The sequence below is a fragment of the Ochrobactrum sp. Q0168 genome (genome assembly GCF_016427605.1).
Classification (GTDB): domain Bacteria; phylum Pseudomonadota; class Alphaproteobacteria; order Rhizobiales; family Rhizobiaceae; genus Brucella.
Genome location: NZ_JAELXQ010000008.1, coordinates 56,374 through 168,319, shown reverse-complemented (window position 1 = coordinate 168,319; position 111,946 = coordinate 56,374). Strand labels below are relative to the sequence as shown.

Sequence of the window (111,946 nt, the reverse complement as noted above, 5' to 3'; positions counted from 1 at the left end):
TCGCCATACCGGGCTGCAACGAGCAATTACCTGCGCGCCGGTGCTCACGTACCCCAAAGTACGCTCCGCTCCGGTGCTCGAAAATCACTCGTTTCGCCACGGCATGACGAATTTGCAACTGTAGCGCTAACCCTGAAAACAAAAAAGTCCGGTCGCGAGACCGGGCTTTTTCACATTTAAAATGATCAGAGCCGCGCCCGCGTTGAACGCGGCGTGGCCAGCAGCAGATTGGTTTCGCTGGCCTTGATGCCGGGCACAAGGCGGATACGACGCAGCACCGCATCGAAGTCGGCGAGGGTGGCCGCACCCAGCTCCACCACCAGATCGAAACGACCGTTGGTGGTGTGGATGGCGGAAATTTCCGAGAAGCCGCCTAACGCCTTGACCACACGGTCGGCGACATGGCCCTCGATTTCGATCATCATGATGCCGCGCACCGGCAGGTCCACGGCGTCCGAGCGCAGAATGACCGTATAGCCCAGAATATCGCCGGAACGTTCCAGCCGCTCCATGCGCGCACGGATCGTTGCGCGGGAAACGCCAAGGTCTATCGCAATGTCGGAAATGCTGCGGCGGCCGTTATGGCGCAAAAGCGTAATAAGCTTTTCATCCAGATCGTCCATAGTTTCTCCATTTTGAAAAGCCAATCCGACATTCTGATAAACCAAACCGATAAAATTGCCAATCCGGTTGGTTCACATCGCCAAATAAAAATGATGAATCTTATGACAATAATTCAGAAGGAACCCTGTTTAATGCATTGCAAGATTTTGGGATTACCCGTTCAGGAAGGCACTGGCCGCGCAGGCTGCAATATGGGTCCCGATTCCTACCGTGCTGCGGGAATTGCGGATGCCATCCGCGAGCTGGGTCACGGTTTTACGGACCTCGGCAATCTGGTTCCAAGCGCCGCTCAGGCTGCAAAGGCCCCGCAGGACCATCCAAACCATGCGATCAAGGCGCTGCCTAGCGCTGTCGCCTGGATCGACGCGATCAGCGAGGCGGCTTTCCGCGAAAGCGAAGAGGGCTTTCCGATTTTCCTCGGCGGCGACCATCTTCTGGCTGCCGGAACGGTTCCGGGCATTGCGCGGCGCGCCGTCGCAAAGGGCCGCAAGCAGTTCGTGCTCTGGCTCGATGCGCATACGGATTTTCACACGCTGGAAACGACAACCAGCGGCAATCTGCATGGCACGCCGGTCGCCTATTACACCGGCCAGAAGGGCTTTGACGGCTATTTCCCGAAGCTTGAAGCAGCCATCGATCCGCACAATGTCTGCATGATGGGTATCCGCAGCGTCGACCCGGCGGAACGTCTGGCCATCCAGAAGACCAAGGTTTCGGTTTTCGACATGCGCATGATTGACGAGCATGGCGTGGCCGCCCTGCTGCGCCGTTTCCTCGACCGCGTGAAAGCGGAAGACGGCCTGCTGCATGTGAGCCTCGACGTCGATTTTCTCGATCCATCGGTCGCACCCGCTGTCGGCACCACCGTTCCGGGCGGCGCGACCTTCCGTGAGGCGCATCTCATCATGGAAATGCTGCATGACAGCGGCCTGGTGACGAGCCTCGATCTGGTCGAGCTGAACCCGTTCCTGGATGAGCGCGGCCGTACGGCCACCGTCATGGTCGACCTGATGGCGAGCCTTCTGGGCCGCAGCGTCATGGATCGTCCGACGATCAGCTATTAAGGGCGTGTCACCTGCCTGCTTGGGCCGTTATGCGGTCCGACGCAACAGAATGACGCTCCGATCATTGTATCAATACGCAATGCGTTCCGAAGGTCGTGTCAGTCTTTCGGAGCGTGTTTAAGGAGAATTTGAATGACCCAGCCGAACCTCAACATCGTCCCCTTCGTCAGTGTCGACAACATGATGAAGCTGGTGCTTTCCATCGGCGTCGAGACGTTCCTGAAGGAACTGGCCGATTATGTGGAAGAGGATTTTCGCCGCTGGGAAAATTTCGACAAGACGCCGCGTGTCGCGTCCCACTCCCGCGAAGGCGTGATCGAGCTGATGCCGACGAGCGACGGTACGCTCTATGGCTTCAAATATGTCAACGGCCATCCGAAGAACACGCGTGAGGGGCTTCAGACCGTCACGGCTTTCGGCGTTCTGGCCGATGTCGGCAGCGGCTATCCGATGCTGCTGACCGAAATGACCATTCTGACGGCGCTGCGCACGGCTGCCACGTCCGCCGTTGCCGCCAAATATCTGGCGCCGAAGAATGCCCGCACCATGGCGATCATCGGCAATGGCGCGCAGAGCGAATTCCAGGCCATGGCGTTCAAGGCGCTGATTGGCGTGGACAAGCTTCGCCTTTACGATCTCGACCCGGAAGCGACCGCGAAATGCATGCGCAATCTCGCCCATGCTGGCTTTGACATTGTCGCCTGCAAGTCGGTGGAAGAAGTGGTCGAGGGCGCCGATATCATCACGACCGTGACCGCCGACAAGGCCAATGCCACCATCCTGACCGACAATACGGTTGGCGCGGGCGTTCATATCAATGCGGTTGGTGGCGATTGCCCGGGCAAGACCGAATTGCACGGGGACATTCTGCGCCGTTCCGACATTTTCGTCGAATATCCGCCGCAGACCCGCATTGAAGGTGAAATCCAGCAACTGCCCGAAGACTATCCGGTCAATGAGCTGTGGGAAGTCATCGCCGGCAAGGCGCAAGGCCGCAAGGACGCGCGCCAGATCACGCTGTTCGATTCCGTCGGTTTTGCCACGGAAGACTTTTCGGCATTGCGCTATGTGCGTGACAAGCTCAAGGATACGGGCCTTTATGAGCAGCTCGACCTTCTGGCCGATCCGGATGAGCCGCGCGATCTCTTCGGCATGCTGTTGCGTCACGAAAAGCAGCTGGCGGCGGACAAGTCGAAACCTGCCGCCTGATCAGGCTGATCAATCAGAGCGGACGGCGCGCATGACGCGGGGCGGCGATACGCCCCGCTTGCGTTGCAATGGCCATCTCAAAACTGTCGGCAATGCGCCGCGAGCGATCGATGAAAATGATCGCCGCTTCCGCAGGATAAATCTCGCGTGCGGTTTGCTCGAACAAGGCAAGCCACCGGTCGAAATGGTCGCCCTTCAAATTGAGCTTGAGATGCGGCGGCATGGGCCGCCCGTCATAACCGCCGGTCTTCAAGATCACCGATGACCAGAATTGCGCAATCTGCGCGATATGGTGATCCCAGTCGTGCACGGCTTCCGCAAAGATCGGCCCCAGCAGCTTGTCTTCCCGCGCCCGTCCGTAAAATGTCGCCACCAGCTCCTGAATGGATGTGGAATCAATGGAGGGATGGGGCTGGTTGATGAGCAGAGTCATGGCGAGCTTTCCGGGTTGTTCCTGCCGGATATAGGCGCTTGCCTCGCGTTTATCCAGCGTATCACTACAATTGCATTCTTCGCCATGCCGGGCTGCAACGAGCAATTTCCTGCGCGCCGGTGCTCACGTACCCAAAAGTACGCTCCGCTTCGGTGCTCGAAAATCACTCGTTTCGCTACGGCCTGACGAATTTGCAACTGTAGTATAGCTTTGCCGCATCCTGGCGCTACTCCTCGAAACGGCTCTCATTTTCGCGGTCGCGCTCATAATGCTTTTTAAGTGGAAATGGCGGCAACCAGCTTTCGCGGCGGATCGTCCATAATTCGTAGGTCGGCACCAGCTGGTCGGGAGCGTCAAGCGATCCCAGATGCACCTCTATCTCGTCATCGGAACGGGAAAAAACCGAGGAACCGCAGCGCGGACAGAAATGCCGTCCGGCATAGTCGCGCGTTTCGCCATCGATTGTGACGGCATCCTGCGGGAACATCGCGGAGGCGAGAAAAAGCGTGCCGTGATGCTTGCGGCAATCTAGACAGTGGCAGAGGCCGACCCGATAGGGACGTCCCGTGGCGACAAGCCGGACATCGCCACACAGGCAGCCACCGGTAAATTGTTCCATGGTTTTCCTCCCGCGATCCCACCGGATGATGCTTCCTATTAACTATATGAAGCGGCTGGCCAGTAATTCAACCGGCGCGGCGAATGTCTCATTAGGCTTTCCGTGACGCGTTTTGCTCGAATCCAGCTGGCTCATGCCGGCTCTAAGGGTAGCGCGCGCGTCTCGATGTTGATCTGTAACGGTTATTTTGTCGTGTTCAGAGTGAAATAACGCCATGGTAAATTGAGGGGGCAACGATATTTAGTAAATGAAATCAATAAGTTTCATGTTGTTAAATCGTATCTTCTAATGTTTGTTTATCTTTTATATTGATTTGAATTTATCTACTGTAGATTTAAGTATTGCCCAACAAATAAATTCGTTTTTTAATGTCGTGGGGACTTTAATGCAATTGAACTGAGGGGTTTCGATGCATTCAGATGTTGGCAGGGTTTCGGCCACCCTGTTGCTATCCACGACGGCGCTATTCACAGTCGGCGTCGTGCTTCTGCAATCTGGAAATGCGCATGCCGCGTGTTCGTTTTCACCAACTGTGGGCGATGATATTTTCATCTGCGACAGCGGTACATCTGCGGGCGGTCTGACCGATACGAGCGGCAACAACACGCTTCTGCTGCCCAGAAGCGGCAGCGGTACGGTCAACGGCGATGTGATCTTCGGTGCAGGGACAGATCGTATCGAAGTGCATTCGGGGTCGATCGTTGGAAGTGTCGATCAGGGAAGTGGCGCCGATGCCTTTATCATTTCTGGCGGTACGGTAACGGGCAACGTCCAGCAGGGCGCGGGTATCGATGATTTCCAGATGACCGGCGGCCAGATCGGGTCTCTTAATCAGGGCGACGCACGCGATACGTTTTTCATGTCTGGCGGGCAGATTGTCGATGCCTTCGAAGATGGTGATTATGCCGTCATGACGGGCGGGCGTATCGGTCGTGTCGATATGAAGCTCGACAAAAACTACTTCAATATGTCGGGCGGCGTGATCGACCGCAATCTGGTGACGGGTTTCGATACCGATACGATTATCATTTCCAACGGCAGCATCGGCGGCAATATCAGCGTCAGCGGCGGCGCAGACAGTGTGACGATCACAGGCGGCACGATTGGCGGCAATGTTCTCATGAGCGTCGGCAACGATCTGTTCACCTGGAACGGCGGCGGCGTCGTGAATGGCTTTGTCGACCTCGGGGGCGACGATGACGTTGCAATGCTGGCCAATCTGACCGACGCCAATATTGGCGCAACACCGCGCATCACCGGCGGCACCGGGAGCGACAGCCTGACATTCGACAATGTTGCGGCAGGTTCTGTCAGCCGTTTCGACAGTTGGGAAACCGTCAATCTTACCAACAATACGCGCCTGACTTTCAATGCACCGTTTACGCTGGGCGACAGCGGAACCGGCACGGGCACGCTCAATCTTGATGCGACCAGCACAATACTGGGCGGTTCGGCGCAATCAAGCATCGTGCCTTTCACGACGGGCCAATTGGTCAACGTGGTCAATGCAGGCCGCATCGACCTGACGAATGGCGGCTCCAGCACAACCGACAGCATCACGATTATCGGCAATTATACCGGACAGAACGGTCTCGTGCTCATTGATACGGTTCTGGCGGGCGACAGTTCGCCATCGGACAAGCTGGTGATCGATAGCGGCACAGCTTCCGGCAGCACAGCCATTGGGGTGAACAATGTGGGTGGCGCAGGTGGCAAGACTGTTGCCGACGGCATCATGGTCGTACAGGCGGTCAATGGCGCGAAGACCGCAACCGGCTCCTTTGCACTGAATGAGCCTCTCACCGCGGGAGCTTACAAATACTACCTGTTCAAGGGCGGCGTCTCAGCCAATACCGGCGAAAACTGGTATTTGCGCTCGTCAATCGTGCAGGGAATTCAGCCAGTTTCGACGCTTCTTTCGCCTCTCGTGCCGCTTCCGACCGAAGGCGCGGCACCGCCTTCAGAGGAAGCGACGCCTGTCGAAGGCGATGTCGTCAATCTTTATCGTGAAGAAGTGCCGGTCTATTCGGCCCTGCCGCCGGTCGCGCATCATCTGGCGCTGTCCACGCTTGGCACATTCCATGAGCGCCGGGGCGAGCAGGACCTGCTTGAAAGCGGCGGCTATCTGCCGTCAAGCTGGGTGCGGCTGTTCGGGCAGGACATCGACATGCAGTGGAAAGGCACGGTTGCGCCGGGGGTGGATGGCAGTCTGCTTGGCGTGCAGGCCGGGCAGGATCTGTTCGGTTATGAATCGGCCGGGGGCCATTTCGACCGCGTCGGTTTGTTCTTTGGCTATGCGCGCGCCACGGGCGATGTTACCGGGCAGGCGCTCGGCTGGAACGATCTTGCGGTCGGCGATCTTGACGTCACTGGCACGAGTTTCGGCGGCTACTGGACTCATATCGGCCCTCAGGGCTGGTATCTCGATGCCGTTGTGATGGGGACATGGTTCGACGGCAGCGCGAGTTCCATCGCGCAGCAGAGCATCGACCTTGGCGGCCAGGGTGTAACGGCCTCGCTCGAAGGCGGCTACCCGGTGATGCTCGGCGGCAACTGGACGCTGGAACCTCAGGCCCAGCTGATCTGGCAGCATCTTTCGCTGGATGATCAGGCTGACCGCTATTCCACGGTGACGTTCGATTCCGACAATGCCTGGACTGGTCGTATCGGCATACGGTTGCAGGGTGCGGAAGAGACTTCACTTGGCAGGCTGCGGCCCTATCTGAAGGCCAATCTATGGCAGAATTTTTCATCGGACCAAACCGTATCCTTCGGCCCAGAACCAATTGTCACCAATTTGAAAGGAACATTACTTGAGGTCGGCGGCGGGGTGACGGTCGATATCACCGAAAAGGCCAGCCTTTTTGCAACTGCCGACTACACAACCAATCTTGGAGGAGAGCGAACGCGGGTCTGGGAAGGCAATATCGGACTGAACGTAAAATGGTGAATTCAGAGCACATCCCGAAAACTGTGACACGGATTGCGGATGCGATGTGCGTCAAAACAAACAGCTAGGGCGCGGATCTGGTTCCCATCAGATCGAACGCGTTCTCTTGGCGGCTGACGGCGCCGCCATACATTTTGAAGGAGAGGGAAAACGTCAATGGGCAGACGGGCTTATGACAAACTCGCGAAGATTTGTGCATCGCTGAAGACCTCCGAACAGGAACTGGCCTACGCGCTCGGCATATCGCGCATCGCGCTCAAGGCAATCAATCGTCCAGATACCCCCCTTTATCTGCGTCTGGCGCTTGCTGCACTCCTGTCGGAAATGGACCCGGACGAGGTGTTGAATGCAACACATTCGCCTCCTGCAATCGAAGTGCCGGTGCATCTTGTGTAACCCCGATAGCATGTCTCAAGTCATCCCCGGCTGAGGTTAGTATCGTGACAAAATTATACATCCTGCTTTTTCTGACAGGTCTTCTGAGCTACCCGCAACTGGCCACGGCGGCTTGTACGGGCGCTCCCAGCGCTGCCGATCTGGCAGCACAAAGGCAACTGTCCGCCCTGCGCGCCATGGAGCGCGGGCGTGGTTGCAAGGGCGATGGCGGCGGTGGATTGTTCAATGCATGCCGCGACTTGTCGGTGCGGATTGCAGAAGTGCAGCGGCAGATTTCAGCCGGGCTTGCGTCGCGGGCGTGTTCCGATGCCTCGTCTGCAACACAAACCGCCAAGCTGGAACGGCCCAAAGGGGCGACCGCGAATGGTGCATTGGCTGGGGCGGACAAGACCAGACCATGGGGCGGCAAAGGCGGACTCACCTATTGCGTGCGGCTTTCCGATGGCTATCTGTTCCCGGCGCCGCATTCGCAATTCGACAAAGCAGACAGCACCCTGGAAACGCTGGCTCAATGCCGCTTCATCTGCCAGAATGACAACGTCGATCTTTACGTGTTGAGCGACCCGAACGGTGAAACGGCGGATATGGTTTCCACCACCAGCGGCAAATCCTATGCCGATCTGCCGACGGCCTATAATTATCACGAAAGCCGGGATTTCAAGAAATGTGACTGGGCCGGCTATGTCGCCAAGGTGAGCGAGCTGCGTGCCAGCAATCGGTCCGCGAGAGCCATGCGCAATGTGGTGATGCCGATGCCGAATAATCGCCCTGCGCGAAATACCGATACGGTTGATCCGGTCGCCACAGCCGCCTTTGCGCCATTGACTGACAGAAAGGTGCGCGTTGTCGGTCCGGCCTTTATCTTCGATCAGGGCATAGCGCCAGAACCCAGCGAGTAATCGCTACGATCAATTTATATTGAGTGCTGAACTGGAAGAATGGTAGCGGAGGAGGGATTCGAACCCCCGACACAAGGATTATGATTCCTCTGCTCTAACCTACTGAGCTACTCCGCCACGCGTCGCTTTGCAGAATGATCATCGTCGCCGTTTCCGGTGGGACAAAGCATTGTTCCTGCAAGGAATGGCGGCGGTATATGTGGGGAATGAAACCCTGTCAAGCACTCTTCGCACAGGTTTCGTCTTGTTTTCCATCATTTGCACCGATAAGGAACTGTGCATAAGCAAAGGCATAGTTTCATGGCACCTCGTATTGCGGTTTTGGGTTGCGGCTATTGGGGCGGCAACCACATTCGTACCCTGAAGAGCCTCGGCGTCCTTCAGGCGGTCTCCGACGCCAATCCGGCAAATGCCGAACGATTCGCTTCCGAATTCGGCGTTCCCAATGTTCCGGTCGATGAATTGTTCACCCGTCCAGACGTCGACGGCATCGTTCTGGCCCTGCCTGCGCAGTTCCATGCGCAATATGCGACCGAAGCTATTAAGAACGGCAAGGATGTTCTCGTCGAGAAACCCATTGCGCTCGATGTCCCTTCGGCGGAAGCCGAAGTGGAAGCCGCGCGCGAAAATGGCCGCATCTTCATGGTCGGACATGTTCTGCGGTTTCATCCGGCTTTCGAAAAGCTTCTCGACATGGTCAAGAGCGGTGAACTCGGCGAGATCCGCTATGTTCATTCGCATCGCGTCGGTCTCGGCAAATTCCACGCGCAGTTCGATGCACTATGGGATCTGGCGCCGCACGATCTGTCGATGATTCTCGCCATCACCGGCGAAGAGCCAAGCGCCATTCGCGGCGAAGGCACGGCCATCATCGACCATCTGAACGACTTTGCGCATGTGCACCTGGAGTTTCCAAGCGGCATTCGCGGGCATCTTTTTGCCTCGCGGCTCAATGCCTATCGTGAACGTCGCCTCAGCGTGACCGGCACCAAGGGCATGGCCGTTTTCGACGACGGTGAGCCGTGGGACCGCAAGCTTGCCTTCTACAAGCATGAAGTCTGGCGTGAAAACGATCAGTGGGCTTTCAAGTCGGCAGAGCCGATCTATATACCGGTTGAGGAAGGCATGCCGCTCACACGCGAGTTGCAGCATTTCCTGCATTGCATCGAAACCCGCGAAACCCCGCGGACCGACGGCAAGGAAGCCATCAGTGTCCTGCGGATATTGACCGAAGGTTCGGTGCAGCACAGCAAATAAGATGTTCGCGGACGGTGCTTTACGTTTCGTCAAGCGGTGTTACAGCATTCGCAAAACTTTGAACGCCCCGGCCATAGCAGGGCGGGGCGCAAGCGAATAAACAGGTGCCAAGGATTCGCACGTGGTTCGTGCGAGGCCAACTCTATGGAGCCAACATGCAGTTTATTGATCTTGGAGCGCAGCGCGCGCGTATCGAAGACCGTCTCAATGCCGCCATTTCCAAGGTTGTTGCGGAAGGCCGTTATATTCTTGGACCTGAAGTGGCTGAGTTCGAGAAGAAGCTCGGTGAATATCTGGGCGTCGAACATGTGATCGCCTGCGCCAATGGCACCGACGCCCTGCAGATGCCGCTGATGGCACGCGGCATCGGCCCCGGCGATGCCGTTTTCGTCCCGTCCTTCACCTTCGCCGCGACGGCGGAAGTTGTCGCGCTGGTCGGCGCAGAGCCGGTTTTCGTCGATGTCGACGCCAACAGCTACAACATGAATGTCGAACAGCTTGAAGCCGCCATCGCCGCTATCCGCAAAGAAGGCCGCCTGCAGCCCAAGGCAATCATTCCGGTCGATCTGTTCGGCCTTGCCGCCGACTATAACCGCATCACAGCCATTGCCGAGCGCGAAGGCCTTTTCATCATCGAAGATGCGGCGCAGTCCATCGGCGGCAAGCGCGACAACGTCATGTGCGGCGCATTTGGCCATGTCGGCGCGACCAGTTTCTACCCGGCCAAGCCGCTCGGTTGCTATGGCGACGGCGGCGCGATGTTCACCAACGATGCCGAGCTTGCGGATACGCTGCGTTCGGTGCTGTTCCACGGCAAGGGTGAGACCCAGTACGACAATGTGCGCATCGGTCTCAACTCGCGCCTCGACACGATCCAGGCCGCGGTTCTTCTGGAAAAGCTTGCGATCCTTGAAGACGAAATGGAAGCGCGCGACCGTATCGCCAAGCGTTACAACGAAGCGCTGAAGGATGTGGTGAAGGTTCCGGCCTTGCCTGCCGGTAACCGCTCCGCCTGGGCGCAGTATTCGATCGAAAGCGAAAACCGCGACGGGCTGAAGGCGCATCTTCAGGCTGATGGGGTGCCGTCGGTGATCTATTATGTGAAGCCCCTGCATCAGCAGACGGCCTATAAGCACTATCCGGTTGCGCCGGGCGGTCTACCGGTTTCGGAAGCGCTGCCATCGCGCATTCTGAGCCTGCCGATGCATCCCTATTTGTCGGAAGCCGATCAGGACAAGATCATCGCCGCCATCCGTGGTTTCCACGGCAAGAAGGCCTGATCTGGTCAGTTCAGTTGAAGAAAAGCGCGGCGAAAGCCGGGTTTTTTATTTGCCAGTTTTTTCCAGCCGTCTCTCGACACGTTTGGCGACGAAGCGGGCAATCGCCGGTCCCGCAAAAAGCACCACGAAGAAGCGGCTCGTCTGCATGGCGATGATGAAGGGCAGGTCGACACTGGTCGATGCGGCGATAATGGCCACGGTGTCCGCACCGCCGGGGCTGGTCGCGAGGTAAGCGGTGAGGGGATCGAGATCGAGCATATGGCCAAGGGCCATGCCGAACAGGCCGCAGACGGCGATCAGGATCAGCGTCGAAGCCAGCACGGCGGGAAAGGCGCGCGCCGCATGGGCGATGATCGCACGCGAGAAGCCAAGCCCGATGCGCCAGCCAATCAGCGTATAGCTGATCGCCAGTAGCCATGGCGGCAGGTCGATGGTCATGATGCCGGTGTCTTGCAGGATTGCGCCCAGCACAAGCGGCACCAGCATGGCACCCGTCGGAATGTGCGAGATCTGCCCCAGAAACGCACCAGCAACAACGAGAAGCAGCGTTGCGCCAAGGCTGGACGGGTTGAGCGGCGGGAACCAGTCCACGGCGGCGGGCTCCGCCATTTCTACGCCAGCACCAAGGCGCACCACGAGCGACGCCGTGGTCGCAACCAGCACGACGCGCAGATATTGCATGAAGGCGACGAGGCGCGCATCCGCGCCGAAGGATTCCGCCATCAGCGTCATAGCGGTAGCAGCACCCGGCGATGAACCCCACACGGCGGTGGTTCCCGGCAAAACGCGGAACCGCGCCAGGAGATAGCCGATCAATGTGCTGGCAAACAGCACGAAGAGCATCGAGATCAGGATGATCGGCAGGTGTCGGCCCATATTGGAGAAGAATTCAGGCGTGATGGCGCGGGCAATCAGCAGGCCAACCACCGCCTGCGCAAGTGTCGAAAGCTGGTTGTGAACGCGCACGGTGCTCTCGCCAGCCGCCATCACAATGCCGCCGATCATTGCGCCCAGCAACAATGCTGCCGGAAGATGCAGAAGTTCGCCTGCAAAAATCAGGATTGCTGACACCACCAGAAGCAGGCCCCATTGGACCGGCCTGGGCGTCTTGCTGAAGTTGAATTTGCTTGGGGCTGGTTCAAGCCCGGACGGGGCGGATTTTTGCATTGCACGTCTTCCCTACATGCGGGTGAGGCGGGATGCAAACCAAGTTTTTGTGTCGCCTGCACCGGATGGGGCCGGCTTACGCGCAGACGACAAGGCACCGCCCTTGCAAAGAAGAGCAGTGCCTTGAAAATCGCAATCGTTTGCCCTCGATCAGCCGATCATTGCACGACGCTGATTGGCCGGGCGCTCGACGACTTCGCGCGGCGCCTTGCCGCCGTCGCGCTCTTCCAGCGCTTCCGCCTTGGAGAGTTCGATCTCGGCCACGGCCAGTTCTGCCTCGGCTGCTTCCTTCTGCGACATCAGATCGCCGATCGAACCGAACAGGTTGTCACGCCGCTGGCGTGCAGCCTTGGCGAAGGTCGGATAGGCAAAATGATTGATATCGGTGATGCCAGCCTTCTTTTCTTCCGACAGAATCTGAGCGTCGAGTTCTCCCGCCATTCGCTCGAACTCGCCGATCATCAGGTCAAGCTGGCCCAGCTGACGGCGCTTTTCCTTCACCTGGAACAGTTTAAGCCTCACCAGGCTTTCACGTGGCTTCATACGCAATACTCCTTGAACACCAACCAGCTTCCATGTGTTGGGGCGTTCCCCCCGGACTTGAAGCACAATCGTATCGACTTCATTTCAAGTCGATCTGATTGGGCTTTATTAACAGGTGTGAATAAACAAAAAACGTCCGTTCACACCGCGAATCCCCCGCGAATCCAGCCCCTGCAGGGGGAAAGCGTCGCGACCGTTGTCAGAAATCACCGTTTACAACGAAACAAAAAGTTAAGATTTTGCTCGTTTGGTAACCATTCCTTTACCGGCGAGGTTAATCATACGCGTTAGGACTTAAGGCTCGGTAAACCTAATGTGCTTTTTGAGCAACAGGTGAAAGCTAGAGTCGAATGAATCGCTTAGCGAAGATTCTTAAAGCGATGCTTTAGAGTCAGAGAGACGTGAATCTCTTTATGATTCAAATCGCTATAAGAATTTTCTAAACAGGGCATAAATATGCTTGCCAACCAGAATCATATTTTGTTAACCATTTGCTGGCACCTTCATACAGAGGCAACGACGGTTCCGTGTGCCGCCTTGAGGGACATCTGGTCGGCTGCGGAAAGGGGATAAGAGATGCGCGTCCTTTTGATTGAAGACGACAGTGCTATCGCACAGAGCATTGAGCTGATGCTCAAGTCCGAGAGTTTCAATGTCTACACGACCGATCTGGGCGAGGAAGGCATCGATCTCGGCAAGCTTTATGATTACGACATAATCCTGCTGGATTTGAATCTGCCGGATATGTCTGGTTACGAAGTTCTTCGTACGTTGCGCCTTTCCAAGGTGAAGACGCCGATCCTGATCCTCTCCGGCATGGCCGGCATTGAGGACAAGGTTCGCGGCCTTGGCTTCGGCGCTGACGACTACATGACCAAGCCTTTCCATAAGGATGAGCTGATTGCGCGTATTCATGCGATCGTTCGTCGCTCGAAGGGCCATGCACAGTCGGTCATCACCACGGGTGATCTGATCGTTAATCTGGACGCCAAGACGGTGGAAGTTTCCGGCCAGCGCGTTCACCTGACGGGCAAGGAATATCAGATGCTCGAGCTTCTGAGCTTGCGCAAGGGTACGACGCTCACCAAGGAAATGTTCCTCAACCACCTTTATGGCGGTATGGACGAGCCGGAACTGAAGATCATCGACGTCTTCATCTGCAAGCTGCGTAAGAAGCTTGATGCGGTTTCCGGCAGCCAGAGCTACATTGAAACTGTCTGGGGCCGCGGCTATGTGCTGCGCGAGCCCGATGCTGAACTGCGCGAAAGCGCCTGATCGGTCGGAACAATACGGTCATTGAATGAAAGCTCCGCTTCGGCGGGGCTTTTTGCTTTGGTCCTAGAGTATCCCGCCGTCTTATCGTGGTGTTTCGCTAACCATTGGGCGCGGGCGCTTCTGTTGTTCGGCGCTCATCAGGGCGGCGAATTGCTCGGTGAGATAGGCGCGGTCGAAGGGCTTCAATATATAGCCATCCGCGCCGGAGCGTTTGGCGCGCATGATGCGCGTGACGTCGAGCTCGTAGAGGCAAACGATAATGCGCGGATGCTGGCCATCGGGCAGGGCGCGCAGTTCCGGGATGACTTCAAGAGCGGTCATGTCCGGCAGGTCGAAGTCGAGGAGGACTATATCCGGCATGCGCGACGCGCAACTGTCGAGCGCGTCATGGCCGGTGGAGACTTCGGCAAATTCTGCGATGGAATCGGACAGGATACGGCGCGCGACCTTGCGGATGACGGATGAATCGTCAACCAGCAGGCAATAGCCGACCATTGCTTCGTCTCCCATCAACTTTCCCCCATAACGGCAACGAAAGCTACCGAAACACTCAGCCAAATATTGGCCTGCTGTCGCAACGCTAGAGGGAGCGCGGGCGAACCCGCGCTCCAAATCGTTTATTCGGCGGAGAATACGATATCTTCTGCCGTCGCGTGAATGGAAATCGTCATGCCGGCTTCTTCGGCGAGCAGCAGCGTATAATAAGGCTGGACGGAATGCGCGTCGATCGGCTCTTCCGGGGTGCTGCCGGAATGCAGCTCCAGGAATTTCGGCGGTACGCGCAGCATACGGCCCTTCACCGTGATCACAAAGCGCGGCTCGGTATCGCCGCCTTCCAGACGCACGGCCAGCGAGCCGCCACGCGGGATTGCGCCATTGGCGATCAGAAGCATGTTGAGCAGCAGCTTGACCTTATTCTTGGGCAGAAGCACGCGGGTGCCTTCCCAGGTCAGTTCCGGCTTCTCGTTTTTGAAATATTCTGTGGCGACGGTTTGCGCGTCGCCCGTGTCGATCTGCACGCCTGCCGAACCGGCGGCGCCAAAGGCGATGCGGGCAAACTGGAGACGAGCCGAGGCATTGCGTGCGCTCGACTTGATCAGCCCCATCGCATCTTCATCCGCGCCGCCTTCTTCCAGCAGTTCAAGACCGTTATTGATCGCGCCGACCGGCGAGATGATGTCATGACAGATCCTGCTGCACAGAAGCGCACCGAGGTCGAGAGCGGAAAGGGTAACGGGTAGTGGCATGGCGCTTTCTCCGGAACGCGGATGGACCCGGCTCCGCGGCGCTTCGGCCGGACGGTCGCGTCCTGATCGGTTAACGAAACCGCACGTAAGAGCTGTCGTCTGACGCGCGGCATGAGGGTGGGCGAATCGCCCCGAATGTCGGTTTAACTGGATACACGCCACACCCGAAAGCCGCAACAAAGCTGTCTTTTTTGAGATTGTGCATACGGGTCTGCTCATCGGCAGGAACAGGCGGCTTTTCGCCTTTGTAACGCCAATTTCGGCGCATAAAGGTTTGGACAATAAATTCGCGCTTACAATAGGCGCGATTCGACGCGAAAGCCCGGAAGAGGCGGCGTCGTGCTTTTAACAGGGCGTCAGACAGAGAAGCGGTAGCCAGAAGGAATTAAATATGGCCATACCATCCCTGTCGCAAACCAGGTTCCGCAATGCGGCGTATTTTATCGCGTTTCTTGCGGCACTGATTGTTTCCATCCTCGCTCTGCCGCATCAGGCACGGGCGCAAAACACCTATTCCGCCGAGGAAATCGTCGATTCCGGTCATCGGTTTTTCGGCTCGGCTTCGGGCGGACTTGCCAGCGCCGTCGAGAAAGCGTTCCAGAGCTTCGGCCTGCCGAACGGCTATGTTCTTGGCGAAGAAGGCTCCGGCGCTTTCATCGGCGGCCTGACCTATGGCGAAGGCACGCTTTATACGAAGAATGCCGGTGACCATAAGACCTACTGGCAAGGCCCTTCACTCGGCTGGGATTTCGGCGGTCAGGGCTCACGCGTTATGATGCTCGTCTATAATCTGGACGATATCCAGAACCTCTATGGCCGTTATGCGGGCGTCGCCGGTTCGGCTTATGTGGTCGCAGGCGTCGGGTTCAACGTGCTGAAGCGCCAGAACATCATGCTCGTACCGATCCGCACCGGTGTCGGTGCAAGGCTTGGCGTGAATATCGGCTATCTGAAGGTTTCCGCTGCCCCGACCTGGAACCCGTTCTAGGCCATTGTGAATCCTTGGTTGCGCGAAGGCTGTTCTGCACCTGGAATGTTTCGGTGCAAGAATGCCTTTTGCGCATTCCAGACCTATGCGCTACCATCTTTGATGGTTCTGTTTGGCTGCAAAAAGCTCAACTTCGTGTGAAACCTTGATCCAGTCGGCACTTTTCTTCCTGCTTGGCGTTCTTGTGACGGTTTTCGTCCTGATCCTGCTCGGACCATCGGTCTGGCGGCGCGCTTTCTTTCTGGCGCGACGGCAGGTTCAGGCCGAGCTGCCGATCACGCTTGCCGAAATCCGGGCTGATAAGGACGGTTTGCGCGCGGAATATGCCGTGGCCATCAGCAAGCTGGAGCAGCAATTGAAGCGGGAACGCCAGAAGGCTGCCGAGCAGGCGGTCGCGCTTGGGCGTCAATATGAAGAGCTGAAGCGCATTCCCTTGCTCGAGGAAAGTCAGTCCGCGATTGAGAAGAAACTAGCGGATCAGGATCAGGCTTTGTCGGAGGCCAAGTCGCTGCAGGAGACGGCGTCGGAAAAATCCCAAATCCTGCAAGCCGAGCTTGAACGCATTCAAAGCCATTACACCGCGCTGGAAGGACTTGCGGATACGCTGCGTATCGAGATAAGCGCTCATGAGGCCGAACGTGGCCGCTTGTCGAACGAGATGACCGAAATGCGCCGTGACCGTAAGGAAGCAACTGCCCGCTATAATGAGCTTTCAACGCAGCTCACCTCGGCGCAGACCGAATTGAAGAGCGAGAAACGCCGGAGCGGCGATTTGCAACAGAAGCTGGAAAAGCTGATTTCCGAACTGTCCGACGCACAGGAAAAGCTGGAGCGTTTTTCGCGCGGCGGTGCGGTGGCTCATGTGCTGTCCGATCAGGATCAAGCGGAAATCATGCGGCAGAATGCGGCGCTTCGCGAGGAAATGGCGGAGCTTGCTGCGCGTGTGGTTGCTGCTACCGCTGAAAAGGAAGGTCCCGACTCGCTTATCCACGGCATTCTGCAAGCCGCGGAAACGGCGGCGGGCGGCAAAGGCGCGAAGAACGGCAAGGCTGGTTCAAAGAGCCTCGCCAGCCGCATTCAGGAATTGCCCAAAGCCTGAACCCCGATCAAAGTATGATTTGGAAACACCGGCAGATGCGTCTCGCCGGGGCTTCCCTTATTTGCCGGGCTGTATCAGCCGTTGGTAATCACATCCGACCAGTCGGGGTGACGGGTCGCCTGGGCATGCATGAAGCTGCATTTCGGAATGATTTTCCAGCCATTGCGGCGGGCATCGAGAATGGCGTTCTTGGCCAGTGCCTGTGCGGCACCCTTGCCGCGCATGGCCTCCGGCACGCGGGTATGATCGACGGAAATGAGCGAAGGCCCCAGCTTGGTGTAGGTCATTTCGGCTTCGCTGCCATCCAGCGACGCCACATAGCGCCCGCCATCGGAACTGTCTTCCTTGCGAATGTCGATATTTCCGCTCATGCCATCCTCCAGTGTGAACACATATAGTTTTCAACATAGGAATGAATTGCGCAAACAAAAACCGGCCCCGAGGGCCGGTTTTCAATTTGTCAGATCAATGGGCTGAATCGGTCGAATGATTGAACGACTGTTCAACCCGACACGATCCATCAGTGCCGATATTGCTGAATTCTGGTCGTCCGGAGACCGGCGAGACCATGCTCATCGATCGAGGACTGCCAGCCAAGGAACTCTTCCACCGTCAATGTGTAACGCTGGCATGCCTCCTCAAGGCTCAGAAGTCCGCCGCGAACTGCAGCGACAACTTCGGCCTTGCGGCGGATGACCCAGCGCCTTGTATTGGCGGGGGGAAGGTCCGCAATGGTCAGCGGGCTGCCATCGGGACCAATTACATACTTTATACGCGGTCTTACCAGATCGGTCATTGTACTCTCTACACAACACTCAAGGACCTAATCGAGTGTGAGACTAGCGCCACAGCTTTAAAAATTACCTAAACTGCCGGTAACACTCTGGTAACACTTGAAAAATTTTCGAAGAAAAATGAATAGCCCGACGACATTTGGGCGTTTTTCGATGAATTTCACGGCGAAGTGTGCGGGGGAGGTCGCAATTCGACCAATGTTTATTCTGCGACACCTTGGCAAATTGCCGCAGTTTCGCCTATATAGGCCTTAGAAATCTGAATTTTGAGAAGCAGGGCGCATGCCCGGAAGCTGGAATCAATCATGAGCCTGAACAGCCTCGATCTGCCGGGAAAGCCGGAAGACACGCGCGTTGTCGTCGCCATGTCGGGCGGCGTCGATTCATCTGTTGTGGCCGGGATTCTCAAACGTGAAGGTTACGACGTCGTCGGCGTGACGCTGCAGCTTTATGATCATGGCGCAGCGGTTCATCGCGCCGGCTCCTGTTGTGCAGGACAGGATATTGAAGACGCCCGCCGCGTTTCGGAAAGCCTCGGCATTCCCCATTACGTCCTCGATTACGAAGCGCGTTTCCGCGAAGCGGTGATCGATCCGTTTGCGAATTCCTATGTCAGCGGCGAGACGCCAATCCCATGCGTTTCCTGCAACCAAACCGTTAAGTTTGCCGATCTGCTCCAGACCGCACGCGATCTTGGCGCGGATGCTCTGGCGACCGGTCACTATATTCGCAGCCGTGCCAATGGTGCGCATCGCTCGCTCTATCGTCCGGTCGATACCGACCGTGACCAGAGCTATTTCCTTTTCGCCACCACGCAGGAGCAGATCGACTATCTGCGCTTCCCGCTTGGCCATCTGCCAAAGGCGCAGGTGCGTGAAATCGCCGAGGAAATGGGCCTGACGGTCGCCAAGAAGCAGGATAGCCAGGATATCTGCTTCGTGCCGCAAGGCAAATATTCCGACATTATCTCCCGGCTGAAGCCGGAAGCCGCCAATCCGGGCGACATCGTTCATATCGACGGTCGTACGCTTGGCCGTCACGACGGCATCGTGCATTACACGGTCGGCCAGCGCCGCGGTATCGGCGTGGCCACCGGCGAGCCGCTCTATGTCGTGCATCTCGATGCCGCCAATGCGCGCGTCATCGTCGGCCCGCGTGAGGCGCTGGAAACGCACAAGGTGTTCCTGCGCGATATCAACTGGCTCGGCGACGGCCCGATCAGCGATCTGCCGGAAAGCGGATTGGAAGTTTTCGCGAAGGTTCGCTCCACGCGTCCACCGCGTCCGGCCGTTCTTCGTCATGCTGATGGCAAGACCTGGGTTGAACTGGTGGATGGCGAAAGCGGTATCGCGCCCGGACAGGCCTGCGTGCTTTACTCCGACGAGAGCAATACGGCACGCGTTTTCGGCGGCGGTTTCATCGGTCGTTCCGAACGCGAACCACAGGCAGAAGAAATGCTGCGCCGTCTGGTGGCTGGCACAGCAAACGCTTCGGCAGCCTGAGCCGATTTTCAAAAGCGATTGTAAAAACTTTAAGGCGGGTGTGAAAGCACCCGCCTGTTTCTTTGCGCGAGACTTATTGAAAGCGGCTGAAACGCGACAGGGCAATGCCGGAAGCGGTGGCGACATTCAGGCTGTCGAACTCCTTCGACATGGGAATGCGGGCCGTCTGCAGCCGCTCCAGAAGCCGTTGCGGCAGTCCTTCGCCTTCTGTGCCGAGCAGCAGCGCTTGGCGATCATGCCCGGTTGCCTGATAGATGCTGGTTTCCGATGATGGGCTGAGCGCCAGCACGTTGAAATTTGCATCCTGCAAGGCGGCGAGAATCTCGTCGATGCGACCGCCATGGAAATAAGGAACTTTCAGCGTCGCGCCGACAGAGACGCGAATGGCCTTGCGATAAAGCGGATCGCAGCAGGTTTCGTCCATCAACACGCAATCGGCCTCGAAGGCGGCAGCGTTGCGGAAAATGGAACCGACATTGTCGTGATTGGATATGCCGCACAGCACTGTGACGAGCGACTGTTGCGGGAGCGCGGCCAGCAAGTCGGCGAGTTCCGGCTGGGGTTTGCGCCGTCCGACGGCAAGAATGCCACGGTGAACGTGAAAGCCAGCAACGGCATCCATGACGGTCTGTGGCACGCTATAGACCGGGGTGCCCGCAGGGATTTGTTTCAGCTGTTCTGTCAGTCCGTCGAGACGATTTTCCAGCACGAGCAACGATTCTGTCTCAAAGCGCGCGGTGGAAGAAAACAGCACATTGATGACGACTTTGCCCTCGGCGATGAAACGCTTTTGGCGTCCGACGAGGTCTTTTTCGCGAATGTCACGATAGGGGGAAAGGCGGTCGTCGTCCGGGTCGCTGATGCGCTGGAGACAGCCGTGCAAATGATCTTCTGATTTCATCGCACGGCTGTAACCTCATGCTCAGGCGATGGCTAGTACCGGCTGTTCCTGCCGGCGTGGTGTCGGACTCATATAGAGACTTGAGAGCGTCGACAACATCAACTCGATATGCGGTGACGAAACCATATAGTAGATGGTTTGGGCATCGCGTCGGGTCGAAACGAGGTCGAGAGCCCGCAATTTGGCCAAATGCTGCGACAAGGCCGACTGACTGAGGTCAATGGCTTTGGCGAGCGCGCCAACAGACATTTCATTGTGTAGCAGCTTGCATAAAATCAAAAGTCGCTTGTTGTTTGCGAGTGCTGAAAGAAAATCTGCTGCCTGATCTGCATTTTCTGTTAAATCACAAAAAGTATGTTCTTTAGTCATCTGCTGTCATACCCCCGTAAGACCGCTGGTAGGTTCAAATGACGTTTCCATTTTGGAACACGCAGGTCAAATTTAATGGCTGTTATTTCGTTTGAAAAGGCCTTGCTTAAATTCGCCCCTGTTTAAATCGCGCAAATTTGTCCCAAAAAGAGCATGAATCCGTTTCAGTGGGCCGAGGGGGTCATTTTTAGCAGTTCTGCGCGCACTTCGGTTGCGCTGGCGCAGCTCCGCGAGAAGGGGAGTCGCAGGATCTCATTGCCAGCGGCAATATCGAGACCGTCGGGGTCCAGTCCCACCGCTTTCAATGGTCTGTCCGCTATGCCGGTCATCTGGCTGACGCGGGCAGCGAGCGAATCTTCTCCGTCTTCTTTGATGCTATCAAGAATGCCCTGTTCTTTGGGAGCTAGACTTTCGGCGATAGTGGCGGGACAGATCAGGTCTTCCGTTACGAGGATGAAGGCTTTGCCGAAGCCGCCGTTCAGGCTGGCGCCAAGGACATTCATGCGGAAGAACGCAAAGTCGCCAAGGTCGACATAAAGCGCGCCTTTGGGATTGTGGTTCAGATAGCGGCGGCGAATGCGTGGATAATCCCCCGCTGTTCGCTTAACTTTCGCTGCATCGCAATGCAGCGTGATGCGCGGATGGGCAAGCGGATCACCCTTGCCCGGTTCGCCAAGCAATAGCGAACAGGCGGGATTGGCAAGAAGGCCTGGCGTATGCGCGGCCAGCCCCGAAATCAGAATGAGCGGCGTTCCGTCCATGTCGGTCGCAACCGCGACGCGGCTGGCCAGCGGACGTCCGGTTTTGGCATCCAGCACGGCCAGCGCACCATAGCGCGCCGTACGCATCAGCGTCTTTGCCAGTTGAATGGCTTCCGGGGTCGTCGGTCTTATGGGAGAATCAATTGGCTCTTCGGTCTGGTTCATTGCGCCGCCATAAACATGAGTATGATAATCCGGTATTAGCGGAGTTTTGCGCAAGGGAACAGAGGCCATGCACGGATATTGCCCGCCATTTCAGCGATTCCAACAGCACGGTGCAACTCATGCGCGACGTTATGCGAAAAATTGCGCAAATAATATTATGATTTCACTGCCTTTAGCGCAATATTCCGCAATATTGCGATTTGAAGAAATTAAAATCTAAAAATAGGGGTGGTAAACGCATAAGAATGTGAACTGGTTCTAACAATTGCGCTTGCAAAGTGGGGAACCAAGCGTTTCGATAGGCCAGGCTGCGGGCAATGGGGCGCGCGCGGCACACTTTTCCGTGGAGGCGGACAATAAATGAAAATGTACAAAACACTCCTGGCTGCAACCGCGCTGGTGGCTCTCATGAGCGGTGCTGCATCTGCCAAGACACTCGTTTACTGCTCGCCGGCTTCGCCTGAGGGCTTTGATCCGGCTGCCTATACGGGCGGGGATACGTTTGATGCTTCGTCGCGCACGGCTTATGACCGTCTGGTCGAGTTCAAGCATGGCGAAACAACGATTGAACCAGGTCTTGCTGAGAGCTGGGAAGTTTCGAAGGACGGCCTCGAATACACCTTCCACCTGCGCAAGGGTGTGAAGTTCCAGACAACCGACTTTTTCACGCCGACGCGCGAATTCAACGCCGATGACGTGATTTTCTCGTTCGAGCGTCAGGCCAAGAAGGACAATCCCTGGCACGAATATACCGCCGGTATTTCCTATGAATATTTCGACAGCATGGAATTCCCGACGCTGATCAAGGAGATCAAGCGTGTGGACGACCATACGGTTACCTTCGTGCTGAGCCGTCCGGAAGCGCCGTTCCTCGCCGATCTGGCCATGGATTTTGCGTCCATCCTGTCGAAGGAATATGCTGACAAGCTTCAGGCCGACAAGAAGATGGACGATCTCAACCAGTTCCCGCTCGGAACCGGACCGTTTACTTTCGTCGCCTACCAGAAGGACGCTGTGATCCGCTACAAGGCCAACCCGGACTATTGGGGCGGCAAGGAAAAGATCGACGATCTCGTTTTCGCGATCACCACCGATCCTGCTGTGCGCGCGCAGAAGCTGAAGGCTGGCGAATGCCACATAATGTCCTATCCGGCTCCGGCGGACATCGAAGGGCTCAAGGCCGATTCCAACCTCAAGGTTGACGAACAGCCAGGCCTGAACGTTGCCTATCTTGCCTACAACACGCTGGTCGCTCCGTTCGACAAGCCTGAAGTGCGCAAGGCGCTGAACCAGGCCATCAACAAGAAGGCCATTGTCGACGCTGTGTTCCAGGGTTCGGGCGAAGTTGCCAAGAACCCGATCCCGCCGACGATGTGGGGCTATAACAACGACGTCAAGGACGACGAGTACAACCCTGATGCCGCCAAGAAGGCGCTTGAAGCTGCTGGCGTCAAAGACCTGAAGATGAAGGTCTGGGCAATGCCGGTCAGCCGTCCGTACATGCCGAATGCCCGCCGCGTGGCCGAACTGATCCAGTCGGACTTCGCAAAGGTTGGCGTTGGCGTCGATATCGTTTCGATGGAATGGGGTGAATACCTCAAGAAGTCGTCCGACAAGGACCGTGACGGTGCTGCCATCATGGGCTGGACCGGTGACAATGGCGATCCGGACAACTTCCTCGGCGTTCTGCTCGGCTGCTCGGGCGTTGGCAACAACAACCGCGCCCAGTGGTGCTACAAGCCGTTCGAAGACCTGATCCAGAAGGCCAAGGTCACCGCCGATCAGGCCGAACGCGCCAAGCTCTATGAACAGGCACAGGTCATCTTCAAGGAGCAGGCTCCTTGGGCAACTCTCGACCACTCGACTGTCTTCATGCCGATGTCCTCCAAGGTCTCCGGCTACAAGATGGACCCGGTGGGCATCCATCGCTTCACCGGCGTTGATATCGCAGAGTAATTCGTCTCAACACCAGCGGCCGGGAGCGGAGGGATCAACCCTCCGCTCCCGGTCGGAGTTTATTCTATGTTCCGTTTTTTTCTGAATAAGTTGGCCTATCTGGTGCCGACTTTCATCGGGATCACCATCGTCGCCTTCGGTTTCGTGCGCGTGCTGCCGGGCGATCCAGTGCTGTTGATGGCCGGTGAACGTGGTGTCAGTCCCGAGCGTCATGCCGAGCTTATGGCGCAATTCGGTTTCGACCGTCCGCTCTGGCAGCAATATCTCGACTATGTCTGGAACCTGCTGCATGGCGATTTCGGCCTTTCGATCGTCACCAAGAAGCCGGTCCTGACCGAGTTCTTTTCGCTCTTCCCGGCCACCGTGGAATTGAGCGTTTGCGCAATCATTCTGGCCGTGGTGATCGGTATTCCGGCAGGCGTTGTCGCAGCCGTCAAGCGCGGGTCGTGGTTCGACCAGTCGCTGATGGGTGTCGCCCTGGTCGGTTATTCCATGCCGATTTTCTGGTGGGGCCTGCTCCTCATCATTTTCTTCTCGAATTATCTGCAGCTGACCCCGGTATCGGGCCGTATTTCGCTGCTGTATTTTTTCCCACCCGTCACCGGCTTCATGCTGATCGACAGCCTTTTGTCGGGACAGAAGGGGGCTTTTGCTTCGGCTGCCTCGCATCTCATCCTGCCGACCATCGTGCTGGCGACCATTCCGCTTGCCGTCATCGCGCGCCAGACCCGTTCGGCCATGCTGGAAGTTTTGGGCGAGGATTATGTGCGCACGGCGCGCGCCAAGGGCCTGCCGACCCGGCGGGTCGTCGGACTGCACGCGCTTCGCAACGCGCTCATCCCGGTGATCACGACCATCGGCCTGCAGGTTGGCGTATTGCTGGCCGGCGCAATCCTGACGGAAACGATCTTTTCCTGGCCGGGCATCGGCAAGTGGATGCTCGATTCGATCTCTCGCCGCGACTATCCGGTCGTGCAAGGCGGACTTCTTCTGATCGCGGGGCTTGTCATGGCAGTCAATCTGATTGTCGATCTGCTCTATGGTCTGGTCAATCCGCGTATCCGGCACAGGTGAGGTTCCAATGAGCAATGTAACAAACACACCCGTCGCCGCAGATACCGCCACGCCCGGCGTCAGCCGCATGGCGATGCTGAAGGACTTCTGGTTTTATTTCAGCGTCAATCGTGGCGCGGTCATCGGCCTCTGGGTTTTCATCGCCATCGTCCTGATGGCCATTTTCGCGCCGCTGATTGCGCCGCATGACCCAACGGAGCAGTTCCGCGAATTCTTCCTGAAGCCTCCGGCATGGCAGGAAGGCGGCTCGACGTCGTTTCTTCTCGGCACCGACGCCGTGGGCCGCGATATCCTGTCCCGCCTGATCTACGGCGCGCAATATTCGCTGCTGGTCGGCTTCGTGATCGTGGTGATCTCGATGTGCGTCGGCATCACGATTGGCGTGCTGGCCGGTTATCTGGGCGGGGCCGTGGATGCCGCTTTCATGCGCGTCATGGATATCATGCTGTCCTTCCCGTCGCTGCTTCTGGCGCTGGTGCTGGTGGCTATTCTCGGGCCGGGCCTGACGAATGCAGTCATCGCGATCACGCTGGTTCTGCTGCCGCACTTTTCGCGTCTCACGCGTGCTGCGGTGATGGCGGAAAAGGAACGGGAATATGTGACGGCTGCCAAGCTCGCCGGTGCTGGCAAGCTTCGTCTGATGTTCAAGACCGTGCTGCCGAACTGTCTGGCGCCGCTGGTCGTGCAGGCCACCATGTCGTTTTCCAACGCTATTCTCGAAGTGGCGGCGCTCGGCTTCCTGAACATGGGAGCACAGCCGCCGACGCCGGAATGGGGCACCATGCTTGCCGAAGCGCGGGAATTCATCACGCGCGCCTGGTGGGTCGTGACCTTCCCGGGTCTGGCAATCCTGATCACTGTTCTCGCCATCAACCTGATCGGCGACGGTCTGCGCGACGCGCTCGACCCGAAACTCAAGAGGAGCTGATCGATGGCTTTGCTTGAAATCAAGAACCTTACGGTTTCTTTCGATACCTCGACTGGTCCTTTCAAGGCGGTCGATGGCATTGATATCACGGTCGACAAGGGCGAAGTTCTGGCCATTGTGGGCGAGTCCGGTTCGGGCAAGTCGGTTGGCATGCTCGCGGTGATGGGTCTCCTGCCCAAGACCGCGACCGTGACGGCGGACAAGATGTCATTCGACGGCAAGGATTTGCGCACGCTTTCAAGTTCGGAGCGCCGCCAGATCATCGGTCGTGACATTTCGATGATCTTTCAGGAGCCGATTGCAAGCCTCAATCCGTGCTTCACGGTCGGCTACCAGCTGGAAGAAGTGCTCAAGCAGCATATGGGTATGAACGGGTCGGCGAGCCGCGCCCGCGCCATCGAGCTGCTGGAACTCGTCGGCATCCGCGATGCTGCTGAGCGTCTCGGCAGCTTCCCGCATCAGATGTCGGGCGGCCAGTGCCAGCGCGTCATGATCGCTATCGCGATTGCCTGCAATCCGAAGCTTCTGATCGCCGACGAGCCGACCACGGCTCTCGACGTGACGATCCAGAAGCAGATCCTCGATCTCCTGATGCGGCTTCAGGTGGAGCATGGCATGGGCCTGATCATGATCACCCACGATATGGGTGTCGTCGCCGAAACGGCGGATCGGGTCATCGTGCAGTATAAGGGCCACAAGATGGAAGACGCCGACGTGCTGTCGCTGTTCTCCGCGCCGAAAAGCCCTTACACCCGTGCGCTTCTGTCGGCTTTGCCGGAAAATGCGACCGGCGACCGTCTGCCGACGGTGTCCGATTTCGTCTTTGACAACAGCACTGCGGGAGAAGCGCGATGAGCGAGATCGTTCTCGAAGCGCGCGATATCAAGCGCGACTATCATGTCGGCGGCGGCCTGTTCGGCAAGTCGAAGGTGGTTCACGCCGTCAAGGGCGTCAGCTTCAAGCTCGAGAAGGGCAAGACGCTGGCAATCGTCGGCGAATCCGGTTGCGGCAAGTCCACGCTGGCGCGCATCCTGACCATGATCGATCCACAGACCTCCGGCGATCTGAAGATCGGCGGCAAGGAGGTGAACATCGCTCGTGACGGGCTGACGCCGGAAATGCGCCAGAAGGTGCAGATCGTGTTCCAGAACCCTTACGGTTCGCTCAATCCGCGCCAGAAGATCGGCGATGTGCTGGCCGAGCCGCTGCTGCTGAACACGACTATGTCGGCTGAAGAACGGCGCGCCAAGGCGATGCAGATGCTGTTGAAGGTTGGCCTCGGTCGTGAGCACTTCAACCGCTATCCGCATATGTTCTCCGGCGGCCAGCGCCAGCGTATCGCCATTGCGCGCGCGCTGATGCTCAATCCGAAGCTGCTGATTCTCGACGAGCCGGTTTCCGCGCTCGATCTGTCGGTGCAGGCGCAGGTTCTCAACCTGTTGTCCGACCTGCAGGAAGAGTTCGGCCTCACCTATGTCTTCATCAGCCACGACCTTTCGGTGGTGCGCTATATAGCCGATGAGGTGATGGTGATGTATTTCGGTGAGGTGGTTGAATACGGGTCGCGTGACGACGTGTTCAACAATCCGCAGCACGATTATACGAAGAAGCTGTTTGCCGCGACGCCGCGTGCGGATGTCGATGCCATTCGCGCCCGCGTGGAGGCGCGTGCCGCCGCTCGACAGGCAGCCCAGGCTTAATCGAATATCGACCTGAAATGAAAACGCCGCCGTTTAGAGCGTCGACCTGATTTTATCAGGTCGACACTCTAAATATTTGTTTTTACGCATATCTTATCCGAAAACCGCTTCGCACTTTTCGGGATGTGCTTTAGAGGCGACGTTTTATTTGCTATCCAGCGCGTTGCTGATGCCAGGCGAGCGCCCGGACAATATCATCCGCCGCGACCTTGCCGATGATGTTGCCGTTCTCGACGATGCCGACATCGCCGCTGCTGTCTGCAACGGCGTTCATCAGTTCACGCACCAGCGTTTCCCGGCGTGCGGTGGCTGCAAAGGGGCGAGGGGCAGCGTTGCGGTCGAACGGCGTCATGATATCGCCTGCGCGCAGCACGCCGAGCGGGTTCATATGCGCGACGAAATCGGCGACATACTGGTCGGCAGGCTGCAGCAGGATTTGCTGCGGCGTGCCGCATTGCACGATGCGCCCACCTTCCATGATGGCGATGCGGTTGCCGATTTTCATGGCTTCATCGAGATCGTGGCTGACGAAGACAATGGTTTTCTTCAAACGCGACTGGAACGCCAGAAGCTCATCCTGCAACCTTGTGCGGATCAGCGGATCCAGCGCCGAGAACGGCTCGTCCATCAGCAGGATCGGCGCGCCGGTCGCAAAGGCGCGGGCGAGGCCGACGCGCTGCTGCATACCGCCCGACAGTTCACCGACCTTGCGCTTGGCCCAGTCCTGAAGGCCGACCAGTTCAAGCTGCTGGCGGGCCTTGGAGATGCGTTCTTCCTTGCCCATGCCGGAGATTTCCAGCCCGAAGGCCACATTCTCCTCGACCGTGCGCCACGGCAGAAGCCCGAATTGCTGGAACACCATCGAAACGAGCTCGGTGCGTAGATGGCGCAGCGTGTTGCGATCCGCCTTACCGACATCGATACCGCGGTCGCCGTCGCGCACCATGACGCGGCCGCGCGAGATCGGGTTGAGCCGGTTGATGGCGCGCAGCAGCGTCGACTTGCCGGAGCCGGAAAGGCCCATCAGGACGAGGATTTCGCCTTCTTCAATGTTGAGCGTGCAGTTATGGACGCCAAGCACATGACCGGTTTCGGCCTGAATCTGGGATCGCGTTGCACCGCGATCGGCCAGCGCCAGCGCATTATCCGTGTTCTTGCCGAAAATGATGCAGACATCTTCAATTGCGATAATGGTCATCCGCAATCTCCTGACATTTGTTTGAGCATGATCTGAACCGAAAACCGGTTCCCACTTTTCGGGATCATGCTATTTCTCACGCCCAGCGCGGAAGATGCGGTCGAGCACAATGGCGACCACGACGATGACAAGGCCCGCTTCGAAGCCGAGCGCGGTGTTGACCGAGTTCAGTGCGCGCACCACCGGAACGCCAAGACCATCTGCGCCGACGAGTGCGGCGATAACCACCATCGAAAGCGACAGCATGATCGTCTGGGTCAGGCCCGCCAGAATTTGCGGCATGGCATAGGGCAGTTCGATCTTCCACAGAAGCTGCGACCGCGAAGCACCGAAGGCTTCACCCGCCTCGATCAGCGAGGATGGGGTGGAGGAAACCCCAAGATGCGTCAGACGCACCGGTGCTGGCAGAACGAAAATTGCTGTGGCCAGCAGGCCGGGCACCATGCCGATGCCGAAGAACACGATGGCCGGGATCAGATAGACAAAGGTTGGCAGTGTCTGCATCAGATCGAGCACGGGTCGCATGGCGGCATAAAGCGTGGGGCGATGGGCTGCGGCAATGCCGAGCGGAACACCGATGGCCATGCAGAGAACGCAGGATGAAAGGACGAGCGTCAGCGTTTCCAGCGTGCGGTCCCAGTAACCCTGGTTGAGAATAAACAGAAAGCCCAGGATCGTCAGTATCACGACCGAAATACGGCGCTGGATCAGCCAGGCAATCACCGCGAATATGGCGATCAGCAGCAGGGGATGGGGCAGTTTCAAGACATAAAGCAGGGCGTCGATCATGCTTTGCATGACCGCTGCCAGCAGGTCGAAAAAGCCACCCATATTGTTCGTCAACCAGTCAACAACTGTTTTTGCAGTCGGTCCAACCGGAATTTTATAGTCCGTCAGCCAGTTCAACGATGAAGTCTCCTGCTGCGTTTTTTGATGGAAAAATTACGGCTACCCGCAAATAACGAGGCCGCGGGTTTAGCCGCGGCCTGCGAGTGCTGTGCATCAGAGGCCGAGGGCCGATTTGACGGCAGGCAGACCTTCCTTGCCGTCAACCGTCGTCACGCCTGCGAGCCACTTGTCGAGCGCTGCAGGATTGGCCTTGAGCCAGTCGGTTGCGGCCTTCGAAGGCTCTGCGCCATCATCGAGAATCTTGCCCATGATCTCGTTTTCGAGGTCGAGGTTGAATTCAAGATTGGTCAGGAACTTGCCGACATTCGGGCATTCCTGCGTGTAGCCCTTGCGCACATTGGTTTCGACCTTGGCGCCGCCGAGGTTAGGGCCGAAGAAGTCATCGCCACCGGTGAGATAGGTGATCTCGAAGCGCTTGTTCATCGGATGCGGTTCCCATGCGAGGAACACGATCGGTTCCTTGCCTTTGACGGCGCGTGCGACCTGCGCAAGCATGCCCTGTTCGGAGGATTCCGCCAGTTCGAACGACTTCAGGCCGAAGGCGTCCTTGTTGATCATATCGAGGATCAGGCGATTGCCGTCATTGCCAGGCTCAATGCCGTAGATTTTGCCGCCAAGCTTGTCCTTGAAGGTGGCGATATCCTTGAAATCCTTCAGGCCTTCATTAGCGGCATAGGTCGGCACGGCGAGCGTATATTTCGCACCGGTCAGATTGGTGCGCAGCGTCTCGACGCTCTTGTCATCGAGATAAGGCTTGAGATCGGCGCTCATGGAAGGGTTCCAGTAGCCGAGGAAGACATCGATGTCCTTCTTGCTCAGCGACGCATAGGTCACCGGCACGGACAAAACCTTGATATCGGTCTTGTAGCCGAGACCTTTGAGAATTTCGGTCGCAACCGCAGTTGTCGAGGTGATGTCGGTCCAGCCGACATCGGAGAAGCGTACCGTCGAGCAGCTTTTCGGCTCTTCCGCGAAGCTGGCGCCGGGGGCTGCAAGCATTGCCGTTCCCGTGGCAAGCGCAGCAAAGGCAAGCGTATAGGTCAGTTTCATTGTTCTCTCCATTTCCGGGCCGTTTTGACGGTTTGCTTATTTTTCCGGTTCCGGCTTTAGCAAACACCAAAGATTGCGCCGTTCAAGTACCACAGCGGCGAAAATATTCTCGATTGCGACGTCTGTCTCTTTTGTCGTGATGAGAACGAAAAAATATCTCGCACTTTTACCGGAACGGCTTCAAGTTGCGCCATGTTACGGATCGGTCCCCCGGTTTCAACCCTGCCACGCCAAAATGCCGGATAAAATCAGTTGGATGAGCGATCCCGGTTGTCGAAAAGACAAGCGCACTCTATTTGAAAGGGAACAACGTTTCTTGCTCACGCCTTTTCGGGAAACGACGTTCTTTGCGGACGGATCGACGGGTGAGCGAAAATGGTGCGAAGCCCCGGAATTGCGGGCCAATGGAAGGATGATCGATAGTGTGGAATGCAGTGCGGGCCGTTTTCTCCTTCCTTGGTCGTATGATTGTGGGTCTGGCCCGGCTGATAGCCATTCCATTGGCCGCTTTGTGGCGGGTTTATCTTAGGTTCGGAATATTGTGGAAAGCCGTGATTGGCGTGGTCGTGGTCGCTCTCGCCGCGCTCTATATCTATTTTATCTGGCAGACTCAGGTCTGGACCAATTTTGATCCAGACTATCCGGCGAAGTATAGCTATCAGACCGCCAACACGCCTGGCGAGGAAGTAACCTCGACGCCCGCCGCGCCCGAACCGGCACCTTCCACCGCACCCGTGACCGGGGCGGGCAATGACCAGCCATCTTCCGAAACCCCGCAGACCGATCAGCCGGTTCAGGCGGCGCAGATACCGTCATCGGCCCGCAAATGCTCGCGCTCGGCGATTGCCGAGGTTGCCGCAGACCTCACTGACTTCAACGTGAACCAGAATGCGTGGATTTCCTCCATGCTGCTCTACAAGCTTGGCCTGTTCGGTCTGGACTGGGACCGCACGCCATTCCTCGACAACAAGGCGTCGTTCCAGCGCGGGATCAACGCCGCCGTGCGTCGTACGGCGATTGAGCTGGTGGACAATATAGGGCGTCTGCGCGGTACATCGCAGATCGATGGCGATCTGCAAAAGGCGCGTGGTAATCTGCAGTTTGCCGAGGATTCCTGGTATTTCGGCCTGCGCCCGTTCGGCCCCAAGACCCCGACGCCGAGCTATTATCGTTCGGCGATTAAGGATCTGCGCTCGTTCAATACGCGTCTTGAAAACTGTCAGGCGACATTTGACGCCCGCGCCGACAATCTGATCCAGTTTGTCGATCGCATCGCCAGCGATCTTGGTTCGACTTCCGCAATCCTCAAGGACCGCGCGGAGAATTACCATAATGGCTGGTTCGACACCCGTGCGGATGATCGCTTCTGGTTCGCCTATGGTCAGCTTTACGCCTATTACGGCCTGCTCCGCTCGGCGCATTCCGATTTCCGCGGCGTGCTGGCTGAAAAGCACCTCGACGGCGTGTGGGACGAGATGGAAAAGCAGATGCGCTCGGCGCTCGATATGCAGCCCTTCATCGTTTCCAATGGCAGCCCGGATGCGTGGTTCACACCGTCGCATCTGACCACGATGGGCTTCTATATCTTGCGCGTTCGTTCCAATCTGGTTGACGTGAAGCAGGTTCTGGAGCGCTGACGGGCAATGGAACTGCCTCCGATTTTGCGACAGGCGGTGGATGCCGCGCTTGAGGGCGTGGCATTGGCCGATCTCAAGCGCGCCTCCGATCTTTTGTCGCGCCGCTATCGCGCCGAGACACGGGACGGTCGCCTGCATATTTCCGACGATCTGGCCGCGAAAGCCTATCTCGCGGCGCGGCTGCCCGCCACTTATGCGGCGGTGCGGGCCAGTCTCGACAGTGCTGCGGAAGTCTGCCCGGATTTCGCGCCGCAATCCATGCTCGATGTCGGGGCAGGGCCGGGAACGGCTCTGTGGGCGGCGAAGGATTGCTGGTCCTCGCTTGAAAACGCCACGATGATCGAGGCCAGCCCGGCCATTCGCGCGGTCGGCAGCAGTCTGGCGGGAAAGAGTGGTTTTGCATCGCTCGACTGGCGGGCGGGCGATGTGGTGAAGGAAAAGCTCGATTTCCCCCAAGCCGATCTCGTCACCATCGCCTATGTGCTGGACGAACTTGCACCCGATGACCGCCGCAGGCTGGTGGAACAGCTTTGGGCGTCGGCGCGGCAGATGTTCGTGATTGTCGAACCGGGCACGCCTGCGGGCTGGCAGCGCATTCTCGACGCGCGCAGGACGCTGATCGGCTTGGGGGCGACGATTGCCGCGCCCTGTCCGCATCAACTGGAATGCCCGTTGGTCGCGCCGGACTGGTGCCATTTCTCGCGCCGCGTTGCCCGTTCGCGCATTCACCGCATGACCAAGGATGCGGAAGTGCCGTGGGAAGACGAAAAATTCATCTATCTGGCGGCAGTGCGCCAACCATCCGATGCGGTTGAAGCGCGGGTCATTGCGCCGACGCGGGTTGGCGGCGGCAAGGTTTCATTGAAACTCTGCAAGGCAGACGGATCAGCGGAAGAGCGCCTGTTCACGAAACGCGACGGCGATTTCTTCCGCTGGGCGCGCCGCGCCGACTGGGGCGACGCTTATCTTGATGAGACTGCAAGTTAGCACTGCAGTTGCATTCTTCGTGATGCCGGTCTGCAACGAGTGATTTCCTGCGCTCCAGTGCCCACGTACCCTTAAGTACGCTCCGCTCCGGTGCTTAAAAATCACTCGTTTCGCCACGGCCTGACGAATTTGCAACTGTAGTGTTAGGAAGCCTGCAGAACGACGCGCGGGGCAGGGCGGTTGATGATGAACACCATCGCCGCCGCTGCAATGCACATCGCGCCAGCCAGAACAAGCGCTGGCGTATAGCTGTCATAGTCGGTGCGGACAAAGCCCGCGAAACCGGCGGCTGCGGCAGCACCAATCTGGTGCCCGGTGAACACCCAGCCGAAGACCAGTCCGGCCTTTTCCGGGCCGAAACGTTCGGCGGCAAGCTTCACCGTCGGTGGTACGGTTGCGACCCAGTCCAGACCGTAGAAGACGGCGAACAGCGCCAGTTCATAGACCGAGAAGTCGGTGAAGGTCAGATAGATCAGCGACAGGCCGCGTAGCGCATAGAACCAGAACAAGAGCCAGCGATTGTCGAAGCGGTCGGACAGCCAGCCGGACATGATCGTGCCGATCAGGTCGAATGCGCCAATGACGGCGAGGATACCAGCCGCACCGACCGGCGCGATGCCGTAATCGCCGCAAAGCGTGATCCAGTGGGTCTGAATGAGGCCGTTGGTTGAAAAACCGCAGACGAAGAAGGTCAGGAACAGCACCCAGAAGGTGGCCGTGTTGGACGCTTCGCGCAGGGTGACGAGCGGCGAGGCAAGCATGGCGCCAAAGCTCTTCTTCGGTTCAGGTGCTGGCAGCGGTGCGGTGCGGCCATAGGGCTTGAGGCCGATATCTGCCGGATGATCGCGCATCAGTGCCAGAACCAGCAGCAGCGCAACGGTCAGGAAGCCGATCACGATGGTGAGCGATGTGCGCCAGCCGATCGTCTGGCTGACACTGGCGAGGATCGGCATGAAAACCAGCTGGCCGGTGGCATTGCTGGCCGTCATCAGACCGACCACAAGGCCACGGCGCTTTTCAAACCAGCGCGCCGCGACGGTCGCGCCCAGCACGAGCGCCGTCATGCCGGTGCCAACACCGATGACGATGCCCCAAAGACCCACCATCTGCCATTCCTCGGTCATGAAGATGGAGCCGAGGAGGCCGCTCGCAATGAGAATGAGCGCTGCGGTGACAACGCGGCGCAGTCCGAACTGGTTCATGAAGGCGGCAGCGAAAGGCCCCATCAGACCGAACAGAACCAGACGCAGCGCCATGGCGAAGGAAATATTGGCGTTGGTCCAGCCGAATTCGCGCTGGAGCGGTTCGATCAATATGCCAGCCGACCCCATGGCGGCAGCCGTTGCCAGCATGGTCAGAAAGGTGATGGCGGCCACCACCCATCCGTAGTGGATGTTCCTCTGTTCGAGAACGCGTGCGAGGCGGGCAGATATCATTTTAGACGCTTTCGGTTAGGACCATTTTCGCAAAAAAGGCCACGGAGAGGAAGGCGAGCAACGGCGTTCGTAGCGATCACAGCCCGCTCCGTCATTGTTTCCAGTCAAATTTTCAGTCTATGGATCGCGTCCGGCGGCCTTCAGAGTGCCTGAAGCAGCGCCTGCAACTGTTCGACCCCTTCATTTCCAAGTTTGGTCTCGATTTCTTCCTGGGCTTTGTCCCAGAGCGGACCGCCACGGGCGAGAAGCTCCCGGCCCGTATCGGTCAATCTGATATTGGTTTCGCGGTGATCCTCACCGTCGCCGGGCTCGATCAGGCCCATCCGTTGCAGCACCTTGGCGTTGCGCCCCATCGTGGAGCGGTCAAGCTCGGCCATGCGCGCCAGTTCGGTGATCGACAGCGTTCCCGCGCGTTCGAGCCGACGCAGCAGGCTGAACTGTGCGACATTGATGCCAAGCGGCGCCAGCGCCTCGTCATAGATGGCCGAGGTTTTGCGGGACGCCTGACGCAAAAGGATGCAGAAACAGGAATGTGCCATGATGCGGGTATATACCCGTAATCATGTTCTGGCAAGCGCTCTCTTGCAGGGAAGGTGATGATCCTGACAGCAGCTGACGGTGATAAACCGCTCTTTAAACCGCGATATGTGCGGTTTCCTTGACTTCTTCCATGACGGCATAGGTGTGCGATTCCCGCACGCCGGGCAGCGAAAGAAGCGCTTCGGACAGGAAACGGCGATAATGGTCCATGTCGGAAACGCGGGCCTTGACCAGATAGTCGAAGCCGCCTGCCACCATATGGCATTCGAGAACATCGGGATTGTTGCGCGTGAAAGTCGCAAAGGTTTCGAAGACTTCCGGTGTCGTGCGGTCGAGTTTGATTTCAATGAACACCAGCATGGCGCGGTCGAGCATCTTGGGCGACAGCCGCGCCGAATAGCCCAGAATATAGCCTTCGCGCGTCAGGCGCTTGACGCGTTCGGCAGTCGCTGTCTGCGAGAGATTGATGCGATCGGCAAGCTCGGTATTGGTCAGGCGCCCGTTCTCCTGAAGGGCCTGCAGGATATTCCGGTCCATGGCATCAAGGTTCTTCATGCGTGTGTCCCCAACTGGTCGCCTGTTCGTGGCGACTCTTTTCTTCATGCATTCATTCTGAATTAAGTCACGGGAATGAATCTGAAATTGGGGCTGGGCGCAAGACGAAACTTGGTGGAAGGCCGACAAATTTACGGGGGCTGGCGCCGCCTGTGTCAAATACGAACAGGTAAGATCGAATCAATTACTAGTTGCCAAGATCATGCAACCCATGGTAGTTTCAATCCATACTAAAAAGCTTATTACACTTATAAATTTAGTCATTTGGGGGCGAGGAGCCTCGTTGTGATCAGGCAGGGCACCCCGCTTCCTTGTCTGTATGTCCTCATTAAGGACAGGGAAAAGTCCGGACCTTTCCGTGGTGTCCGGACTTTTCTTTTGTCGGTTCTGGAGGCTTAGCATAATTCTGACAGGTGTATGCCTGTCAGGAATGACAGGGTCGGATCCCGAACCTGTCGCGAAAAATGCATGGCTGAAATTTTCCGGTTGCAAGGTGTGGGGCGGAGCGCTAACACTAGCGCCCATGAACATTTCGCACATTCGTATCAACGGTTGGTGGTGGGCTCGCTAAAAGCGGCCACGCAGGCGTTTGCGCATATGCGTTCAGGAGACAGGGCCGCTGGGATTATCCGGGCGGCCTTTTTGTTTGGCTGCTCGAATGGACCGTAGCCCGGAAATATTCGAAAAACCAAAGCAATTGGGATTAGCCGACCATGAATGCGAAGATAGCGGATAGCGAGATATTTCAGCACGAAACGGCTGGCGGCATTGTCGTCGAGCGCGTGCGCCATCTCACTGCGTATAAGGGCGCCATCGAAACCTATATCGATGTGCTCAACGAAAGACGCGGTGCGGTGTTCTCGTCCAATTACGAATATCCGGGCCGCTATACGCGATGGGACACGGCAATCGTCGATCCGCCGGTGGTCATTACCTCGCGCCAGCGCACCATGCGCATCGAGGCTCTGAACGCCCGCGGCGTCATCCTGCTGCGCCCCATTCTGGAGATCGTGCAGGCCTTGGGCGAAGTGACGGTGGACACCTCCACCGAGGACCGCATCGAACTGACCATCGCGGAGCCGACCGGCACATTTACCGAAGAAGAGCGTTCGCGCATGCCTTCGGTGTTTACGGTGCTGCGCGCCATTGTCGGGCTGTTCTTCTCGGAAGAAGACGCCAATCTCGGCCTTTACGGCGCTTTCGGTTACGATCTGGCGTTCCAGTTCGATCCGATCCAGTACAAGCTGAAGCGCCCGGAAACCCAGCGCGATCTGGTGCTGTTCATTCCAGACGAGATTTTCGTCGCCGACCATTATGCCGCCCGCGCCTGGGTCGACCGCTATGAATTTACCTGCGGCGGTTCTTCGACGCATGGACTGGCACGGGCAACGCCTGCCGAAGCGTTCAAGCCGTCGGAACGTACATTGCCGCGCGGCGATCATAATCCCGGCGAATATGCAAAGCTTGTGGAGCGCGCCAAGGACAGCTTCAAGCGCGGCGATCTGTTCGAGGTGGTGCCGGGTCAGACTTTCTATGAACGCTGCCATACCGCGCCTTCGGAAATTTTCCGTCGCCTGAAGACGATCAACCCGTCGCCCTATTCCTTCTTCATCAATCTGGGGGAAAACGAATATCTGGTCGGCGCATCGCCGGAAATGTTCGTGCGCGTCAATGGCCGCCGTATCGAGACCTGCCCGATTTCGGGCACGATCAAGCGCGGCGAGGATGCGATTTCGGATTCGGAACAGATCCTGAAGCTGCTCAATTCCAAGAAGGACGAATCCGAACTGACCATGTGTTCGGATGTGGATCGCAACGACAAGAGCCGCGTCTGCGAGCCGGGTTCGGTGCGGGTGATCGGCCGCCGCCAGATCGAAATGTATTCGCGCCTGATCCATACGGTCGATCATATTGAAGGCCGTCTGCGTGACGGTATGGACGCTTTCGACGGTTTCCTCAGCCATGCATGGGCTGTGACCGTGACAGGCGCGCCGAAATTGTGGGCGATGCGTTTCCTTGAGGAAAACGAGCGCAGCCCGCGTGCATGGTATGGCGGCGCCATCGGCATGATGCATTTCAACGGCGACATGAATACGGGGCTCACGCTCCGCACCATCCGCATCAAGGATGGCGTGGCTGAAATTCGCGCCGGTGCCACGCTGCTGTTCGATTCCAACCCGGAAGAGGAAGAGGCGGAAACCGAGCTGAAGGCTTCGGCGATGATTGCGGCTGTGCGTGAAGCGCAGAAGAGCAATTATGTTGCTGAAGAACGGGCTGCCGCCAAGGTGGGTGAGGGCATCTCGGTCCTGCTGGTCGATCACGAGGATTCCTTCGTGCATACGCTGGCCAATTATTTCCGCCAGACGGGGGCAACCGTATCGACCGTCCGTTCACCGGTCGCCGACGATATTTTCGACCGCGTCAACCCCGACCTCGTGGTGCTTTCGCCCGGACCGGGCTCGCCGAAGGATTTCGACTGCAAGGCGACCATCGACAAGGCGCGCAAGCGCGAATTGCCGATTTTCGGCGTCTGCCTTGGTCTTCAGGCGCTTGCCGAAGCCTATGGCGGCACGCTGCGCCAGTTGCGCATTCCAATGCATGGCAAGCCGTCGCGCATTCGCGTGTCGAAGCCGGAACGCATTTTCTCCGGTCTGCCGAAGGAAGTGACGGTCGGGCGTTATCACTCGATCTTTGCCGATCCGGAGCGGCTGCCGGATGATTTCCTCGTCACGGCGGAAACCGAAGACGGTGTGATCATGGCTTTCGAGCATAAAAAGGAGCCGGTGGCGGCAGTTCAGTTCCACCCGGAATCGATCATGACGCTCGGCCACAATGCCGGTTTGCGCATGATCGAAAATGTGGTCACGCATCTGGCAGGCAAGCATAAGAAGCGTCGCAGTAACCACTGATCGCACGCTTCATCGCGTTGATATCCAACCGGTCGCAGGTACCCTGCGGCCGGTTTTGTTTTGAGCCGTTGTAGTTGCGTTTTTACTGCTTGCTCTGGCAAAGCATTTGCAACTGTAATGCCTTGCATTTGCAGCAAAAAATTAAATGCGATAACTGAAAAAACAGGGGTACGAACTTCCATTGTTCTGGGGTATAGAGCGGGTTCAAAAATGCTGTTGCATAGGACTGACCGGCTCTGAAAGCTTATTTCTGGCCAAAGCCGGTGCGCATGAGCCTGAATTGGTGAAAGTCCGGTCGCCGGACCTGTCTCGGGCATTACTTAGATTAAATCAAAGGTTCGTCATGGACGCGAGTGCAAGAGTTCGGCGGCTAGCCGCATGGTCGATCCCCGTTGCCTTTGGAGTGATGGGGCTGAAATATGTGGCCTATTTGCTCACCGGCTCTGTGGCGCTCTATTCCGATGCGCTTGAATCCATCGTCAATGTGATTGCGGCAGTCGGGGCCTGGTGGGCCATCAGCGTGAGCTACAAGCCCGCTGACGAAAACCACCCCTTCGGTCACCACAAGGCGGAATATATTTCGGCGGTTGTCGAAGGCGTGCTGATTACTGTGGCAGCACTGCTGATTTTCCGCGAGGCGTGGTTTGCCTTGCAGACCCCGCGCCAGCTTGAGGAACCATGGCTTGGCCTCGGCATCAATACGCTTGCCGCCGTCATCAATGGTGTCTGGGCCATGCTCCTGATCCGCACCGGACGCCTCGCACGGTCTCCGGCACTGGAAGCCGATGGCAAACACATCATGACCGATGTCGTAACCTCGCTTGGCGTGCTGGTTGGTCTGGTGGGGGCTGTCGTCACGGGTTGGGCGATCCTTGATCCGCTGCTTGCCATTGTCGTGGCGCTGAATATTCTGTGGCAGGGCTGGCATGTGATCAATTCGTCGGTGCAGGGGTTGATGGATATCGGCGTCGAGCCTGCCGAAGAAATGCGCATTCGTGATGTCATTTCGGCCAATGCTGCTGGCGCCATTGAAGTGCACGACCTGAAAACGCGTATTGCCGGGCGCGTTACCTTCATCGAGTTTCATCTGGTTGTCGCAGCCGATATGAGCGTCGGCGATGCGCATGTGATCTGCGACCGTATTGAAGATGCGCTGAAAGAGCAGATCGGCAGTGCGCGCGTGGTGATCCATGTCGAGCCGGAAGATGAGGCGAAACTGCCTTTGGGGACAAGTGCTGTTCCCTTTGCCTGAGAGCCTGTTCCAAAAGTCGCCCTGTGTGGCTGCAAATGGCGATTTGAGATTTGCTTTCGCATAATCTGAACCGAAAAGTCTGCAACTTTTCGGGATTATGCGAGGATTCCGGTGCTCACGTACCTTGAGTACGCTCCGCTCCGGTACTCGAAAATCACCATTTTCGCACACACATGCCGATTTTTGAGTCAGGCTCTGATTGAAATACAGGTCTGACCGAAGCAACTGGCGTAAATGCATCTTGCGTCGGCCAAATCGCGCGTGTAAAAGCTTGGCCATGATGACGAAGAACGCAACATCTCTGGAACATTCGGCTGCCGCCACTGGCGCGCGCGTCAATGTTGGCGTTCTAAACTCGCTTCTTACCCTCGGCCTTAGCGGCGATCGCCGGGCTCGTTGAAGGAGCGTCCGGCGGTCGAAAACGGTCCCGCTGGCCTGTGCTCCTTTTCACAAAACCCATATAATCGATCATGAATATCCGTGCTTGACGGGCTGTAATGCCGTCCAGAAGCCGGGAGGAAACGAGAAATGAACCAATCCGTTATCACGCCGCAATCCGCTGCCGTATCCGAACGCAAAGGCATGCCGGATGCAGCCACCAAATATTCGCCATTCCCGGCACCGAAGCTCGACGACCGCACCTGGCCATCGAAGCGCATCGAAAAAGCGCCGATCTGGTGCTCGGTCGATCTGCGCGACGGCAATCAGGCTTTGATCGATCCGATGGGGCACGACCGCAAGGAGCGTATGTTCCGCCTGCTGGTGGATATGGGCTTCCCGGAAATCGAAATCGGCTTCCCATCTGCTTCGCAGACGGATTTCGACTTCTGCCGCTGGGCCATCGAACAGGGCAATGTGCCGGACGAGCTGGATTTGCAGGTGCTGGTGCAATGCCGTCCCGAGCTGATCACCCGCACGTTCGAAGCTTTGGAAGGTGCAAAGACACCGATCATCCATTTCTACAATTCCACCAGTGAATTGCAGCGTCGCGTGGTTTTCGCCAAGGATGTCGGCGGGATCAAGCAGATCGCAACCGATGCGGCCAAGATGATCATGGATATGGCGGCCAAAGCAGGCGGCGGCTATCGCTTCCAGTATTCGCCGGAAAGCTTCACCGGCACCGAACTGGATGTGGCGCTGGAAATCTGCAATGCGGTCATCGAGATCTTAAAGCCGACCGCGGACAACAAGCTGATCGTCAATCTGCCGTCCACGGTGGAAATGAACACACCGAATGTCTATGCCGACCAGATCGAATGGATGTGCCGCAATCTCGACAATCGCGAAAACCTGATCATTTCGCTGCATCCGCATAATGACCGCGGCACGGGCATTGCTGCGACGGAACTGGGCCTGATGGCCGGCGCCGACCGCGTTGAGGGCACCTTGTTCGGCAATGGCGAGCGCACCGGCAATGTGGATGTGGTGACGCTGGCGCTGAACATGTACACGCAGGGCATCGATCCCGAGCTGGATTGCACCGACATCAATCGCATGAAGGATGTCTATGAATATTCGAACCAGCTGAAGATCGCAGAGCGTCACCCCTATGTCGGCGAACTGGTCTATACCGCTTTCTCCGGTTCGCATCAGGACGCGATCAACAAGGGCATGAAGGCGCGCAAGTCGGCCAATTCGCCGGTTTGGGAAGTGCCTTATCTGCCGATTGATCCGCAGGATGTGGGCCGCTCCTATGAAGCGATCATCCGCATCAATTCGCAGTCGGGCAAAGGCGGCATCGCTTATATCTTGCAGGCCGATTACGGCTTGAACCTGCCGCGCAATCTGCAGGTCGAGTTCCGCGAAATCATCCAGCAGATTACCGACGACGAAGGCAAGGAACTGCCGTCCAAGCGCATTTACGAAGAGTTTCAGAAGCTCTATGTGACGCAGCCCGATGCCCGCATCAAGTTCGTCGATCACCACACCATCCCCGATCCTGAACAGAAGGGTCGCCGTATTCTCACCGCCGAAATCACCGATAACGGCGTGACGAAGAATATCGAAGGCAAGGGTACGGGTCCGATCGACGGCTTTGTCGATGCGCTGTCCAAATATCTCGGTGTGAAGATGTCGGTCGTGGATTATTCCGAACATTCGCTCCAGCAGGGTTCGGATGCATCGGCTATTTCCTATGTCGAAATGGCCTATCCGGGCGGCAAGCTGTTCGGTGCCGGTATCAATGACAACATCGTCAGCGCGTCGCTGGAAGCCATCGTATCGGCAGCCAACCGCGTGATCGGCAAATAGGCCGAATGGCTGAACCAGTTAAAAAGGCGGCACATTGTGCCGCCTTTTTCAATTGTAGAGTTCCTGCTCGGACATCTTGAAGATGCGCTCGCTCGCATCTTCAATGCCGTGCTGTTCCCACAGGCAATGCCAGCCGCCATTCGGCTTGCGGTCGATGTTGAAAATATTGTAGCGGGCGGGGGGCTTGTGTCCACCATAGTTCTGGCTGGCCGACGGCACGCAGATCACCGGCACCTTGCCGTTTGGTCCGTCGATCTCATATTTCGTCGCCAGATGCGTGTGGCCGTGAATGACCAGTTCCGCGCCATGCTTGCGGATGACCTTTTGAAAACGGCGGATACCATAAAGCCGCTTGTGCGTCGGGGTTGCACCGTGGATCGGTGGATGGTGGATCATCACCACCCGGAAAAGCCCCCGCGCACCGGCCTCATCGAGAGCGGCCGCAAGACGCTTGGCCTGCGCGGAGCGGAAATCGCCGCTCGCCATGAAGGGTGCCGTGGCGCGCGCCGACGATACGCCGATCATTGCAACTTCATCGCGCACGCGCATATAGGGAAATTGCGGGCGCTTGCCCTTATTATCGATGCCGTCGCCGCGCATCCACGGTTCCCATTTGCGGCAGGACCGGTCGAGCGCGCCGGGCACATAGGCGTCGTGATTGCCGGGGACGACCGAAACATCATCCGGGTTGCCGAGCTTCGACAGCCAGTCTGCGGCGATATCTATTTCCAGATTGAGAGCCAGATTGACCAGATCGCCAGTGACGGCAATATGATTCGGCGATTGCGCCAGCATGTCGGATACAAGTTTATCGAGTACCGTTCCATGCATTGCACCCTTGCGGTTGCGCAGCCAGTTGATATAACCGGTGATACGCTTCGAGGCCAATTCGCGATATCTCACACGCGGCAGTGGCGAAAGATGGATATCGGAGATGTGAGCGAGGCGAAACATAAGGCCCGTTTACTGGATAATTTCTAAAATAGAAACCGTGTTTAGCGACTTTTTGTTGATGCGAATGATGCATTGATAACTGCATATAATGTTTGCTGGAGAGTCGGAATGCGCTTTCGTCATTTTATATTTCATTCATATTTTCTTTTGCGACGCCCCATGACACTTGGGGTAAGGGCAATTGTGTATGATGAAAAGATTAACTCTGTTTATTTGGTAAGACATACTTACGTGCCGGGATGGCAGTTGCCGGGCGGCGGTGTGGATAGTGGGGAGACTTTTCAGCAGGCGCTGGAAAAAGAACTGCGCGAGGAGGGCAATATCGTCCTGAAAGGTCGCCCCCAACTTCTTGCTCTTTACAAGAACGCCCATGCGTCTCCGCGCGATCATGTGGCGCTTTACGTTTGCCGTTCTTTCGAACAACTTGCGCCGAAAGCGCCGGATAGAGAAATTGCGGAAAGTGGTTTCTTTCCGCTGGATGATCTCCCGGATGGGACGACCGCTTCCACCAAGCGACGTTTGCAAGAGGCTCTGTATGATCTGGAGCCGCTGCCGTTCTGGTGAGATTAGAATCCGACAGGTGTGAGCGTTGGGTTTTGCTTCGCCGGGCGAAAGGATACTTTGTAATACTTTGGTATAAAGGGCGCATTCTGCGCCCTTTATCAAAGCCCGGCATTAGAAGCGGTAGGTGATACCGGTGCCGATCAGCCACGGATTGAGCTTAGCCTTGCCGCTCAGTTCTTGTCCACCGACAGTCACGTCGAACTTCGGTTCGAGGAACAGCTTCTTCACGTCGAAGTTCAGGCCCCAATGTTCGTCGATCATATAGTCGACACCAAACTGGAGCGCGCCGCCAAACGTGTTCTTGACCTTCAGATAGTCGGCGCTGCCAGCGTCTTGATTGTAGAAGATGGTGTAATTGACGCCTGCACCGACATAAGGCTTGAACGCGCCGAAATTGGTGAAGTGATATTGCAGTGTCAGGGTGGGGGGCAGAATCCAGGTCTTGCCGACCTTGCCCAGACTGCTGATGGAGCCTGCGCCGTTGATATTGGCATAGGTCGTGCCGAGAATGAGTTCGGCGGCAATATTGTTCGTGAAATAATAGGTGATATCGAGTTCCGGGGTGATCGACTTCGAATAATCGAGGTCGGAACCCGGAACGCCATTCACATGGCCCTTGTTTTCCGCAATCACGCCGAGCGCGCGCACGCGGATCTGCCACGGTGAAAGCGCTTCCGGCACAGCCTGGATTTCAGAGGCCGGCTGGGCGACAACAGTGTCGGCGGCAAAGGCGGCTGGGGCGGCAAAGGTCAGCGCGGTTGCTGCGAGCAGCCCTTTCGCAAAACGGTTCATCAAATCTCTCCTTAGTCTCAGTCTTGGATTGCGTCCTTGGGGGATGCATCCAATCTGAACTGCGTCGCCTTGCGCCCCATTGATCGAGATCAATGGGGCGCCAAGAGAATGAGAGAGAGCTGAATTAGGAAAGAGCACTGTTGCAGGAAAAGCGCAGCTCGGCTTGGCCTACATTGTTTTACGCAACGCGATCCCGGTCATGCGGAGCGGTAAAGTCGATATCCGGCCCCATCGGCACAATGCCGGTCGGGTTGATCGTCTTGTGGCTGCGGTAATAATGGCCCTTGATATGCTCCATATTCACCGTCGAGGCGACGCCCGGCACCTGATAAAGTTCGCGCGTATAGTTCCACAGGTTCGGATAGTCGGAGATCCGGCGCAGATTGCATTTGAAATGGCCGACATAGACCGGATCGAAGCGCAACAGCGTCGTGAACAGTCGCCAATCCGCTTCTGTCAGGCTTGAGCCGGTCAGATAACGCTGGCGGGACAGCCGGTCTTCCAACGTGTCGAGCGCGGCAAACAATTGCTTGAACGCTTCTTCATAAGCATCCTGCTCGGTGGCAAAGCCAGCGCGGTAAACACCGTTGTTGATATTGGGATAGATGAAATCATTGAGCGCATCGATCTCAGCCGCCAGCGCTTCCGGGTAGAAGTCGGGCGAGGCATCGCCGAATTCATTGAAAGCCGTATTGAGCATACGGATGATTTCTGACGATTCGTTGGAAACGATTGTCTGGCGCTGCTTGTCCCACAGAACAGGCACAGTGACGCGACCGGAATAGCTCGGATCGGCGCGGGTGTAGATTTCATAAAGGCGCTTGGAGCCGTACAGATCATCACCGGTGCTGCCGGTGGTGCCGTAAAAGGTCCAGCCTTCTTCCACCATCAGAAAATCCACGACCGAAACCGAAATAACATCTTCCAGTTTCTTCAGCGCGCGGAAGATCAGCGTGCGATGCGCCCATGGGCATGCATAGGAAACATAGAGATGATAGCGGCCGGGTTCGGCCTTGAAGCCGCCTTCGCCGGTCGGGCCTACGCTGCCATCGGCGGTTACCCAGTTGCGGAATTGCGATTTCGAGCGTTCAAAGCGGCCTTTTGTGCTCTTGGTGTCGTACCAGACATCCTGCCACTTGCCGTCGACCAGAAGTCCCATGTGATTTCTCCTTTTGGAGATAAGGTAAATCGAAATGGGCGGATTTGCAGTATCTCAACTCGTAAACAGTGCGTCACGCTGCCAAAAAGAGAAGCTGAAACCACCATTTTGAAAAAAATGGTTTTACCTCTGCTCAATTTGGTGTAATGGCATTTCCAATTTGCGATCCTGCAATGTTCGGTCGCGCTGGAGACATGGAATGGAAATGCTTTTCATCCGACGATGAAACTGAAACCGCGCTGCGAGCGCGGAATGCATTCCATTGACCTGACGGTCCCCGAAGTGTCCAATTGTGATCTTAAGCCATGCAGCAGCTTGAACTGACCTACGCGCAGGAATGCCCAGCGCACGACATTGAAATCGAAGCCATCAACGCCGAAGCTTTCGGCCCGGGACGCTTTACCCGCGCCGCCCATTTCATTCGTGAAGGTGGCCCGCATGATCTGAGCCTTTCCTTTGTTGCCCTAATGGGCGGCATCGTGGTGGGTTCCGTGCGGCTGACGCCGGTTGTGATCGGCAAGACGCCAGCGCTTCTGCTGGGTCCGCTTGCCGTGCGCCCCGAATGGAAGAAGCGGGGCATTGGCGGCACGCTGATGCGGATGTCGCTGGAAGCGGCGACCAAAGCCGGGCACGAGCTGGTCATTCTGGTGGGTGACGAACCTTATTACGGTCCGTTCGGCTTCAAGATGGTGCCGCAGGGCTCCATGGTCATGCCCGCGCCGGTCGATCCGCGCCGGATGCTCGCCTGCGAACTCACCACCGGCGCCGCAAGCGGCGTCAGCGGCATTGTGCGTCACGCCAGCCGGGCCTGATTTTCGGATTAAACTTCAATCTGTGAGACATTTGCGCTCCCCTTTCCGTCGAGACGCCGTCTTCGACGGCTCCTCAGGATGAGGGGCGCGCGAGGACGGATTACCGCCCTTCGCGATACCACATGCCGCCGAAGATGAGCAGCAAGGCGGCAAGCGCCAGGAAGCCGGAGAAGAGCGGCAGACGGTTTACGCTTTTAAGCTGCGTATCGGCGGTTTCGCGCAGGCCGATCCAGTCATTGCCGCTGGCGGTACGGTTGGCGGCAACTGCCGTAATCGACGGAACCCGCACGGTGCTGTCAGCACTTGCATGCACGCGATGGACCGAGCCGCCCGTCGCTTCAGCAATTGGTTTCAGGCGATCCACGGTCGAAATACTGTCGTTAAATTCCGGCGCATCCACCGGCCCCACATGGGCCAAGGTTTCCAGCTCGCCATTCTTGACCCGGAAAACGCCAATCTCGTCGGTTTGCAGCGAACCGTCGAACAGGCCCGGCTTGTTCTGCGCAAGATTGACCTGCAACGTCTTGCCGGCTGGCGTTGTGACAGTCGCGACGCCCGGATTATCACCCATCGTCTGACGGTGGATGCTCAAGGTGCGGCCATTGCCGGCGGCAGTGAGCGCTTCTTCTTCCAGTTCGGGTTCCTGCATCAGCCAGTGCGCAATGCGGCGATAGAGCGCCGCATAGGGGCCGCCGCCTTCAAAGCCGCGCGCCCACAGCCAGCCCTGATCGGACAGGAACATGCCGACACGGCCTTTTCCGACACGATTGAGCACCAGAAGCGGCTTGTTGTCAGCACCGCTCATCACCGTTTCGCCCTGCGGCGCGGTGATATCGATGGTGCGGAACCAGCGGCTCCAGTGGGGCGGCTCCTGCTCGCTGCCGTCGAGACCACGCGTAACGGGATGGCGTTTGCCGAGATCGGTCAGGCGCGGATAGAACGCCTTTTCCGTCACCGTGCCGGTCGGCATGGCGGGCAGGGCGTTATAAAGCGGCGTGCGGGCAATCGACATTTCGCCCGCATATTCCGGCCCGGCTGCGACCAGCAGTGCGCCGCCATTTTCCACATATTGCGCGATGTAATCATAATAGAGCAGCGGCAGCACATCGCGATGCTGGTAGCGATCCAGAATAATGAGATCGAATTCGTTGACCTTGTCTACGAACAGTTCACGCGTCGGGAAGGCGATCAGCGACAATTCATTGATTGGCGTGCCATCCTGCTTTTCCGGCGGTCGCAAAATAGTGAAGTGGACGAGATCGACCGCAGCGTCGGATTTCAGCAGATTGCGCCAGGTGCGTTCGCCATTATGCGGCTCGCCGGAGACGAGCAGCACGCGCAGATTTTCGCGGATGCCGTCAACGGTTGCCACCGCGCGGTTGTTGGCGTCGGTCACTTCACCCGGAATTGCGGGTGTGGCAATTTCAACGATATTCACACCGGCGCGGGGCAGGGTGATGGTGACAGGCGTTTCCTGTCCCACCTGCGCCTGTTCCCGAGATACCGCCTCGCCATTGACGCGGATTTCCACCGGTGCCGGGCTGCCGAGGCTCTTGCCTTCGTCAATGATCGTGAATGACATTTCCAGCGGCTTGCCGCTGATGCCATAGCGCGGGGCCTTGTTGAAGCGGATACGGCGGTCGAATTCATCCGGTTTGCCCGTCACCAGCCCATGCAAGGGGGCGTCGAAGCCCAGCGCATTCTTGTTGGCGGGGATGTCATGCACCTGCCCATCGGTGATCATGATCGCACCCGCAACGCGCGTCGGCGGTACATCGAGCAGGGCGCGGGCCAGCGGCCCGAAAAGCCGCGTCGCATAACCATCCTCGTTTTCGCCCGGCTTGCCGGTTTCCACCACGCGCGTTTCAAATTGCGGCATGGTGGCAAGCTGATCCTGCACGGCTTTCAGCGCGGCGTCGGTGTCGGCGCGGCGTGTGCCGAGCTCCTGGCTCTGGCTGCGGTCCACCACCACGGCGACCACGCTTTTCAGCGGCTCGCGTTCTTCATTGATGACAACCGGATTGAACAGCGCCAGCGCAAGGGCTGCGGCGGCCAGAAGACGGATCAATCCGCCGCGCATCCGCAAGGCGACAGTCGCCAGAACCAGCAAGGCAAGCGGCACCAGAATGCCGACGAGCCACGGGGTTGAGAGGAACGGTTCGAATTCGATATTCATGCCCGCCTCCTAACGCCGTAAGTTCCTATCTTTACGGACCGCAACGCTTCCCCCTCATCCTGAGGTGCGGAGCGAAGCGAAGCCTCTAAGGATCGAGGGCAGGCGCGCCGTACGTTTTCCCTCGCCCTTCGATCCTTCGACAAGCTCAGGATGATGCGGCGTCTTTGATGGCTCCTCAGGATGAGGGAAAAAGAGAAGCGGGACGGCACGATGACATAGTTACAATACACCATGCTCTAATTCCCCAGCCGTTCGAGCAGGGCCTTAATGTGCACCTGATCGGACTTGTAATTGCCGGTGAGCATATACATCACGATGTTGACCCCGCCGCGAATGGCATAGATGCGTTGCATCGGGTCGTTCGGCACGGTGGGGAGCAGGGGATTGCCCTGATCGTCCACGGCCCATGCCCCCGCCAGATCATTGGCGGTGATCATGATCGGCGTCACGCCGTCCCCGGTTCTAACCGGGCGGTTATGCGGTGAGGCGTTGGGTGCGGTCGCTTCCACCCAGAGCGGACTTCCCTCGTAGCGGCCGGGAAAATCCGGCATGATGAAGAAGGATTTCGTCAAGACGTGATCGTCCGGCACGGGTTCAAGCGGCGGCACATTCATGTCGTCGAGAATGGCCCGCAGGCGCTGGTTGGCGGGTGTCACCGATGGATCAAGGCTCGCGCCCGACTGCAACTGGTCGCGCGTATCGAACAAAACCGTGCCGCCCTGCTGCATATAGGCGTCGACCTTGGCGATGGCTTCGGGGCTTGGCATCGGCGCGTTCGGGTCTATCGGCCAATAGATCAGCGGATAGAAGGCCAGTTCATCCTTGGATGGATCGACGCCGATGGGGTCGCCCGGTTCCAGCGCCGTCTTGTCGGCGAGCGCGAAGGTCAGACCTTTCAGACCCGCCTTGCTGATATTGTCGGTCTCGGCGCTGCCGGTGATGATATAGGCAAGATGGGTCTGCGATACCGAGCCGACGATCGCCTCATCGCCGGGCTTGCTGTCGTCATGAATTTGTGGCGACTGCGGCGAGGGTGCTTGTGCAAAGGCGCGGTCATGTCCGGCAGACAGAACAGCAAGACTGCCCGCGAGCAGCAAAGCAATCCCCGCCGTTTTGGCGCGCACTTTCATGCGGCGGCGGAACGCGCCGCGCAGCCACAGCATCAACAGCGAATCAAGCGCCAGAAGCATGGCGGCGGCGGCAAAGAATGGGCCTGCCAGCGATATGGACTGATCTGCCGTATAGGAGACGGGCGTGATGCCGACCGACAGTATCGGCTGCTTGATCGGCTCCAGCTTGACGTTGCTATCGGCGAAAATGTTGAGTGCTTTCAAACCGTCCTCATTGCCGTAGAAACCGGGCGGCGTGTTGATGCTGACACTGGCTTCTCTGTTGCGCTCGACGATCAGCGGCTTGGCCTCAGAGGTCGGCGGCGTCAGAGCACCGGCAGCCGAAAGCAACTGGAAGGGCGGCAGTGAAACGGCATCCTGATTGTCCTGCGCGCCGGTGCGCTGCGACAGCGACACGATGCGGCGTAGCATTTCCACGAAAGAGCCGGAAATCGGCAGGGTCGACCATGTCGCGTCCGGCGCAATATGGAACAGCACGATATTGCCGCGACCGCGTTGCTGGCCCGTCACCAGCGGCGTGCCGTCCTGAAGGATGGCATAGGCCTTGTCGTTGAGATCGAAAGAGGGTTCGGCCAGCACTTGTCGGTTGACGTTCACGTCATCGGGGATCGGCAGTCCGGCAAACGGACCCTTTTCCGGAAAGGCGCGAAGCTTCTGCGGCTCAGACCAGGACAAGGTGCCGCCAAGCGCCCGCTCGCCCTTGCGCAATCGTACCGGCAGAAGCGGGTCGCTATCGCTCGCGCCCGCCAGACGCGGCCCGGCAAAGCGCACCAGCGTGCCGCCTTCTTCCACCCACGCGGAAATCTGCTCCGCGACCGGCTGCGGCAAGTTGCCGATATCGGCCATGATGAGGATGGACGGCTTGGCGTCCAGCAGTTCCGGCACCGACTGAAGCAGATCGGCGGAACGCGGCTCGATCAGATTGGCGTAAGGCGACAGGGCGCGCTTGATATAATGCAGCGGCGACAGAAGAGGCTGCGCGAGGTCGCCGTCGCCGCTCGCAATCAGGCCGATGGTGCGCCGCTCGGACCCGGCATCGACCAGATGCGTTGCGCCTGCCTGTTCCACACCGTCGATGCGGATCAGCCGGAAATCGTTGCGCAATTCGACCGGCAGGTTGAAACGCGCCGTGGCTTTGGGGCTTCCCAGCGCAAAGGATAGCGGCGCTTCCGCGATGCGGCGTCCCTTGTCGTCATAGGCGGCAGCCGTCAGACTGCGCGGCATGGTCACGCCTACCGGGCGAATGGCGATGGCTTCAAGACTGTCGGCCTTGTTATCCACGCCGGTCAGCGCGAGGGTGCGGTCAAGATTGGCGCCATACCAGAGAACATTTGCCAGATGGCCGGTCTTGTCCAATGCGGCAAAGGTTTCGGCATCGGCAGCGGTTGCCAGCCCGTCATTCATGAAGGCAAGGCGGACTTTGACACCATCCGACAGGGCGGAAGCCAGCCGTTCCATCGTCGCCTTGCGGTCGACGGGGATTGGGCGCGGTTGCATGGCTTGGAGCCGTTCTGTGGCGCGGGTGCCGTCATAGGGGCCGATTTCCGCATTGGCGGGTTCGGCGGTGCCAAGAATGTAAATCTGCGCGTTGGACCCTTCGGCGTCGTCGATCAGCTTTTCGGCGGCGTTGACGCGTTGCTGCCAGTCTTCGGCAGCGGCCCAGCCATTGTCTATCACGATAGCAAGAGATTCGGGACCGGTGAGGGCCACAGGACGCGGGTTCCAGATCGGCGCTGCCAGCGCCATGATCACGAGTGCGGCAATCAACAGGCGCAGAAGCGTCATCCACCATGGGCTTTTCGAAGGCACTTCCTCGCGCTTGAAAACTTGCGCCAGAATGCGAAGCGGCGGAAAGGTTTCCTCCTGCGGGCGCGGCGGCGTCATGCGCAGCAGCCACCAGATCACCGGCAGGGCGACCAGACCAGCGAGGATCAGCGGAGAACCGAAGGCGAGCGGCAGAAAATTCATGCGCTGGCCCCCGTTGCGCCCAATGCCCCGGTTGCACTTAGTGCATTATGCAGACGCGCCAGCGCTTCCGCTGCCGGACGGTCGGTGCGATGCACGGAATAGCTCCAGCCGAGCCGCTTGCAGAAGTCCGACAGGGTTTCGCGCCGGGCCGTGTAAAGACGGCGGTAATCTTCGGCATAGGTTTCGGCGCGACCGGCAACCAATGTCGCGCCCGTCTCGGGATCGCGGAATTCGGTGCGCCCGGAATAGGGGAAGGTTTCTTCGGCGGGATCGGCGACTTCAACCAGATGCGCCCGCACGCCGCGTTTCGCAAGCCGGTCGAGAAGTTCGGTCAGTTCGTCGAAAGGGTGCAGGAAATCGGAGATCAGCACCACTTCTGAAAAACGGCGGATCTGGGCGATATCCGGCAATGCGCTTTCAGGCGCGTCATGCATGAGCGCGCCTGCAAGACGCTCCGCGCCATTGCGGGCGGCAAAAGGCGGGATCAGAGCCGGAAAGGCGATGCGTTCGCCGGAGCGCGACAGGATTTCGGCCAACGCCAGCGTCAGCACCAGCGCGCGTGCTTCCTTGGAAACAGGCGACATTTGCGAGCGATAGAGCATGGAGGGCGAAAAATCGCACCATAGCCACACCGTATGGGCCGATTCCCATTCGCGGTCGCGCACATAGGTGTGATCGTCGCGGGCGGAGCGTCGCCAGTCGATGCGCGAAAGCTGCTCGCCCTGCACATAGGGGCGGAACTGCCAGAAATTCTCGCCCGGACCGCGCTTGCGCCGTCCGTGCCAGCCATTCATGACGGTATTGACGACACGCTGGGCTTCGACCAGCAGATCGGGGATCGCCGCTGCCCGCGCACGTGCGCGGGCCAGCGTATCCTTGCGATCTGCGGTGGAAACTTGCGTGCCGATCACCATCAGACAGCGGCCTTTACCAGATTGGCGATGACATCTCGTATGTGCATGCCATCGGCGCGGGCGGCGAAATTGAGCGCCATGCGGTGTTGCAGCACCGGCTCGGCAAGTGCCTTCACATCGTCCACCGACGGGGCGAGGCGGCCATCATAAAGCGCCCGGGCGCGGGCGCAGAGCATCAGCGCCTGACTGGCGCGCGGGCCGGGGCCCCAGGCGATGTGCTTCTTCGCATGGTCGTTGTCGGCGTCGGGACGCGCGGAGCGCACCAGTTTCAGGATCGCCTCGACGACGCTTTCGGAAACCGGCATACGGCGCACCAGTGTCTGCATCTGCTTGAGACGTTCCGCATCGAGAATCTCGTAAGGCTTCGCTTCGGCGACGCCCGTGGTTTCGAGAAGAATGCGGCGTTCGGCGTCGAGTTCCGGATAGAGAATGTCGATCTGCATCAGGAAACGGTCGAGCTGGGCTTCCGGCAGCGGATAGGTGCCTTCCTGCTCCAGCGGGTTCTGCGTTGCGAGAACGTGGAACGGCGCGGGCAGGTCATAGCGCTGGCCAGCGACCGTGACATGATATTCCTGCATGGCCTGCAACAGCGCCGACTGGGTGCGCGGGCTGGCGCGGTTGATTTCGTCGGCCATCAGCAGCTGCGCGAAAATCGGCCCCTTGAGGTAGCGGAACGAACGGCGCCCGTCGGCGTCCTGTTCCATGACTTCCGAGCCGATAATGTCGGACGGCATCAGGTCGGGCGTGAACTGGATGCGCTGGCCGGAAAGGCCGAGCACCACGCCCAGCGTTTCCACCAGCTTGGTCTTGGCAAGGCCGGGTACACCGACCAGCAGCGCATGGCCGCCTGCCAGAATGGCGACGAGCGTGCGCTCGATCACGCTTTCTTGTCCGAAGATGACGGTGCCGACACCTTCCTTTATGCGGGCAATATCTGCGAGCGCCCGTTCGGCTTCCGCAACAATCTGATCGGCGTTGGCGGTTTCAGGCGTGATGACGACGCTCATGGTGACCTCGCAATATTTGACCGCTCTGGCGGACGTGCCTTGGTGTCTTATCTAAAAGTCGCCATGCCTTGCTGCAAATGGCATTTTTATGCGCTTCCGGTGCTCATGTACTGAGGTACACTGCGCTCCGGTTCTCGAAAACCACCATTTTCGCTACGGCCTGACGCTTTTTGATTCAGACACCTATAAATCCCATATAGTGCTGACAAGCCGTGAAACGGTGACTATTTCATGACTTCCGTCATATTAAACACATTCGAACAGGAATAACCGAGTCGGATGACAAAGAGCACCCCAAACGAAAAAGATGCGGGAAAACTTGCGTCCCAAAGTTCGATGCGAAGCGCCGGGACGACGGGCGGGCTGGAAGCCCTGATCGCGCGCGCCCATGCCGATGCGCAAAGCGGACCGTCCACGAAAGAGCGCGGCATTCCGCCGGTCGAACGGTGGAATCCGGATTTCTGCGGCGACCTCGACATGGAGATCAAGGCCGACGGCACCTGGTTCTACATGGGGACGCCGATTGGCCGCAAACAGCTGGTGCGCCTGTTTTCCACCGTGTTGCGCAAGGACGAGGACGGCAAGACCTATCTCGTCACGCCCGTCGAAAAGGTCGGCATCCGTGTCGAAGATGCACCGTTCATCGCCGTTGAAATGCAGGTTTCCGGTGAAGGTGCGACGCAGACGCTGACCTTCCGCACCAATGTCGGCGATGTGGTGGAAGTCGATGCCGAGCATCCGTTGCGGTTCGTCGTTGAAGAAGAAAGCGACGGATTGAAACCCTATGTGCTTGTTCGCGGGCATCTGGAAGCGCTGGCGACGCGCTCCGTGATGTATGATCTGGTCGCGCTTGGTGAGGAAATCGAGATCGACGGCGTGGCGATGTTCGCCGTGCGGTCGGGCGGCGCGGTCTTCCCGATCATGCCAGCAGACGCGCTGGAGGTCGCCTTACAATGATGGAGCGCAGCCTGAATTCCCTTTCGGCTTTTTCCGCCGGTGATTTTGCTGAGCGTGTTCGCAGCTGGCAGCCGGATCATAGCGAGATCACCGGCGATCATTCGCTGAACCCGGAATTCGAGCAGGCCATGGTCACGGCCAAGATGCGCGATGCGGCCGTGCTGGTGCCGGTGGTGGATCGCGGTCCCGGTGCGACGGTGCTGCTCACCCAGCGCACGGATACGTTGCGAAAACATTCGGGTCAGATAGCGTTTCCGGGTGGGGCTATCGATCCGGGCGACGGCACGGCGGAACAGGCCGCGCTGCGGGAAGCCAATGAGGAAATCGGCCTCGTCGCCGAGCGCGCCGAAATCATCGGCAATCTGCCGCGTTATCTGACCGGCAGCGGCTTTTCGATCACGCCGGTTCTGGCTGTGGTCAAGACCCCGTTCGACCTGCATCCGAACCCGGATGAGGTGGCCGATATTTTTGAGGTGCCATTGTCTTTCCTGATGAATCCGGCCAATCACCGGCGCGAAAGCAGGGTGTTTAACGGCAAGGAACGCTTTTATTACGCCATGCCCTATCACGAGCGATTCATCTGGGGGATTACCGCCGGGATCATTCGCGGACTTTATGAAAGGCTCTACGTTTGAGCGACACTATGAACATTTCCGACACGGCGCTTTGGCTGAAGTCGAAGTCTCTGCAGGCGCTGTTCAAGGCCTTGAACCGCGATGGCGGGGAAGCGCGCGTGGTCGGCGGCGCGGTGCGCAACACCTTGCTGGGCACAGCCGTCAGCGATGTCGATCTTGCCACCACGCATATGCCGCAGGAGACAATCCGGCTGGCCGAGGAGGCGGGGTTCAAACCCGTTCCCACCGGCATCGAGCACGGCACGATCACCGTTGTCGTGCAGGGACATGCCTATGAAGTGACGACATTGCGCAAGGATGTCGAGACCGATGGCCGCCATGCCAAGGTTGCCTTCGGGACCGACTGGAAGGCCGATGCCGAGCGGCGCGATTTCACCATCAATGCGCTTTACGCGACCGCTGACGGCACGATCATCGATCATGTCGGTGGGCTTGCCGATATCGAAACCCAGACGCTGCGTTTCATCGGCGATGCCGAACAGCGCATCCGCGAGGATTATCTGCGAATCTTGCGCTTTTTCCGCTTTTTCGCCTGGTATGGTTCCGGGCGTCCGGAAGCCGAAGGACTGCGTGCCAGCGCAAGGCTCAAGGATGGGATCGAGCAGCTTTCAGCCGAACGTGTATGGTCGGAACTGAAGAAGCTGCTATCCGCTCCCGATCCGTCGCGCGCCCTTTTATGGATGCGGCAAGGCGGGGTGCTGAACCTCGTTCTGCCGGAAAGCGAAAAATGGGGTATCGATGCCATTCATGGCCTGGTGCGTTCGGAAGCCGATCTTGGCTGGTCAGCCGATCCGCTGTTGCGTCTTGAAAGCATCGTGCCGCCGGATGCCGTGCGCATGGAAGACATGGGCAAGCGCCTGAAAATGTCCAATGCAGAGCGGGCGCGGCTGGAAGCCTGGGCGCGGGCCGATGCGGTCAAGCCGGAGCTTTCGGAACAGGCTTTGAAGAAGGTCATTTATCGCGGCAGCAAGCAGGCGGTGGTGGACCGGATCAAGCTTGCCTATGCGGCGGCGCGGGCCGATGCGGCTGGCAGCGATGAGGCGATGATCCGCGCTGGCGGCTTTTCGCGGTTGCTCGAAACGGCGGAACATTATGAAGCCCCCCTCTTTCCCGTGACGGGCGGTGATCTTCTGGCGCTCGGTGTGGAAAAAGGTCCGGGCCTCGGCAAGGCGCTGCGGTCGCTCGAAACTTTCTGGATCGACTCCGGTTTTAGCCTTGACCGTGCCACGCTTCTGGAGAAACTTGATCGCGATAAAATGAACAGCTGACCGCTTGTGTGCAAAATTCAGCCGTAGTTTCATCAGTTTATGGCTGGAATCTTTTTTAGCGCCGATTTTTGAAAGAGCATGAAATGTCCAACCCCGATACTTCGATACAAGACAAGGCAGCCTCTGATCCGAAACAGAAATTTGGCACTGAAGGCCTCGCCGCAATGGACCGTCCGAGCAAGATCACCCGGTTTTTCATGGGGATCGTTTCCTGGGCCGAAGGTCTCAATCTGAAATATGCCAAGCTCGGCAATCCGCCGGTTTATGACAATGCGACCTTCCCATGGGCGGCGGAAATCGAGAAGGAATGGCCCGCCATCCGCAAGGAGCTGGACACGATCCTGCTGCGCCAGAGCGAGCTGCCGTCCTTTCAGGATATTTCGACCGACGTGAAGACGATTTCCACCGATAATCGCTGGAAGACATTCTTCCTGCTCGGCTTCGGCGTGAAGTCGGAGCAGAACATCAAGACCTGCCCGGAAACCTGGCGCATCGTGAACAAGATCCCCGGCCTGACCACGGCAATGTTCTCGATCTTCGAACCGGGCAAGCATCTGCCGCCGCATCGTGGGCCCTATAATGGCGTGCTGCGCCTGCATCTTGGCCTCATCGTGCCGGAGCCGAATGAAAAGCTGGCCATTCGCGTGGACAAGCAGGTCTGCCATTGGCACGAGGGCAAGGTTCTCATCTTCGACGACGCCTATGAGCATGAAGCCTGGAACCACAGCGACAAGACGCGCGTGGTTCTGTTCGTCGACTTCGTGAAGCCGCTGAAGTTCCCGGCCCGTTTCGTCAACTGGTGCCTGATGAACCTCGCGATCTTCACGCCCTTCATCAAGGAAGGGCTGGACAACCACAATGAGTGGGAAAAGAAGTTCTACGCAGAAGCCGAGAAGCTCCGCAATCAGCCAAAGGCCTGATGCCGGTTTGACTTCTGATCGGTGCGATCTTAGATAACGGACAGAGAGCCGCACGGCCCTCTGTCCTTTTGGCCTCTGAAAGAGGAATTGTTGATGCTGGAGATTGTCGGAAGCCTTTAATCGTTCCGAACGAGAACTGCGATGACGGACGCTGATTGCGTCTGATCGGCAGGTGTTCAGGGACGGGAACGGCATTGGCCGTGGGTAGCTGTGCGCTGTCCGCGAGCGCTGATGCTTGTCATGGTTTCCATCCAGGCATGAACAACAATGAATATCTCACGTATCGAACAGCGTGTGTTACACGTGCTGGCGCAAGGCGGGCATATCCGCCACTTCCGCGAAGACGGACGCGTCTGCGAAATCGAATGCTATACCCGCGAGGGTTACCTGCTCGCCGATTGTACAATGACTGTGTTCCAGCAATTGCGGCGCAAAAGGTTGATCGAATCCCGATCAGGCAGTCCCTATCGCATTTCGCTGAAAGGGCGCGAAAATGTTCGCGCTCAGCTCAATAACCGTTGAGGGAGGGCGTCATGTATCTTCGCAAGGAAAAGCCCGATGACATCGCCGCAATCCGTCAGCTGACGGATGAGGCGTTCAGCAGGGTGCCTTATAGCAACCAGCGGGAAGGTGAGATCGTCGATGCACTTCGTGCAGCCTCGGCGCTCACCTTGTCGCTGGTCGCCGTGGAGGGGGACACGGTTTTCGGCCATGTGGCCTTTTCGCCGGTTCTGATCGAAGGAGAGAACAAGGGCTGGTATGCGCTTGGTCCCATTTCGGTCCGGCCCGAAAGGCAAGGCGAGGGGATTGGCGGAACACTCGTCCGTGAAGGTCTCGCGCTGTTGCGGGCGGACGGTGCAAAGGGCTGTGTTCTGGTGGGCGATCCGGGCTTCTACGGGCGGTTCGGTTTCAAAGCCGATCCGCGGCTGAAAATGCCGGATGTGCCTGCGGAATATGTGCAATGTCTGGCCTTTGGGTCAGACATACCGCAAGGCGACATCATCCATCACCCCGCCTTTGGCATTTAAAAAAGGGCCGGCTATCCGGCCCTTTCTATTTAAAAAATTACGGCCATTTCACCACGGGGGGCATGGACGACAGAATGGAGTTTACATTGCCGCCGGTCTTGAGGCCGAAGATCGTGCCGCGATCATAGAGCAGGTTGAACTCCACATAGCGGCCACGACGCACGAGCTGCTCGTCGCGGTCAGCCTGCGTCCAGTCCTGATTGAAGTTCTGGCGCACCAGATGCGGATATACGACGGAAAAGCCGCGCCCCACATCACGCGTAAAGGCGAAATCGGCGTCCCACCCGCCCTTTTCATCCGTCGAATGCAGCCAGTCATAGAAGATGCCGCCGGTGCCGCGCGGTTCGTTACGATGCGGCAGGAAGAAATATTCGTCGCACCAGTCCTTCACGCGCTGGTAGTCGACGACATTCTTATGCTTTTCGCAGATGAAGCGAAAAGCCTTGTGGAAGGCGAGCGTGTCGGCATCTTCCTGCGTGCGGCGGCGATCCAGAACGGGTGTCAGGTCAGCGCCGCCGCCGAACCACTGGCGGCTCGTCACCACCATGCGCGTGTTCATATGCACGGCTGGCACATTCGGGTTCTGCGGATGCGCGATCAGCGAAATGCCGCTCGCCCAATAACGCGGGTCTTCTTCCGCGCCGGGAATCTGCTTGCGGAATTCCGGCGAGAATTCGCCATAGACGGTGGACACGTGAACGCCGACTTTTTCGAAAACGCGCCCATGCATGATCGACATGACACCGCCGCCGCCCTTGCCTTCTTCCTTCAGCCAGGGCGTGCGCACGAAGCGGCCCGGCTCGCGGTCGGACAGGGGGCCTTGCAGCTCGTCTTCAAGCTGTTCGAAGCTTGCGCAGATGCGGTCGCGCAGTTCTTCGAACCAGCGTTGCGCCGCCTGCTTCTTTTCCTCGATATCGTGGGGGATGATCGCAGGAATTTCATCGCGTTGCATTTGTTATTTCCTCTCGGCGCAATCTGCCGGATCGCCGCGTGCAGCCAAGGTTAAATGGCAAGGTGAAATAGACTTTGCTATATCCGTTGGCTTAGCAAGTTCCGTCAGCCGCGCATAGGGCGAAGAGGAACTTCGCTGCCGTCGCAAAATCGCTCTCCCCAAGAAAAGACTCGTCTTTGTAAAATCGCTACCCTATCTTTTGTGGTCAAGGGGCTGGAGATGTGTGTTTCCAGCCAGCCGGGAGGCAATCGCATGACAGCAGCACCGCCCCGTCCTCCACTCGAAGGCCTGCGCAAGCAGCTTGAGAAGAGCCGCGCCAAAAAGAACCGGATGCCGCGCGACGGGTTCATCCGCGAAACCTTCACTCTGCCGCGTCAGGCCGCGCGCGAAAAAGCGCGGGAATGGTTCGACACTTTTCCGAAATCCGCCTACTGGACCGAGATTGAAAGCTGGTGTGAGCGGCCCGACGATGTGATCGAGTTCACGATGCGTCGTCTGCCAACCGCAGATTGAAGATCTGATTCAATATCTGCCTCCAAGTGCTTGAAAGCAGATTCAGATTTGCTCCCAATAAAAAGGCACCCGATGATTGATGTATCGGGTGCCTTTGTCTTGAATCGTTATACCGTTACCGGTTATTGCGCGGCGGTTTGCGGCGCCTTTTCCCAGGCCGCCCATTTGCCGATGATGCTGTCCGCATAGGCCTTGCCGACCCGGTAGGCATTGGCGGTCGCCAGCGGGAAACCGCCGGATTTCGCGCCGAGGGATTCGATTGCGGTCTGGTCCTTGCCCTGCCGGTCGAAATTGGATGACGTGCGCAGAACCGCGATGCGGCTGAAATCCAGCTTGCCCGCGTCGGCAGCGCGCTTGAGCGCCGTCAGCGTGGCATTGTCTTCCATCTGCGAGGTGCAGTAATCCGCCTTGCCATCGGTGAGAAGCTTGGCCCATGCGCTCACCGCTTCGCCGAGCTTTGCACCATGCCAATAAGTATCGGCGGAAGCCGTATCGCAAATGGTAACTTTCGGCGCGCCGGTGGCGGCTTCCTGCGTGTAATGCTTGCGATATGCCTTCGCATCGTCGCCATCGAGTAGCGCGACATCCTTCGTTGTGGCCAAAGCATAATCGGCCAGCTTGCCGTTCAGTTCGAACACTTCGGAGCCAGCAGCCCATTTGGGTTTTTCGCCGGGCTTGGCCGTGCCGAGACCAAAGAAATCACTGCTCCAGCCTTCGGGAGCTTCGCGGGTGTCGATGCGGTGGTTGAGATTGGCGTCGATGACATATTTCGCCCAATGGGCCGAGCCGAGCGTGCCATGCTGCGGACCAACACCCGCAATGCCTGCTATCAGGAAATAGGTATGGCTGAGATCAAGCTTGTCGCTCAGCGCCATGGCTGCCGTCGAGCTTGCCGCATTGGCAAAGCCCATGGCCGTCGTCATGTGGCAAAGGCCCTCGGCGGTGCAATCCACTTCCGGATATTCAGGGCTCAAGCCGGGCAGCTTGATCTTCTGCGTGAAGTTTTCACCTTCCAGCCACGGCTTGGCTTCTTCGCCGAACATGGTGATGACCATGACCTTGGGCGCAACGCGCTCTGCTTCATTGGAGAAGGCCGGTGCGGAGGCGAGGAGGAAAAGAGTGGACGCCGCGAGAACGGCGGTACGGGCAGACAGTTTCATGGAATGAAGCGCGCCTTTCGAACCGGAAAAACGGGAGGCTATGCGGGGCGGTCCGGTTAATCCGCGACGCATGTTAAGGGCAATTCGAGTATTGATTCCGCCGAGACCTCTATGGTCTTGAATAAGAATCACTTTCACTTCTCATCTGGCGCAGAGCTTCCCCCGCCGTCATGGCGACCGAAACTGCAAGATTGAGGGAGCGTGTGCCGGGAACCATCGGGATCAGCAGGCGCGCATCGGCGCTGTCGTGGACTGCATCCGGCACACCGGACGATTCACGCCCGAAGAGGAGAATGTCATTCCCCTGAAAACGGTAGTCGGTATAAGGGATTGCAGCCTTGGTGGAGAGCAGTACGATGCGGCGTCCAGCTTGTTTGCGCCCGTCTTCGAAATGGTTCCAGTTGGCATGTCGCGTCAGCGCGGCCTGCGCCAGATAATCCATACCCGCGCGCTTCAGCGAACGGTCGGAAATGTCGAAGCCCGCAGGCTCGATCAGGTCCACCGCAAAGCCGAGACATGCAGCCATGCGCAGAATTGTTCCCGTGTTGCCGGGAATGTCGGGCTGGTAAAGGGCGACGCGCAGATCCATATGAAGCGGGTAACGCGAAATGCCCGTTGTCGCAAGACTGCATGTCCGGCGCAGTTCACGCGTCAACATCCCGTTGCGGATATTCCTTGCCGATCCTGTCGGATTGCAAAAAGTTTCCTGTTTTGTTCCGGCCAAGTCTTGGCAATTGCATAAGGCCCGCCTAAAAGGAGCGCCATGTTTAAGTGGTTCGAACACCGACTCGACGCCTATCCCGATGAGACCCCGCAGGAACCTCCGCGCGGTCTGGTCGCGTTTTGCCTTTATTACACCCGCGGCGCCTGGCCGTGGATCATCGGTATGGCGATTTTCACTACCCTGATTGCCATCATCGAAGTGTCGCTGTTTGCCTTCATGGGCAATATCGTTGACTGGCTTTCCCATCAGTCGCGCGAGACCTTTTTGAGCAATGAAGGCTGGCGGCTGGCTTTGATTGCCGGCGTCGTGCTGGTCGGCCTGCCCGGCGTGGTGCTGGTGCACTCTCTGGTGATCCACCAGACGCTGCTCGGCAATTATCCGATGCGCGTGCGCTGGCTGATGCATCGTTACCTGATCCGACAATCGATGGCGTTTTTTCAGGATGAGTTTGCCGGCCGCATTTCAACCAAGCTGATGCAGACCGCTCTTGCCGTGCGCGAAACGGTGATGAAGCTGCTCGATGTTTTGAACTATGTCATCGTCTATTTTGCGGGCACGCTCTTCATCGCGGCCTCCGCCGATCTGCGTCTGATGATCCCGTTCGTCGTCTGGCTGGCGGTCTATATGTTCCTGCTGCGCTTCTTCATTCCGCGCTTGCGCGTTGTATCGGAAGAGCAGGCCGATGCACGCTCGACCATGACCGGTCGCATCGTGGACAGCTATACCAATATCGCGACCGTGAAGCTCTTCTCGCATTCAAGCCGCGAGGAATCCTATGTGCGTGAAAGCCTCGACGGTTTCCTCGGCACCGTGCATCGTCAGATGCGCCTCGTGACCATGTTCCATTTCACGCTCTATGTGTCGAACTGCCTGCTGTTGTTTGCGGTTGGCGTGATCGGGATCGGCCTGTGGATGCAGGAAGCGGTGACGGTTGGCGCGGTTGCGGTCGGCATCGGTCTGGTGCTGCGCCTCAACGGCATGTCGCAGTGGATCATGTGGGAAATGTCGGCGCTGTTCGAGAATATCGGCACGGTGGAAGACGGCATCACCACGATTGCGCGCGCGCATGAAGTGGTGGATGTGCCCAACGCTCCGGCCCTGCAGGTGACCAGGGGCGAGCTGGATTTCGACCAGGTCGGCTTCCATTACGGCAAGGGCAAGGGCGTTCTGGAAAACCTGACGCTGAAGATCCCGGCGGGACAGAAAGTTGGGCTTGTCGGCCGTTCCGGTGCGGGCAAGTCCACGCTGGTCAATCTGCTGCTGCGCTTCTACGATCTGGAGAAGGGCCGCATTCTGATCGACGGGCAGGACATTGCGAAAGTCTCGCAGGATTCGCTGCGCGCCAATATCGGCATGGTCACGCAGGACACCTCGCTTCTGCATCGCACCGTGCGCGAAAACATCATGTATGGCAGGCCCGATGCGACCGAGGACATGCTGCAGCAGGCAATCCGTCTTGCGCAGGCAGACCAGTTCGTTCCGCTCCTGACGGATCCGAAAGGACGGCGCGGGCTGGAAGCGCATGTGGGCGAGCGCGGCGTCAAGCTGTCCGGCGGCCAGCGCCAGCGTATCGCGATTGCCCGTGTGATGCTTAAGGATGCGCCGATCCTCATTCTCGACGAGGCGACGTCCGCGCTCGATTCGGAAGTGGAAGCGGCCATCCAGGACAGCCTCAATACGCTGATGGAAGGCAAGACGGTTATTGCGATTGCGCATCGTCTTTCCACCATTGCCGCGCTCGACCGCCTGATCGTCATGGACAAGGGGCGGATCGTCGAAGATGGGACGCATGAGGAACTTGTGGCCCTCGGCGGCATTTATGCAAGTCTATGGGCACGTCAATCCGGCGGGTTCCTCGGCTTCGAAGACAATTCCGAGGAGGCGCTGGTCAGTTAAGGAAAAGCACCATTGATGAAAGCGGTCTATAGCCTGTTCGAACGTTGGGTCGATCCCTTTCGCGAACCGGACAATTTGAGGCCGCCTTCAACCACAATGGCTTTCCTCTGGCATTATGCGCGTCAGGCCAAATGGCCGCTTGCCGCCGCGCTGGCGGCAGGCGGACTTCTGCCGCTGGTGGAAGCGGGGCTGTTCTATTTCACCGGTCGTCTGGTCGATATTCTGGATCAGGCCGGCAAAGGCGGCATCGAACGCAGCTGGTCGGCGCTGATCGAGGTTGCCGGGCCTGAGCTTCTCTTCATGGGGTTCACGGTTCTCGTGATCCGGCTGATCGTCACCGCCGCCACGACGCTGCTGGATGACCAGACCATGTCGCCCGGCTTCTACAATATGATCCGCTGGCAGGCGAATTCCTATGTGCTGCGCCAGTCCTATGCTTTTTTCCAGAATGATTTTGCGGGGCGTATAGCTACGAAAGTCTGGCAAGCCGGGCAGGCGGCGGGCGACCTGATCGAAAGTCTCATTCAGGTTGTCTGGTTCATGGCGATCTACAGCATCACCACGCTGTTTTTGGTCGGGCGGCTCGACTGGCGGCTGGCCGCTGCGGTCATTGTGTGGATCATCGCTTTCGGCTTCATCGCATGGCGCTATCTGCCGCGAATTCGCAAGAATGCCGAAGCCTCCGCCGAAGCGGGGTCGATGATCAACGGGCGCATCGTCGATAGCTATTCCAATATCGAGACAATCAAGCTCAACACGGCGGATGACGACGAGCGCTATTTGCGCGACGGTTTCGAACGCTATCTTGCAGCGATCCTGCCATTCATGCGGTCGCTGACCGGCGTGCGCCTGTCGCTGACGGCTTTGTCGGGGCTGATGATCGTGACTGTTGCGGCCATCGCCATTGACCTCTGGACACAGGATGCCATCACCGTTGGTCAGGTCTCGTTCACGCTCGGTCTGGTGCTGCGCCTCAACATGCTGCTTGGACGCCTGATGATGCAGCTCAACGGTATGTTGCGCCAGCTGGGGTTGATCGAAAATTCGATGCGCCTTGTCTCCGCGCCGCTTGGCCTTGAAGACCGGCCAGGCGCAAAGCCGCTGGTCGTTAGCGAAGCGCGCATCGATGTCCGCGATGTGACCTTCCATTACGGCAAGGGCGCAGGCGTTCTCGACAACATCAATCTCACGGTACGGGGCGGCGAGCGTGTGGGGCTGGTCGGCCATTCCGGTGCAGGCAAGACCACGCTCGTCAATCTGATCCTGCGTCTCTACGATGTGGAAAAGGGCACCATCACGGTGGATGGGCAGGACATTCGCGACGTCACGCAGAATTCGCTGCGCCGGGCCTTCGCCGTGGTCAGTCAGCAAACCGCGCTTTTGCACCGCTCCTTGCGCGATAACATCATGCTCGCCCGTGGCGATGCCACCGATGAAGAACTGCTGAAGGCGGCCCGGCAGGCGGAAGCGGACGGTTTCATCGCCAATCTTGAAGATCTCCAGGGCCGCAAGTCGTTCGATGCGTTTGTGGGCGAACGCGGCGTGAAACTGTCGGGCGGCCAGCGTCAGCGCATCGCCATTGCCCGCGCCATTTTGAAAGACGCACCGATTCTCATTCTCGACGAGGCGACCTCGGCGCTCGATTCGGATGTGGAAGCCTCGATACAGGAGAATCTCAAGCTACTCATGGAAGGCAAGACGGTGATTGCCATTGCGCATCGTCTGTCGACCATTGCCGCGCTCGACCGGCTGGTGGTCATGGATCAGGGCCGGATCATCGAGGAAGGCACGCATGAGGAACTTATTGCCAAAGGCGGTCTCTATGCCGGTCTCTGGGCCCGCCAATCCGGCGGCTTTCTCGCAGCGAACGGCGAAAACTGAAAACTTGCCCTCGTCTCCGCCACATCACGGCTTTGCTGTGGATGTCTTAAAACAGCAAAGCAAATCCGCCTGCGACATCGTGCCGTCATAAGGGCTTGGTGTCTGGACAAGCGTTTTTTACCCGCATAAACCGGAGAGTGAGATGGAGGGAATTTCGTCCTGCGAGCACTTGCGGGATAACTTTTGCGCAGGTGCAAAAGAGGACGAGGGGAGAGTTCAATTGAACATGCAGATTAAAAGGGAGTTGGCACGTGAGCGCACACGACACGGCTGAGCCGACACGGCGTGATTTTCTCTATATTGCGACGGGAATGGCCGGTGTGGTCGGTGTTGGCGGACTGGCATGGCCGTTTATCGACCAGATGCGTCCAGACGCTTCAACACTCGCGGCTGCGTCCATCGAAGTCGACGTTTCTTCTCTCGCAGAAGGCGCGTCCCTGACGGTCAAATGGCGCGGCAAGCCGGTATTCATCCGCAACCGTTCCGCCAAGGAAGTTGAAGAAGGCAAGAGCGCGGCTCTCGGTGATCTGAAAGACCCGATCGCCCGCAATGCGAACCTTCCATCGGATGCACAAGCAACCGATGTTGCCCGCTCGGCAGGTGAAGGCAAGGAAAACTGGCTCATCATGATCGGCGTATGCACGCATCTCGGCTGCGTACCGCTCGGTGAGTCCGGTTCTTTCGGTGGCTGGTTCTGCCCATGCCATGGCTCGACCTATGACACTGCGGGTCGTATTCGCAGCGGCCCGGCACCGGAAAACATGCACATTCCGCAATATGCGTTCACTTCCGATACGGTCATCAGGATCGGCTAAAACAGGTCTTGGGGAGAGAAGACATGAGTGGTGGACACTCCACATATACGCCGAAGACCGGCATCGAAAAATGGGTGGACGAACGGCTTCCCTTGCCGCGTCTGGTCTATGATTCCTTCGTGGCCTATCCAACGCCGCGTAACCTGAACTACATGTACACCTTCGGTGGCATTTTGAGCTTCATGCTCATCGCGCAGCTTCTGACCGGCATCGTTCTGGCGATGCATTATGCTGCGGATACGGGCATTGCGTTCAATTCCGTCGAAAAGATCATGCGCGACGTCAATTCCGGCTGGCTTCTGCGCTACATGCACTCCAACGGTGCATCCTTCTTCTTCATCGCCGTTTATCTGCACATCGCACGCGGTCTCTATTACGGCTCCTACAAGGCGCCGCGCGAGCTTCTGTGGATCCTCGGCGTGGTGATCTTCCTTCTCATGATGGCGACCGCCTTCATGGGCTACGTGCTGCCATGGGGCCAGATGTCCTTCTGGGGCGCAACGGTTATCACCGGCTTCTTTACGGCCTTCCCGGTCATCGGCGAGCCGATCCAGCAGCTACTCCTTGGCGGCTTCGCGGTCGACAATCCGACGCTGAACCGCTTCTTCTCGCTGCATTATCTGCTGCCGTTCATGATTGCGGGCGTTGTCGTCCTGCACGTCTGGGCGCTGCATGTCACCGGCCAGACCAACCCGACCGGCATTGAAGTGAAGTCGAAGACCGACACGGTTGCCTTCACGCCCTATGCGACCATCAAGGACGCTTTCGGCGCGCTCGTCTTCTTCGTGTTCTTCGCCTATTTCGTCTTCTATATGCCGAACTTCCTCGGCCACCCGGATAACTATATCCCGGCCGATTCGCTCAAGACGCCTGCTCACATCGTTCCTGAATGGTACTTCCTGCCGTTTTACGCGATGCTGCGCGCCATCACCTTCAACATCGGCCCGATCGACTCGAAGCTCGGCGGCGTTCTGACCATGTTCGGTTCGATCGCTATCCTCTTCGTGGTTCCCTGGCTCGACACCTCGAAGGTTCGTTCGGCTGTCTATCGCCCATGGTTCAAGCTGTTCTTCTGGCTCTTCGTGATCAACGCTATCTTCCTTGGATGGCTGGGTTCGCGTCCTGCCGAAGGCTCCTATGTCTTCATGGCGCAGCTCGGTACGCTTTATTACTTCGCTTTCTTCATCGTCATCATGCCGGTTCTCGGCCTGATCGAGACGCCGAAGCGTCTGCCCAACTCGATCACCGAGGCTGTGCTGGCGAAGAGCGAAGGCAAGGCCGAGATTGCCCCCGTGGAAATCAAGGGCTGAACCAGCGAGAGATATGAAGGACGTCATGATGAAAAACATCCTCAAGAGCTTCGCTGCCTTTGGTATCGCTCCGCTGGTCGCACTTGGTCTTTCCATGAGCGGTGCCTTTGCTGAGGAGGGCGGCAATGCGGCGGAACCGACGCATTTCCCGATCCATCATCCAAAGCAGGAAAAGTGGAGCTTTGCCGGCCCGTTCGGCACCTATGACAAGGGACAGCTGCAGCGCGGTCTGAAAGTCTACAAGGAAGTATGCTCGGCCTGCCATTCCATGAACCTGGTGGCCTTCCGCACGCTGGAAGACCTCGGCTATACGCCGGAACAGGTCAAGGCATTCGCTGCCGAATATGAAGTGCAGGACGGTCCAAATGCCGAAGGTGAAATGTTCACCCGCAAGGCGCTGCCGACCGACCACTTCCCGTCGCCATTCCCGAATGCGGCCGCTGCTGCCGCTGCAAACAACGGCGCGGCTCCGCCTGACTTCTCGCTGATAGCCAAGGCGCGCGCCGTGGAACGCGGCTTCCCGCAGTTCATCTTCGACATCTTCACGCAATATGCCGAAGGCGGCCCGGACTACATCCACTCGCTTTTGACCGGCTTCGATGAGCAGCCGCCTGCGGGCATGCAGATTGCCGAAGGTACGCATTACAATCCGTACTTCATTTCGGCAAAGGCGCTTGCCATGGCCAAGCCGCTGAATGACGGGCAGGTGACCTATGACGATGGTTCGCCGCAGACCGTGGACCAGTATGCGCGTGACGTGTCGGCATTCCTGATGTGGGCCGCAGAGCCGCATCTGGAACAGCGCAAGCGCACCGGCTTCCGGGTGATCGTGTTCCTGATTCTCTTTGCGGGTCTGGCCTATATCGCCAAGCGGTCGATCTGGTCCGACGTGAAGCACTGAGCGATCAGCTGATTTTGAAAAGAGGGCGCCAGAAATGGCGCCCTTTTTGTTTGTAGTGTGGTGATTTACAATTGGTATAGTCGAAACCGCCGTCTGAACTACCCTTTTGCTTGCTCATGCGCGAATAAGCTTGGCGCGGCTGCGATATCGTGATTGAAAGAACGCAATAGCCAGAGGCGTCCTGATCGCCTTGCGGTGCGCGTTGACGAGGAAGGCATGCAGGTCACGGGACCGGTTTCCGGCCAAAGCGTTCCGGCGTTGCTGAAAAGTTCAAACTGAAAGGACCGACAATGGAATCCGGGCTCAAAGCCACCTTGAAGGATGCCATCAGAACCATTCCGGATTATCCCAAACCCGGCGTGCAGTTCCGCGATGTGACGACCCTTATGGGCGATGCGCAGGCGTTTCGCCGCGCCGTTGACGAACTGGTCTATCCCTATGCCGGCAACAAGGTGGATAAGGTCGCGGGCATCGAGGCGCGTGGCTTCATTCTGGGCGGCGCCATCGCCCATCAGATTTCCGCTGGTTTCGTGCCGATCCGCAAGAAGGGCAAGCTGCCGCGCGATACTGTGCGCATCGCCTACAGCCTTGAATATGGCATCGATGAAATGGAGATGCACCGCGACGCCATCGAGAAGGGCGAGCGCATCATTCTCGTCGATGACCTGATCGCCACCGGCGGTACGGCGGAAGCCGCTGCCAAGCTGTTGTTGCAGATGGGCGCGAATATCGTTGCCGCCTGCTTCATCATCGATCTGCCAGACCTCGGCGGACGCAAGAAGCTCGAAGCGCTCGGCGTGCCGGTGCGCACGCTGGTTTCGTTCGAAGGCGATTGATAACCAAGATCTACTGACAAAGGAGCCCGCCGGATCGGCGGGCTTTTATGTATCAGGCGTCGGCCTTGGGCGGCAGCTTGACCATGGCCGCATTATCGAAGGACAACACGTCCTCACCATTTTGATTATGCGCTCTCAAGGACATGGTCAGCATTGACCAGCCCGGACGCGAGGCGAGCGGGCGCAGCGCATGAACGGTGCGCTTAAAGGTGATGGTATCGCCCGCATAGACCGGTTTTGACCATTTCAGGTTTTCGAAGCCGGGCGAAGGACCGAAAGTCGGCGGCGTCTCGCCGCGCTTGAGCGCGTCCTTGGTTGCCTGCACGATGGAGGCGACGTTCAGCTTCATGAACACCGCCGTCGTGTGCCAGCCCGAGGCGCAGAGACCTCCGAACAGGCTGTTCTTCGCGGCTTCAGGGTCGAGATGGAACGGCTGCGGATCATATTTCGTGGCGAAGTCGATGATCTCTTCGGCGGTGAATGTATAGCTGCCGATATCCTGCTCGCGGCCGAGATTGTCTTCAAGATAGCTCATCATGCACCCGCCTTGGCTTCCTGTGCCGCGTCGTAGTCGCGGCGTCCCATCATGCAGGGATGCTGCATTTCGCACACGGTTTCACCGCGCTGATTGACGAGCGCGTGATGCAGCGTGACCAGACCGATTTCCGGGCGGCTCTTGGAAAGGCGACGGTCGATGACGGTGGTGACACCGCTCAGCGTGTCGCCAGCGAGAACCGGGCGCTTCCAGCGGGTGAATTCAACGCCGGGACCGCCTTGCGATGTCGAATTGGTGAGAAAGGCGTCGCAGACGAGGCGCATGATCAGCGATACGGTCTGCCAGCCTGAGGCAGCCAGACCGCCGAGCACGCTCGCCTTGCCGGCTTCTTCATCAAGGTGAAAGGGCTGCGGATCGAATGCGCTTGCGAATTCGATGATCTCTTCCTTGTTGATCGTGCGCGGACCGAAAGGGATTTTCAGTCCTGGCACCATATCCTCATAGGCGTATTTCAGCTGGGGCTTGCTCACCCTCTATCTCCTCCAAACCGGTTTCCGAAAATGCTCTGAATATGCAAAGGCCGCCGGAGACGGCGGCCTGATGGTATCAGGTGTTGAAGCGGAACAGCATCACGTCGCCATCATGGACGATGTATTCCTTGCCTTCGTCTCGGGCCTTGCCCGCTTCCTTGGCACCGACTTCGCCGTTATATTTGATATAGTCTTCATAGGCGATGGTCTGGGCGCGGATAAACCCGCGCTCAAAATCGGTGTGGATCACACCGGCGGCGCCGGGAGCCTTGGTGCCGCGACGGATGGTCCAGGCGCGGGTTTCCTTCGGTCCGGCGGTGAAATAGGTGATGAGATCGAGAAGCTTGTAACCGGCGCGGATCAGGCGGTCGAGGCCCGGTTCCTCAAGGTCCATGCTCTCCAGATATTCCCTGGCTTCCTCATCGGGCAGCTGGGCAACTTCCGCTTCGATGGCAGCGGAAATGATGACCGTCTGCGCGCCCTGTTCCTCGGCCATCTTTTCGACGGCAGCACTGAATTCGTTGCCCTTGGCGGCATCGCCTTCGGCCACGTTGCAGACATAGAGCACAGGCTTGGAGGTGAGAAGGTTCAGGCCCTTCAGCGTCAGCAGGTCTTCCGCTGCGATATCCTTCAGCATCAGGCGGACCGGCTGGCCGTTCTGGAGCAGCTCAAGCGCTGCTTCCATCACCGGCAGAATGGTGAGGGCTTCCTTATCCTTGCCGGTGGCGCGCTTGCGGATCTGCACGATGCGGCGCTCGATGCTTTCAAGGTCCGACAGCATCAGTTCGGTTTCAACCGTCTGCGCATCCGATACCGGATCGATGCGGCCTTCGACATGGGTGATGTCGTCATCTTCGAAGCAGCGCAGCACATGAACGATGGCGTCGACTTCGCGGATATTGGCGAGGAACTGGTTGCCGAGACCTTCGCCCTTCGATGCACCGCGCACGAGGCCTGCAATGTCAACGAAGTTGATGCGGGTCGGGATGATTTCCTTCGAACCGGCGATCTTGGCAATCTCGTTCTGGCGCGGATCCGGAACAGCCACTTCACCCGTATTCGGCTCGATGGTGCAGAATGGATAATTTGCGGCCTGTGCGGCGGCCGTTTTGGTCAGCGCGTTGAAAAGCGTCGACTTGCCAACATTTGGCAGACCGACGATGCCGCATTTGAAACCCATGATCGTACCTATCAGACTAGAATTTTATTGTTGTGGCTATGCGTCATAGGACCGTGAAGCGTCAAGAGGCGCAGGGTATCTTAGTCCTTTTTGCCCAGCAGCTTTTTCAGCATTTCAGCCATTGGACCGCTTTCGGGAATGGCCGGTTTCTTCTGGCTCTGGCGCGCCTGGCGGATATGGCTCTGCGCCTTGGGCGGGGCTTTTTCCAGTTGCGCGGGGTCGGCCTTGAAACCGTTAGGCCGCTGATTGCCGTCGCCCATGGCGAGCGCAATCCGGTTCATGAAACTGTTGTCGTCGCCCGGCTTGGCGAGCAGGCCAATATTGTCGGCGACAGCCCCCAAAAGCGTGTCCAGCCATTCACTGTCGGCCTTGCCGAAGTCGCCGAGAACATAATTATGCACCAGTTCCTTCGCGCCCGGATGGCCGATGCCAAGCCGCATGCGGCGATAATTCTGTCCGCCGGGGAAGGACTGCACATGCGCGTCGATGGATTTGATGCCGTTATGGCCGCCGGAGCCGCCGCCGGTCTTGATGCGCAGCTTGCCGGGAACAAGGTCGAGTTCGTCATAGATGACGACGAGATCGGCAGAGGTGAGCTTGTAGAAGCGCATGGCCTCGCCGATGGACTGGCCGGACAGGTTCATGAAAGTCTGCGGCTTGATAAGCAGCACCTTTTCGCCGTCGATCACGCCATCGGCGATCTCGGCCTGAAACTTCTTCTGCCAGTTGGAAAAGCGATGGCGGCGGAATATTTCATCCGCCGCCATGAAACCGATATTGTGCCGGTTACGCGCATATTTGGGGCCCGGATTGCCAAGACCTGCGATGAGCAGCATGGTTCAGAGCCCTCAAAATACGGAAAGCGATTATTCGCCGTCCTTGGCTTCTTCTTCAGCGCCTTCAGCAGCTGCTTCGTCCGACTTCAGGCCGGCAGGAGCAGCAATGGTGGCGATGGTGAAGTCGCGATCGTGGATCGCAGGCGTCACGCCCTTCGGCAGCTTGATTGCCGAAATGTGGACCGAATCACCGATTTCAAGGCCGGTCAGGTCGAATTCGAGCGCTTCCGGAATTGCATTGGCCGGAACGATCAGTTCAACGTCGTGACGAACGATGTTGAGAACGCCGCCGCGCTTGATGCCGGGAGCTGCTTCTTCGTTCTTGAAGTGAACAGGAACGTTCACGTGAACGACCGACTTGGCGGATACGCGCAGGAAGTCGACATGCTGCGGGAAGTCGCGGACCGGGTCCAGCTGGTAGTCCTTCGGGAGGACCTGAATCTTCTTGCCGTCTACTTCGATCGTAGCAACCGTGGTCTTAAAACCACCGCCATGGATCTTGTAGAAAATCTCCTTATAGGAGACGGCGATTGCGAGGGGCTCCTGCTTGTCGCCATAGATGACTGCAGGAATCTGGCCGTTGCGACGCAGTTCGCGGGAGGACCCCTTACCAACCCGGGTACGCAGATCGGCCTTGAGCACGTAAGTCTCGCTCATGGCATTTCCTTTCAAAGTTACTGGAGTGTCGCTTGCTTTCCACGCCTGATCTTATCCGAAAACCGGTTTCCACTTTTCGGGATCGTGCTTCAACAAACGACATGAAACAGCCCGTATCGTCTGTCACAGGGTGAAAGACCGGACCGCTCCATTCCGCGTTGCCTCCAAGGGTGTCTACGCGGATGGCGGTGCTATAGAGCATAGTGTGCGGCGGCGCAAGTTTTTTGGATTTGCCGTTGCGTGGGGACTGACAAGGCCACAGTTGAAAAAATGGTCCCGATGGCCTATATTCGGATCGGTAGCTGAAGCGCGAACTCCAGCTACCGTGTTCTTAGATAAAGAATTGTGCCCGCACTGCGGCTTGCCAGCCAGTGCGGGTTTTCTTTATTCTAAGCGTGAATCTAATGGGTATTAGCCACATAGAGTTCACCTCCGAATAGAGAGCAAAGCCTTTGCCTCGGTCGGAGCGGCTCATCCTCCCCGACGCGCCCGCTGGCTGGACGCTTGCTGCTTTTGCCCCCTGTTCTGATTGCTATCAAAACTTTTGATTGAAATCTACCGACCAGCATCTGTGGGCATCTGTCGTAACGGGTGGCATTGGCGGCGTCAAAGATGTTAAGCGAATGCCTGATTGACCCGCGGGCTTGGCCGCGCGAGTCGTCTGTTCCTGCAATGTTGAAACAAGGAGGCGAGATGCAGGTCGGTATCGACATGGGTTCTGTCACGGGAAGCGGTTCTGCCTCGGCAGCGGCGCTTGGCGGTGGCAAGCAGGCCATGCTTGATCTTGAGGAGCTTCTCGCCACGCGCCTGCTCGTGCAGGGCAATTCCGGCTCCGGCAAGTCGCATCTTTTGCGCCGCCTGCTGGAACAGAGCGCGCAATGGGTGCAGCAGTGCATTGTCGACCCGGAAGGCGATTTTGTCACGCTGGCCGATCTTTACGGCCATGTCGTTGTTGACGCCGCTCGCACTGAAGCCGAACTGACCCGCATTGCCGGACGCATCCGCCAGCATCGTGTTTCGGTGGTGCTTAATCTCGAAGGTCTCGATGTCGAGCAGCAGATGCGTTCCGCTGCGGCTTTCCTTGGCGGTCTGTTCGATGCCGAACGCGACTATTGGTATCCGATGCTCGTGGTGGTGGATGAGGCGCAGCTTTTTGCGCCTGCCGCCGCTGGCGAAGTGTCGGACGAGGCGCGCAAGCTTTCCCTTGGCGCGATGACCAATCTTATGTGTCGCGGGCGCAAGCGCGGACTGGCCGGTGTTATTGCCACACAGCGTCTGGCCAAGCTTGCCAAGAACGTGGCCGCAGAGGCCTCCAACTTTCTGATGGGCCGCACCTTCCTCGATATCGACATGGCGCGCGCCGCCGATCTGCTTGGCATGGAGCGCCGTCAAGCGGAGATGTTCCGCGATCTGGAGCGCGGGCATTTTGTGGCGCTCGGGCCCGCCTTGTCGCGCCGTCCATTGCCGATCAAGATCGGCAAGGTGGAAACATCGGCACGGTCTTCTTCGCCGAAGCTGATGCCGCTGCCCGATGCGCCGGAGGATGCGCTCGATCTGATCTTTACGCCAGCACCGCAGGAAATCCGCACCGTCGTGCGCCGGACGCCTCCACCCCCGCCGCCGCCATCCACGGCGGAAATTCTGGCGCAGGTGGCCAAGCCTAAGCCCGAGGCAGAGCCGGTTGAAGCCCCGCTTTTCCCCGGTATCGTCGAAGCGGAACGCGACGAACTTATCGATAAGGTCATGCGCGAGATTGTGGATGACCCCGAAGCCTCGTTCCGGTCTGTGGCCGTTCTTTATCAGGACTTTCTCGTGCGCTGCCGCATTCACCGCGTTCCGGGCGAACCGCTGGCTTTGCCTGCCTTCCGCCGCAGGCTGGCGGTGGCGCAGGCCAGCATTGAAAGTGACGTGGCCAGCGGCGAGACATGGCAGCAGGCGCTGTCGCTATCGGAAAGCCTCACCGACGATGTGCAGGGCGTGTTCCTGATCGTCGCACAGGCGGCGGTAACCGGTGCGCCTTGCCCGTCCGACGCGGCATTGGCGCGGGCCTATGGCACGCATTCGTTCAGCCGTGCCCGGCGTCTGCTGACTTATTTCGAAGAACGCGGGCTTCTGGTCGTGCGCAACGACTTCAAGGGAATGCGCATCGTCAATTTCCCCGATCTTGCCTGTGAGACCGCGCCGGGTGACCCGAATGCCCCCGACGATATGGTCGAAGAAGGTGCTGCAGCCGAGTAAGCTGTGAAAACCGTCATGAACCTGTAATGATTGTCAGCAAGAGCTTGGTCGGATCATTCGGGATGACAGCGTGACACAGCCAATAAAGCAGCCGAATTTCAAAGAACTCTTCACGACATTCGGCAAGATCGGGCTTTTGTCCTTCGGCGGGCCGGCAGCGCAGATCGCCATGCTGCAACGCGTTCTTGTGGATGAGAAAAAATGGATGGATCAGGAACGGCTGATCCATGCGCTGAACTTCTGCATGTTGTTGCCCGGCCCGGAAGCCATGCAGCTTGCGACCTATTCCGGCTGGGCTGTCAAAGGCTGGCGCGGCGGCCTGCTGGCCGGGCTTTTGTTCGTGCTGCCCGGCGCTGTGGTGATGCTTGCGCTCTCCACACTCTATATCGCTTTCGGACATGTGGAGATGGTGGCGGGCCTGCTGTTCGGCCTGAAAGCTGCGGTGCTGGCCGTGGTGTTCGAAGCGCTTTATCGCATGGCCAGGCGCACGCTGGCTTCGGGCTTTTCCTATGCCGTAGCGATCGCGGCGTTTGTTGCCATCGCGCTGTTGAAACTGCCGTTTCCGCTCGTCGTTCTGCTGGCAGCGATGGCAGGCGGTCTGCGTCATATCGTGCAGGGGAGCGGCGCGGGGACCGGTTTGGGCGAGGCGACACCCGGCGCTTTGCGCGATTTCACGCAGCAAACACTGGTCTGGGGCGGGCTCTGGCTCGCACCGCTCGTTCTTCTCTATCTGGCCTTCGGCGGCGCGCATGTCTTCGTGCAGGAAGCGGCGTTCTTCTCAAAACTGGCGGCTGTGACTTTCGGCGGCGCCTATGCCGCCCTTTCCTATACGGCGCAACAGGCGGTCGAACATTTCGGCTGGATGAAGCCGGGCGAAATGCTGACCGGGCTGGGGTTGGCCGAAACCACGCCGGGACCGCTGATCCTCGTGCTGGTTTTCGTTGGCTTTGTGGGGGCGGCCAACCTGTCTGGCCTGCCGCCAATCCTGGGCGGCTTGGTCGGCGGCATCATTGCGCTGTGGTTTACCTTCGTGCCGTGTTTTCTATGGATATTGGCGGGCGCACCCTTCGTGGAGCGGCTGCGTCAGGTGCGCTGGCTTTCGGCCATGCTCAGCGGCATCACGGCGGCGGTCGTGGGCGTGATCGCCAATCTGGCGCTTTGGTTCTCGTTGCATGTGCTGTTCGCGCAGGTGCTGGATAAGACGGTTGGGCCGTTCAGCGTGCCTCTGCCGCTCTGGAGCACAATAGACAATGCCGCCGTCCTGATCGCAGGCGCGGCGGCATTGTTGCTTGTTGTAATGAGGCTCAACATGCCGCTGGTGCTGTTGCTGGCGGCATGTCTCGGAATTGCGATCCGCTTGGTATTTTAGTCGAACAGGCTCGAAACGGATTCTTCCGCTGCGGTACGCGCAATGGCTTCGCCGATCAGATCGGAAATCGAGAGCACGCGGATATTCGGCGCATCGTTGATCGCGGTGGTCGGCTGGATGGAATCGGTGATCACCAGTTCCTTCAGCTTTGAAGAAGCGATACGGGCGACCGCGCCGCCGGAGAGAACCCCATGCGTGATGTAAGCGGTGACGCTATTCGCGCCCTTGGCCAGCAGGGCCTCGGCTGCGTTGCAAAGCGTGCCGCCGGAATCGACGATATCGTCGAACAGCAGACAGTCTTTGCCAGCCACTTCACCGATGACGTTCATGACTTCCGATTCACCTGGACGTTCGCGGCGCTTGTCGACGATGGCGAGCTGCGCGTCGATGCGCTTGGCCAAGGAGCGGGCGCGAACCACGCCGCCGACATCCGGCGAAACGACCATGCAATTGCCGGTTGCGTAATTGGCCTTCACGTCACGGGCGATAACCGGAACGGCATAGAGATTGTCGGTCGGGATATCGAAGAAGCCCTGAATCTGACCGGCATGAAGATCAAGGGTCAGAACGCGGTTTGCACCGGCTTCGGTGATGAGGTTGGCGACCAGCTTTGCCGAGATCGGCGTGCGCGGGCCGGGCTTGCGGTCCTGACGGGCATAGCCGAAATAGGGCAGGACGGCGGTGATGCGGCGCGCCGAGGAACGGCGGAAGGCATCGATCATGATGAGCAGTTCCATCAGGTGATCGTTTGCCGGATAGGAGGTCGATTGCAGAACGAATACGTCTTCGCCGCGCACGTTTTCCTGGATCTCTACGAAAATCTCCTGATCGGCGAAGCGGCGAACGCTTGCCTTGCCGAGCGGGATGTTGAGATATTTAGCAACGGATTCGGCAAGTGCCCGGTTGGAGTTGCCTGCGAAAAGTTTCATTCTTTTTGCCTCTGAGCCGATGCGATAGGTTTGCGGTTTCGTTCTGTCGCAAAAAGTCCGTATGACGGACGTAATCTTGTTTTGCGCATGGACCGCAACGATGCAGGCCCAGCAACGTCATCCTCTAAAAGCTTTAAAGCTGCTAACTTTGGCCCGTCAGGTTAAGTACAGCAGCTTGCAAGGTTTTCTCGAATGTGGGGCCTATTGCAAAGAGTCACCGTCATTGCAAGGCCCGACTGTTCACAATTGTTGAAAAAGGCCGGATTTCCGGCCTTTCCGCGTGTCAAAAAGCGGCGATTCAGTAAGGGATTTCAGTTCCTTGCTGAAAATTCTCATCCTTTATGCGCGATTTGCCGCAAGCCAGGTAGAATATTCCTGCATGGTGCGGTCGGCGATGGCCTGCATGGTGGCGGGCTGCACCACGCTCCATGAGTCTGCCGCCGCACCTTGCACTTTCTCCTGCCCCTGAATGCGGTGCAGTCGGTTGCCCGAAGCATCCAGCACATCCCAGACATAGAGCACGGTCGTCTGATTGTCCTCGGAGAGAACCGAGAAGTACCCCTTCATGACATAGGCGGCACTGGTGTCATTGACGCCTGCCAGCTCCACTCCCTTGGCCTTGGCGTCGTCATTGATGCGATGGGTCAGCGGCGTCACCACATTGACGGGCGCGCCGACAATGGGCGCAATGTGCAGCTTGCCCGGCTTCAGCGACGCAGTGCGACCCGGTGTGGTCGCGGGCGTTGTGGTTCCGGGAGTCGTCGCCACAGTGCCCGGCGTTGACGCCTGCGCGTTAGCCGGTTGTCCCGCGGTCTGGCTCGTATTTTGGCCAGAGCCCTGCACGTTCAGTGCGGATTCGGTGCTGTTGCAGGCAGCGAGCGCTCCGGCAAGCAACAGCATCATCGAAATATGTGCCTTGTTCATGGTCGGCTTCATGCTCCTGAAAACGCATAGTCCTGAAAATACAGGCGGTTCTCACGTCAGGCCGATTTATCGCCGATCGTGGGCCGTTTGACAATGATGTCAGGCGATAAGCATATCAAGAGAATGGCGGGATAATGGCTGAGCAGCACCATTTGTTGTGAGATATGTCTGTCCGAGCGTCATCGCAGCGCCGCTGTCGGAATCCATGATGATCATATGCGCGAAGAGCGTCATGTCCGGCTGGATGCTTTCCGGATTGCCCGCATAGAACATTTGCGGGTCCATCCATGACGGTGTGAAGCGCGCGCCGACCGAATAGCCGCATGCATTCAGGCGGTGGCGGGTCAGCCCGTGCGTTTCCATCGTGCGGGCATGGGCATCGAACACATCACCAAAAGTTGAAGCCGGTGTCATCGCCGCCTCGACAGCTTCCAGCGCCTCGCGGGCGGCGTCGTAAAGCTTGACGTGGTGCTCCGTCGGCTGGCCGATCAGGATCGTGCGCATCATCGGCGCGTGATAATGGCGGTAAACGCCGGACCATTCGAGCGTGAGCTGGTCGCTGGCCGCAAGCGTGCGGCGACCGGATTTATAACGGCAGAGCAGGGCGTCCTCGCCGGAGCCGATGATATATTCATTGGCCGGATAGTCGCCGTCGCCGGCGAAATTGGCGCTCATCATCGCGGCCAGAATATCGGCTTCACTCGCACCCGCCCGCGTGGTTTTCAGCGCTGCGTCGAGCGCGTCGTCACCCAATTGCGCCGCGCGCCTGGCATAGGCGATTTCCGCCGGGCTTTTCAAAAGGCGCAGGCCATCCACCATGCCCGACGCATCGAACAATTTGGCAAAGCTTTGCAATTGTTCATCGAGCCTGCGGGCATTCGCGCCGGTGAGGCCGTGGGTCTGGTATTCGATGCCGATGCGTGTGCCGAGCAGATCAAGCTCGGTCAGGATATTGCGCAGATCCGCTGCGGGATTGGCATTATCGCGGTCGGTCCAGACGACGATGTTTTCGATATTGGACGTCTGGCGCGCCTGGCGCAAATCCGCCGAGCGCGTCATCAGCACCATCGAGCCGTCGGCCTTCACCACGAGGCACTGGAAGAAGCAGAAGCCAAACGTGTCATAGCCGGTCAGCCAGTACATGCTTTCCTGTGCGAACAGCAGCAGGGCATCGAGCTTCTCCTCCTCCATCTTCAAGATCAGGCGGTCGCGGCGTGCGGCGAATTCTTCCGGCTCGAAGTGAAGGGCCATGCGGTTCTCCTCAAATGGAATATTTGGCTTCCAGAATCGCAATGGCTGCAATCTGGCGTCCGTAATCCGGCTCCTTGCGGTGCGTCGTGCGCCGGTAGGAATAGAACTGGTCTTCGTCGGCATAGGTGCACTGGCGAAGGGAGCTGGCCTGTACGCCAGCCTTGGTCAGGCGGTCGGTGATGAAGGTCCACAGATCGAAAAGCTTGTGGTCCGGCTTTTCCGAGGCGCGGAAATAGCGCGCATAGACAGGGTCTTTGCTCAGAAACTCTGCATAGAATTCCGGCCCGACTTCATAATTGTCGGGGCCGATTGTCGGTCCAAGGACCGCAACGATGTTCTCACGCTGTGCGCCGAGGCCGATCATGGCGTCGATGGTGTTTTCCAGCACACCGCTGAATGCACCGCGCCAGCCCGCATGGGCGGAACCGATGACACCGGCCTCGTGATCGGCAAACAGAACGGGACCGCAATCGGCAGACAGCGCGCCAAGCGCGATGCCGGGAACATTGGTCACCATGGCATCGGCCTTGGGGCGCGGCGAATCGAAAGGCGCTTTCACATGCAGCACATCGGGCGAATGAACCTGATGCACGGTCAAAAGATGATCCGGCGCGACGCCAAGCGATTCTGCCACCCGGCGGCGGTTTTCGGCAACATGTTCGGCCACGTCATTCGATCCCGCGCCGACATTCAGTCCCGCATAGATGCCGCCCGAAACGCCGCCCTTGCGCGTGAAAAAGCCGTGCGCGATGCGCTTCCCGGCCTGACCAGCGGGCTTGTCGAGCAGAGGCGAACGGAGCGGTTGCGGCATGTCAGTCATAGCATAATGGCCTTTTGAAACCGAGCATGATCCGGAAAACTGGAAACCGGATTTCCGAAAAGATCATGCCCAGACATTTGGATCGGGATGGTGGGGGAGGCAGGTTGGCTTGTCAATTGCAGCTTTTTGAAGGGCAAATTCCAGTCAGGCTGTCTCGAAAGGAATAAGGCGGGTGTCGCGGTCGCTGAAGGCTAGCACCTTGAACAGCGTGCCCATCTGAGCGGGGGCTGCCAAGCGCTCCACATCCTGCCGGATCTTTTCCTGAAAGGCGGCATCGCGCCCGGTGCCCAGACGGCCTGCACGGTCGAGCAGGCCCATGGCCAGCAGAAATTCGCCTTGCGTCATGGTGCCGGTCTTGCAGCCGGAAGCGCGTGCAGTCTGCTCCAGACTATCGAAATCGACATGGCTAGTCAGGTCGGCTTCGCCTGGATGAGCAAAAACGTCGTCATAGGCGTGTTTGAGCATGGCTTGCAGCGTGTCGCCAAAGCCGGATTGCAGGTGGCCGTAATCGATGTTGAGGGCTGCGCCGCGTGTCTTTGCGATACGTTGTGCGATTTCCTGCAACAGCGCGGTTCGTGCGGGGGCCGCCTCGAAGATTGTGCCGTCAGGCGTCTGCGCATGGTCTTTCGGCAAAAGCGCCGGGTCGATCCCGCCCGCGCCGCTGACGAAATGGAACTGATCCTGATCATCAAGCGCGATCAGCCGTTCCACAAAACGCCCGTTGGTTTTGACAAACTGGCGAAACGGGATCGCGTCGAACAGCTCGTTCGATATGAGGATCAATGGGCCGGTGGGGACATCGGCAAAGCGTTCGAACCAGGTGATGGGCACGCCGGTGTCAGTCAGCTTCTGCTTTTGCTTTTCGACAAGGCGCGAACTGGTCTCGACCATGGCGACCTGCAGGCCCGTCAGCATTTGCGGCGCAAGCTTGCTGATCGTGCGCAGCATATCGCTCATCAGCGTGCCGCGGCCGGGGCCGATTTCGCACAGCACGGTGTTGGCAGGGCGGCCAAGCGCGTCCCATTCCGCCACGCACCAGATGCCAATCAATTCGCCGAACATCTGGCTCACTTCAGGCGCGGTGACGAAATCGCCCTCGCGACCGAAGGGTTCGCGGGTCGTGTAATAGCCGGATTCCCGGTCGCCCAGACAGGCGGCCATGTAGTCGGCCACGCTGATCGGTCCTGTGGTGGCGATCAGCCGTTTCAGCCGGTCTTTCAACGTGGTCTCAGGCATCTTTGGCTGCTGCGCGGTTGGCCCGCCAGATCGCCCACAGGCCGATCAGCACCATCGGCACCGAAAGCACCATGCCCATGGTCAGCCATCCGCCGACCAGATAGCCGAGCTGTGCGTCCGGCTCGCGGAAGAACTCGACCGCGATGCGGCTGAGGCCATAGCCGGTCACGAATGCGCCTGCGATGAAGCCGGGCTTCTTCAGCTTGCGTCCCACCCAGACGAGCAGGAACAGAACGAAGAACAGGACGAGGCCTTCCAGAAATGCTTCGTAGAGCTGGCTTGGGTGACGCGGCAGCGGCCCGCCATTGGGAAAATAGACGGCCCATGGAACATCGCTGACACGGCCCCAGAGTTCGGAATTGATGAAGTTGGCCACACGCACCACGCCGAGGCCGACCGGTACACCGGCAGCGACGACATCGAACATGCTCCAGACCCTGATGCCGCGCGAGCGCGCAAACAGGATCATGGCGATGGTGGTGCCGAGAATACCGCCGTGGAACGACATGCCGCCGTCCCAGACGGCGGGAATGGCGATCGGATTGGAGATATAATAGGAGAAATTATAGAAGAGCACATAGCCGATGCGTCCGCCCAGCACGACGCCGAGTGCCGCCCAGATGACGAAATCGTCGAGCGCTTCCGGGGCCATGGGCGGCTGGTTATGCGCCCAGAGGCGATGGCTGCGCAGAAGCTTCTTGCCATACCACCACGCGAACATGATGCCGACAACATAGCCGAGGCCGTACCAGTGAACGGCCAGCGGTCCGATGGAAAAGATCACCGGGTCAATGTTCGGAAAGGCGAGGGCCGAAGCGGGCAGCAACGTCTCTATCATGAAATCACTCCATTTTGTGACGGAACATGCTGGACGAACCCGCTACGGTCAAGCTGTCCTGCAAACGCCTTTTAACGCGATCACTTTCTATAGCTGCGCTTGCATCGGAACTAAGACGGTCCTATTTCCATTTTATGTTTTCAACAGGTCTATCCTGGAAATAAGGAACGATTGCCATGACCAGCGGACAAAACCGGGTTCTCGATGAACTCGCCAAGCTTGTGACGGATGCGGCAGGCGCTGCGCAAGGCGTGCGCCGGGAAGTGGAAACGGCCCTGCGGTCGCAAGGGGAACGTGTGCTCAATACGCTCGATGTCGTGCAGCGTGAAGACTTCGAAGCGGTTCGTGAAATGGCCATCAAAGCGCGCGCCGAAAACAGTGCGTTGCTGGCACGAATCGAAGCACTTGAAGCACGTCTTGCCAGATTCGAAGTTGATTCCGATGCCAAATCGGCAAAATCGGCCTCCTCGTCGGCAAAATCCAAAAATAATTCCTGATTATTTATTAACAGGCCGCGGGCGGTAAAAACCCTTGTCTTAGAGTCGCTTAAGGCAATGCTCGCGGCCAGCCCCTTTCATGTTTCCACATGCTTTCATGTCTCTTTTCTGAAAAGGGACTGGCGTTCAGATTCAGCTTCAATAGACTGAAAACACTACATGATTCGAAGTGTGGTCATGTAGGCGGCGGCGAGGGGCTGTAGTTCTAGTTTTCGCGTCTTTCAGGCTGCTTTCCAGTATCAGTTGCGTATGTGCGTGTGCCATTGAGGCGCTTGCATGCTGTTAGGCATGCCAGTTCCTCGACCGATCAATTCGTGCCTTTTTTCTGCGCTTGTCTTGCGCGGCGGCGGGTGCGGGCGAGCAATTCTTGCGCGCCGGGAATTTGAGACATCCAGCTTGAGATGTCTCGCAGAACAGGAAACGGACATGAGCCTTCTTGAGCTTGAATTCGCACGCGAGGCGCATCCGGTGGATGTGATCGAGCAGGTTGCGCATTCAAACGACTGGACATTCGAGCGGACTGGCGACGATGAAATCGCAATTTCGGTTGCGGGCAACTGGACTGACTATCACATCTCATTTTCCTGGATGGAAGATTTCGAGGCGTTGCATCTGGCTTGCGCCTTTGACATCAAGGTGGCGGAACCGCGTGTAAACGAGGTGATGCGCCTGCTTTCGCTGATCAACGAAAAGCTTCTCATGGGGCATTTCGATCTCTGGCAGCAGGAAGGCGCCATCATGTACCGCCAGTCGCTGTTGCTGGCGGGCGGTGCCGAACCGACGAGCCGTCAGGTCGAAGTGCTGCTGTCGGCTGCGTTAGAGGCTTGTGAAACCTATTTCCAGGCTTTCCAGTTCGTGGTCTGGTCGGGTGTCAGCGCGCGCGAGTCGCTGGAAAGCGTCGTGTTCGAAACAGTCGGACGCGCCTGATCAGAATCAACAGATAACCCGGCGGGAAATGCGCCGGGTTATGCACGGTATACGAAAGCGGACGGATATGAGCGAAGACGCGACAATCACCTGGGCTGATTTCGAAAAGGTCGATATCCGGACGGGTACGATTGTGGAAGCAGTGCCGTTTCCGGAAGCGCGCAAGCCCGCCTACAAGCTTAAGATCGATTTCGGTGAGAAGATTGGTGTGAAGAAATCCTCCGCACAGATCACCAAACACTATAAGGCGGAAGAGCTGATCGGCCGTCAGGTGCTGGCCGTGGTGAATTTTCCGCCGCGCCAGATCGGCCCGTTTATGTCGGAAGTGCTGACGTTGGGCCTGCCCGACGAAGCCGGTGAAGTCGTTCTCGCGGCCATCGACAAGAAAGTGCCAAACGGCGGCAAGCTCTATTAGAGCGCAGTGATCTCAGTTTAATTTAACAAGCATGTATACGCTGTTGCCCCTCATCCTGAGGAGGCTCCTGAGCTTGCGAAGGAGCCGTCTCGAAGGACGAGGGGTTTGGTGCGTTTTCCCTCGCCCTTCGAGATGCCGTTTTCAACGGCTCCTCAGGATGAGGGAAAAGAGCAATGTCGGAAGGCTGGTTGAACACCGTACTTCACGCCGGAATGTGGATGATGGCGCGCAGGCCGCCGGTGGGGGCGTCTGCCAGTGTAATGTCGCCGCCATGGCTGCGGGCAATGTCGAGCGCGATGGCGAGGCCGAGCCCGCCTGTGCCGCCCGAATCCTGTGTTCGCGCCTCATCCAGCCGCACAAAAGGCTTGAACACATCTTCGCGCCGGTCCTCGGGAATGCCCGGTCCGTCGTCATCCACCACGACTTTCAGCCAGCCATCCTCATGGGAAATCGAAAGCTCGACATTCTGCGCATGGCGGAAGGCGTTGGACACCAGATTGCTGACAAGACGCGAGAAGGCATTGGGGCGAACATGGATTTCACTATCGCCGTCAATGGAATACTTGAAGCCGCGCTCGCGCAGGCGCGCTTCGTTTTCAAGCTTTTCGCAGAGGCGCTTTACATCAAAGCTCGCGGTTTCTTCCGCACCTTCGCCGCGCGCGAAGGCCAGATAGCCTTCCAGCATGGTCTGCATATCGGCGATATCCTGATTGAGCGGCTCGACATCGATCGAGTGACCGGCCAGCGCCAATTGCAGCTTGAAGCGGGTGAGAATGGTGCGCAGATCGTGGCTGACGCCCGATAGCATCGCCGTGCGCTGCTCGATCTGGCGCTCGATGCGGGAACGCATCTGGATGAAGGCGATACCAGCCTTGCGGACTTCTTCCGCGCCGTGCGGTCGGAAACCTTCCGGCATTGAACGGCCCTTGCCGAAACTTTCGGCAGCTTCCGCCAGTTGCTGGATCGGCTTGATCTGGTTGCGCAGGAAGGCAATGGCGATGATGAGAAGCACAAGCGCGGTGCCCACCATCCAGGTCAGGAAGATGCCGGTATTGGACGCATAGGCCTGACTGCGGCGGGCGAAAACGCGCAGCACCTTGTCGTCGAGCTTGATGCGAATTTCGATCAGGTCGGAATCGCCCACCGTATCCACCCAGAAGGGCCGATTGATCTGGCGGGTGATCTCTTCGCTGAGGAAGTAATCCAGAATGGCGAAGAACGGTTTTGGCCCCGGCGCGGGCAGCGGGTCGGGCGGCAGGATCGAGATATTGAGCGCCAGACGCTGCTGCGCGATGCGGATCAGATTGTCGTAACCGGGCTCCTGCGGATAAGTTTCCAGAATGTCGATGATCGCCGAAATATCGCGCACGACAGCCGTAGAAAGCCGCTCTGTCACCATCTGCCAGTGGCGTTCCATGAACACATAGGCGATCACGGACTGGAGCAGAACCATCGGGGCGATGATAATGATCAGCGACCGCGCATAGAGACCTTTCGGCATCCGGCGCGCTAACCAGCGCGTGAGGTTTTTCCAGAGCGTCATCGTCTCAGAACGTCCCAAACAGCGGCCAGTTGCGTCACATCACGACTATTCGATGCTGAGCTTGTAGCCGATGCCACGCACGGTCTGGAGCCAGACCGGATTGGCCGGGTCCTGCTCGATTTTGCGGCGGAGACGGTTGATCTGAACATCGATAGTGCGCTCGCCGACATCGCCGTCCTGTCCGGTCAATTCATGACGTGGAATGGTGTCTCCCGCGCGTTCCGCGAAGATTGCCATAATGTCCTGCTCGCGATCCGTGAGCTTGATGGTTTCGGTGCCCTTCTTCAATTCGCGGCGCGGAATGAAGAATGTGTAAGGCCCGAACACGATCTGCTCGATCTTGGGCTGGGCAGGCGGCGCGCCACGGCGCAGAATATTGTTGATGCGCAGCGTCAGCTCGCGCGGATCGAACGGTTTTGGCAGATAATCGTCTGCACCTGCCGACAGGCCGTCGATGCGGTTGTCGGTTTCCGACAGCGCGGTCAGCATCAGGATCGGCACATTCTTTTGTTCGCGGAGTGAACGGGTCAGCGAAACGCCGGTTTCGCCGGGCATCATCACGTCGAGAATCAGAAGGTCGAAATCGATGCCTTCCAGCTTGCGGCGCGCTTCGGCAGCGCTCGCGGCAATGGTGACGCGAAAGCCGCTATTGGTCAGATATTGTGAAAGCAGGCTACGGATTCGCGTGTCGTCATCGACAACGAGCAGATGCGGGGCGTCATCCGAGAGTGATTTTTGTTCTTCTGCGGTCATGGCGTCTTTCGATCCCATTCAGTTTCTGTTCGCTGACGACGCAGGGCCGTCGGACGCGCATATTATCGACTGGAATGTGGCACGTCTATTCGCAGTGACGTGGATATGCTTTTATGCAAGCACTTAGTATTCCGCAGCGTAACACTTATTTCAGGATCGTTCTTCACTGGAAAAACTGTCGATCTGCGCGCGGCGTTCCGGATTGACCATATTATACAGAAAGCGCTCGATGATGGCGCGATCCTGCGGGGCGCATCCCTCAAGGGCGCGGGCAATGCGATGCGACTGCGGCAAGGCGAGGGCAAGCGTCAGCTGGCGGCCGCTTTTCGTAGGGTAGAGCTTGCGGTGGCGACGGTCGTGCAGACCTGTGGCCTGAACCACATGGCCGGTATCGATCAGCTGCTTGAGAACACGCGACAGGCTCTGCTTGGTGATGCGCAGGACTTCGAGAAGTTCGGCCACCGTCATGCCCGGCTTGCGATTGATGAAGTAGAGAACGCGGTGATGCGCGCGGCCAAAGCCGATCTTTTCGAGAATGAGATCGGGGTCGGCGGTGAAGTCGCGATAAGAAAAGAACAATAGTTCGATGACGTTGAGATCGGCCGCCTCCTCGGCTGTCAACGGATTGCTTATATAATTCATGTCGTTCGTCGAATTCACATCGATGCTCCGTACTGCTGCGATAAATATGTCAGCATTATTGACATAATTCAACCGCACAGATAATTTTCGATAAGCGTGAGCTGGCTTTTTGGAACAATGTTTATGCTGGCGCATGCTGGAGGAGAGATAATTACGCGACCGGGTTGTCGATCACTGCTGGGAGGCGGTGAAAGAAACGCTGCGACGGTTCAGTCCCGCCGGTCGGGAGGATTATTTTTTGTCCATGCGTGCTCCGTCAGAGTTTTGCGCAAAATCTTTGCCAAGCTCTAAGCATTTCGCACCAAAAGGCCAGTATTCGCGCGAAAAAAGGCGCCTGTTTTGCCGGTAATATCGATTTAACTGGTGAAATGGGAATGCGGAGAGGTTTGCCCGAGCAGAATCTGCCCTGAGACAGCGCCGCAAGGAAAACATTTAGGAGCAAGAAAATGGCTGCGATTCCATTTGATCAAAGGGACGGATATATCTGGTTGGACGGTGCATTCGTCGACTGGAAAGATGCAAAAATCCATGTCCTCACCCATGGCCTGCATTATGCCAGCACGGTTTTTGAGGGCGAGCGCGCTTATGGCGGCGAAATCTTCAAGCTGAACGAACATACCGAGCGCCTGCATGAATCGGCGCGGCTTCTCGGCTTTGCGCTACCTTACAGCGTGGCAGAAATCAACGATGCCTGCCGGGCGTTGATCAAGAAGATGGGCTATGTCGATGCCTATGTGCGCCCGTTTGCCTGGCGCGGATCGGACTCGCTTGGGGTTTCGGCGCAGAACAACCGTATTCACGTCGCAATCGCCTGCTGGGAATGGCCGAGCTATTTCTCGCCGGAAGAAAAGATGAAGGGTATTCGCCTCGACATCGCTGAATATTGCCGTCCCGACCCGCGTACGGCGCCGTCGAAGTCCAAGGCGTCCGGCCTTTACATGATCTGCACGATCTCCAAGCACGCCGCGGAAGCCAAGGGCTATGCTGATGCGCTGATGCTCGACTGGCGTGGCCAGGTGGCGGAAGCAACCGGTGCCAATGTGTTCTTCGTCAAGGATGGCGTCCTGCATACGCCGAAGCCCGATTGCTTCCTCGACGGCATCACCCGCCGCACCATTATCGATCTGGCCAAGCGTCGCGGTATCGAAGTCATTGAACGCGCGATCATGCCGGAAGAAATGGCAGATTTCTCCGAATGCTTCCTGTGCGGCACGGCTGCCGAAGTTACGCCGGTTTCGGAGATAGGTCAGTACCGGTTCAAGCCGGCTGAAATCACCAGCACTTTGATGGATGCTTATACAGCGGAAGTGCAGCCAAAGCGCGAAGCGGCTGAGTGACTGGGTTTTGAACAGAAAAAGAGCGGCTTTCGGGCCGCTTTTTTGCGTCTTTACTGCTTATTGTTTGACTTTGCGTCGTTTCAGCTCAAGATTTTCATACCGGAGTCGCGTTATTCCGGTATTGGAGCGGCTTCTGATCTGATCCTGTCAAATCGACGCTCTGATATTTGATCAGGCGCGCAAATATTCCGATATCGCTTATTTCGGAATGCGCTCTAACAGAGATGGGGTGACGATTATGGAATCTCTATTGCCTATCATTCTTCAGCTGGTTGCCGGCGCTGTCGGCGGCAATATTGCTGGCGCTATCAAGAACATCAGCCTTGGGACAACGGGTAACACCGTGGCTGGCGGTATTGGCGGCGTCATTCTCGGCCAGCTTCTACCATTGCTTTCCGGCGGTGGTGTGGATTCGGTGCTGAACGGCGCAATCGGCCAGCTTGCTGGCGGCGGCGTGGGCGGTATCGTTCTGACTGCGATCGTGGGGCTGATCAAAAATTCGATGGCCAGCAAGGCCTGAAGAACGCAATTCGTGACCGGATGGAAACATCGGGTCGAGCAAGGATGTCACTAAAATATCAGCTGGAGCGCGCTTCCGTTTTTGGACGTGCTCTGGATAGACGGTGAGGTTTTCAGAGCCAACCGGCAAGACGAACTGTTTGAGAGGGACAAACGGACGGCCATGCGCCGTCCGTTTTTTATTGCGAACTGAAATATCCGCAGTGATCGCTCGGTTGTTGAGGCGGTCGAGATTTTAAGCCCTTTCCGTATGCGGCCAAGGCCACTATGTGTGGAGCAACACAGGCGGCGGTTGATGCGATCTTCGCCAACTACAGATGCGATGGAGTATCCAGTATGGGCCAGTTACAGGCGATTATCGTCCCCGTTACCCCGTTCCAGCAAAACTGCACGATTCTTTTCGACAGCGAGACCAAGAAGGGTGTCGTGATCGATCCGGGCGGCGATCTGCCGAAGATCGAGGAGGCGATCCAGTCGCAGGGGATCGATATCGAGGCCATCTGGATCACCCATGGCCATATCGATCATGCGGCGGCGGCGGCTGATCTGAAGGATAAGCTCGGCGTGGACATTATCGGGCCGCATGTCGACGACCAGTTCCTGCTCGATAATCTGGTGATGACGGGTCTCAAATACGGGATTGTCGACGGCGTGCGCAATGTGACGCCGGATCGCTGGCTGGAAGAAGGTGACAAGGTCACCGTCGCCGGGCATTCGTTCGACGTCTTTCATTGCCCCGGTCATTCGCCGGGTCACGTTGTTTTCTATAGTCCGGAAGCGCGTTTCGCGATTGTCGGCGATGTGCTGTTCAATGGCTCGGTCGGACGCACCGATTTGCCGGGCGGGAACCACGATGCGCTGATCCGTTCGATCCGTGAGAAGCTTCTGCCGCTGGGCGACGATGTCGGCTTTATCTGTGGGCACGGTCCCGGCGGGCGGTTCGGTGAAGAGCGCCGCAACAACCCATTCCTGATCGGGATGGCGTAAAGGTTACAAAAAAAGCCGCCCATTGGGCGGCTTTTTCCTTATCGATTTTGCACTCAGTTGGCCGTGCAGAAATGGTCGCGACCATCATAACCGCGATAGGTGCCAGTATTCGGATTGAACGACCGGTAACGGTCCGAACAATAATTGTACCAGCTGCGGCTCCACGGCTCAAAGCTACCCGAGCGGTAGTAGGTGACGCGGCGTGGCGGAGGGGCCGGGTAGTAAGCAGGCGGCGGAGGCGGCGCGTCATAGATGGGCGCTGGCTGCACATAGGTCGGCTGTGGCTGGCTCAGTGCACTGCCGATCAGGGCACCGGCTGCAAGACCAATCACACCGGCTGCAACAGCGTCGCCATTGTCGCGGTGATGATGACGGCCCCAGTCACCGCCGCGATCCCAGCCCGGACGGCCCCAGGAATCTGCCGAAGCGGAAGCAAGAGGAGCAGCAATCGCTGCCAAGGATGCAACGGCCAGAATGGTTGTCTTCGCAAATCGGTTCATTGTTCGCTCCTTCAGAAGCTCGACTGCAATTCCTCTGGTGTAGCCCGCTTAAAAGAGGGATCACCATGTTGGTTAATGGATTAACTCTTTCGACATGAATGGAGGCTGAACAATGGTGAAATAGGGAGCTAAGTTACGGATCCCCGGTAAAATACGCGCAGCGTCTGTAACAATTCGCGGGCAGGTTATGAGGGGGATTGGTCTTGCGCGGGGCGCTGGCTCGTTAATTGCCGCATGCATTCAAGCATTTGCGCGTCAGAGCAGGTCGATGACTGCGTCTGTTGCGGCTCATCTCGTCGAAGCGGGACCGGAGACGATCCGGTGGGCCCGGGTTCTGTGGAGGCGATAGGCGCTTTTCAGGATGGGCTGTTACCGGTCGCCGACACTCCATTGGAGAAACTTGGATAACAAAAAACCCCGGCGTGAACCGGGGTCATAATTGGTATTGAGAACAATCAGCCGGTAACGGTGATGTTCACGGCCTTCGGGCCCTTGCCGCGACGATCTGGTTCGGTTTCGTAGGAAACCTTCTGATTGTCAGCGAGGCCCGTCAGGCCCGAAGCCTGTACAGCAGAGATGTGCACGAAGATATCTGCGCCACCATCATCAGGCTTGATAAAACCAAAGCCCTTTTCATTATTGAAGAATTTGACCAGTCCGGTCTGTGCCATTGGATCCGTTCCTTTTCCTTGGCGCCACCGTTCTTTTAAAAAACGATGGAATTACATCTTCTGCCGAGCGCACCACACACCCGACAGAGGGTCATGCAGGCAGTTCTCGACATTGGGAAGGAACCGATCATTGCCTGGGTTTCCCCAGACCCGGAACTTATAGCGGCCCCGGCACGCCGTTCTTCCAGTCTTCCATTTGTTCGCTAAATGCCCGAACGAGTGGAGACTGATCTAAGACGCGATATTTGGCAAGCAAATTCTTTGCGCCCACGATGTTTTGTTATCTTTGAACCGGATCGCACGTTTATTTTTTCGATTATTTCTAGAATTTCTGAAGCTGTATACCGAAATAGAACAGCCTATCCTTGATATATAAGAGTTCTTATAGAGAAGCCGCCTGATTAAATAGCCGGATTTAATTGACTAGATTAACAGAACGCGCCGTCTTTGCGGGCACAAAGGTGGTACCCCATGGCGGGGCTATCTAACGATTCCGCGAGACAATGCACGCGCCACCGGCTGCACGCAACTTGCGACAAATACCATCCGCTTCCGCCCGACTGTCAGCGCCAATCCGCACCGCATAGATGCCGCGCCGTCCCATCGGGGTGCGAATGCGGCTGATAACGGGGTCGTGCCCGCTCAGCACGGATGCGAATTGCTTGCTGAGGCGGCTCCATTGGTTGACAGCCGCACTGCGGCGGAAATTTCCTGCAATCTGTATACCCCACGGTTTCGGTTTGACGCGCGACATGGGTATAGTTGCCGAGCGGATGATCGGCAGGCGGCGGCAGGCTTCGGCAAAGGAGCGCCCCGAATCAAGCGGACGGTTCTGCACCTCCTTGCCGGATGCGAAGTCATCGGCGGGCGCGCCGGTGATATCGAGCACATAGTCCTCGGTTTCGAGCGGCAGGAAGCCGCCTGAACGCATCCAGTTTGAGACGCGTCCGGCACCGGCATTATAGGCAGCGGCGGCGAGACCCCAATTGCCGAACGCCTGTTTCAGATCGAACAGAAAACTGGCGGAGGCAGGGATGGCCTGCTCGATATCGAACGGGTCGGCGAGACCGCGCTCCTTTGCGGTATAAGGCATGAATTGCGCAATGCCCTGCGCACCAACCGGGCTGACGGCCTGATGGTCGAAGCGGCTTTCCTTCCAGATCAGGCGGGCGAAGAAATCCTTCGGTATGCCATGCGCGGACGCGCTGGATTCGATTAGCTGGCAGATGCGGCTGACGCCCGGCGCCTTTTTCTCCGGCGGTAATGCCGGGGCCGATATGCGCGGATTGGGCTCGCTATAGCTTGCCGGTGCCGGTTCCGCCCCAGCGGGGATGAATGACAGCGGGACGATCAGAAACGATGCCGCCAGAAAAGTTCCGAAACGCCGCATGTCGTCTTTCTGTACGTTTTGCCCCATGCTGTGACCCGGACTGTTCGGGCCGAAAGCTTGATTCCACACTAACGCAACTTGGCGACTTGTCGAGAGACGTGCCGTCTAAACTTCCTCTTTTAAATCTTGCCCTTCGGAGCAACTGCACCATTCTAGATGAGGACAAAAGACGGATAGCAGTTTCTGGAGAGGAGGAAACATGTTGAGGGGATTTTCGTGGACCGGGTTGATTGCCGGTGTGATGTTATTGACCGGCTGTGTGGCAGAAGGCGGGCCCGATCACCGGCCACCGCCGGTCCGGCCCGGTAATCCGGGCCATGTGCAGGCCTGTCCGATGATCTATGCGCCGGTTTGCGGCGAGCGCCGGGGTGTTCGTCGGACATTCGGCAATGCCTGTTCCGCACGGGGCGAGGGGTTCCGCGTAGTGTCGAATGGTCAGTGCAACGGTCGTCCGGGTATGGGCTGGAACGGGCCCGGCGTTGGTCCAGCCCGTCCGCCGCAGCACGGGACGCGGCCCGGTATGGGCGCGTGCACGCGGGAATATGCGCCTGTCTGCGCAATGCGCGGCAATGAACGGCGCAGCTTCTCCAATCGCTGTGAGGCGGAACGGGCTGGATTCCGCGTTTCGCGCGGCGGTCGTTGTTGAGTTGAACAGAGAGGCGGTTTAAGCGGCTCCGCCTCTCAGTAATGCAGGCGCGGAAAGAAAGGAAACATATATGCAGATCAAGCGCATCGGATCTCAGCCCTCGACCAAGGGTTCCGCTGATTATTTCACCGGCACGGTTCGCCTTGACATGCCGTTCAACACCACGGCACCGGCGCGCGTCGGTGGCGCCACCGTTTCATTTGAACCGGGCGCACGTACCGCATGGCACACGCATCCGCTGGGCCAGACGGTGATCGTGACCGCGGGGCTTGGCTGGGCGCAGCGCGAGGGCGGCCCTGTCGAGGAAATCCGTCCCGGCGATATCGTCTGGTTCGAACCGGGTGAAAAGCATTGGCACGGCGCGACGGCCACCACGGCCATGACCCATATCGCCATAGCGGAAGCGCTAGACGGCAAGGTGGTCGACTGGCTGGAACATGTCAGCGACGACGATTATCACGCATAAATCAAGCGGGCCGTGCGCGCGCAGATTGCGATTGCATGGCCGCTTTATCGTCCCGGACGGCCCGTCTTGCCGGGCCGCCGCTTCTTGCGGGCAACTTCCGCCGGGTCTTCATAAGAGCCGATACCGGCGCGCTCGCGGCGTATCGGCGCTTCTCCGCCACCGGTTGGCACTTCCGTCCGCTTCACCGTCATCTCATCCAGCGTATTCTTGCGGAACTTGGTTTCCGGTGCTGCGGGCAGCGGGCCTTCGTGGCGAGGCTTCGCCATGTCCGTGCCCGGTCCCATATCGTCGAGCGACGGCTTCTGGAACAGCGATTTGCCGCCGGTGTCATCGACCGTGCGATGCGCTTTGCGCCCGGCATTATGGCGGCCCTTTGTGCGTCCGGTGACCGGGCTTTCCAGTTCCACCTCGCGCGCCAGCGGATCGTCGGCAATGGCGAGTTCCGTCTCGCGCAGGCGCTTGATCTCGTCGCGCAGGCGCGCGGCCTTTTCGAAGTCGAGATCGGCGGCGGCGTCGCGCATCTGCTTTTCGAGATATTCCAGATGGGCCTGCAGATTGTTGCCCATCATTCCGCCTTCTTCGGCAAAGCCCGAAATGTCGGCGCGGACATGGTCGCGTTCGTAGACCGAATTCAGAATATCCGAGATATTCTTCTTCACCGAGGCCGGTGTGATGCCATGCTCTTCATTATAGGCGACCTGCTTTTCGCGGCGGCGGCTGGTTTCATCCATGGCGCGCTGCATCGAGCCGGTGATATTGTCGGCATAGAGGATCACCTTGCCGTCCACGTTACGCGCGGCACGACCGATGGTCTGGATAAGCGAAGTTTCCGAACGCAGGAAGCCTTCCTTGTCGGCGTCGAGAATGGCGACGAAGCCGCATTCGGGAATGTCGAGACCTTCGCGCAGCAGGTTGATGCCGACCAGCACGTCGAATGCGCCAAGGCGCAGGTCGCGGATGATCTCGATGCGCTCCAGCGTGTCGATATCCGAGTGCATGTAGCGCACGCGCACGCCCTGTTCGTGCAGATATTCGGTCAGGTCTTCCGCCATGCGCTTGGTCAGCACCGTGACCAGCGTGCGGTAACCCTTCTTCGCCGTGTCGCGGATTTCGCCAAGCACGTCGTCCACCTGCGTCTTGGCGGGGCGGATTTCCACCGGCGGGTCAATCAGGCCGGTCGGACGAATGACCTGTTCGGCAAAGACGCCGCCCGCTTCTTCCATTTCCCACGAGCCCGGCGTTGCCGAAACGGCGATCGTCTGCGGACGCATGGCGTCCCATTCCTCGAAGCGGAGCGGGCGGTTGTCCATGCAGGATGGCAGACGGAAGCCGTATTCGGCCAGCGTCGCCTTGCGCCTGAAGTCGCCGCGATACATGCCGCCGATCTGCGGCACGGTGACATGGCTTTCGTCGATGAAAACCAGCGCGTTGTCTGGGATATATTCGAACAGGGTCGGCGGCGGTTCACCAGGATTGCGGCCCGTCAGATAGCGCGAATAGTTTTCGATGCCCGCGCATGAGCCGGTGGCTTCCAGCATTTCGAGATCGAAAGTGGTGCGCTGTTCCAGCCGCTGCGCTTCCAGCAGACGCCCGGCATTGTTCAGCTCGACGAGGCGATGCTTCAGCTCTTCCTTGATCGATTTGATGGCCTGATTGAGCGTTGGTCGCGGCGTGACATAGTGCGAATTCGCATAGATCTTGACCGATTTCAGATCGCCGGTCTTCTGTCCGGTGAGCGGGTCGAATTCGGTGATGCTCTCGATCTCGTCGCCGAACATCGAAATGCGCCAGGCCCGGTCTTCCAAGTGGGCCGGAAACAGTTCAATCGTATCGCCACGCACGCGGAACGAGCCGCGCACGAAATTGATGTCCTGCCGCTTATATTGCTGCGCCACGAGGTCGGCGAGCAGTTGCCGCTGGTCGAGCCGGTCGCCGATCTTCATTTCGAAGGTCATGGCCGTATAGGTTTCGACCGAACCGATACCGTAGATGCACGAGACAGAAGCGACGATGATCACATCGTCGCGCTCCAGCAGCGCGCGTGTGGCCGAGTGGCGCATACGGTCGATCTGTTCGTTGATCGAGGATTCCTTCTCGATATAGGTATCCGAGCGCGGCACATAGGCTTCCGGCTGATAGTAGTCGTAATAGGATACGAAATACTCGACCGCATTGTTCGGGAAGAAGCTCTTGAACTCGCCGTATAGCTGCGCCGCCAGCGTCTTGTTGGGCGCGAGGATCAGCGCCGGGCGCTGGGTTTCCTGAATGACCTTGGCCATGGTGAAGGTTTTGCCGGAGCCGGTGACGCCGAGCAGCACCTGCGTGCGGTCGTCATTGGACAAGCCTTCGACCAGATCGCGGATAGCCGTCGGCTGGTCGCCGGACGGTTCGAACGGCGTTTCCATCTCGATGGAGATGCCGCCTTCGGATTTGTCCGGGCGGGCAGGGCGGTGCGGTGTCCAGAGCTGGCCGTTCTTGAACAGCGGATTGCCGGATTCGATCAGGTCGGACAACGCCTTGACGGTGGCGGTCGCCCCCGACGCATTAAGCCCGGCTGCATCTTCCAGACTAATATCGAGACCCGCAACCGGATTGAGACCGGCAGCTGCGCGCTCCTTGGCAGAAGCCGCGCCGCCCATCGACGTGCCGCGACCGCTGCGCGACGCTTCCTTGCTGCGCTCGGGAATCTTCTTCGGTGTCTTGGCAGGTTTCGAGGTCTTGGCGGCAGGCTTTGCCGCCTCGTCGCCAATTTCCTTGGCCCAGTCGGCGATGGATCCGGTCAGGGGTGTGCCCGAATATTCAGCCTGAGGCATTTCGCCGAAGCCGCCTGTATGCGACGTTTCGCCAAAGCCGTCAGCCGCGTCGTGCGAATCCTGCGTGTATTTGTTCTTGGAGGAAGCCATGTCGCTAATATGGAATTTCGACATGCAAATGAAAAGAGCACGGCGGTAAAATCCGCCCTGTTGCCGGTTCCTGACCGACGGCTCCTGACACAAGGTTGTCAGGAAGTCGAACCCGATAAAAGCAGGCTGCGATGCCGCATGTTTTTCAGCATGGGTTTGTCCCATACTCCGGCAGAATCATTTGTGTTTAAAGGATTGATTGATGAGCGTTGGAGATAAGCCCAAAGGCGAACTGACCTTGCGCGTGCCGGCCATGCCGAAGGACGCCAATTCGGCATTCGATATTTTTGGCGGCTGGGTCATGTCGCAGATGGACTCGGCCTCCGGTATTCGTGCCGAAGAACGCGCCCGTGGCCGCGTCGTCACCGCAGCCGTGCGCGAGATGTCCTTCGCCAAGCCGGTGAAGATCGGCGACGTCTTGTGCGTCTATACGGAAATCACCAAGGTCGGTCGCACCTCGATTACCCTGCGCGTCGAAGCCTGGGCGCAGCGCGCATCCCAGCAGCGTATGGAACTGGTGACGCATGGCGAATTCGTCATGGTGGCGCTGGACAAGGAAGGCAAGCCGACCCCGGTGCCGGAAGAATAGTCGATTGCTATTTGTCTCTTGGAAAAGCTCGGTTGCGACCGGGCTTTTATTTGCAGGCGCGATAGCCGCTTCGACGCTGCATCAGGTCGAAGTGAAAATGGTTCGCATGTTCCGGGTTATAGCCCGGTCCAAGGACCGTGGTGAAATAATCGCAGGCGTCGGAACGAACGCTGTTGAGCAGGCCTTTTTCGCGAAAAGCGAAGAAACCGGGTCGGCGCACCGAAATGTCCTTGCCGTTGTTCAGCTTGATCCGCGTCACGTCGATGGCGTTGCCGCGTGAATGTTCCGACATTTTTGCGCCTCGACGATGGTTCATCGTACGGCAGGAATAGCCGCCCGCATTATAGATCGTGCTGATGCCTGACAGATAGCGCAGGCGCGCCGCCGGTTGCAGATCGCCCTTGATCCAGCGCGCGAAGGCTTCCGTCACCTGACAGTTCAGCGTCGCCGCCGGTTTGAAGGCGATGGAACCGCTGTTGAAGCCCGATACTTCGATGGGATTGTCGATGTTGCAGGATGCGCTGCGATAGATTGGCGGCTTTTCTTTGAAAACAACGCCCAATCGCTTCAGCCGAGTACGGCATGCCGCTTCGGAATTCGACATGGTGTAAATGTTTTCAGCCGCCGCGACCGGATTCTGGACCGGCGCCGCAAAGCCGTAATCGCCTGCATATTGCGGCTCGTTTTGCTGTGCGGGCCGCGCGGTATGGTTTTCTTCTTCCTCGGCCAGCCCGACGACGCGGTCTTGCTGCGGCGCAGGCGTCATGGGGGCTTCGGGCATGGGCGAGCTCACCACCGGCGCGGGGTCCATCGGTGCGTCGGCCACGGAAGCGGCTGGCATTGGGGCGCTGGCTACGTCGGTACTTGGCACCATGATATCCGGGTTTCCGACATCGGCTTGCGGGCGCGGCGGACGGTCGCCGGAACAGCCGGCGGCCAGTATCAGAAGGAGCACGGACGCCGCCGGACCAAGATGGCGCAGTCGCGGACGCGCATGATCGTGATCTGTTATGGCGGACAACGCAAAACTCATGTCCTTGCCTTCTGCTTGTAGGGCCCTTCCGGTGAGAATCCGGCGTTTCCTGTATCCTATGAGAGAAGCGTAAAGGAAGAGTCAGTGTCTGTGTTAAGCGCTGTGGCGCAATCTGGGCAATGGGAGGGCGAGCCTGTGATGCTCTCTATGTTTTGATCGCCGCCATAGTTTTTTCGCACCGCGTCACGCAAAACCGCTTCCCACTTTTGTCGGAAATGTTCTATCGCTTACCGCCGTGGTTCAGGGCCAGACCACGCATAAGACATCCTCCCGGTCCCCAAAGTTTCACCCATGTCAGCACTGATTTCGCCAAGCATCCTGCCGATCCTGCTTCTGGTCGGCTCGAATATTTTCATGACCTTTGCCTGGTACGGCCATCTGAAATTCACCAATACGCCGCTGGTCGCTGTAATTTTCATCAGCTGGGGCATCGCGCTGATCGAATATTGTCTGGCGGTCCCGGCCAACCGTATCGGGCACGAAGTCTATTCGGCGGCACAGCTCAAGACGATACAGGAAGTGATCACGCTGGTGATCTTCAGCCTGTTCTCGGTCTTCTATCTAAAGGAAGCCTTCACCTGGCACCACCTGCTGGGCTTTGCCTTCATTGCGGGCGGCGCGGCGCTGATCTTCAAAGCCTGAGCTTAATGAACCGGTTCCGTCGCGGGCACCGGTTCATCTTTGCGGTTCCAGAACATCGGGACAAGCTCGACAGCCAGCATGGCCGCGAACAGCATGCCGCAGCCGATGAAACCGATGAAGCTCAGCCGCTCACCGAGGAAGATCGCCCCGAACAGGGCTGCGAACAGCGCTTCAGAAGACAGGAAGATCGCTGCCTGCGCCGAGGTCGTATAACGCTGGCCGATGGCTTGCAGCGTGAAGGCGACGCCCGATGAGAACACGCCGGTAAACAGGATTTCCTTCCATGTCAGCGCGATGGCGCTCCAGTTGAAGTCTTCGAGCAGCGATGCGCCAGCCAGACCGATGACGGCTGCGGTGGCAAACTGAACGCAGCTCAGCATGATCGGGCGCCCGGCGCGGTTGGCGCGGCCGATCAGCAGCACCTGCAACGCCCAGAATGTTGCGCCGCCGATCACCAGCAGGTCGCCGGTCTTGAGCGCGGTCAGTTCCCCGCCCGACAGCAGGAAAATTCCGGCCAGGCAGAAGGCAGCGCTTGGCCAGACGACCGGATGCGGCCATGTGCGGAACAAGAGCACACCCAGAACCGGCACCATCACGACATAAAGTCCGGTCAGAAAACCCGCATTGGTGACCGAGGTGGTGATGAGGCCGATCTGTTGCAGCAGCAAGCCGGTGAAGAGCACGGCGCCCACAACCATGAAAAAGCTATAGTCGGAAGCCTTCAAACGGGCAGGCATGCGGCGGCCTTCGGCAAGCGCCCAGGGCAGCACGGTGAGTGCTGCAATGGCGGAGCGGATGCCGATAAACAGAAACGGTCCGATGCTGGCCATGGCGGTCGACTGGGCGACGAAACCCATGCCCCAGATCACGCCAGCCAGCAGCAGGACAAAATTGGCTTGTGTGCGTGTCATCATGGCCCCGGATTGCAAAGAAGGTCCGCGCCCATTCGGTCGCCGGAAATCGTCTCACCTATAGGCAAAAGCGGAGTCCCGCGGCAAGGGGCGTCTGCTTTCTGCGACAATGGTGCAGATGCGTCTTTAAGAGCCTGTTCCAAGTCGCCCTGTGTGGCTGCAAATGGCAATTTTCTCCATTCCGTGCTCACGTACCTTAAGTACGCTCCGCTCCGGTACTCGAAAATCACCATTTTCGCACACACATGCCGCTTTTTGAGTCAGGCTCTGAGCTGGCTTCTTGTCTGGAGATTTGATAGGGACGGTTTTTTCCGCGTGAAAAGATCGTCAGAAATGCTATAGTTCCACGAATTAGTCGTTTGAACGGTTCCGAAACGGGTGTTTCGGTGACCGTTTTCTTTTTGTGTATCGGGGGGTGTTGCAGCTTCCCGAGGGCACCTTGCAGCGCGCTTGCGCTGGCGGGTGCGGCGGGCAACCAAACTGCCGGCGCGTTGAGTTCTTGGAAAGAGACGGGCGCCGGGCGAAGGAAAGGACTGGGTATGGAAAAGTTCCCTATGACCCCTCGCGGTTTCGAAAAGCTCAAGGAAGAGCTCCGCTGGCGTCAGCAAAACGAGCGTCCTCGGATCATCGAGGCTATCGCTGAAGCGCGTGCCCATGGCGATCTTTCGGAAAACGCCGAATATCACGCTGCCAAGGAAGCCCAGAGCCTCAATGAAGGCCGCATCAACGAACTGGAAGATGTCGTTGCGCGCGCCGAAGTGATCGACGTTACCAAGCTGAGCGGCGACCGAATCAAATTCGGTGCGACGGTCACGCTGATCGACGAGGACACCGAAGAAGAGAAGGTCTATCAGATCGTCGGCGATCAGGAAGCCGATGTGAAGGAAGGCCGCATTTCCATTTCGTCGCCCATTGCACGCGCCATGATCGGCAAGACTGAAGGCGATACGATTGAGGTCAACGCACCGGGCGGCTCGCGTTCCTACGAGATCGTTACGCTGAAATTCGTCTGATCCCTGTGCTCCATTCAAACCAGGTTCCCGTTCAAAACGTCGAGGTTGTCGCTCCCAACTTCAAGCAGCGCCTTTCCGGCGTGACCTCGACGATTGTCCAGCTCATTCCTTTGCAGCGTGCAAAGGGGCTGAACATTGCCACAATGGGACCGGGTTTGCCGGACAGCCTGCCGCATCTGGGATGGGGTGCGCTTTTGTCCTTCTGGTCAGCGCCCACAAAGCGGCGCTTCCGGATCTGGCATGCGCGGCGCAATATCGAAATGCTTGCCGGTATTTTTATGCGTCATGTTCTGCGTATGAAACTTCGGCTGGTGTTTACCTCGGCTGCGCAGCGCAATCACAAGCCTTTCACCAAATGGCTCATCCGCCGCATGAATGCGGTCATCGCCACCAGCGGGCGCTCGGGCAGCTTTCTGGAAGTGCCGCATGAGGTCATCATGCATGGCATCGATCTGGAGCGCTTTCGTCCCCCCGTTGGCGAGGAAGATGCCTTTGCCGCGTCCGGCCTGCCAGGGAAATATGCAATCGGTTGTTTCGGGCGCGTGCGCCATTCCAAGGGCACTGATCTCTTTGTCGATGCGATGATTGCACTATTGCCGAAATATCCGGAATGGACGGCGATCATCACCGGGCGGACGACCGCGGAACACCAATCCTTTGAGGATGGCCTCAAGGCGAAGATTACCGCTGCGGGTTTGCAGGATCGTATTCTCATTCTCGGCGAAGTCCCGGATATTCGGGTCTGGTATCGCCGCCTGACGCTTTATGTTGCGCCGTCGCGCAATGAGGGGTTCGGGCTCACGCCGCTCGAAGCCATGGCGTCGAAGACGGCGGTGGTGGCAAGCGACGCTGGCGCTTATGCCGAAATGATCGTGGACGGGACCGGCAGTTTCGTGCCCGCCGACGATGGCGAAGCCTTGCGCAAGGCCATCGAGCCTTATCTCGCGGACCCTGCAATGGCTGAACGTGACGGCGAAACGGCGCTCGCCCATGTGCGCGCCAATTTCCCGCTCGAAAAAGAAGCCGCTGCAATCAGCGGTGTTTACGAGAAAGTCTTTGCCGGAAGGTAGTGCCTTCCGGCTTTAGACACTAAGACGCGGTGTTCAGAGAATCATCAACGGTTCGTCCTTTACCGGACGAATGGTCAGCGCGGTGCGGACGGAATCCACATTCGGCGCTGCGGTGAGTTCTTCGATGACAAAGGTCTGGAACGTGTTCAGATCGCGCGCAACGCAATGAAGCAGGAAGTCGGACTCGCCCGAAACCATCCATGCGCGGCGTACCAGCGGCCACTGCTTGGTTTTCTCAGCAAAAGCCTTCAGATCGGCATCAGCCTGACGGTGCAGACCGACCGAGCAGAATGCCACCAGATCCTGACCCAGCGCATTGCCGTTGAGAATGGCGCGATAGCCACGAATGACGCCGCTTTCCTCAAGTTTACGGACCCGGCGAAGGCAGGGAGGGGCCGAAATGCCGACCCGTTCGGCCAGCTCGACATTGGTGATGCGCCCGTTGTTCTGGAGCTCCCGCAGGATTTTCCAATCGATTTCGTCCAGATCGGCCTTGATCGGCATGCATGACTCCGCGCGCAAGGAAATTTCATTCAAGGGTAATTATAGAATATACGGCGCCGTCATGGCGCAATCTAATCCTGCTAATATCAAATGAATCCGTGGCGTGTAAACCGTCTAAAGCTCTGTCAACGCACCCAAAAAGCGCGTGTGAACAGGATATATACGGTCACAAGCTCCAGTCGGCCTGCCAGCATCAGGAAGGACAGGACCCAGAGAGCAGGATCATGGATCGTGGAAAAATTGCCCACGGGACCGATTGTTTCGCCAAGGCCGGGGCCAACATTGGAGAGCGCGGTCAGTGCGCCGGTGAAGGCCGACACGAAATCGAGGCCGAGCGACGCCAGAAGCACCGCGCCAATCACCAGCGATGAACAATAAAGGAAGAGGTACAGGAGCACGTTCTGGGCGATTTCGCCCGAAATCTCCGATGAGCCATAGCGCATCTTGGTGACCGCATGCGGCACGATGAGGCGGGAAAGGCTCGCTTGCGTCAGGCTCCACAGGATGATGAGGCGGTTCATCTTGATACCGCCCGACGTGGAGCCCGCGCAGCTTCCCAGAAACGAGGCGAGGAAGAAGATGCCGAGAGCGGGCGGGCCCCAGAGCGAATAGTCTTCCGTTGCATAGCCGGTGGTCGTAATGACGGACACGAAGTGGAACGAGGCCGAAATCAGCGCGTCGCCAAAAGGCACGTTCAGGCCAAGTCGCAAGACGACGGCAAGGATGAAGCTGAAGCCGATCACGATGGTGAAGAACAGTTTGACCTGTGGATCGGCCAGCGATTCCAGCCGCTTGGGCATGAAGGCCTTGATATAGAGCACAAAAGGCAGGGCCGAGAGAATCATGAACACGGTCGCCACGACGAGCAGCAGGCGGTTGCCGTGATAGAAACCGAGCGAGTTGTCATGCGTGGAAAAACCCGCCGTGGCCACGGTCGTCAGGCCATGATTGATGGCGTCGAAAACGCTCATTCCGACCATGAAATAGCTGATGATGCAGGCAGCCGTCAGGCTCAGATAGGCCAGAATGATGCCAAGTGCGATCTGGTTCATGCGTGGGAGGATTTTTTCCGACTTGTCGGAATTTTCCATGTGAAAGAGCGCAAGACCGCCGGCGCGCAGCGACGGGAGCATCAGAAGCGCCAAGCCGATGAAGCCGATGCCCCCGATCCAGCAGAGGAGCGACCGCCAGAGAAGAATGCCGCGCTGCATATTGTCGAGGCCGGTCAGCGCGGTGGCACCCGTGGAGGTCACGCCGGACATGGCCTCGAAAAAGGCGGTGGCATAGCTGATCGGCAGATGTGAGAAATAAAGCGGTATCGAGCCGAGGAAACTCGCGGTCAGCCAGATGCAGACTGTCAGCAGGAAGCCGAGCCGTGGCGTGAAGCGCACGGACTGGTTTTGCGTCGCAAAGAGGATGAGCGCGGAAAGCGCGCCGGTGGTTGCTGCCGAACGCAGGAAAATCAGCCAGTCGTCGCTGCCGTCGCGCAGGTCGATTGCGGCGGGCAGGAGCATGGCGGCCGCCATGATGAGGCCGAAGCGCGCGCAGATATTGGCGACTGTCTTATAGATGGCGGTCGTCTCCGGCCGGTTATGGGGCGATTTGCGGACAATTGAGCGTTGTTTTTCCTGTCTGTTTAACGTGAGATCGACCCGGTCGCAATGCGGGGAGGCGCTTCCGATCCCTCAACTGTCACAAGCTGTGGCTAAAGCGCAGCAAATGCCCGTCCAACCTTGCAAACGGAAAAGGGCAGACCTACCTTGGCCATAATATCAGGGCACAGATATGCCGGGTGCGAAAGCGATTCCGGTACGCCAGGCGCCCGCCGCTTTAAATCGATTTTAGGACCGGAGAGGAACCTCATGTCTCAGCGTCATGCGCCCGTCATTGTCATTGGCTCAGGTCCTGCTGGTTATACTGCTGCGATTTACGCGGCGCGCGCCATGTTGAAACCCATCGTCATTGCCGGTCTGCAGCAGGGCGGTCAGCTGATGATCACCACCGATGTGGAAAATTATCCGGGCTATGCGGAGCCGGTGCAGGGCCCATGGATGATGGAACAGATGGCCAAGCAGGCAGAACATGTCGGCGCGGAAATCGTTCACGACATCATCACCGAGGTTGACACCAAGGTGCGCCCGTTCCGCCTGACGGCCGATTCCGGTGCGATCTATACCTGTGATGCGCTGATCATCGCGACTGGCGCGCAGGCCAAATGGCTTGGCCTCGACAGCGAACAGACCTTTATGGGCGGCGGCGTTTCGGCCTGCGCCACCTGTGACGGCTTCTTCTATCGCGGCAAGGATGTGGTTGTGGTCGGCGGCGGCAATACGGCTGTCGAGGAAGCGCTTTACCTGTCGCATATCGCCAAGAGCGTAACCGTGGTGCATCGCCGCGACGGTTTCCGCGCGGAAAAGATCATGCAGGATCGTCTTCTGTCGCGCGCCAATGTCAGCGTGGTCTGGAACAGCGTGATCGATGAAATTCTGGGAACCGAGGCCAAGCCGCCGATGGGCGCGACGGTTACCGGCGTGCGCCTGAAGAATGTCGTGACGGGTGAAACCACGGAAGTCGACACGCATGGCGTCTTTGTCGCCATCGGTCATGCGCCTGCCGTGTCGCTGTTCGAAGGCAAGCTGAAGCAGAAGCCGAACGGCTATCTGTGGACCGCGCCCGATTCCACCGCCACCGATGTTCCCGGCATTTTTGCCGCTGGCGACGTCACCGACGATATTTACCGGCAGGCCGTGACCGCCGCCGGTATGGGCTGCATGGCAGCGCTCGAAGCCGAGCGCTGGCTCGCCGCACAGGAACCGCTGCACGAAGCAGCGGAGTAACGAGGGGGAAATCGTGGTCGCACCGCTCGACTGGGATAAACTGCGCATTTTTCATGCTGCGGCGGAAGCAGGGTCGTTCACCCATGCCGCGCAGACATTGCATTTGTCGCAATCGGCCATTTCGCGTCAGGTCAGCGCGCTGGAGCAGGATGTCGGCGTGCCGCTGTTCCACCGCCACGCGCGCGGGCTGATTTTGACCGAACAGGGCGAAACGCTTTATCGCACGGCGCATGACGTGTTGATGAAGCTGGAAAATGTTCGCTCCAAGCTGGCCGAGAGCAAGGAAAAGCCGACGGGACGCTTGCGCGTCACCACGACGGTGGGCCTTGGCTCCGGTTGGCTGATCGAGCGCATTCAGGAATTCGTCGAGCTCTATCCGGATATCCAGCTTCAGCTGATCCTCGATAATGAAGAGCTGGATCTGACCATGCGCCACGCGGACTGCGCCTTGCGTCTGCGCCAGCCGCAGCAGCCGGATTTGATCCAACGCCGCCTGTTTACGGTGCATATGCATCTTTACGCATCGGCGGGCTATGTCTCGAAATATGGCAAGCTGAATTCGATCGACGAGATCGACCAGCATCGCATCGTGACCTTCGGCGAACCGGCTCCAAGCTATCTGACCGGTTTGAACTGGCTGGAAGTAGCAGGCCGCACCGATGGTAGCACGCGTATCCCGGCCTTGCAGGTCAATAATCTTCTGTCGGTGCGCCGCGCCGTACAGCGGGGCGTCGGCATTGCCGTGCTGCCGGATTATATGGCCGACAAGGAATCCGGTCTGGTGCAGCTCGTGCCCGAACTGGAGGAAATTCCGTCCTTCGATACGTTCTTCTGCTACCCGGAAGCATTGAAGAATTCCGCCAAGCTGCATGCGTTCAGAGACTTCCTGTTTTCCAAGGCGCGCAACTGGACCTATTGATCCCATCCGCATGAAATGCAAAGGCCGCGCTGGTTTGCCAGCGCGGCCTTTTGTTTGGGACAATATGGCGTTACTTGCGCGGCAGGAGACGCTGCACGTCCTTGGCGGTGTCGGCAAGGACATCTTCCGGGGTGGCCGACTGTTCGACCAGACGGGAGAGACCGTCCACGATGGTCTGCGTCACCTTCACGCCGTTGGAGCCCGGGAAGGCATACCACGGGATCATGATCGACATCTGGCTGAGACCGGCCTTGAAGAGCGGGTTTTCTTCGTAGAACTTGCCGAGATATTCATCCGACTTGGCGGCGAGATCGTTGTTCGGCACGTAGCCGGTCCCCGGAACCACGACTGAAGCGCCGTAAGGGCCAGCGGCGAATTTGGCGAATTTCCACGCCGCATCGACCTTCGACTGGTCTTCGGTGAGGATCACAACCGCATTGCCGCCGGTCGGCAGACGGCCCTTTTCCGGGTTGATGAGCGGGATTTTTGCGGTGCGCATATCAAACTTGTCGCCGACATTCTTGATCGTGTTGCGCAATGCGCCGGTGGTCTGGAAGGCAAAGCCGACCTTGCCAGCGGAAAAGGCCTGTTCGCCAGCAGCCTTGGTCAGAACCGGCAAGCCGCCTTCCTTGACCATGCGGTCGACGAGCTTGAGCGCGGCAAGGCCTTCCGGTCCGTCGAAGGCGACCTTCTTTTCGTCTTCGGTCAGCATGGTGCCGCCCGCGCCGAACAGAAGTGCCGAGAACATCCAGTCGTCGCCCTGCCAGCGGAAGTCGATGCCTTCATTGCCGTCGCCGAGCGCCTTGATCTTGCCGCCGAGCGCGATCACTTCATCCCAGGTGGTGGGCGGCGTGTCTGGATTACCGCCTGCTGCGCGCACCAGATCGGCATTGTAATACATGATCGGGTTGGAGGTTGCGAAAGCAAGGCCGACCTGACGGTCGCCGACGCGGGCAAGCTTGAGGATATGATCGGTGAAGCCCTGCGCTTCCATATCCTTTTCCTTGTCGACCAGCGGCTTCATGTCGATGCCGATATTGCGTTCGGCGAGGACACGCAGACGATTGAGGCCGGTGAAGGTGATATCCGGCATTTCAGACGTGCCGACCTGACGCATGATGGTCTGGATGCCTTCCTCATAAGTGGCAGAAGGGCTGACGAAGTTGATCTTGATATCCGGGTTTTCTTCCATGAACTTCTTTGAGATGTCGGCCATGACATCCTTGAAGAAGCCGGGCATCGGATAATGCACGTTGAGCGTGGTGTCTGCGAAAGCGGGCGAGCCGAGGCCGGTGGCGATGGCCAGAGCGGCAAAGGTGCTTGCGAGGCGTTTCATGAATAACTCCTGTATGTGGGATAGGCGAAAGGGTCAGCCTTTGAGGCCGGTCAAGGTGATGCCCTCGATGAAGCGGCGCTGGGCGGCAAGGAATGCCAGCAGCAGGGGCAAGGTGATGATGAGCGTCGCGGCCATCAGCGCGCCGTAGTCGTCACCGGCTTCGGCGGCGCGGAAATAGAGCAGGCCGAGCGGCGGTGTGGCGCGTTCCATTCCGTTGACGACGATCAGCGGCCAGAACAGATCGTTCCAGTGCGCGACGACGGAAAAGATGGAGAAGGCGGTGATGGCGGGCCATGCGTTCGGCACGATCACACGCATGACGATGCTTGCTTCAGACATGCCGTCGAGGCGGGCGGCGCTGATGAGATCGTCTGGCATGGCGCGGAAGAATTGCAGAAACAGGAATATGCCGAACACCGAGATGAAGAACGGTGCGCTCAATGCGAAATAGCTGTTCAGCACGCCAAGCTGGTTGAAGCCGACATAGAAGGGCAGCGCGGTTGCGTGGATCGGAACCAGCAGCCCCAGCATGACGAGAACCATCATGGCACGCTGGCCGCGAAAGTTGAGTTTCGCCATGGCATAGGCGCATGGAATGGCGATCACCACCTGCACCACCAGCACCAGTCCGCAGACGACGACGCCGTTGAACAGCAGGAGCCCCATCGGCACGCGGGTGAGGGCTTTGCCGACATTGTCCCAAAGCGCCCAATTATGCGGGATCAGCGACAGCGAAGAGGAGAAAATGTCCTGCTGTGATTTGGCTGCGGTGGACAGCATGAAGATATAGGGCGCGAGGAAAAGCAGCGCGCCAAAGGAGAGAAGACCGAGGCGAAACGAACGGGCGAGTGACATGGGAGGTCCCCTCAATAATGCGTGCGGCGGTCCAGCACACGGAACTGGAGCAGCATCAGGACGATCAGCACGGCGAGGAAAATCACGGTCATGGCCGAGGCGTAACCGACGCGGAGGAAGACGAAGCCTTCCTGATAGATGGTCCAAAGCAGGACTTCGGTAGCCTTGTTCGGACCGCCTTCGGTGAGCGTCTTGACGGTTTCGAAAACCTTCACGGCATTGATGATGCTGATGGTCGTGACAAACAGCGTCGTCGGTCCGAGCAAGGGCCAGGTGACCAGGCGAAAGCGCTCCCAGCTGCTTTTCACGCCATCCACTTCGGCGGCGGAATAAAGCTCGCGCGGAATGGCGGTGAGGCCGGCCAGAAACAGGACCATATTGAAGCCCACACTTTGCCAGACGCCGATCAGCGCAAGGCTGATCAAAGCCGTATCGCTGGAGCCGAGCCAGTTCGGCCCGGTAATGCCGATGATGCCGAGCAGCGCATTGACGGGGCCAAGCGTGGGATGGAGCAGATATTGCCAGACAGTCGCCATGGCAACGAGCAGCGAGGCAACCGGCAGAAAATAGACGGTACGGAAGAAGGATTTTCCCCGCACTTCGCCTTCAATGAGAAGCGCAACGCCAAGGCCGAGAAAGACCGAAGCCGGTGCGACAATGGCCGTATAGATAGCCGTGTTTTTCAAAGAGATGAGAAAAGTGCGGTCGCTGAACAGCTCGACATAATTGTCGAGGCCGATGAATTCGAAACCGGCATAGCCAAGCTCGAAATTGGTAAAGCTCCAGAAGACAACAGCCGCGGTTGGCAAAAGGATAAGCAGCACTGTCAGGATAATGGCGGGGGAGGGGAGTTTCCAGGCGAGCTGCTCCTCGCGCCGCCGCGCATTTTCGGCGGCAGTGCGGGCGCTGATCGCGCCGGGCCGGGCGAGAGCGAGATCAGACATGGGCCACTGCCTTTTCCGCCGGTGCGACGGTCACTGCTTGTCCGGCGGGCTGGCGCAGGCGTGCTCCATCATCGCCGAAGAGATAGGCGTTTTCCGCATCGAAATGCAGGCCAACCGGCAAGCCGGGCGCAATGTGATCGGCCTTGATGGGATCAAGCTTGACGATCAGCTCCTGCGCGGAGCCGGGTGCTTTCAGATAGACGAGCACTTCCGAACCGAGAAACTCGATGCGTGACACTGTCCCGGTGATTCCGGTCTTGTCATGCGGCAGCAGCCGGAAATGTTCCGGGCGAATGCCGACGCGGATCGTTGTGCCTGCATAGGCTGCGACGTTTTGAAGGATCGGACGGCCCGCGAAATGAACGCTGCCTTGGTCGCTGACCAAAGCATCCAGAATGTTGATGCGCGGCGTGCCGATGAACTGGGCCACTTCTATATGGCGCGGATCGTTATAGATCGCGGTCGGCGTATCGATTTGCAGCAGCTTGCCGCCCATCATGACGGCGACACGGTCGGCCATGCTGAGCGCTTCAGCCTGATCGTGCGTCACATAGATCGTCGGAACGCCGGCACGGCGATGCAGGTCGACAATCTCGGCGCGGGTGTGAACGCGCAGATTGGCGTCGAGATTGGACAGCGGTTCGTCCATAAGGAAAACACCGGGCTGGCGCACGAGGGCACGAGCCAACGCGACGCGCTGACGCTGGCCGCCTGACATCTGGCCGGGCTTGCGGTCAAGAAGATGGTCGATTTTCAGGCTGGCGGCGGTGGTTTTCACCTGCTTCTGGATGGCGGCGCGCTTGGCGCGCTGGCCGGGAACCATGGGGCCAACAAAGGGCAGACGTTCCGCCGTCGTCATGTCGCGCATGGCAAGCGGCACGGCGATGTTCTGCGCGGCGGTCAGATGCGGGTACAAGGCATAAGACTGGAAGACCATCGCGATATTGCGGTCGGCGGGATGCGCGCCGGTGATGTCGCGGCCAGCAAGAGAAACATTGCCTTCATCGGCATGGTCGAGACCGGCGAGAATGCGCAAAAGCGTGCTTTTACCGCAGCCAGACGGGCCGACAAGGGCGATGAATTCACCCTCCGCCACGTCGATGCTGACGCCGTCCAGAATGCGGTTGCCGCCATAGGACTTTCCGATATCGCGAATGGCAAGCGTGCTCATTGGCTTGCCTCTTCCGTGACTTTTTCGCCATCGCCCGCATGATGCGGATAGACTTCATGCACCACGTCGTCGATCACATAAGGCGTCAGTTCTTCAATGCGGATGATGGTGCTGGTCGCCGTTTCGCTAAGTTCATGCACGACAGCGCCGAGAATACGCTCGCCCGGCAGATCGCGTTCCATCGCGCCGACGATGAAGGCTGCAGCCGGTCCCCAGACATAGCTGGTGCCGAACGCTTCGCCCTTCCATGCGCGGTGCAAATGGCCGCTGGCGTGAAGCTGCACGTTATATTGTGCGAAGAGATCATAGAGACGCTGGCGCGCAACCGGGCGGATGCCCCAATAGCCGCTGTCGCCTTCTTCTGGATCGTCAACAAACAGCGGCTTATGCGCGAAGACGGCGACCGGTTTGCCATCGGCGTTTTCCAGCACGTTTTCCAGCCACTGGAACTGGTCTTCTTCCTGTTCGCTGCTGGTGCCGATAATCAGGCTGTTGAGGCCGACGATCAGCCATTCGCCGAGGTCCTTTGCCCAGCTGTCTGGCCCGATATGGCGCTGCCAGCGCGCAAGGCGCTCGGCATTGACCGGTTGGTGGCTTTCCGGCAGATGGCCGATGTCGTGATTGCCGGGCACGCTGAGGACGGGAACAGAGAGCTGATCGAAACAGCTGCGGCAGAATTCCAGATCGGCCTCGATATCCGCGCCGTCAACGGCGAGGTCGCCGGTGTGAATGATTAGGTCGGGCTTCTGCTGCTCGACCCACGCCACCAGCGGTTCCCAGTTGGGGTTGAAATGCGTCTTGATCGGGCTGAGATGGGTGTCGGTGATTTGAACGATCCGCATGGACGCGCTCCCTCATGGCTTGTGAGATGTTCGCAGCGATCACCGTTTTATCCGGTGGCTGCTTCACGCCGGATGCGTTCTGCCGCATCGGCTCTGCCGGGGCTTTTAGGCCTGTTGTGTGACAGTCCTGATGCGCCGGGATGACAGTTGGGTGACATCTTCTGTGGGGAATCAGCGGAAGGTGATTTGCTGAATTTGCAGGCAGTTCGGTTGTATCGATGCCTGTTCTATAGGCGCTCATATTCGAGCTTGCGCCATCTTATGGCGGGCAATCTCTGGCTAACGCATTGATTATAATTAAAATAATTGCCTAAACGAGCTATGCGCAGGACGCATGGCAGCATTGCGCTAAAGTTGCATTGCAAAAATGATGAGCAAGGAGCATATAACAATCATCTCAGCGCCGCGTTTCCTCCTCCCATTTGCGCGGGCTGAGTGTTCCCCTCTGGAGGTTTGCCTCAAAGGCACCTTCAAAACTCAAAGCCAGACATTTGTCTGGCTTTTTTTTTGGCTTTTCGCCTTATCGTTGGCCGCGACGGCTGACCGGAACAAACTACAAATGGCGGGTATCTTCCAGCTGTTCGT

The 111,946-nt window shown here is 58.3% G+C and carries 107 protein-coding genes and 1 tRNA gene; 52 read left to right on the top strand and 56 right to left on the bottom strand.

Annotated features, from left to right (window positions below):
* Positions 1-185: 185 nt before the first annotated feature.
* Positions 186-623 carry an Lrp/AsnC family transcriptional regulator gene (locus tag JAU75_RS15660; RefSeq protein ID WP_199057415.1) on the bottom strand — a complete coding sequence of 146 codons (438 nt, stop codon included), beginning with the start codon at positions 621-623 and terminating at the stop codon, positions 186-188.
* Between the two features lie 132 nt (positions 624-755).
* Here JAU75_RS15660 and rocF point away from each other — a divergent pair, with 132 nt between their 5' ends.
* Positions 756-1,688, top strand: coding sequence for an arginase (gene rocF / locus JAU75_RS15655; protein WP_199057414.1), 933 nt, complete (start codon positions 756-758; stop codon positions 1,686-1,688).
* 132 nt (positions 1,689-1,820) lie between these two features.
* Positions 1,821-2,897: an ornithine cyclodeaminase gene (locus tag JAU75_RS15650; protein WP_199057413.1), complete on the top strand. Its 1,077-nt coding sequence runs from the start codon at positions 1,821-1,823 to the stop codon at positions 2,895-2,897.
* Positions 2,898-2,910: 13 nt separating this feature from the next.
* On the opposite strand, the gene JAU75_RS15645 is transcribed toward JAU75_RS15650, so the two are convergent.
* Positions 2,911-3,330 (bottom strand): group III truncated hemoglobin, encoded by a 420-nt coding sequence (locus JAU75_RS15645; protein ID WP_199057412.1) that lies wholly within the window; start codon positions 3,328-3,330, stop codon positions 2,911-2,913.
* A gap of 226 nt (positions 3,331-3,556) precedes the next feature.
* A complete protein-coding gene (locus JAU75_RS15640) occupies positions 3,557-3,949 on the bottom strand; it encodes a GFA family protein (protein ID WP_199057411.1) in 393 nt (130 codons plus the stop codon).
* A 409-nt stretch (positions 3,950-4,358) separates the two neighbouring features.
* Between JAU75_RS15640 and JAU75_RS15635 the strand changes: the two genes are divergently transcribed.
* The 3 genes from JAU75_RS15635 to JAU75_RS15625 all read left to right on the top strand — a co-directional run bounded on the left by JAU75_RS15635 (position 4,359) and on the right by JAU75_RS15625 (position 8,194).
* Positions 4,359-6,899, top strand: coding sequence for an autotransporter outer membrane beta-barrel domain-containing protein (locus JAU75_RS15635; protein ID WP_199057410.1), 2,541 nt, complete (start codon positions 4,359-4,361; stop codon positions 6,897-6,899).
* A 156-nt stretch (positions 6,900-7,055) separates the two neighbouring features.
* On the top strand, positions 7,056-7,295 hold the full coding sequence (locus JAU75_RS15630; RefSeq protein ID WP_199057409.1) for a hypothetical protein: 240 nt from the start codon (positions 7,056-7,058) through the stop codon (positions 7,293-7,295).
* A 44-nt stretch (positions 7,296-7,339) separates the two neighbouring features.
* Complete coding sequence (locus JAU75_RS15625) at positions 7,340-8,194, top strand: DUF2865 domain-containing protein (protein WP_371836186.1); 855 nt, start codon at positions 7,340-7,342, stop codon at positions 8,192-8,194.
* Positions 8,195-8,234: 40 nt separating this feature from the next.
* Here JAU75_RS15625 and JAU75_RS15620 read toward each other — a convergent pair.
* Positions 8,235-8,311 (bottom strand) — tRNA-Met (locus JAU75_RS15620).
* Positions 8,312-8,494: 183 nt separating this feature from the next.
* Between JAU75_RS15620 and JAU75_RS15615 the strand changes: the two genes are divergently transcribed.
* Positions 8,495-9,451, top strand: a complete 957-nt coding sequence (locus tag JAU75_RS15615; RefSeq protein WP_199057408.1) for a Gfo/Idh/MocA family protein — start codon at positions 8,495-8,497, stop codon at positions 9,449-9,451.
* 155 nt (positions 9,452-9,606) lie between these two features.
* A complete protein-coding gene (locus tag JAU75_RS15610) occupies positions 9,607-10,731 on the top strand; it encodes a DegT/DnrJ/EryC1/StrS aminotransferase family protein (RefSeq protein WP_199057407.1) in 1,125 nt (374 codons plus the stop codon).
* Between the two features lie 45 nt (positions 10,732-10,776).
* On the opposite strand, the gene JAU75_RS15605 is transcribed toward JAU75_RS15610, so the two are convergent.
* Together JAU75_RS15605 and JAU75_RS15600 are read right to left on the bottom strand one after the other, a co-directional pair.
* Complete coding sequence (locus tag JAU75_RS15605) at positions 10,777-11,898, bottom strand: AbrB family transcriptional regulator (RefSeq protein ID WP_199057406.1); 1,122 nt, start codon at positions 11,896-11,898, stop codon at positions 10,777-10,779.
* 150 nt (positions 11,899-12,048) lie between these two features.
* Positions 12,049-12,441: a flagellar export protein FliJ gene (locus tag JAU75_RS15600; RefSeq protein WP_078338800.1), complete on the bottom strand. Its 393-nt coding sequence runs from the start codon at positions 12,439-12,441 to the stop codon at positions 12,049-12,051.
* A 576-nt stretch (positions 12,442-13,017) separates the two neighbouring features.
* On the opposite strand from JAU75_RS15600, the gene ctrA reads away from it, so the two are divergent.
* Positions 13,018-13,716, top strand: coding sequence for a response regulator transcription factor CtrA (gene ctrA, locus JAU75_RS15595; RefSeq protein ID WP_078338799.1), 699 nt, complete (start codon positions 13,018-13,020; stop codon positions 13,714-13,716).
* Between the two features lie 81 nt (positions 13,717-13,797).
* Here the strand turns inward: ctrA and JAU75_RS15590 are convergent, their stop codons facing one another.
* A complete protein-coding gene (locus JAU75_RS15590) occupies positions 13,798-14,226 on the bottom strand; it encodes a response regulator (RefSeq protein WP_199057405.1) in 429 nt (142 codons plus the stop codon).
* Between the two features lie 107 nt (positions 14,227-14,333).
* A complete protein-coding gene (gene chpT, locus JAU75_RS15585; RefSeq protein ID WP_199057404.1) occupies positions 14,334-14,963 on the bottom strand; it encodes a histidine phosphotransferase ChpT in 630 nt (209 codons plus the stop codon).
* 391 nt (positions 14,964-15,354) lie between these two features.
* Between chpT and JAU75_RS15580 the strand changes: the two genes are divergently transcribed.
* Entirely contained in the window at positions 15,355-15,951 is a 597-nt protein-coding gene (locus JAU75_RS15580; RefSeq protein ID WP_199057403.1) for a DUF1134 domain-containing protein, read from the top strand.
* 169 nt (positions 15,952-16,120) lie between these two features.
* Complete coding sequence (locus tag JAU75_RS15575) at positions 16,121-17,050, top strand: hypothetical protein (RefSeq protein ID WP_199057475.1); 930 nt, start codon at positions 16,121-16,123, stop codon at positions 17,048-17,050.
* A gap of 74 nt (positions 17,051-17,124) precedes the next feature.
* Here the strand turns inward: JAU75_RS15575 and JAU75_RS15570 are convergent, their stop codons facing one another.
* Together JAU75_RS15570 and JAU75_RS15565 are read right to left on the bottom strand one after the other, a co-directional pair.
* Positions 17,125-17,421, bottom strand: coding sequence for a GNAT family N-acetyltransferase (locus JAU75_RS15570; protein ID WP_199057402.1), 297 nt, complete (start codon positions 17,419-17,421; stop codon positions 17,125-17,127).
* Between the two features lie 149 nt (positions 17,422-17,570).
* Positions 17,571-17,846, bottom strand: a complete 276-nt coding sequence (locus tag JAU75_RS15565; RefSeq protein ID WP_010659559.1) for a DUF1153 domain-containing protein — start codon at positions 17,844-17,846, stop codon at positions 17,571-17,573.
* 303 nt (positions 17,847-18,149) lie between these two features.
* On the opposite strand from JAU75_RS15565, the gene mnmA reads away from it, so the two are divergent.
* Positions 18,150-19,346, top strand: a complete 1,197-nt coding sequence (mnmA, locus tag JAU75_RS15560; RefSeq protein WP_199057401.1) for a tRNA 2-thiouridine(34) synthase MnmA — start codon at positions 18,150-18,152, stop codon at positions 19,344-19,346.
* Between the two features lie 73 nt (positions 19,347-19,419).
* Here mnmA and JAU75_RS15555 read toward each other — a convergent pair whose 3' ends face one another.
* The 3 genes from JAU75_RS15555 to JAU75_RS15545 form a co-directional block, all read right to left on the bottom strand.
* Entirely contained in the window at positions 19,420-20,247 is an 828-nt protein-coding gene (locus tag JAU75_RS15555) for an RNA methyltransferase (RefSeq protein ID WP_199057400.1), read from the bottom strand.
* 21 nt (positions 20,248-20,268) lie between these two features.
* A complete protein-coding gene (locus JAU75_RS15550) occupies positions 20,269-20,616 on the bottom strand; it encodes a metalloregulator ArsR/SmtB family transcription factor (RefSeq protein WP_199057399.1) in 348 nt (115 codons plus the stop codon).
* Between the two features lie 164 nt (positions 20,617-20,780).
* On the bottom strand, positions 20,781-21,542 hold the full coding sequence (locus JAU75_RS15545; RefSeq protein ID WP_199057398.1) for a pyridoxamine 5'-phosphate oxidase family protein: 762 nt from the start codon (positions 21,540-21,542) through the stop codon (positions 20,781-20,783).
* Positions 21,543-21,902: 360 nt separating this feature from the next.
* On the opposite strand from JAU75_RS15545, the gene JAU75_RS15540 reads away from it, so the two are divergent.
* The 5 genes from JAU75_RS15540 to JAU75_RS15520 all read left to right on the top strand — a co-directional run bounded on the left by JAU75_RS15540 (position 21,903) and on the right by JAU75_RS15520 (position 27,200).
* Positions 21,903-23,498 carry an ABC transporter substrate-binding protein gene (locus JAU75_RS15540; RefSeq protein WP_199057397.1) on the top strand — a complete coding sequence of 532 codons (1,596 nt, stop codon included), beginning with the start codon at positions 21,903-21,905 and terminating at the stop codon, positions 23,496-23,498.
* A gap of 66 nt (positions 23,499-23,564) precedes the next feature.
* Positions 23,565-24,572, top strand: coding sequence for an ABC transporter permease subunit (locus JAU75_RS15535; RefSeq protein WP_199057396.1), 1,008 nt, complete (start codon positions 23,565-23,567; stop codon positions 24,570-24,572).
* A 67-nt stretch (positions 24,573-24,639) separates the two neighbouring features.
* Entirely contained in the window at positions 24,640-25,500 is an 861-nt protein-coding gene (locus JAU75_RS15530; protein ID WP_199057474.1) for an ABC transporter permease subunit, read from the top strand.
* 3 nt (positions 25,501-25,503) lie between these two features.
* On the top strand, positions 25,504-26,355 hold the full coding sequence (locus JAU75_RS15525; RefSeq protein WP_199057395.1) for an ABC transporter ATP-binding protein: 852 nt from the start codon (positions 25,504-25,506) through the stop codon (positions 26,353-26,355).
* Positions 26,352-27,200: a dipeptide ABC transporter ATP-binding protein gene (locus JAU75_RS15520; RefSeq protein WP_199057394.1), complete on the top strand. Its 849-nt coding sequence runs from the start codon at positions 26,352-26,354 to the stop codon at positions 27,198-27,200. Before JAU75_RS15525 ends, JAU75_RS15520 begins: the two co-directional genes overlap by 4 nt.
* Positions 27,201-27,351: 151 nt before the next feature.
* On the opposite strand, the gene choV is transcribed toward JAU75_RS15520, so the two are convergent.
* The 3 genes from choV to JAU75_RS15505 form a co-directional block, all read right to left on the bottom strand.
* Positions 27,352-28,398, bottom strand: coding sequence for a choline ABC transporter ATP-binding protein (choV, locus tag JAU75_RS15515; protein ID WP_199057393.1), 1,047 nt, complete (start codon positions 28,396-28,398; stop codon positions 27,352-27,354).
* Between the two features lie 69 nt (positions 28,399-28,467).
* On the bottom strand, positions 28,468-29,304 hold the full coding sequence (gene choW / locus JAU75_RS15510; protein WP_199057392.1) for a choline ABC transporter permease subunit: 837 nt from the start codon (positions 29,302-29,304) through the stop codon (positions 28,468-28,470).
* A 96-nt stretch (positions 29,305-29,400) separates the two neighbouring features.
* Positions 29,401-30,369, bottom strand: a complete 969-nt coding sequence (locus JAU75_RS15505; RefSeq protein ID WP_199057391.1) for a choline ABC transporter substrate-binding protein — start codon at positions 30,367-30,369, stop codon at positions 29,401-29,403.
* Between the two features lie 452 nt (positions 30,370-30,821).
* Between JAU75_RS15505 and JAU75_RS15500 the strand changes: the two genes are divergently transcribed.
* Together JAU75_RS15500 and JAU75_RS15495 are read left to right on the top strand one after the other, a co-directional pair.
* Positions 30,822-31,994: a DUF2333 family protein gene (locus JAU75_RS15500; protein WP_199057473.1), complete on the top strand. Its 1,173-nt coding sequence runs from the start codon at positions 30,822-30,824 to the stop codon at positions 31,992-31,994.
* A 6-nt stretch (positions 31,995-32,000) separates the two neighbouring features.
* Positions 32,001-32,981 (top strand): small ribosomal subunit Rsm22 family protein, encoded by a 981-nt coding sequence (locus JAU75_RS15495; RefSeq protein WP_199057390.1) that lies wholly within the window; start codon positions 32,001-32,003, stop codon positions 32,979-32,981.
* Positions 32,982-33,124: 143 nt separating this feature from the next.
* Here JAU75_RS15495 and JAU75_RS15490 read toward each other — a convergent pair whose 3' ends face one another.
* The 3 genes from JAU75_RS15490 to JAU75_RS15480 form a co-directional block, all read right to left on the bottom strand.
* Positions 33,125-34,417: an MFS transporter gene (locus JAU75_RS15490; protein ID WP_199057389.1), complete on the bottom strand. Its 1,293-nt coding sequence runs from the start codon at positions 34,415-34,417 to the stop codon at positions 33,125-33,127.
* A gap of 140 nt (positions 34,418-34,557) precedes the next feature.
* Positions 34,558-34,956, bottom strand: a complete 399-nt coding sequence (locus JAU75_RS15485) for a MarR family winged helix-turn-helix transcriptional regulator (protein ID WP_199057388.1) — start codon at positions 34,954-34,956, stop codon at positions 34,558-34,560.
* Positions 34,957-35,050: 94 nt separating this feature from the next.
* Positions 35,051-35,512 (bottom strand): Lrp/AsnC ligand binding domain-containing protein, encoded by a 462-nt coding sequence (locus JAU75_RS15480; RefSeq protein ID WP_078338776.1) that lies wholly within the window; start codon positions 35,510-35,512, stop codon positions 35,051-35,053.
* A gap of 713 nt (positions 35,513-36,225) precedes the next feature.
* Here JAU75_RS15480 and JAU75_RS15475 point away from each other — a divergent pair.
* The 3 genes from JAU75_RS15475 (at position 36,226) to leuA (ending at position 41,923) form a co-directional block, all read left to right on the top strand.
* The gene (locus tag JAU75_RS15475; RefSeq protein WP_199057387.1) at positions 36,226-38,421 is read left to right on the top strand and encodes an anthranilate synthase component I; all 2,196 of its coding nucleotides are present in this window, start codon (positions 36,226-36,228) and stop codon (positions 38,419-38,421) included.
* 343 nt (positions 38,422-38,764) lie between these two features.
* Positions 38,765-39,673 (top strand): cation diffusion facilitator family transporter, encoded by a 909-nt coding sequence (locus JAU75_RS15470; RefSeq protein WP_199057386.1) that lies wholly within the window; start codon positions 38,765-38,767, stop codon positions 39,671-39,673.
* A gap of 528 nt (positions 39,674-40,201) precedes the next feature.
* Positions 40,202-41,923: a 2-isopropylmalate synthase gene (leuA, locus tag JAU75_RS15465; protein ID WP_199057385.1), complete on the top strand. Its 1,722-nt coding sequence runs from the start codon at positions 40,202-40,204 to the stop codon at positions 41,921-41,923.
* Positions 41,924-41,971: 48 nt separating this feature from the next.
* Here the strand turns inward: leuA and JAU75_RS15460 are convergent, their stop codons facing one another.
* Positions 41,972-42,877, bottom strand: coding sequence for a metallophosphoesterase (locus tag JAU75_RS15460; protein WP_199057384.1), 906 nt, complete (start codon positions 42,875-42,877; stop codon positions 41,972-41,974).
* A 108-nt stretch (positions 42,878-42,985) separates the two neighbouring features.
* Between JAU75_RS15460 and JAU75_RS15455 the strand changes: the two genes are divergently transcribed.
* Positions 42,986-43,441 (top strand): NUDIX domain-containing protein, encoded by a 456-nt coding sequence (locus tag JAU75_RS15455; RefSeq protein ID WP_199057383.1) that lies wholly within the window; start codon positions 42,986-42,988, stop codon positions 43,439-43,441.
* 111 nt (positions 43,442-43,552) lie between these two features.
* Here the strand turns inward: JAU75_RS15455 and JAU75_RS15450 are convergent, their stop codons facing one another.
* Together JAU75_RS15450 and JAU75_RS15445 are read right to left on the bottom strand one after the other, a co-directional pair.
* Entirely contained in the window at positions 43,553-44,233 is a 681-nt protein-coding gene (locus JAU75_RS15450) for an OmpW family protein (RefSeq protein ID WP_199057382.1), read from the bottom strand.
* Positions 44,234-44,411: 178 nt separating this feature from the next.
* The gene (locus JAU75_RS15445; RefSeq protein WP_199057381.1) at positions 44,412-45,392 is read right to left on the bottom strand and encodes a glutathione S-transferase family protein; all 981 of its coding nucleotides are present in this window, start codon (positions 45,390-45,392) and stop codon (positions 44,412-44,414) included.
* A 305-nt stretch (positions 45,393-45,697) separates the two neighbouring features.
* Here JAU75_RS15445 and JAU75_RS15440 point away from each other — a divergent pair, with 305 nt between their 5' ends.
* The gene (locus JAU75_RS15440; RefSeq protein WP_199057380.1) at positions 45,698-46,204 is read left to right on the top strand and encodes a GNAT family N-acetyltransferase; all 507 of its coding nucleotides are present in this window, start codon (positions 45,698-45,700) and stop codon (positions 46,202-46,204) included.
* Between the two features lie 100 nt (positions 46,205-46,304).
* On the opposite strand, the gene JAU75_RS15435 is transcribed toward JAU75_RS15440, so the two are convergent.
* From JAU75_RS15435 to JAU75_RS15420, 4 genes are all read right to left on the bottom strand, one after another.
* On the bottom strand, positions 46,305-48,380 hold the full coding sequence (locus JAU75_RS15435; protein WP_199057379.1) for a glutamine amidotransferase: 2,076 nt from the start codon (positions 48,378-48,380) through the stop codon (positions 46,305-46,307).
* 236 nt (positions 48,381-48,616) lie between these two features.
* Positions 48,617-51,478, bottom strand: coding sequence for a DUF4159 domain-containing protein (locus tag JAU75_RS15430; RefSeq protein WP_199057378.1), 2,862 nt, complete (start codon positions 51,476-51,478; stop codon positions 48,617-48,619).
* Positions 51,475-52,392, bottom strand: coding sequence for a DUF58 domain-containing protein (locus JAU75_RS15425; RefSeq protein WP_199057377.1), 918 nt, complete (start codon positions 52,390-52,392; stop codon positions 51,475-51,477). The genes JAU75_RS15430 and JAU75_RS15425 overlap by 4 nt, the downstream gene beginning before the upstream one ends.
* Positions 52,392-53,399, bottom strand: a complete 1,008-nt coding sequence (locus JAU75_RS15420; protein ID WP_199057376.1) for a MoxR family ATPase — start codon at positions 53,397-53,399, stop codon at positions 52,392-52,394. The genes JAU75_RS15425 and JAU75_RS15420 overlap by 1 nt, the downstream gene beginning before the upstream one ends.
* Before the next feature lie 279 nt (positions 53,400-53,678).
* Between JAU75_RS15420 and JAU75_RS15415 the strand changes: the two genes are divergently transcribed.
* The 6 genes from JAU75_RS15415 (at position 53,679) to JAU75_RS15390 (ending at position 58,207) form a co-directional block, all read left to right on the top strand.
* The gene (locus tag JAU75_RS15415; protein WP_199057375.1) at positions 53,679-54,356 is read left to right on the top strand and encodes a DUF1285 domain-containing protein; all 678 of its coding nucleotides are present in this window, start codon (positions 53,679-53,681) and stop codon (positions 54,354-54,356) included.
* A complete protein-coding gene (locus tag JAU75_RS15410; protein ID WP_371836189.1) occupies positions 54,356-54,991 on the top strand; it encodes a CoA pyrophosphatase in 636 nt (211 codons plus the stop codon). The genes JAU75_RS15415 and JAU75_RS15410 overlap by 1 nt, the downstream gene beginning before the upstream one ends.
* Entirely contained in the window at positions 54,988-56,259 is a 1,272-nt protein-coding gene (locus tag JAU75_RS15405; RefSeq protein ID WP_199057374.1) for a CCA tRNA nucleotidyltransferase, read from the top strand. Before JAU75_RS15410 ends, JAU75_RS15405 begins: the two co-directional genes overlap by 4 nt.
* Positions 56,260-56,342: 83 nt before the next feature.
* Positions 56,343-57,179, top strand: a complete 837-nt coding sequence (locus tag JAU75_RS15400) for an aspartyl/asparaginyl beta-hydroxylase domain-containing protein (protein ID WP_199057373.1) — start codon at positions 56,343-56,345, stop codon at positions 57,177-57,179.
* Between the two features lie 267 nt (positions 57,180-57,446).
* Positions 57,447-57,701 carry a YjhX family toxin gene (locus tag JAU75_RS15395; RefSeq protein ID WP_199057372.1) on the top strand — a complete coding sequence of 85 codons (255 nt, stop codon included), beginning with the start codon at positions 57,447-57,449 and terminating at the stop codon, positions 57,699-57,701.
* Positions 57,702-57,712: 11 nt separating this feature from the next.
* Entirely contained in the window at positions 57,713-58,207 is a 495-nt protein-coding gene (locus tag JAU75_RS15390; RefSeq protein WP_199057371.1) for a GNAT family N-acetyltransferase, read from the top strand.
* Between the two features lie 37 nt (positions 58,208-58,244).
* Here JAU75_RS15390 and hemF read toward each other — a convergent pair whose 3' ends face one another.
* Positions 58,245-59,159: an oxygen-dependent coproporphyrinogen oxidase gene (gene hemF / locus JAU75_RS15385; protein ID WP_199057370.1), complete on the bottom strand. Its 915-nt coding sequence runs from the start codon at positions 59,157-59,159 to the stop codon at positions 58,245-58,247.
* A gap of 252 nt (positions 59,160-59,411) precedes the next feature.
* Between hemF and JAU75_RS15380 the strand changes: the two genes are divergently transcribed.
* Positions 59,412-59,672, top strand: a complete 261-nt coding sequence (locus JAU75_RS15380; protein WP_199057369.1) for a hypothetical protein — start codon at positions 59,412-59,414, stop codon at positions 59,670-59,672.
* A 122-nt stretch (positions 59,673-59,794) separates the two neighbouring features.
* Here the strand turns inward: JAU75_RS15380 and JAU75_RS15375 are convergent, their stop codons facing one another.
* On the bottom strand, positions 59,795-60,832 hold the full coding sequence (locus JAU75_RS15375; RefSeq protein ID WP_199057368.1) for a purine nucleoside permease: 1,038 nt from the start codon (positions 60,830-60,832) through the stop codon (positions 59,795-59,797).
* A gap of 109 nt (positions 60,833-60,941) precedes the next feature.
* Entirely contained in the window at positions 60,942-61,421 is a 480-nt protein-coding gene (locus JAU75_RS15370; RefSeq protein ID WP_199057471.1) for a tRNA (cytidine(34)-2'-O)-methyltransferase, read from the bottom strand.
* Positions 61,422-61,595: 174 nt separating this feature from the next.
* Here JAU75_RS15370 and JAU75_RS15365 point away from each other — a divergent pair, with 174 nt between their 5' ends.
* The 6 genes from JAU75_RS15365 (at position 61,596) to JAU75_RS15340 (ending at position 69,195) form a co-directional block, all read left to right on the top strand.
* Positions 61,596-63,452: an ABC transporter ATP-binding protein gene (locus JAU75_RS15365; RefSeq protein WP_199057367.1), complete on the top strand. Its 1,857-nt coding sequence runs from the start codon at positions 61,596-61,598 to the stop codon at positions 63,450-63,452.
* Positions 63,453-63,467: 15 nt separating this feature from the next.
* Complete coding sequence (locus JAU75_RS15360) at positions 63,468-65,333, top strand: ABC transporter ATP-binding protein (RefSeq protein WP_199057366.1); 1,866 nt, start codon at positions 63,468-63,470, stop codon at positions 65,331-65,333.
* A 251-nt stretch (positions 65,334-65,584) separates the two neighbouring features.
* Complete coding sequence (gene petA / locus JAU75_RS15355) at positions 65,585-66,148, top strand: ubiquinol-cytochrome c reductase iron-sulfur subunit (RefSeq protein ID WP_109369505.1); 564 nt, start codon at positions 65,585-65,587, stop codon at positions 66,146-66,148.
* Between the two features lie 23 nt (positions 66,149-66,171).
* The gene (locus JAU75_RS15350; RefSeq protein WP_199057365.1) at positions 66,172-67,458 is read left to right on the top strand and encodes a cytochrome b N-terminal domain-containing protein; all 1,287 of its coding nucleotides are present in this window, start codon (positions 66,172-66,174) and stop codon (positions 67,456-67,458) included.
* Positions 67,459-67,486: 28 nt separating this feature from the next.
* A complete protein-coding gene (locus JAU75_RS15345; protein WP_199057470.1) occupies positions 67,487-68,359 on the top strand; it encodes a cytochrome c1 in 873 nt (290 codons plus the stop codon).
* A 290-nt stretch (positions 68,360-68,649) separates the two neighbouring features.
* Positions 68,650-69,195 carry an adenine phosphoribosyltransferase gene (locus tag JAU75_RS15340; RefSeq protein WP_199057364.1) on the top strand — a complete coding sequence of 182 codons (546 nt, stop codon included), beginning with the start codon at positions 68,650-68,652 and terminating at the stop codon, positions 69,193-69,195.
* 52 nt (positions 69,196-69,247) lie between these two features.
* On the opposite strand, the gene JAU75_RS15335 is transcribed toward JAU75_RS15340, so the two are convergent.
* The 5 genes from JAU75_RS15335 to JAU75_RS15315 all read right to left on the bottom strand — a co-directional run bounded on the left by JAU75_RS15335 (position 69,248) and on the right by JAU75_RS15315 (position 72,894).
* Positions 69,248-69,730 (bottom strand): MaoC family dehydratase, encoded by a 483-nt coding sequence (locus JAU75_RS15335; protein WP_199057363.1) that lies wholly within the window; start codon positions 69,728-69,730, stop codon positions 69,248-69,250.
* Positions 69,730-70,221, bottom strand: a complete 492-nt coding sequence (locus JAU75_RS15330) for a MaoC family dehydratase (protein WP_199057362.1) — start codon at positions 70,219-70,221, stop codon at positions 69,730-69,732. The genes JAU75_RS15335 and JAU75_RS15330 overlap by 1 nt, the downstream gene beginning before the upstream one ends.
* A gap of 76 nt (positions 70,222-70,297) precedes the next feature.
* On the bottom strand, positions 70,298-71,401 hold the full coding sequence (gene ychF, locus JAU75_RS15325) for a redox-regulated ATPase YchF (RefSeq protein ID WP_199057361.1): 1,104 nt from the start codon (positions 71,399-71,401) through the stop codon (positions 70,298-70,300).
* A gap of 80 nt (positions 71,402-71,481) precedes the next feature.
* A complete protein-coding gene (gene pth, locus JAU75_RS15320; RefSeq protein ID WP_199057360.1) occupies positions 71,482-72,237 on the bottom strand; it encodes an aminoacyl-tRNA hydrolase in 756 nt (251 codons plus the stop codon).
* A 30-nt stretch (positions 72,238-72,267) separates the two neighbouring features.
* Positions 72,268-72,894 carry a 50S ribosomal protein L25/general stress protein Ctc gene (locus JAU75_RS15315; protein WP_199057359.1) on the bottom strand — a complete coding sequence of 209 codons (627 nt, stop codon included), beginning with the start codon at positions 72,892-72,894 and terminating at the stop codon, positions 72,268-72,270.
* Positions 72,895-73,587: 693 nt separating this feature from the next.
* Here JAU75_RS15315 and JAU75_RS15310 point away from each other — a divergent pair.
* Positions 73,588-75,132, top strand: a complete 1,545-nt coding sequence (locus tag JAU75_RS15310; protein WP_199057358.1) for an ATP-binding protein — start codon at positions 73,588-73,590, stop codon at positions 75,130-75,132.
* 70 nt (positions 75,133-75,202) lie between these two features.
* Positions 75,203-76,501 carry a chromate efflux transporter gene (gene chrA / locus JAU75_RS15305; protein ID WP_199057357.1) on the top strand — a complete coding sequence of 433 codons (1,299 nt, stop codon included), beginning with the start codon at positions 75,203-75,205 and terminating at the stop codon, positions 76,499-76,501.
* Here the strand turns inward: chrA and JAU75_RS15300 are convergent.
* The 6 genes from JAU75_RS15300 to lgt form a co-directional block, all read right to left on the bottom strand.
* Positions 76,498-77,430 carry a ribose-phosphate pyrophosphokinase gene (locus JAU75_RS15300; RefSeq protein WP_078338743.1) on the bottom strand — a complete coding sequence of 311 codons (933 nt, stop codon included), beginning with the start codon at positions 77,428-77,430 and terminating at the stop codon, positions 76,498-76,500. The genes chrA and JAU75_RS15300 overlap by 4 nt on opposite strands.
* Before the next feature lie 339 nt (positions 77,431-77,769).
* Entirely contained in the window at positions 77,770-78,366 is a 597-nt protein-coding gene (locus JAU75_RS15295; protein WP_199057356.1) for a hypothetical protein, read from the bottom strand.
* An 87-nt stretch (positions 78,367-78,453) separates the two neighbouring features.
* Positions 78,454-79,605, bottom strand: a complete 1,152-nt coding sequence (locus JAU75_RS15290) for a Xaa-Pro peptidase family protein (RefSeq protein ID WP_199057355.1) — start codon at positions 79,603-79,605, stop codon at positions 78,454-78,456.
* A gap of 10 nt (positions 79,606-79,615) precedes the next feature.
* The gene (gene pgeF, locus JAU75_RS15285) at positions 79,616-80,425 is read right to left on the bottom strand and encodes a peptidoglycan editing factor PgeF (RefSeq protein WP_199057354.1); all 810 of its coding nucleotides are present in this window, start codon (positions 80,423-80,425) and stop codon (positions 79,616-79,618) included.
* 144 nt (positions 80,426-80,569) lie between these two features.
* Positions 80,570-81,661 carry a class I SAM-dependent methyltransferase gene (locus JAU75_RS15280; protein WP_199057353.1) on the bottom strand — a complete coding sequence of 364 codons (1,092 nt, stop codon included), beginning with the start codon at positions 81,659-81,661 and terminating at the stop codon, positions 80,570-80,572.
* Entirely contained in the window at positions 81,654-82,499 is an 846-nt protein-coding gene (lgt, locus tag JAU75_RS15275; protein ID WP_199057352.1) for a prolipoprotein diacylglyceryl transferase, read from the bottom strand. Before lgt ends, JAU75_RS15280 begins: the two co-directional genes overlap by 8 nt.
* A 176-nt stretch (positions 82,500-82,675) precedes the next feature.
* On the opposite strand from lgt, the gene JAU75_RS15270 reads away from it, so the two are divergent.
* The 3 genes from JAU75_RS15270 (at position 82,676) to JAU75_RS15260 (ending at position 84,338) form a co-directional block, all read left to right on the top strand.
* Positions 82,676-82,996, top strand: a complete 321-nt coding sequence (locus JAU75_RS15270; RefSeq protein WP_199057351.1) for an accessory factor UbiK family protein — start codon at positions 82,676-82,678, stop codon at positions 82,994-82,996.
* A 426-nt stretch (positions 82,997-83,422) separates the two neighbouring features.
* On the top strand, positions 83,423-83,923 hold the full coding sequence (locus JAU75_RS15265) for a YbjN domain-containing protein (protein ID WP_185919072.1): 501 nt from the start codon (positions 83,423-83,425) through the stop codon (positions 83,921-83,923).
* Positions 83,924-83,990: 67 nt separating this feature from the next.
* On the top strand, positions 83,991-84,338 hold the full coding sequence (locus tag JAU75_RS15260) for a tRNA-binding protein (RefSeq protein WP_199057350.1): 348 nt from the start codon (positions 83,991-83,993) through the stop codon (positions 84,336-84,338).
* A gap of 202 nt (positions 84,339-84,540) precedes the next feature.
* Here the strand turns inward: JAU75_RS15260 and JAU75_RS15255 are convergent, their stop codons facing one another.
* From JAU75_RS15255 to JAU75_RS15245, 3 genes are all read right to left on the bottom strand, one after another.
* Complete coding sequence (locus JAU75_RS15255; protein WP_199057349.1) at positions 84,541-85,881, bottom strand: ATP-binding protein; 1,341 nt, start codon at positions 85,879-85,881, stop codon at positions 84,541-84,543.
* A gap of 45 nt (positions 85,882-85,926) precedes the next feature.
* Positions 85,927-86,634 (bottom strand): response regulator transcription factor, encoded by a 708-nt coding sequence (locus tag JAU75_RS15250; RefSeq protein WP_199057469.1) that lies wholly within the window; start codon positions 86,632-86,634, stop codon positions 85,927-85,929.
* A 150-nt stretch (positions 86,635-86,784) separates the two neighbouring features.
* Positions 86,785-87,294: a MarR family transcriptional regulator gene (locus JAU75_RS15245; protein WP_199057348.1), complete on the bottom strand. Its 510-nt coding sequence runs from the start codon at positions 87,292-87,294 to the stop codon at positions 86,785-86,787.
* Positions 87,295-87,722: 428 nt separating this feature from the next.
* On the opposite strand from JAU75_RS15245, the gene JAU75_RS15240 reads away from it, so the two are divergent.
* The 3 genes from JAU75_RS15240 to JAU75_RS15230 all read left to right on the top strand — a co-directional run bounded on the left by JAU75_RS15240 (position 87,723) and on the right by JAU75_RS15230 (position 90,119).
* Positions 87,723-88,613, top strand: coding sequence for a branched-chain amino acid aminotransferase (locus JAU75_RS15240; RefSeq protein WP_199057347.1), 891 nt, complete (start codon positions 87,723-87,725; stop codon positions 88,611-88,613).
* A gap of 238 nt (positions 88,614-88,851) precedes the next feature.
* Positions 88,852-89,133: a hypothetical protein gene (locus JAU75_RS15235; protein ID WP_199057346.1), complete on the top strand. Its 282-nt coding sequence runs from the start codon at positions 88,852-88,854 to the stop codon at positions 89,131-89,133.
* A 335-nt stretch (positions 89,134-89,468) separates the two neighbouring features.
* Positions 89,469-90,119 carry an MBL fold metallo-hydrolase gene (locus JAU75_RS15230; protein ID WP_199057345.1) on the top strand — a complete coding sequence of 217 codons (651 nt, stop codon included), beginning with the start codon at positions 89,469-89,471 and terminating at the stop codon, positions 90,117-90,119.
* Between the two features lie 53 nt (positions 90,120-90,172).
* On the opposite strand, the gene JAU75_RS15225 is transcribed toward JAU75_RS15230, so the two are convergent.
* The 3 genes from JAU75_RS15225 to JAU75_RS15215 form a co-directional block, all read right to left on the bottom strand.
* On the bottom strand, positions 90,173-90,619 hold the full coding sequence (locus tag JAU75_RS15225) for a BA14K family protein (protein WP_199057344.1): 447 nt from the start codon (positions 90,617-90,619) through the stop codon (positions 90,173-90,175).
* A 455-nt stretch (positions 90,620-91,074) separates the two neighbouring features.
* A complete protein-coding gene (locus JAU75_RS15220) occupies positions 91,075-91,290 on the bottom strand; it encodes a cold-shock protein (RefSeq protein WP_109369482.1) in 216 nt (71 codons plus the stop codon).
* Between the two features lie 484 nt (positions 91,291-91,774).
* Positions 91,775-92,680 carry a transglycosylase SLT domain-containing protein gene (locus tag JAU75_RS15215; protein WP_247880511.1) on the bottom strand — a complete coding sequence of 302 codons (906 nt, stop codon included), beginning with the start codon at positions 92,678-92,680 and terminating at the stop codon, positions 91,775-91,777.
* 199 nt (positions 92,681-92,879) lie between these two features.
* On the opposite strand from JAU75_RS15215, the gene JAU75_RS15210 reads away from it, so the two are divergent.
* A complete protein-coding gene (locus JAU75_RS15210; RefSeq protein WP_199057343.1) occupies positions 92,880-93,326 on the top strand; it encodes a Kazal-type serine protease inhibitor in 447 nt (148 codons plus the stop codon).
* 70 nt (positions 93,327-93,396) lie between these two features.
* Positions 93,397-93,792 carry a cupin domain-containing protein gene (locus JAU75_RS15205; protein WP_199057342.1) on the top strand — a complete coding sequence of 132 codons (396 nt, stop codon included), beginning with the start codon at positions 93,397-93,399 and terminating at the stop codon, positions 93,790-93,792.
* Between the two features lie 44 nt (positions 93,793-93,836).
* Here the strand turns inward: JAU75_RS15205 and uvrB are convergent, their stop codons facing one another.
* On the bottom strand, positions 93,837-96,695 hold the full coding sequence (gene uvrB, locus JAU75_RS15200; protein WP_199057341.1) for an excinuclease ABC subunit UvrB: 2,859 nt from the start codon (positions 96,693-96,695) through the stop codon (positions 93,837-93,839).
* A gap of 202 nt (positions 96,696-96,897) precedes the next feature.
* Here uvrB and JAU75_RS15195 point away from each other — a divergent pair, with 202 nt between their 5' ends.
* Entirely contained in the window at positions 96,898-97,284 is a 387-nt protein-coding gene (locus JAU75_RS15195) for an acyl-CoA thioesterase (protein ID WP_199057340.1), read from the top strand.
* A 46-nt stretch (positions 97,285-97,330) separates the two neighbouring features.
* On the opposite strand, the gene JAU75_RS15190 is transcribed toward JAU75_RS15195, so the two are convergent.
* Positions 97,331-98,317, bottom strand: a complete 987-nt coding sequence (locus JAU75_RS15190) for an extensin family protein (protein ID WP_199057339.1) — start codon at positions 98,315-98,317, stop codon at positions 97,331-97,333.
* A gap of 291 nt (positions 98,318-98,608) precedes the next feature.
* On the opposite strand from JAU75_RS15190, the gene JAU75_RS15185 reads away from it, so the two are divergent.
* The gene (locus tag JAU75_RS15185; RefSeq protein ID WP_109370271.1) at positions 98,609-98,959 is read left to right on the top strand and encodes a DMT family protein; all 351 of its coding nucleotides are present in this window, start codon (positions 98,609-98,611) and stop codon (positions 98,957-98,959) included.
* 2 nt (positions 98,960-98,961) lie between these two features.
* On the opposite strand, the gene JAU75_RS15180 is transcribed toward JAU75_RS15185, so the two are convergent.
* A complete protein-coding gene (locus JAU75_RS15180) occupies positions 98,962-99,870 on the bottom strand; it encodes a DMT family transporter (RefSeq protein WP_199057338.1) in 909 nt (302 codons plus the stop codon).
* Between the two features lie 539 nt (positions 99,871-100,409).
* Here JAU75_RS15180 and greA point away from each other — a divergent pair.
* Together greA and JAU75_RS15170 are read left to right on the top strand one after the other, a co-directional pair.
* Complete coding sequence (gene greA / locus JAU75_RS15175) at positions 100,410-100,883, top strand: transcription elongation factor GreA (protein ID WP_078338718.1); 474 nt, start codon at positions 100,410-100,412, stop codon at positions 100,881-100,883.
* Between the two features lie 5 nt (positions 100,884-100,888).
* A complete protein-coding gene (locus JAU75_RS15170; RefSeq protein ID WP_199057337.1) occupies positions 100,889-101,953 on the top strand; it encodes a glycosyltransferase family 4 protein in 1,065 nt (354 codons plus the stop codon).
* A gap of 33 nt (positions 101,954-101,986) precedes the next feature.
* Here the strand turns inward: JAU75_RS15170 and JAU75_RS15165 are convergent, their stop codons facing one another.
* Both JAU75_RS15165 and JAU75_RS15160 read right to left on the bottom strand, forming a co-directional pair.
* Complete coding sequence (locus tag JAU75_RS15165) at positions 101,987-102,457, bottom strand: Lrp/AsnC family transcriptional regulator (protein ID WP_095447076.1); 471 nt, start codon at positions 102,455-102,457, stop codon at positions 101,987-101,989.
* 125 nt (positions 102,458-102,582) lie between these two features.
* Positions 102,583-103,983 carry a TrkH family potassium uptake protein gene (locus tag JAU75_RS15160; protein WP_199057336.1) on the bottom strand — a complete coding sequence of 467 codons (1,401 nt, stop codon included), beginning with the start codon at positions 103,981-103,983 and terminating at the stop codon, positions 102,583-102,585.
* 336 nt (positions 103,984-104,319) lie between these two features.
* On the opposite strand from JAU75_RS15160, the gene trxB reads away from it, so the two are divergent.
* Positions 104,320-105,294 carry a thioredoxin-disulfide reductase gene (gene trxB / locus JAU75_RS15155; RefSeq protein ID WP_199057335.1) on the top strand — a complete coding sequence of 325 codons (975 nt, stop codon included), beginning with the start codon at positions 104,320-104,322 and terminating at the stop codon, positions 105,292-105,294.
* A gap of 13 nt (positions 105,295-105,307) precedes the next feature.
* Positions 105,308-106,213, top strand: a complete 906-nt coding sequence (locus JAU75_RS15150) for a LysR family transcriptional regulator (protein ID WP_109369469.1) — start codon at positions 105,308-105,310, stop codon at positions 106,211-106,213.
* A gap of 70 nt (positions 106,214-106,283) precedes the next feature.
* On the opposite strand, the gene JAU75_RS15145 is transcribed toward JAU75_RS15150, so the two are convergent.
* From JAU75_RS15145 to JAU75_RS15125, 5 genes are read right to left on the bottom strand one after another with little or no spacing between them, the layout of a single operon-like run.
* Positions 106,284-107,549, bottom strand: a complete 1,266-nt coding sequence (locus tag JAU75_RS15145) for an ABC transporter substrate-binding protein (protein WP_199057334.1) — start codon at positions 107,547-107,549, stop codon at positions 106,284-106,286.
* A gap of 33 nt (positions 107,550-107,582) precedes the next feature.
* Positions 107,583-108,404: a carbohydrate ABC transporter permease gene (locus tag JAU75_RS15140; protein ID WP_199057333.1), complete on the bottom strand. Its 822-nt coding sequence runs from the start codon at positions 108,402-108,404 to the stop codon at positions 107,583-107,585.
* An 11-nt stretch (positions 108,405-108,415) separates the two neighbouring features.
* A complete protein-coding gene (locus JAU75_RS15135; protein WP_199057332.1) occupies positions 108,416-109,348 on the bottom strand; it encodes a carbohydrate ABC transporter permease in 933 nt (310 codons plus the stop codon).
* Complete coding sequence (locus tag JAU75_RS15130; RefSeq protein ID WP_199057331.1) at positions 109,341-110,519, bottom strand: ABC transporter ATP-binding protein; 1,179 nt, start codon at positions 110,517-110,519, stop codon at positions 109,341-109,343. The genes JAU75_RS15135 and JAU75_RS15130 overlap by 8 nt, the downstream gene beginning before the upstream one ends.
* On the bottom strand, positions 110,516-111,361 hold the full coding sequence (locus JAU75_RS15125) for a metallophosphoesterase (RefSeq protein ID WP_199057330.1): 846 nt from the start codon (positions 111,359-111,361) through the stop codon (positions 110,516-110,518). The genes JAU75_RS15130 and JAU75_RS15125 overlap by 4 nt, the downstream gene beginning before the upstream one ends.
* Positions 111,362-111,946 lie beyond the last annotated feature (585 nt).

Excerpts from the sequence above, each read along its gene's own strand:
- JAU75_RS15660 (WP_199057415.1), bottom strand. The coding sequence starts at position 623 with ATGGACGATCTGGATGAAAAGCTTATTACGCTTTTGCGCCATAACGGC.
- rocF (WP_199057414.1), top strand. The coding sequence starts at position 756 with ATGCATTGCAAGATTTTGGGATTACCCGTTCAGGAAGGCACTGGCCGC.
- JAU75_RS15650 (WP_199057413.1), top strand. The coding sequence starts at position 1,821 with ATGACCCAGCCGAACCTCAACATCGTCCCCTTCGTCAGTGTCGACAAC.
- JAU75_RS15645 (WP_199057412.1), bottom strand. The coding sequence starts at position 3,330 with ATGACTCTGCTCATCAACCAGCCCCATCCCTCCATTGATTCCACATCC.
- JAU75_RS15640 (WP_199057411.1), bottom strand. The coding sequence starts at position 3,949 with ATGGAACAATTTACCGGTGGCTGCCTGTGTGGCGATGTCCGGCTTGTC.
- JAU75_RS15635 (WP_199057410.1), top strand. The coding sequence starts at position 4,359 with ATGCATTCAGATGTTGGCAGGGTTTCGGCCACCCTGTTGCTATCCACG.
- JAU75_RS15630 (WP_199057409.1), top strand. The coding sequence starts at position 7,056 with ATGGGCAGACGGGCTTATGACAAACTCGCGAAGATTTGTGCATCGCTG.
- JAU75_RS15615 (WP_199057408.1), top strand. The coding sequence starts at position 8,495 with ATGGCACCTCGTATTGCGGTTTTGGGTTGCGGCTATTGGGGCGGCAAC.
- JAU75_RS15610 (WP_199057407.1), top strand. The coding sequence starts at position 9,607 with ATGCAGTTTATTGATCTTGGAGCGCAGCGCGCGCGTATCGAAGACCGT.
- JAU75_RS15605 (WP_199057406.1), bottom strand. The coding sequence starts at position 11,898 with ATGCAAAAATCCGCCCCGTCCGGGCTTGAACCAGCCCCAAGCAAATTC.
- JAU75_RS15600 (WP_078338800.1), bottom strand. The coding sequence starts at position 12,441 with ATGAAGCCACGTGAAAGCCTGGTGAGGCTTAAACTGTTCCAGGTGAAG.
- ctrA (WP_078338799.1), top strand. The coding sequence starts at position 13,018 with ATGCGCGTCCTTTTGATTGAAGACGACAGTGCTATCGCACAGAGCATT.
- JAU75_RS15590 (WP_199057405.1), bottom strand. The coding sequence starts at position 14,226 with ATGGGAGACGAAGCAATGGTCGGCTATTGCCTGCTGGTTGACGATTCA.
- chpT (WP_199057404.1), bottom strand. The coding sequence starts at position 14,963 with ATGCCACTACCCGTTACCCTTTCCGCTCTCGACCTCGGTGCGCTTCTG.
- JAU75_RS15580 (WP_199057403.1), top strand. The coding sequence starts at position 15,355 with ATGGCCATACCATCCCTGTCGCAAACCAGGTTCCGCAATGCGGCGTAT.
- JAU75_RS15570 (WP_199057402.1), bottom strand. The coding sequence starts at position 17,421 with ATGAGCGGAAATATCGACATTCGCAAGGAAGACAGTTCCGATGGCGGG.
- JAU75_RS15565 (WP_010659559.1), bottom strand. The coding sequence starts at position 17,846 with ATGACCGATCTGGTAAGACCGCGTATAAAGTATGTAATTGGTCCCGAT.
- mnmA (WP_199057401.1), top strand. The coding sequence starts at position 18,150 with ATGAGCCTGAACAGCCTCGATCTGCCGGGAAAGCCGGAAGACACGCGC.
- JAU75_RS15555 (WP_199057400.1), bottom strand. The coding sequence starts at position 20,247 with ATGAAATCAGAAGATCATTTGCACGGCTGTCTCCAGCGCATCAGCGAC.
- JAU75_RS15550 (WP_199057399.1), bottom strand. The coding sequence starts at position 20,616 with ATGACTAAAGAACATACTTTTTGTGATTTAACAGAAAATGCAGATCAG.
- JAU75_RS15545 (WP_199057398.1), bottom strand. The coding sequence starts at position 21,542 with ATGAACCAGACCGAAGAGCCAATTGATTCTCCCATAAGACCGACGACC.
- JAU75_RS15540 (WP_199057397.1), top strand. The coding sequence starts at position 21,903 with ATGAAAATGTACAAAACACTCCTGGCTGCAACCGCGCTGGTGGCTCTC.
- JAU75_RS15535 (WP_199057396.1), top strand. The coding sequence starts at position 23,565 with ATGTTCCGTTTTTTTCTGAATAAGTTGGCCTATCTGGTGCCGACTTTC.
- JAU75_RS15530 (WP_199057474.1), top strand. The coding sequence starts at position 24,640 with ATGGCGATGCTGAAGGACTTCTGGTTTTATTTCAGCGTCAATCGTGGC.
- JAU75_RS15525 (WP_199057395.1), top strand. The coding sequence starts at position 25,504 with ATGGCTTTGCTTGAAATCAAGAACCTTACGGTTTCTTTCGATACCTCG.
- JAU75_RS15520 (WP_199057394.1), top strand. The coding sequence starts at position 26,352 with ATGAGCGAGATCGTTCTCGAAGCGCGCGATATCAAGCGCGACTATCAT.
- choV (WP_199057393.1), bottom strand. The coding sequence starts at position 28,398 with ATGACCATTATCGCAATTGAAGATGTCTGCATCATTTTCGGCAAGAAC.
- JAU75_RS15505 (WP_199057391.1), bottom strand. The coding sequence starts at position 30,369 with ATGGAGAGAACAATGAAACTGACCTATACGCTTGCCTTTGCTGCGCTT.
- JAU75_RS15500 (WP_199057473.1), top strand. The coding sequence starts at position 30,822 with ATGATTGTGGGTCTGGCCCGGCTGATAGCCATTCCATTGGCCGCTTTG.
- JAU75_RS15495 (WP_199057390.1), top strand. The coding sequence starts at position 32,001 with ATGGAACTGCCTCCGATTTTGCGACAGGCGGTGGATGCCGCGCTTGAG.
- JAU75_RS15490 (WP_199057389.1), bottom strand. The coding sequence starts at position 34,417 with ATGATATCTGCCCGCCTCGCACGCGTTCTCGAACAGAGGAACATCCAC.
- JAU75_RS15485 (WP_199057388.1), bottom strand. The coding sequence starts at position 34,956 with ATGGCACATTCCTGTTTCTGCATCCTTTTGCGTCAGGCGTCCCGCAAA.
- JAU75_RS15480 (WP_078338776.1), bottom strand. The coding sequence starts at position 35,512 with ATGAAGAACCTTGATGCCATGGACCGGAATATCCTGCAGGCCCTTCAG.
- JAU75_RS15475 (WP_199057387.1), top strand. The coding sequence starts at position 36,226 with ATGAATGCGAAGATAGCGGATAGCGAGATATTTCAGCACGAAACGGCT.
- JAU75_RS15470 (WP_199057386.1), top strand. The coding sequence starts at position 38,765 with ATGGACGCGAGTGCAAGAGTTCGGCGGCTAGCCGCATGGTCGATCCCC.
- leuA (WP_199057385.1), top strand. The coding sequence starts at position 40,202 with ATGAACCAATCCGTTATCACGCCGCAATCCGCTGCCGTATCCGAACGC.
- JAU75_RS15460 (WP_199057384.1), bottom strand. The coding sequence starts at position 42,877 with ATGTTTCGCCTCGCTCACATCTCCGATATCCATCTTTCGCCACTGCCG.
- JAU75_RS15455 (WP_199057383.1), top strand. The coding sequence starts at position 42,986 with ATGCGCTTTCGTCATTTTATATTTCATTCATATTTTCTTTTGCGACGC.
- JAU75_RS15450 (WP_199057382.1), bottom strand. The coding sequence starts at position 44,233 with ATGAACCGTTTTGCGAAAGGGCTGCTCGCAGCAACCGCGCTGACCTTT.
- JAU75_RS15445 (WP_199057381.1), bottom strand. The coding sequence starts at position 45,392 with ATGGGACTTCTGGTCGACGGCAAGTGGCAGGATGTCTGGTACGACACC.
- JAU75_RS15440 (WP_199057380.1), top strand. The coding sequence starts at position 45,698 with ATGCAGCAGCTTGAACTGACCTACGCGCAGGAATGCCCAGCGCACGAC.
- JAU75_RS15435 (WP_199057379.1), bottom strand. The coding sequence starts at position 48,380 with ATGAATATCGAATTCGAACCGTTCCTCTCAACCCCGTGGCTCGTCGGC.
- JAU75_RS15430 (WP_199057378.1), bottom strand. The coding sequence starts at position 51,478 with ATGAATTTTCTGCCGCTCGCCTTCGGTTCTCCGCTGATCCTCGCTGGT.
- JAU75_RS15425 (WP_199057377.1), bottom strand. The coding sequence starts at position 52,392 with ATGGTGATCGGCACGCAAGTTTCCACCGCAGATCGCAAGGATACGCTG.
- JAU75_RS15420 (WP_199057376.1), bottom strand. The coding sequence starts at position 53,399 with ATGAGCGTCGTCATCACGCCTGAAACCGCCAACGCCGATCAGATTGTT.
- JAU75_RS15415 (WP_199057375.1), top strand. The coding sequence starts at position 53,679 with ATGACAAAGAGCACCCCAAACGAAAAAGATGCGGGAAAACTTGCGTCC.
- JAU75_RS15410 (WP_371836189.1), top strand. The coding sequence starts at position 54,356 with ATGGAGCGCAGCCTGAATTCCCTTTCGGCTTTTTCCGCCGGTGATTTT.
- JAU75_RS15400 (WP_199057373.1), top strand. The coding sequence starts at position 56,343 with ATGTCCAACCCCGATACTTCGATACAAGACAAGGCAGCCTCTGATCCG.
- JAU75_RS15395 (WP_199057372.1), top strand. The coding sequence starts at position 57,447 with ATGAATATCTCACGTATCGAACAGCGTGTGTTACACGTGCTGGCGCAA.
- JAU75_RS15390 (WP_199057371.1), top strand. The coding sequence starts at position 57,713 with ATGTATCTTCGCAAGGAAAAGCCCGATGACATCGCCGCAATCCGTCAG.
- hemF (WP_199057370.1), bottom strand. The coding sequence starts at position 59,159 with ATGCAACGCGATGAAATTCCTGCGATCATCCCCCACGATATCGAGGAA.
- JAU75_RS15380 (WP_199057369.1), top strand. The coding sequence starts at position 59,412 with ATGACAGCAGCACCGCCCCGTCCTCCACTCGAAGGCCTGCGCAAGCAG.
- JAU75_RS15375 (WP_199057368.1), bottom strand. The coding sequence starts at position 60,832 with ATGAAACTGTCTGCCCGTACCGCCGTTCTCGCGGCGTCCACTCTTTTC.
- JAU75_RS15370 (WP_199057471.1), bottom strand. The coding sequence starts at position 61,421 with ATGGATCTGCGCGTCGCCCTTTACCAGCCCGACATTCCCGGCAACACG.
- JAU75_RS15365 (WP_199057367.1), top strand. The coding sequence starts at position 61,596 with ATGTTTAAGTGGTTCGAACACCGACTCGACGCCTATCCCGATGAGACC.
- JAU75_RS15360 (WP_199057366.1), top strand. The coding sequence starts at position 63,468 with ATGAAAGCGGTCTATAGCCTGTTCGAACGTTGGGTCGATCCCTTTCGC.
- JAU75_RS15350 (WP_199057365.1), top strand. The coding sequence starts at position 66,172 with ATGAGTGGTGGACACTCCACATATACGCCGAAGACCGGCATCGAAAAA.
- JAU75_RS15345 (WP_199057470.1), top strand. The coding sequence starts at position 67,487 with ATGAAAAACATCCTCAAGAGCTTCGCTGCCTTTGGTATCGCTCCGCTG.
- JAU75_RS15340 (WP_199057364.1), top strand. The coding sequence starts at position 68,650 with ATGGAATCCGGGCTCAAAGCCACCTTGAAGGATGCCATCAGAACCATT.
- JAU75_RS15335 (WP_199057363.1), bottom strand. The coding sequence starts at position 69,730 with ATGAGCTATCTTGAAGACAATCTCGGCCGCGAGCAGGATATCGGCAGC.
- ychF (WP_199057361.1), bottom strand. The coding sequence starts at position 71,401 with ATGGGTTTCAAATGCGGCATCGTCGGTCTGCCAAATGTTGGCAAGTCG.
- pth (WP_199057360.1), bottom strand. The coding sequence starts at position 72,237 with ATGCTGCTCATCGCAGGTCTTGGCAATCCGGGCCCCAAATATGCGCGT.
- JAU75_RS15315 (WP_199057359.1), bottom strand. The coding sequence starts at position 72,894 with ATGAGCGAGACTTACGTGCTCAAGGCCGATCTGCGTACCCGGGTTGGT.
- JAU75_RS15310 (WP_199057358.1), top strand. The coding sequence starts at position 73,588 with ATGCAGGTCGGTATCGACATGGGTTCTGTCACGGGAAGCGGTTCTGCC.
- JAU75_RS15300 (WP_078338743.1), bottom strand. The coding sequence starts at position 77,430 with ATGAAACTTTTCGCAGGCAACTCCAACCGGGCACTTGCCGAATCCGTT.
- JAU75_RS15295 (WP_199057356.1), bottom strand. The coding sequence starts at position 78,366 with ATGAAGCCGACCATGAACAAGGCACATATTTCGATGATGCTGTTGCTT.
- JAU75_RS15290 (WP_199057355.1), bottom strand. The coding sequence starts at position 79,605 with ATGGCCCTTCACTTCGAGCCGGAAGAATTCGCCGCACGCCGCGACCGC.
- pgeF (WP_199057354.1), bottom strand. The coding sequence starts at position 80,425 with ATGACTGACATGCCGCAACCGCTCCGTTCGCCTCTGCTCGACAAGCCC.
- JAU75_RS15280 (WP_199057353.1), bottom strand. The coding sequence starts at position 81,661 with ATGCCTGAGACCACGTTGAAAGACCGGCTGAAACGGCTGATCGCCACC.
- lgt (WP_199057352.1), bottom strand. The coding sequence starts at position 82,499 with ATGATAGAGACGTTGCTGCCCGCTTCGGCCCTCGCCTTTCCGAACATT.
- JAU75_RS15270 (WP_199057351.1), top strand. The coding sequence starts at position 82,676 with ATGACCAGCGGACAAAACCGGGTTCTCGATGAACTCGCCAAGCTTGTG.
- JAU75_RS15265 (WP_185919072.1), top strand. The coding sequence starts at position 83,423 with ATGAGCCTTCTTGAGCTTGAATTCGCACGCGAGGCGCATCCGGTGGAT.
- JAU75_RS15260 (WP_199057350.1), top strand. The coding sequence starts at position 83,991 with ATGAGCGAAGACGCGACAATCACCTGGGCTGATTTCGAAAAGGTCGAT.
- JAU75_RS15255 (WP_199057349.1), bottom strand. The coding sequence starts at position 85,881 with ATGACGCTCTGGAAAAACCTCACGCGCTGGTTAGCGCGCCGGATGCCG.
- JAU75_RS15250 (WP_199057469.1), bottom strand. The coding sequence starts at position 86,634 with ATGACCGCAGAAGAACAAAAATCACTCTCGGATGACGCCCCGCATCTG.
- JAU75_RS15240 (WP_199057347.1), top strand. The coding sequence starts at position 87,723 with ATGGCTGCGATTCCATTTGATCAAAGGGACGGATATATCTGGTTGGAC.
- JAU75_RS15235 (WP_199057346.1), top strand. The coding sequence starts at position 88,852 with ATGGAATCTCTATTGCCTATCATTCTTCAGCTGGTTGCCGGCGCTGTC.
- JAU75_RS15230 (WP_199057345.1), top strand. The coding sequence starts at position 89,469 with ATGGGCCAGTTACAGGCGATTATCGTCCCCGTTACCCCGTTCCAGCAA.
- JAU75_RS15225 (WP_199057344.1), bottom strand. The coding sequence starts at position 90,619 with ATGAACCGATTTGCGAAGACAACCATTCTGGCCGTTGCATCCTTGGCA.
- JAU75_RS15220 (WP_109369482.1), bottom strand. The coding sequence starts at position 91,290 with ATGGCACAGACCGGACTGGTCAAATTCTTCAATAATGAAAAGGGCTTT.
- JAU75_RS15215 (WP_247880511.1), bottom strand. The coding sequence starts at position 92,680 with ATGCGGCGTTTCGGAACTTTTCTGGCGGCATCGTTTCTGATCGTCCCG.
- JAU75_RS15210 (WP_199057343.1), top strand. The coding sequence starts at position 92,880 with ATGTTGAGGGGATTTTCGTGGACCGGGTTGATTGCCGGTGTGATGTTA.
- JAU75_RS15205 (WP_199057342.1), top strand. The coding sequence starts at position 93,397 with ATGCAGATCAAGCGCATCGGATCTCAGCCCTCGACCAAGGGTTCCGCT.
- uvrB (WP_199057341.1), bottom strand. The coding sequence starts at position 96,695 with ATGGCTTCCTCCAAGAACAAATACACGCAGGATTCGCACGACGCGGCT.
- JAU75_RS15195 (WP_199057340.1), top strand. The coding sequence starts at position 96,898 with ATGAGCGTTGGAGATAAGCCCAAAGGCGAACTGACCTTGCGCGTGCCG.
- JAU75_RS15190 (WP_199057339.1), bottom strand. The coding sequence starts at position 98,317 with ATGAGTTTTGCGTTGTCCGCCATAACAGATCACGATCATGCGCGTCCG.
- JAU75_RS15185 (WP_109370271.1), top strand. The coding sequence starts at position 98,609 with ATGTCAGCACTGATTTCGCCAAGCATCCTGCCGATCCTGCTTCTGGTC.
- JAU75_RS15180 (WP_199057338.1), bottom strand. The coding sequence starts at position 99,870 with ATGACACGCACACAAGCCAATTTTGTCCTGCTGCTGGCTGGCGTGATC.
- greA (WP_078338718.1), top strand. The coding sequence starts at position 100,410 with ATGGAAAAGTTCCCTATGACCCCTCGCGGTTTCGAAAAGCTCAAGGAA.
- JAU75_RS15165 (WP_095447076.1), bottom strand. The coding sequence starts at position 102,457 with ATGCCGATCAAGGCCGATCTGGACGAAATCGATTGGAAAATCCTGCGG.
- JAU75_RS15160 (WP_199057336.1), bottom strand. The coding sequence starts at position 103,983 with ATGGCGGCCGCCATGCTCCTGCCCGCCGCAATCGACCTGCGCGACGGC.
- trxB (WP_199057335.1), top strand. The coding sequence starts at position 104,320 with ATGTCTCAGCGTCATGCGCCCGTCATTGTCATTGGCTCAGGTCCTGCT.
- JAU75_RS15145 (WP_199057334.1), bottom strand. The coding sequence starts at position 107,549 with ATGAAACGCCTCGCAAGCACCTTTGCCGCTCTGGCCATCGCCACCGGC.
- JAU75_RS15140 (WP_199057333.1), bottom strand. The coding sequence starts at position 108,404 with ATGTCACTCGCCCGTTCGTTTCGCCTCGGTCTTCTCTCCTTTGGCGCG.
- JAU75_RS15135 (WP_199057332.1), bottom strand. The coding sequence starts at position 109,348 with ATGTCTGATCTCGCTCTCGCCCGGCCCGGCGCGATCAGCGCCCGCACT.
- JAU75_RS15130 (WP_199057331.1), bottom strand. The coding sequence starts at position 110,519 with ATGAGCACGCTTGCCATTCGCGATATCGGAAAGTCCTATGGCGGCAAC.
- JAU75_RS15125 (WP_199057330.1), bottom strand. The coding sequence starts at position 111,361 with ATGCGGATCGTTCAAATCACCGACACCCATCTCAGCCCGATCAAGACG.